Source organism: Streptomyces sp. NPDC008137 (genome assembly GCF_042957035.1).
GTDB lineage: Bacteria > Actinomycetota > Actinomycetes > Streptomycetales > Streptomycetaceae > Streptomyces.
This window is the reverse complement of record NZ_JBIBHN010000007.1, coordinates 1-115,343: the sequence shown is the minus strand read 5'-3', so window position 1 is coordinate 115,343 and position 115,343 is coordinate 1. Positions and strand designations below refer to the sequence as shown.

General features: G+C 71.0%; 94 protein-coding genes and 1 riboswitch (1 of these 95 running past the window's edge). Of the genes, 42 read left to right on the top strand and 52 right to left on the bottom strand.

Annotation, left to right across the window (positions count from 1 at the left end; all coding sequences use genetic code 11):
- From ACFZBT_RS14015 to ACFZBT_RS13990, 6 genes are all read left to right on the top strand, one after another.
- Positions 1 to 104, top strand: the final stretch of a protein-coding gene (locus ACFZBT_RS14015) for a helix-turn-helix domain-containing protein (RefSeq protein WP_391102564.1). Its footprint begins 1,243 nt before the window's first position; 104 of the gene's 1,347 nt are visible here — the last part of the coding sequence; its start codon lies beyond the left edge, outside the window; it ends in the stop codon at positions 102 to 104.
- Positions 105 to 206: 102 nt separating this feature from the next.
- The gene (locus ACFZBT_RS14010) at positions 207 to 1,526 is read left to right on the top strand and encodes a vanadium-dependent haloperoxidase (RefSeq protein ID WP_391102562.1); all 1,320 of its coding nucleotides are present in this window, start codon (positions 207 to 209) and stop codon (positions 1,524 to 1,526) included.
- 107 nt (positions 1,527 to 1,633) lie between these two features.
- Positions 1,634 to 3,127 (top strand): ABC transporter substrate-binding protein, encoded by a 1,494-nt coding sequence (locus ACFZBT_RS14005; protein WP_391102559.1) that lies wholly within the window; start codon positions 1,634 to 1,636, stop codon positions 3,125 to 3,127.
- Positions 3,124 to 4,869, top strand: coding sequence for an ABC transporter permease subunit (locus ACFZBT_RS14000; protein ID WP_391102557.1), 1,746 nt, complete (start codon positions 3,124 to 3,126; stop codon positions 4,867 to 4,869). The genes ACFZBT_RS14005 and ACFZBT_RS14000 overlap by 4 nt, the downstream gene beginning before the upstream one ends.
- A complete protein-coding gene (locus ACFZBT_RS13995) occupies positions 4,859 to 5,827 on the top strand; it encodes an oligopeptide/dipeptide ABC transporter ATP-binding protein (RefSeq protein WP_391102555.1) in 969 nt (322 codons plus the stop codon). Before ACFZBT_RS14000 ends, ACFZBT_RS13995 begins: the two co-directional genes overlap by 11 nt.
- Complete coding sequence (locus ACFZBT_RS13990) at positions 5,824 to 6,537, top strand: ATP-binding cassette domain-containing protein (protein ID WP_391102553.1); 714 nt, start codon at positions 5,824 to 5,826, stop codon at positions 6,535 to 6,537. Before ACFZBT_RS13995 ends, ACFZBT_RS13990 begins: the two co-directional genes overlap by 4 nt.
- On the opposite strand, the gene ACFZBT_RS13985 is transcribed toward ACFZBT_RS13990, so the two are convergent.
- Entirely contained in the window at positions 6,491 to 7,075 is a 585-nt protein-coding gene (locus ACFZBT_RS13985; protein WP_391102551.1) for a TetR family transcriptional regulator, read from the bottom strand. The two genes, ACFZBT_RS13990 and ACFZBT_RS13985, sit on opposite strands and share 47 nt — an antisense overlap.
- 99 nt (positions 7,076 to 7,174) lie before the next feature.
- Here ACFZBT_RS13985 and ACFZBT_RS13980 point away from each other — a divergent pair, with 99 nt between their 5' ends.
- Positions 7,175 to 8,716 carry an MFS transporter gene (locus tag ACFZBT_RS13980; RefSeq protein ID WP_391102549.1) on the top strand — a complete coding sequence of 514 codons (1,542 nt, stop codon included), beginning with the start codon at positions 7,175 to 7,177 and terminating at the stop codon, positions 8,714 to 8,716.
- Between the two features lie 19 nt (positions 8,717 to 8,735).
- Here ACFZBT_RS13980 and serA read toward each other — a convergent pair whose 3' ends face one another.
- From serA to ACFZBT_RS13950, 6 genes are all read right to left on the bottom strand, one after another.
- The gene (serA, locus tag ACFZBT_RS13975) at positions 8,736 to 10,325 is read right to left on the bottom strand and encodes a phosphoglycerate dehydrogenase (RefSeq protein WP_391102547.1); all 1,590 of its coding nucleotides are present in this window, start codon (positions 10,323 to 10,325) and stop codon (positions 8,736 to 8,738) included.
- A 272-nt stretch (positions 10,326 to 10,597) separates the two neighbouring features.
- A complete protein-coding gene (gene ilvC, locus ACFZBT_RS13970) occupies positions 10,598 to 11,596 on the bottom strand; it encodes a ketol-acid reductoisomerase (protein WP_391102545.1) in 999 nt (332 codons plus the stop codon).
- 121 nt (positions 11,597 to 11,717) lie between these two features.
- Positions 11,718 to 12,242, bottom strand: coding sequence for an acetolactate synthase small subunit (ilvN, locus tag ACFZBT_RS13965; protein ID WP_003993148.1), 525 nt, complete (start codon positions 12,240 to 12,242; stop codon positions 11,718 to 11,720).
- Between the two features lie 21 nt (positions 12,243 to 12,263).
- Complete coding sequence (locus tag ACFZBT_RS13960; RefSeq protein ID WP_391102542.1) at positions 12,264 to 14,114, bottom strand: acetolactate synthase large subunit; 1,851 nt, start codon at positions 14,112 to 14,114, stop codon at positions 12,264 to 12,266.
- 225 nt (positions 14,115 to 14,339) lie between these two features.
- The gene (locus ACFZBT_RS13955) at positions 14,340 to 17,357 is read right to left on the bottom strand and encodes an EAL domain-containing protein (RefSeq protein ID WP_391102540.1); all 3,018 of its coding nucleotides are present in this window, start codon (positions 17,355 to 17,357) and stop codon (positions 14,340 to 14,342) included.
- Between the two features lie 346 nt (positions 17,358 to 17,703).
- The gene (locus tag ACFZBT_RS13950) at positions 17,704 to 18,654 is read right to left on the bottom strand and encodes an NAD(P)-dependent oxidoreductase (RefSeq protein WP_391102537.1); all 951 of its coding nucleotides are present in this window, start codon (positions 18,652 to 18,654) and stop codon (positions 17,704 to 17,706) included.
- 77 nt (positions 18,655 to 18,731) lie between these two features.
- Here ACFZBT_RS13950 and ACFZBT_RS13945 point away from each other — a divergent pair, with 77 nt between their 5' ends.
- A complete protein-coding gene (locus ACFZBT_RS13945; protein ID WP_391102535.1) occupies positions 18,732 to 19,727 on the top strand; it encodes an aldo/keto reductase in 996 nt (331 codons plus the stop codon).
- Between the two features lie 97 nt (positions 19,728 to 19,824).
- The gene (locus tag ACFZBT_RS13940; protein ID WP_391102533.1) at positions 19,825 to 21,030 is read left to right on the top strand and encodes a PQQ-dependent sugar dehydrogenase; all 1,206 of its coding nucleotides are present in this window, start codon (positions 19,825 to 19,827) and stop codon (positions 21,028 to 21,030) included.
- Positions 21,031 to 21,037: 7 nt separating this feature from the next.
- Here ACFZBT_RS13940 and ACFZBT_RS13935 read toward each other — a convergent pair whose 3' ends face one another.
- The 7 genes from ACFZBT_RS13935 to ACFZBT_RS13905 all read right to left on the bottom strand — a co-directional run bounded on the left by ACFZBT_RS13935 (position 21,038) and on the right by ACFZBT_RS13905 (position 29,170).
- On the bottom strand, positions 21,038 to 21,220 hold the full coding sequence (locus ACFZBT_RS13935; protein ID WP_391102531.1) for a DUF6191 domain-containing protein: 183 nt from the start codon (positions 21,218 to 21,220) through the stop codon (positions 21,038 to 21,040).
- Between the two features lie 48 nt (positions 21,221 to 21,268).
- Positions 21,269 to 24,313 carry an AAA family ATPase gene (locus ACFZBT_RS13930; RefSeq protein ID WP_391102945.1) on the bottom strand — a complete coding sequence of 1,015 codons (3,045 nt, stop codon included), beginning with the start codon at positions 24,311 to 24,313 and terminating at the stop codon, positions 21,269 to 21,271.
- Between the two features lie 89 nt (positions 24,314 to 24,402).
- Positions 24,403 to 24,588 carry a hypothetical protein gene (locus tag ACFZBT_RS13925; protein ID WP_391102529.1) on the bottom strand — a complete coding sequence of 62 codons (186 nt, stop codon included), beginning with the start codon at positions 24,586 to 24,588 and terminating at the stop codon, positions 24,403 to 24,405.
- Between the two features lie 576 nt (positions 24,589 to 25,164).
- Positions 25,165 to 25,734, bottom strand: coding sequence for a hypothetical protein (locus ACFZBT_RS13920; protein WP_391102527.1), 570 nt, complete (start codon positions 25,732 to 25,734; stop codon positions 25,165 to 25,167).
- Positions 25,735 to 25,769: 35 nt separating this feature from the next.
- Positions 25,770 to 26,342 (bottom strand): GNAT family N-acetyltransferase, encoded by a 573-nt coding sequence (locus ACFZBT_RS13915; protein WP_391102525.1) that lies wholly within the window; start codon positions 26,340 to 26,342, stop codon positions 25,770 to 25,772.
- Positions 26,320 to 28,566, bottom strand: coding sequence for an MMPL family transporter (locus tag ACFZBT_RS13910; protein ID WP_391102521.1), 2,247 nt, complete (start codon positions 28,564 to 28,566; stop codon positions 26,320 to 26,322). The genes ACFZBT_RS13915 and ACFZBT_RS13910 overlap by 23 nt, the downstream gene beginning before the upstream one ends.
- A gap of 157 nt (positions 28,567 to 28,723) precedes the next feature.
- The gene (locus ACFZBT_RS13905) at positions 28,724 to 29,170 is read right to left on the bottom strand and encodes a hypothetical protein (RefSeq protein ID WP_391102518.1); all 447 of its coding nucleotides are present in this window, start codon (positions 29,168 to 29,170) and stop codon (positions 28,724 to 28,726) included.
- A gap of 192 nt (positions 29,171 to 29,362) precedes the next feature.
- Here ACFZBT_RS13905 and ACFZBT_RS13900 point away from each other — a divergent pair, with 192 nt between their 5' ends.
- The gene (locus ACFZBT_RS13900; protein ID WP_391102516.1) at positions 29,363 to 30,166 is read left to right on the top strand and encodes a methyltransferase domain-containing protein; all 804 of its coding nucleotides are present in this window, start codon (positions 29,363 to 29,365) and stop codon (positions 30,164 to 30,166) included.
- 61 nt (positions 30,167 to 30,227) lie between these two features.
- Here the strand turns inward: ACFZBT_RS13900 and gatB are convergent, their stop codons facing one another.
- The 5 genes from gatB to ACFZBT_RS13875 all read right to left on the bottom strand — a co-directional run bounded on the left by gatB (position 30,228) and on the right by ACFZBT_RS13875 (position 34,296).
- Positions 30,228 to 31,742, bottom strand: coding sequence for an Asp-tRNA(Asn)/Glu-tRNA(Gln) amidotransferase subunit GatB (gene gatB, locus ACFZBT_RS13895; RefSeq protein ID WP_391102514.1), 1,515 nt, complete (start codon positions 31,740 to 31,742; stop codon positions 30,228 to 30,230).
- A gap of 15 nt (positions 31,743 to 31,757) precedes the next feature.
- On the bottom strand, positions 31,758 to 31,997 hold the full coding sequence (locus tag ACFZBT_RS13890) for a hypothetical protein (protein ID WP_215118383.1): 240 nt from the start codon (positions 31,995 to 31,997) through the stop codon (positions 31,758 to 31,760).
- A complete protein-coding gene (gene gatA, locus ACFZBT_RS13885; RefSeq protein WP_391102509.1) occupies positions 31,994 to 33,487 on the bottom strand; it encodes an Asp-tRNA(Asn)/Glu-tRNA(Gln) amidotransferase subunit GatA in 1,494 nt (497 codons plus the stop codon). Before gatA ends, ACFZBT_RS13890 begins: the two co-directional genes overlap by 4 nt.
- 5 nt (positions 33,488 to 33,492) lie before the next feature.
- Positions 33,493 to 33,789, bottom strand: coding sequence for an Asp-tRNA(Asn)/Glu-tRNA(Gln) amidotransferase subunit GatC (gene gatC, locus ACFZBT_RS13880; protein ID WP_095936815.1), 297 nt, complete (start codon positions 33,787 to 33,789; stop codon positions 33,493 to 33,495).
- A gap of 135 nt (positions 33,790 to 33,924) precedes the next feature.
- Entirely contained in the window at positions 33,925 to 34,296 is a 372-nt protein-coding gene (locus tag ACFZBT_RS13875) for a DUF4267 domain-containing protein (protein ID WP_391102505.1), read from the bottom strand.
- A gap of 88 nt (positions 34,297 to 34,384) precedes the next feature.
- Here ACFZBT_RS13875 and ACFZBT_RS13870 point away from each other — a divergent pair, with 88 nt between their 5' ends.
- Positions 34,385 to 34,972: a WHG domain-containing protein gene (locus ACFZBT_RS13870; RefSeq protein WP_391102503.1), complete on the top strand. Its 588-nt coding sequence runs from the start codon at positions 34,385 to 34,387 to the stop codon at positions 34,970 to 34,972.
- 58 nt (positions 34,973 to 35,030) lie between these two features.
- Here the strand turns inward: ACFZBT_RS13870 and ACFZBT_RS13865 are convergent, their stop codons facing one another.
- The 6 genes from ACFZBT_RS13865 to ACFZBT_RS13840 form a co-directional block, all read right to left on the bottom strand.
- The gene (locus tag ACFZBT_RS13865) at positions 35,031 to 37,313 is read right to left on the bottom strand and encodes an EAL domain-containing protein (RefSeq protein ID WP_391102500.1); all 2,283 of its coding nucleotides are present in this window, start codon (positions 37,311 to 37,313) and stop codon (positions 35,031 to 35,033) included.
- A 259-nt stretch (positions 37,314 to 37,572) separates the two neighbouring features.
- Complete coding sequence (ligA, locus tag ACFZBT_RS13860) at positions 37,573 to 39,768, bottom strand: NAD-dependent DNA ligase LigA (protein WP_391102497.1); 2,196 nt, start codon at positions 39,766 to 39,768, stop codon at positions 37,573 to 37,575.
- A 15-nt stretch (positions 39,769 to 39,783) separates the two neighbouring features.
- Positions 39,784 to 40,782, bottom strand: coding sequence for a methionine synthase (locus ACFZBT_RS13855; RefSeq protein ID WP_391102495.1), 999 nt, complete (start codon positions 40,780 to 40,782; stop codon positions 39,784 to 39,786).
- Between the two features lie 208 nt (positions 40,783 to 40,990).
- Positions 40,991 to 41,689 carry an SDR family oxidoreductase gene (locus ACFZBT_RS13850; RefSeq protein ID WP_391102492.1) on the bottom strand — a complete coding sequence of 233 codons (699 nt, stop codon included), beginning with the start codon at positions 41,687 to 41,689 and terminating at the stop codon, positions 40,991 to 40,993.
- A 26-nt stretch (positions 41,690 to 41,715) separates the two neighbouring features.
- A complete protein-coding gene (locus ACFZBT_RS13845; RefSeq protein ID WP_391102489.1) occupies positions 41,716 to 42,255 on the bottom strand; it encodes a TIGR00730 family Rossman fold protein in 540 nt (179 codons plus the stop codon).
- Positions 42,252 to 43,055, bottom strand: a complete 804-nt coding sequence (locus tag ACFZBT_RS13840) for a methyltransferase (RefSeq protein ID WP_391102486.1) — start codon at positions 43,053 to 43,055, stop codon at positions 42,252 to 42,254. Before ACFZBT_RS13840 ends, ACFZBT_RS13845 begins: the two co-directional genes overlap by 4 nt.
- 80 nt (positions 43,056 to 43,135) lie before the next feature.
- Here ACFZBT_RS13840 and ACFZBT_RS13835 point away from each other — a divergent pair, with 80 nt between their 5' ends.
- Positions 43,136 to 43,459: a DUF427 domain-containing protein gene (locus ACFZBT_RS13835; protein WP_391102484.1), complete on the top strand. Its 324-nt coding sequence runs from the start codon at positions 43,136 to 43,138 to the stop codon at positions 43,457 to 43,459.
- Between the two features lie 61 nt (positions 43,460 to 43,520).
- Positions 43,521 to 44,303, top strand: a complete 783-nt coding sequence (locus tag ACFZBT_RS13830; RefSeq protein WP_391102482.1) for an alpha/beta fold hydrolase — start codon at positions 43,521 to 43,523, stop codon at positions 44,301 to 44,303.
- A gap of 126 nt (positions 44,304 to 44,429) precedes the next feature.
- On the opposite strand, the gene mnmA is transcribed toward ACFZBT_RS13830, so the two are convergent.
- Positions 44,430 to 45,560 (bottom strand): tRNA 2-thiouridine(34) synthase MnmA, encoded by a 1,131-nt coding sequence (mnmA, locus tag ACFZBT_RS13825; RefSeq protein WP_391102479.1) that lies wholly within the window; start codon positions 45,558 to 45,560, stop codon positions 44,430 to 44,432.
- Positions 45,561 to 45,620: 60 nt separating this feature from the next.
- On the opposite strand from mnmA, the gene ACFZBT_RS13820 reads away from it, so the two are divergent.
- Entirely contained in the window at positions 45,621 to 46,286 is a 666-nt protein-coding gene (locus ACFZBT_RS13820) for an N-acetylmuramoyl-L-alanine amidase (protein WP_391102477.1), read from the top strand.
- A gap of 12 nt (positions 46,287 to 46,298) precedes the next feature.
- Here ACFZBT_RS13820 and ACFZBT_RS13815 read toward each other — a convergent pair whose 3' ends face one another.
- Positions 46,299 to 46,781 (bottom strand): hypothetical protein, encoded by a 483-nt coding sequence (locus tag ACFZBT_RS13815; protein WP_391102475.1) that lies wholly within the window; start codon positions 46,779 to 46,781, stop codon positions 46,299 to 46,301.
- Between the two features lie 387 nt (positions 46,782 to 47,168).
- Here ACFZBT_RS13815 and ACFZBT_RS13810 point away from each other — a divergent pair, with 387 nt between their 5' ends.
- Positions 47,169 to 47,546, top strand: coding sequence for a helix-turn-helix domain-containing protein (locus tag ACFZBT_RS13810; RefSeq protein ID WP_391102473.1), 378 nt, complete (start codon positions 47,169 to 47,171; stop codon positions 47,544 to 47,546).
- A gap of 7 nt (positions 47,547 to 47,553) precedes the next feature.
- Here ACFZBT_RS13810 and ACFZBT_RS13805 read toward each other — a convergent pair whose 3' ends face one another.
- The 3 genes from ACFZBT_RS13805 to ACFZBT_RS13795 form a co-directional block, all read right to left on the bottom strand.
- Positions 47,554 to 48,723, bottom strand: a complete 1,170-nt coding sequence (locus ACFZBT_RS13805; RefSeq protein ID WP_391102471.1) for an aminotransferase class V-fold PLP-dependent enzyme — start codon at positions 48,721 to 48,723, stop codon at positions 47,554 to 47,556.
- A 140-nt stretch (positions 48,724 to 48,863) separates the two neighbouring features.
- A complete protein-coding gene (locus ACFZBT_RS13800) occupies positions 48,864 to 49,130 on the bottom strand; it encodes a DUF4190 domain-containing protein (protein WP_391102468.1) in 267 nt (88 codons plus the stop codon).
- A 65-nt stretch (positions 49,131 to 49,195) separates the two neighbouring features.
- Positions 49,196 to 49,363 (bottom strand): hypothetical protein, encoded by a 168-nt coding sequence (locus tag ACFZBT_RS13795; RefSeq protein ID WP_184598666.1) that lies wholly within the window; start codon positions 49,361 to 49,363, stop codon positions 49,196 to 49,198.
- Positions 49,364 to 49,478: 115 nt separating this feature from the next.
- Here ACFZBT_RS13795 and ACFZBT_RS13790 point away from each other — a divergent pair, with 115 nt between their 5' ends.
- Entirely contained in the window at positions 49,479 to 50,117 is a 639-nt protein-coding gene (locus ACFZBT_RS13790; protein ID WP_391102465.1) for a TetR family transcriptional regulator, read from the top strand.
- Positions 50,118 to 50,743: 626 nt separating this feature from the next.
- On the opposite strand, the gene ACFZBT_RS13785 is transcribed toward ACFZBT_RS13790, so the two are convergent.
- The 10 genes from ACFZBT_RS13785 to ACFZBT_RS13740 form a co-directional block, all read right to left on the bottom strand.
- Positions 50,744 to 51,604 carry an acyl-CoA thioesterase domain-containing protein gene (locus tag ACFZBT_RS13785; RefSeq protein WP_391102463.1) on the bottom strand — a complete coding sequence of 287 codons (861 nt, stop codon included), beginning with the start codon at positions 51,602 to 51,604 and terminating at the stop codon, positions 50,744 to 50,746.
- A 156-nt stretch (positions 51,605 to 51,760) separates the two neighbouring features.
- The gene (locus ACFZBT_RS13780) at positions 51,761 to 52,435 is read right to left on the bottom strand and encodes a TRIC cation channel family protein (RefSeq protein ID WP_391102461.1); all 675 of its coding nucleotides are present in this window, start codon (positions 52,433 to 52,435) and stop codon (positions 51,761 to 51,763) included.
- Between the two features lie 64 nt (positions 52,436 to 52,499).
- The gene (locus ACFZBT_RS13775) at positions 52,500 to 53,615 is read right to left on the bottom strand and encodes a dipeptide ABC transporter ATP-binding protein (protein WP_391102459.1); all 1,116 of its coding nucleotides are present in this window, start codon (positions 53,613 to 53,615) and stop codon (positions 52,500 to 52,502) included.
- 35 nt (positions 53,616 to 53,650) lie between these two features.
- A complete protein-coding gene (locus tag ACFZBT_RS13770) occupies positions 53,651 to 54,733 on the bottom strand; it encodes an oligopeptide/dipeptide ABC transporter ATP-binding protein (RefSeq protein ID WP_391102456.1) in 1,083 nt (360 codons plus the stop codon).
- Positions 54,730 to 55,740: an ABC transporter permease subunit gene (locus ACFZBT_RS13765; protein WP_391102453.1), complete on the bottom strand. Its 1,011-nt coding sequence runs from the start codon at positions 55,738 to 55,740 to the stop codon at positions 54,730 to 54,732. The genes ACFZBT_RS13770 and ACFZBT_RS13765 overlap by 4 nt, the downstream gene beginning before the upstream one ends.
- Positions 55,741 to 55,831: 91 nt before the next feature.
- Entirely contained in the window at positions 55,832 to 57,598 is a 1,767-nt protein-coding gene (locus ACFZBT_RS13760) for an ABC transporter substrate-binding protein (protein ID WP_391102451.1), read from the bottom strand.
- Positions 57,599 to 57,606: 8 nt separating this feature from the next.
- Positions 57,607 to 58,605: an ABC transporter permease gene (locus ACFZBT_RS13755; protein ID WP_382838533.1), complete on the bottom strand. Its 999-nt coding sequence runs from the start codon at positions 58,603 to 58,605 to the stop codon at positions 57,607 to 57,609.
- 329 nt (positions 58,606 to 58,934) lie between these two features.
- A complete protein-coding gene (locus ACFZBT_RS13750; RefSeq protein WP_391102448.1) occupies positions 58,935 to 59,735 on the bottom strand; it encodes an enhanced serine sensitivity protein SseB C-terminal domain-containing protein in 801 nt (266 codons plus the stop codon).
- A gap of 138 nt (positions 59,736 to 59,873) precedes the next feature.
- On the bottom strand, positions 59,874 to 60,662 hold the full coding sequence (locus tag ACFZBT_RS13745) for an enhanced serine sensitivity protein SseB C-terminal domain-containing protein (RefSeq protein ID WP_391102445.1): 789 nt from the start codon (positions 60,660 to 60,662) through the stop codon (positions 59,874 to 59,876).
- A gap of 618 nt (positions 60,663 to 61,280) precedes the next feature.
- On the bottom strand, positions 61,281 to 61,988 hold the full coding sequence (locus ACFZBT_RS13740) for an AAA family ATPase (protein ID WP_391102442.1): 708 nt from the start codon (positions 61,986 to 61,988) through the stop codon (positions 61,281 to 61,283).
- A gap of 143 nt (positions 61,989 to 62,131) precedes the next feature.
- Positions 62,132 to 62,232, top strand: a riboswitch (glycine riboswitch).
- A 173-nt stretch (positions 62,233 to 62,405) separates the two neighbouring features.
- Between ACFZBT_RS13740 and gcvT the strand changes: the two genes are divergently transcribed.
- The 4 genes from gcvT to ACFZBT_RS13720 all read left to right on the top strand — a co-directional run bounded on the left by gcvT (position 62,406) and on the right by ACFZBT_RS13720 (position 66,828).
- Positions 62,406 to 63,527 (top strand): glycine cleavage system aminomethyltransferase GcvT, encoded by a 1,122-nt coding sequence (gcvT, locus tag ACFZBT_RS13735; protein WP_391102440.1) that lies wholly within the window; start codon positions 62,406 to 62,408, stop codon positions 63,525 to 63,527.
- Positions 63,528 to 63,662: 135 nt separating this feature from the next.
- The gene (gene gcvH / locus ACFZBT_RS13730; protein ID WP_391102437.1) at positions 63,663 to 64,040 is read left to right on the top strand and encodes a glycine cleavage system protein GcvH; all 378 of its coding nucleotides are present in this window, start codon (positions 63,663 to 63,665) and stop codon (positions 64,038 to 64,040) included.
- A gap of 14 nt (positions 64,041 to 64,054) precedes the next feature.
- Positions 64,055 to 65,317 (top strand): serine hydroxymethyltransferase, encoded by a 1,263-nt coding sequence (gene glyA / locus ACFZBT_RS13725; protein WP_391102434.1) that lies wholly within the window; start codon positions 64,055 to 64,057, stop codon positions 65,315 to 65,317.
- Between the two features lie 143 nt (positions 65,318 to 65,460).
- Positions 65,461 to 66,828: an L-serine ammonia-lyase gene (locus ACFZBT_RS13720; protein WP_391102431.1), complete on the top strand. Its 1,368-nt coding sequence runs from the start codon at positions 65,461 to 65,463 to the stop codon at positions 66,826 to 66,828.
- Positions 66,829 to 66,837: 9 nt separating this feature from the next.
- Here the strand turns inward: ACFZBT_RS13720 and ACFZBT_RS13715 are convergent, their stop codons facing one another.
- On the bottom strand, positions 66,838 to 68,418 hold the full coding sequence (locus ACFZBT_RS13715; RefSeq protein WP_391102429.1) for a GMC family oxidoreductase N-terminal domain-containing protein: 1,581 nt from the start codon (positions 68,416 to 68,418) through the stop codon (positions 66,838 to 66,840).
- A 196-nt stretch (positions 68,419 to 68,614) separates the two neighbouring features.
- Here ACFZBT_RS13715 and ACFZBT_RS13710 point away from each other — a divergent pair, with 196 nt between their 5' ends.
- The gene (locus ACFZBT_RS13710; protein WP_391102427.1) at positions 68,615 to 70,198 is read left to right on the top strand and encodes a GMC oxidoreductase; all 1,584 of its coding nucleotides are present in this window, start codon (positions 68,615 to 68,617) and stop codon (positions 70,196 to 70,198) included.
- Between the two features lie 45 nt (positions 70,199 to 70,243).
- Here ACFZBT_RS13710 and ACFZBT_RS13705 read toward each other — a convergent pair whose 3' ends face one another.
- Entirely contained in the window at positions 70,244 to 71,851 is a 1,608-nt protein-coding gene (locus ACFZBT_RS13705; RefSeq protein ID WP_391102424.1) for a PucR family transcriptional regulator ligand-binding domain-containing protein, read from the bottom strand.
- Positions 71,852 to 71,978: 127 nt separating this feature from the next.
- Between ACFZBT_RS13705 and hisD the strand changes: the two genes are divergently transcribed.
- The 4 genes from hisD to ACFZBT_RS13685 all read left to right on the top strand — a co-directional run bounded on the left by hisD (position 71,979) and on the right by ACFZBT_RS13685 (position 77,496).
- Positions 71,979 to 73,304 (top strand): histidinol dehydrogenase, encoded by a 1,326-nt coding sequence (gene hisD / locus ACFZBT_RS13700; RefSeq protein ID WP_391102421.1) that lies wholly within the window; start codon positions 71,979 to 71,981, stop codon positions 73,302 to 73,304.
- 95 nt (positions 73,305 to 73,399) lie between these two features.
- Positions 73,400 to 75,010 (top strand): amino acid permease, encoded by a 1,611-nt coding sequence (locus ACFZBT_RS13695; protein ID WP_391102419.1) that lies wholly within the window; start codon positions 73,400 to 73,402, stop codon positions 75,008 to 75,010.
- Positions 75,007 to 75,675 carry a ThuA domain-containing protein gene (locus tag ACFZBT_RS13690; protein ID WP_391102417.1) on the top strand — a complete coding sequence of 223 codons (669 nt, stop codon included), beginning with the start codon at positions 75,007 to 75,009 and terminating at the stop codon, positions 75,673 to 75,675. The genes ACFZBT_RS13695 and ACFZBT_RS13690 overlap by 4 nt, the downstream gene beginning before the upstream one ends.
- 33 nt (positions 75,676 to 75,708) lie before the next feature.
- Positions 75,709 to 77,496 (top strand): thiamine pyrophosphate-dependent enzyme, encoded by a 1,788-nt coding sequence (locus tag ACFZBT_RS13685; RefSeq protein WP_391102415.1) that lies wholly within the window; start codon positions 75,709 to 75,711, stop codon positions 77,494 to 77,496.
- 85 nt (positions 77,497 to 77,581) lie between these two features.
- Here ACFZBT_RS13685 and ACFZBT_RS13680 read toward each other — a convergent pair whose 3' ends face one another.
- On the bottom strand, positions 77,582 to 78,343 hold the full coding sequence (locus ACFZBT_RS13680; RefSeq protein WP_391102412.1) for a DeoR family transcriptional regulator: 762 nt from the start codon (positions 78,341 to 78,343) through the stop codon (positions 77,582 to 77,584).
- A 90-nt stretch (positions 78,344 to 78,433) separates the two neighbouring features.
- On the opposite strand from ACFZBT_RS13680, the gene ACFZBT_RS13675 reads away from it, so the two are divergent.
- The 5 genes from ACFZBT_RS13675 to ACFZBT_RS13655 all read left to right on the top strand — a co-directional run bounded on the left by ACFZBT_RS13675 (position 78,434) and on the right by ACFZBT_RS13655 (position 83,624).
- Positions 78,434 to 79,642, top strand: a complete 1,209-nt coding sequence (locus tag ACFZBT_RS13675; protein ID WP_391102410.1) for an MFS transporter — start codon at positions 78,434 to 78,436, stop codon at positions 79,640 to 79,642.
- Positions 79,643 to 79,745: 103 nt separating this feature from the next.
- Entirely contained in the window at positions 79,746 to 80,732 is a 987-nt protein-coding gene (locus tag ACFZBT_RS13670; RefSeq protein WP_391102408.1) for an LLM class flavin-dependent oxidoreductase, read from the top strand.
- A gap of 32 nt (positions 80,733 to 80,764) precedes the next feature.
- On the top strand, positions 80,765 to 81,403 hold the full coding sequence (locus ACFZBT_RS13665) for an HAD-IA family hydrolase (protein WP_391102406.1): 639 nt from the start codon (positions 80,765 to 80,767) through the stop codon (positions 81,401 to 81,403).
- A 121-nt stretch (positions 81,404 to 81,524) separates the two neighbouring features.
- Positions 81,525 to 82,937, top strand: coding sequence for an MFS transporter (locus tag ACFZBT_RS13660; RefSeq protein WP_391102404.1), 1,413 nt, complete (start codon positions 81,525 to 81,527; stop codon positions 82,935 to 82,937).
- A 129-nt stretch (positions 82,938 to 83,066) separates the two neighbouring features.
- Positions 83,067 to 83,624 carry a GH25 family lysozyme gene (locus ACFZBT_RS13655; RefSeq protein ID WP_391102402.1) on the top strand — a complete coding sequence of 186 codons (558 nt, stop codon included), beginning with the start codon at positions 83,067 to 83,069 and terminating at the stop codon, positions 83,622 to 83,624.
- 94 nt (positions 83,625 to 83,718) lie between these two features.
- On the opposite strand, the gene ACFZBT_RS13650 is transcribed toward ACFZBT_RS13655, so the two are convergent.
- From ACFZBT_RS13650 to ACFZBT_RS13635, 4 genes are all read right to left on the bottom strand, one after another.
- A complete protein-coding gene (locus tag ACFZBT_RS13650) occupies positions 83,719 to 83,931 on the bottom strand; it encodes an EF-hand domain-containing protein (protein WP_391102399.1) in 213 nt (70 codons plus the stop codon).
- Positions 83,932 to 83,987: 56 nt separating this feature from the next.
- Entirely contained in the window at positions 83,988 to 84,902 is a 915-nt protein-coding gene (locus ACFZBT_RS13645) for a MerR family transcriptional regulator (RefSeq protein ID WP_391102397.1), read from the bottom strand.
- A 57-nt stretch (positions 84,903 to 84,959) separates the two neighbouring features.
- Positions 84,960 to 86,138: a YncE family protein gene (locus tag ACFZBT_RS13640; RefSeq protein WP_391102395.1), complete on the bottom strand. Its 1,179-nt coding sequence runs from the start codon at positions 86,136 to 86,138 to the stop codon at positions 84,960 to 84,962.
- Between the two features lie 228 nt (positions 86,139 to 86,366).
- Positions 86,367 to 89,264, bottom strand: a complete 2,898-nt coding sequence (locus ACFZBT_RS13635) for an NACHT domain-containing protein (RefSeq protein WP_391102392.1) — start codon at positions 89,262 to 89,264, stop codon at positions 86,367 to 86,369.
- A 105-nt stretch (positions 89,265 to 89,369) separates the two neighbouring features.
- Between ACFZBT_RS13635 and ACFZBT_RS13630 the strand changes: the two genes are divergently transcribed.
- Positions 89,370 to 89,582: a hypothetical protein gene (locus tag ACFZBT_RS13630; protein WP_391102390.1), complete on the top strand. Its 213-nt coding sequence runs from the start codon at positions 89,370 to 89,372 to the stop codon at positions 89,580 to 89,582.
- Positions 89,583 to 89,667: 85 nt separating this feature from the next.
- On the opposite strand, the gene ACFZBT_RS13625 is transcribed toward ACFZBT_RS13630, so the two are convergent.
- From ACFZBT_RS13625 to ACFZBT_RS13610, 4 genes are all read right to left on the bottom strand, one after another.
- Positions 89,668 to 90,171: an ATP-binding protein gene (locus ACFZBT_RS13625; protein WP_391102388.1), complete on the bottom strand. Its 504-nt coding sequence runs from the start codon at positions 90,169 to 90,171 to the stop codon at positions 89,668 to 89,670.
- 274 nt (positions 90,172 to 90,445) lie between these two features.
- Positions 90,446 to 91,213 (bottom strand): enoyl-CoA hydratase/isomerase family protein, encoded by a 768-nt coding sequence (locus ACFZBT_RS13620; protein ID WP_193481824.1) that lies wholly within the window; start codon positions 91,211 to 91,213, stop codon positions 90,446 to 90,448.
- A 79-nt stretch (positions 91,214 to 91,292) separates the two neighbouring features.
- Positions 91,293 to 92,525 (bottom strand): Ig-like domain-containing protein, encoded by a 1,233-nt coding sequence (locus ACFZBT_RS13615; protein ID WP_391102384.1) that lies wholly within the window; start codon positions 92,523 to 92,525, stop codon positions 91,293 to 91,295.
- Positions 92,526 to 92,680: 155 nt separating this feature from the next.
- Positions 92,681 to 93,925, bottom strand: coding sequence for an Ig-like domain-containing protein (locus ACFZBT_RS13610; RefSeq protein ID WP_391102382.1), 1,245 nt, complete (start codon positions 93,923 to 93,925; stop codon positions 92,681 to 92,683).
- Positions 93,926 to 94,113: 188 nt separating this feature from the next.
- Between ACFZBT_RS13610 and glgX the strand changes: the two genes are divergently transcribed.
- The 9 genes from glgX to ACFZBT_RS13565 all read left to right on the top strand — a co-directional run bounded on the left by glgX (position 94,114) and on the right by ACFZBT_RS13565 (position 109,959).
- Positions 94,114 to 96,366, top strand: coding sequence for a glycogen debranching protein GlgX (glgX, locus tag ACFZBT_RS13605; RefSeq protein ID WP_391102380.1), 2,253 nt, complete (start codon positions 94,114 to 94,116; stop codon positions 96,364 to 96,366).
- A 170-nt stretch (positions 96,367 to 96,536) separates the two neighbouring features.
- Positions 96,537 to 97,943, top strand: coding sequence for a sulfatase-like hydrolase/transferase (locus tag ACFZBT_RS13600; RefSeq protein ID WP_391102377.1), 1,407 nt, complete (start codon positions 96,537 to 96,539; stop codon positions 97,941 to 97,943).
- A 113-nt stretch (positions 97,944 to 98,056) separates the two neighbouring features.
- Positions 98,057 to 99,841, top strand: coding sequence for an ABC transporter transmembrane domain-containing protein (locus ACFZBT_RS13595; protein WP_391102374.1), 1,785 nt, complete (start codon positions 98,057 to 98,059; stop codon positions 99,839 to 99,841).
- Positions 99,838 to 101,700: an ATP-binding cassette domain-containing protein gene (locus tag ACFZBT_RS13590; protein WP_391102370.1), complete on the top strand. Its 1,863-nt coding sequence runs from the start codon at positions 99,838 to 99,840 to the stop codon at positions 101,698 to 101,700. Before ACFZBT_RS13595 ends, ACFZBT_RS13590 begins: the two co-directional genes overlap by 4 nt.
- A gap of 22 nt (positions 101,701 to 101,722) precedes the next feature.
- Positions 101,723 to 103,486 carry an ABC transporter transmembrane domain-containing protein gene (locus ACFZBT_RS13585; RefSeq protein ID WP_391102368.1) on the top strand — a complete coding sequence of 588 codons (1,764 nt, stop codon included), beginning with the start codon at positions 101,723 to 101,725 and terminating at the stop codon, positions 103,484 to 103,486.
- Positions 103,483 to 105,285 (top strand): ABC transporter transmembrane domain-containing protein, encoded by a 1,803-nt coding sequence (locus tag ACFZBT_RS13580; RefSeq protein WP_391102366.1) that lies wholly within the window; start codon positions 103,483 to 103,485, stop codon positions 105,283 to 105,285. Before ACFZBT_RS13585 ends, ACFZBT_RS13580 begins: the two co-directional genes overlap by 4 nt.
- A 152-nt stretch (positions 105,286 to 105,437) precedes the next feature.
- Positions 105,438 to 107,519, top strand: coding sequence for a M4 family metallopeptidase (locus ACFZBT_RS13575; RefSeq protein ID WP_391102364.1), 2,082 nt, complete (start codon positions 105,438 to 105,440; stop codon positions 107,517 to 107,519).
- A gap of 206 nt (positions 107,520 to 107,725) precedes the next feature.
- Positions 107,726 to 109,369 carry a M4 family metallopeptidase gene (locus ACFZBT_RS13570; protein WP_391102361.1) on the top strand — a complete coding sequence of 548 codons (1,644 nt, stop codon included), beginning with the start codon at positions 107,726 to 107,728 and terminating at the stop codon, positions 109,367 to 109,369.
- Positions 109,370 to 109,437: 68 nt separating this feature from the next.
- Positions 109,438 to 109,959 carry a DUF1990 family protein gene (locus ACFZBT_RS13565; protein WP_391102359.1) on the top strand — a complete coding sequence of 174 codons (522 nt, stop codon included), beginning with the start codon at positions 109,438 to 109,440 and terminating at the stop codon, positions 109,957 to 109,959.
- Positions 109,960 to 110,305: 346 nt separating this feature from the next.
- On the opposite strand, the gene ACFZBT_RS13560 is transcribed toward ACFZBT_RS13565, so the two are convergent.
- A complete protein-coding gene (locus ACFZBT_RS13560; protein ID WP_391102357.1) occupies positions 110,306 to 112,924 on the bottom strand; it encodes an alpha-glucan family phosphorylase in 2,619 nt (872 codons plus the stop codon).
- A 289-nt stretch (positions 112,925 to 113,213) separates the two neighbouring features.
- Here ACFZBT_RS13560 and ACFZBT_RS13555 point away from each other — a divergent pair, with 289 nt between their 5' ends.
- Positions 113,214 to 114,416, top strand: coding sequence for a S8 family serine peptidase (locus ACFZBT_RS13555; RefSeq protein WP_391102355.1), 1,203 nt, complete (start codon positions 113,214 to 113,216; stop codon positions 114,414 to 114,416).
- Between the two features lie 215 nt (positions 114,417 to 114,631).
- The coding region (locus tag ACFZBT_RS13550) for a maltotransferase domain-containing protein (RefSeq protein WP_391102352.1) at positions 114,632 to 115,343 on the top strand (712 nt) is incomplete at its 3' end.

The window sequence follows — 115,343 nt, the reverse complement described above, 5'->3', positions numbered from 1 at the left end:
TGACCGGCCTCGACCTGGACGACGGCGAGGACCGGCTGCTGCTGCACATGGCACTGAAAGGGGCTCGGCTCGCACACGGCGACGCCCTGGGGCCGTCCAGGTGACACCCGTCGCCCGGTCGGGCGGTGTTCGGCACGGACGCGTGTCGTCCGGAGCCTCGGGCGGTCACGGTTCTCCCGGTGTGCCATCGACTGGGAGGAGTGCACGTGCGGAAGCGACGCGCCTGGTCCGCGACGCGAACGGCGGTGGCGGGGCTGGCCTGCGGGGCGCTCGCGCTCGCGCTGCCGTGCGCCCAGGCGAGTGCCGGGCCCGGCCGTGACGCGCGGGTGGTGTCCGGGGCCGAGCACGACGGCCGAGGCGGTCGGAGCGCCGCACTCGTCGTGGAGTGGATGCGCACGGCGGACGCCACCATCAAGGCCGAGGCCCGCCCGTCCCCGCCCGAGTTGTTCATCCTGGAGGCGTACGTCTCCACCGCCGTCTACAACGCCGTCGTCGGCGTCGAGGGCCGCTTCGCCCCGTACAAGTGGGACGAGCGGGCGCCTGGCACGGCCTCGTCCGAGGCGGCTGCCGCCTCGGCAGCGCACCAGGTGCTGCGCCATCACTTCCCCGGGGCCGCCGCCCGGCTGGACGCCGCTCTGACCGGCTCCCTCACGAAGATTCCCGACGGCAGGGCCGAGGACGAGGGCGTCGCGTTCGGCAAGCGCGCCGCGGCCCGCATCATCGATCTCCGCCGCGGTGACGGTCGCGGCGCGTCCGTACCCTTCCCCGCGCATCCGCGGCCCGGCGTCTGGCGTCCCACGCCTCCCGGTCACGAGCCCTTCACCACCGCCTGGGTCGGCAGGGTCCGGCCGCTGCTGATGGACTCCCCGCACCAGTTCCGCCCGGGCCCGCCGCCGGAGCTCCGCTCGGCCCGCTACGCGAGGGACCTCGCCGAACTGGCGCACTACGGAGGACGGACCGGCTCGCACCGGACCCCCGAACAGACGGACACCGCGCACTTCTTCGTCGCCCCGAACCTGCAAGCGGCCCTCGGCGACCACGCCACCCGGCACGGGCTGGACATCGCCGAGACGGCGCGCCTGTACGCCGCGGCCAACACGTCCCAGGCGGACGCGGTCATCACCGCCTGGGACGCCAAACTCCACTACGGCACCTGGCGGCCGGTCACCGCCATCCGGGAAGCGGACACGGACGGCAACCCGGCGACCCGGGCGAACCGGCACTGGGAGCCGCTGCTCGTCACCCCGTCACATCCCGACTACCTGAGCGGCCACGCCGCCATGGGCGGCGCGCTGATGCGCATGCTGAGCGGGATCCTGGGCACGTCCCGCGTCGACCTGCACATTTCGTCGAGCAGCACCGGCACGTCGCGCCACTACCGCTATGCCCACGAGTACGAACGGGACGTCGTCGACGCCCGGGTCTGGGGCGGAATCCACACCCGGACGGCGGACGAGGTGGGCAGCGCCACCGGCCGGCACCTCGCGGCCTGGGCGCTGCGGAAGTACTTCCGTCCGATGCCCTGACCCCTGTTCTCTGACATCGACAGCCGAGAACACTTCTGACAATGATTATCATCATGCTACGGTCGTGGCACATTCAACCATTGACCATGCCTTGACCGAGGTGTTCCGTGCGCGTCCCCGCCCGTCTCGCCCCCCTCACCGCCGTCGCCGCGGCTTCCGCCCTGCTCACCGGCTGCTTCACCGGCTCCCAGCAGGCCACGGACGACTCCGGGCCGGGGGGCAAACGCATACGCGTCGCCATGCTCCAGCCACCCCGCTCCGGACTCTCCCCGCTCTCCGACGACGCGTTCAAGCTGTCGCGCTGGTCTACCGCCGAGACGCTGGTGAAGCTGGACGCGGAGGGCGACGCCCGGCCCGCGCTCGCCACCGAGTGGCAGCAGTCCGGGAAGAGCTGGACCTTCACCCTCCGCGAGGGCGTCACCTTCCACGACGGCACGAAGCTCACCCCCGAGGCCGTCGTCCGCTCCCTCACGAAGGCCGCCACCGCCTCCCTCAAGCCCCGCATCCTCGACGGCGTGGACCTGACCGCGAAGGCGAGCGGCGACAAGATCACGGTCACCACCGCCACCGAGGACCCCCTGGTCCCGCAGCGGCTCAGCTCCCCGCAGCTCGCGATCCTGGCGGCGAAGGCCTACCGGGGGAAGACGGTCGACCCCGTGGGCGCCGGCACCGGGCCCTTCGAGCTGACGAAGGTCAATGGCACCTCCTCCGCCGCTCTCGACCGCTACGACGGCTACTGGGGCGGGAAGGCCGAAGCCCCCGGCATCGACGTGAAGTTCGTCCCGGACGGCACCGCCCGCGCGGCGGCGCTGCGCAGCGGCGAGGCCGACATCGTCGAGGCGATCCCCGTCTCACAGGCCGCCGTCCTCGACCAGGACCTCGTCACCGAGGTCCCGATGCCGCGCACCAACACCCTCTACCTCAACACCGGGAAGGGCGCCTTCGAGGACCCCTCGATCCGTGCGGCGGCCCGCACGGCGATCGACGCCGAGTCGATCGTGAAGGGCGTGTACGAGGGCCGCGCCGACGTCGCCGAGGGCCTGCTCGGGCCCGCCCTCCCCTGGGCCGCCGAGCTGCGCACACCCGTCAAGCGGGCCGAGCCCGGCGACCCGGCCGGCGAGACCGTCACCATCGGCACGTACACCGACCGCTCCGAGATGCCCGAGGTCGCCGCCGCGCTGCAACAGCAGCTCCAGAAGGCCGGGTTCAAGGTGAAGCTGGACGTGCGCGAGTACGCCAACATCGAGTCCGACGCGCTCGCGGGCCGCTTCGACGCCTTCGTCCTCTCCCGCGCCAGCGTCCTCGACTCCGGCGACCCGGCCGCGTACCTCTACAGCGACTTCGCCTCCGAGGGCACCTTCAACCTCTCGCACCTGAAGGACCCCGAGGCCGACAAGGCCCTGAAGAAGGCCACCGACACCCCGGTCGGCGACGCCCGCCGCAAGGCGGTCGTCGAGGCGGAGGCCGCGGTCCTGGCCGCGGACGCGGCCGTACCGCTGCTCCACGAGCGCGTGATCCAGGGCGATGCCGCCGGTGTCGTGAACGCCGCGCACGACCCGCGTGAGCGGGAACTCGTGACGGCCGACACGTACGTCAAGTGAGGCGCCTCGGTCCCGGGCTGACGCGTGCCCTCTGCCTCATCGCCGTCCTGGCCGTCGTCGGCCTGCTGCCCTGGCTCTCCCGCCGCGACCCGGCGCTCACCGTGCTGCGCGCCCGGTCGGCCGAGCAGGAGGCGACCGAGGAGGCCCTGGCCGCGATCCGCCGGGACCTCGGCCTGGACGCCGGCCCGCTGTCGCTGCTCGGGCAGTGGGCCGCCGACCTGCTCCACGGCGACTTCGGCACCTCCTGGGTGTCGGGGCACGACGTTCTGCCCTCCGTGCTCGCCGGGCTCCAGGTGTCGCTGGGGCTGATGGGCGCGGCGCTCGGCGTGGCGGTGCTGCTGGCCGCCGCGCTGGTGACGCCGGTGCTGGTGCGCGGCCGGGGCTCGGCCGGGGCGTTCGCCGCGATGCTGGCCGCCCTTCCCGAGTTCCTGCTGGCCACCCTGGTGCTGCTGGTGTTCGGGGTGTGGCTGGGATGGCTGCCGACGTCCGGCTGGCAGAGCGCCGAGTATCTGGTACTGCCCGCGCTCGCCCTCGGCGTCCCGGCGGGCGGGCTGCTCGGGCGGCTGGTGGCGGACGCGCTGCCCGCCGTGCTCGACGAGCGGTGGGCCGAGCTGTGGCGGGGCGCCGGGGTGAGCCGGGCGCGGATCGCGGGGGCGGCGCTGCGGCGCGTCCTGCCGCCGCTGGTCCCGCAGTTCGGGATGGTCGCCGTCGGCCTGACCGGCGGGGCGGTGGCCGTGGAGACGGTGTTCGCGGTGCCGGGCATCGGCCGTACGGCCCTCGGCGCGGCCCGGTCGCAGGACCTTCCGCTGCTGCAGGGCGCGGTCCTCGCGCTGCTGCTGCTCGGGCTGGTCGCGGGCGCGGTGGCGGCGGGCGTACGGCGCCGGCTGCTGGGGCCCGCCCTGCGGGACGCCGGGCTGACGCTGCCGCCGGCCCGCCCGGTCCGCGCGCACCCGGCGGTCCCGGTGGCACTGGCCGCCGTCCTGCTGCTGACCATCGGCTGGGGCCTGCTGCGCGACCCGTACGCCGTGGACACGACCGTCCGTCTCGCCGCGCCCTCCTGGTCGCATCCGCTCGGCACCGACGGTCTGGGCCGCGATGTGCTCGCCCGGCTCGGCCACGGTGCCGCCTCGACGGTCGGCACGGCGACGGCGGTCTGTCTGCTGGGCCTGCTGATCGCGCTCGTGCTGGGCTTCCTGCCGGGCGTCGCGGCGGGCGCGTCGGACATCGCCAACGCACTGCCGCCGGTGATCGTCGGCATCCTGGTCGCGGCGGCCGCCGGGCCGGGAACCGGCGGGGCGGCCCTGGCGGTCGCGCTGATCTCCTGGCCGGCCCTGTCCGCGCACGCGGCGGCCCTGGTGCAGGAGGTGCGGGCGTCGGCGTTCCTCACCGCCCAACGGGCCATCGGGGCGAGCCCGTTCTGGATCCTCACCCGGCATGTCCTGCCGTCCGTGGCCGGCCCGGTGGCCCGCCATGCCCTGCTGCGGCTGCCGGGCATCGCCCTGGCCTTGGCCTCCCTCGGCTTCCTGGGCCTGGGCGCCCAGCCGCCCGCCCCCGAGTGGGGGCTGCTGCTGGAGGAATCCCGGGCCTATGTGGAACGCGCCCCGTGGGCGGCTCTCGCCCCGGCGGTGGCCCTGGCCCTGCTGGCGGGTCTCGCGGTGTCGGGCGCGGCGCTCACGCAGGGCCGGAGGGTACGCCGGGCTGCCCCTGCCCCCGTCAAGAAGGAGACCGTCGTTGCAGTCTGAGGCACTGATCTCCGTCAGCGATCTCCGTATCTCGTTCGAAGGAGTCGAGGCCGTGCGCGGCCTGTCCTTCGACGTACTGCCCCATGAAGTCCTGGCGATCGTCGGCGAGTCGGGGGCGGGCAAGTCCCTCACGGCCCGCGCGCTCCTCGGCATGCCGCCGCGCGGCGCGACCACGACCGGGACCATCACCCCGGACCTCTCCGCCCACCGAGGCCGCCGCATCACCCTCGTCCCGCAGGACGCCCTGTCCGCCCTCTCCCCCGTCCACCCGGTCGGCGACCAACTCGCCGCCGCCGTACGGTCGGTGACCGGGGTCTCCCGCAAGGAGGCCCGGGCCCGGACGGTCGCGGCCCTGGACCGTGTCGGCATTCCGGACGCGGCACGCCTGGCGCGGGCGTATCCGCACGAGTACTCCGGCGGCATGCGGCAGCGCGCCGTGATCGCCATGGCCACGATCAACGAGCCCGATCTCGTGGTCGCCGACGAGCCCACCACCGCCCTCGACGAGGAGCGCCGCGACCAGGTACTGCGGCTGCTCGCCGAGCAACGGGAGGCGGTCGGTGCAGCGCTGGTCCTGGTCACCCACGACATGGAGGCCGTAGCGGGTCACGCCGACCGGATGCTGGTCATGTACGCCGGGCGTCTCACCGAACTCGGCCCGGCGGACCAGGTGCTGGCCCGGCCCCGCGCCCCTTACACGGCAGGCCTGCTGGCATCCCTCCCGCAGCACGCTCCCCCGGGCCGCCGGCTCCCCGCCCTGCGCGGCACCCCGCCCGCCCCGGGCACGCTCCCGCCGGGCTGCGCCTTCGCCCCGCGCTGCCCGCTCGCGGCGGACTCCTGCCACACCACGGAGCCGGAGCCCCGGCAGGTGGCCGGACGCCTGGTCGCCTGCCATCGCCCTGAGGAACTCCCCCACCCCGCGACGGAGTTGTTCCTGAAGGAGGGACAGCCGGCATGACCGACTCCCTCCTCGACGTCCGCGACCTGGTCGTCCGCTACGGCCCGGTCACCGCCGTGGACGGCGTCTCCTTCTCCCTGGCCCCCGGCGAGACCGTGGCCCTGAACGGCCCGTCCGGCTGCGGCAAGTCCTCCACGGCCCTGGCTGTGCTCCAGCTGCGCCGCCCGGCGAGCGGGGAAGTCCATTTCGAGGGAAGGGAGCTGACGTCCCTCCCGGAGCGCGAACTACGTCCGCTGCGCCCCCGTATGCAGCCCGTCTTCCAGGACCCGTACGGCTCGCTGAGCCCCCGCCACCGCGTCCGGGACGCCATCGCCGAACCGCTGAAGGTCCAGGGCCGCTGGCACCCGGCCGACGGCCCCGCCCGCGTCGCCGAACTCCTCGACCGGGTCGGACTCGACCCCGCGTACGGCGACCGCCGGCCGCACGAACTCTCCGGCGGCCAGTGCCAACGCGCGGGCATCGCCCGCGCCCTGGCCTGCGACCCACGCCTGCTGGTCCTGGACGAGCCGGTGTCGTCGCTCGACCCGTCGGTACGTGCGGGCGTGCTGAACCTGCTCGCCGACCTCCAGGACGACCTGGGTCTCGGCTACCTGTTCATCTGCCACGACCGGGCGGTCGTACGAAACTTCGCGGACCGGGTGATCGAGATGCGCGAGGGACGCGTCACGCCCGGTGAGCGGCCTCGATCACCTGGCGCAGCCCTTCGGTGAGCGCCTCGCCGTCGGGCGCACGCTCGGGGTCGAAGCTCCACTGTGCGATGAGCCCCGTCATCAGCGTCGTGTAGAACCTGCCGAGCGTGTCCAGGGTCTTGTCCGGGACGTCCTCCTCACGGACCCCCATGAAGAGCGCGACCAGGGCGCGCTCGGCATCCCGCTGCTGATCCGCCAGGTGGTCGCGCACCACCGGCAACTGGTCGCCCATGGCGACGATCTCCATACTGAGGCGCCACATCGAACCGGGCCCCCGCATGGTCCCGATGATGTTGGACCACACCTCCTGGAACCGCTCCAGCGAGCCGGGCTCAGCGTCGCTCCCCCCGGGCTCCTCCCCTTCGAAGGCGTCGGAGAGCCCACCGACCAGCGACAGGTACGCCTCCGCGAGCAGCGCGTCCTTCGAGCCGTAGTGATAACCGATCGACGCCAGGTTGGTCCCCGACTCCCTGACGATGTCACGCGCCGTCGTGCGCACGAACCCCTTCGCCAGCAGGCAGCGCTTGGCTCCCTCGAGCAGATCCTCACGGTGTCCCATGACACGTCACACTACCCCGGAATCCATACACCCGTACCAGACGAGCGTATTACACAACCGTACTAGACAAGCGTTTAAGACGGTCGTACAGTCCTGCCCATGACGACAGAACCGCACCCTCCCGCCCGCGCCGGGCGCCGCGAATGGACGGCCCTCGGCGTGCTGATGCTTCCGCTCCTGCTGGTCTCGATGGACGTCTCCGTCCTCTACTTCGCGATCCCCGCGATCAGCGCCGACCTGGAGCCGAGCGCCACCCAGCAGCTGTGGATCTTCGACATCTACGGCTTCGTCCTGGCCGGCCTGCTGATGACGATGGGCTCGCTGGGCGACCGCATCGGCCGCCGCAGGCTCCTGTTGTTCGGCGCCGCCGCCTTCGGAACGGCCTCCCTGGTGGCGGCCTACGCGAACAGCGCCGAGACCCTGATCGCCGCCCGCGCGGTGCTCGGCATCGGCGGCGCGACGCTGATGCCGTCGACGATGGCGCTGGTGCGCACGATGTTCACCGACCCCGCACAGCGCACCAAGGCGATCGGTCTGTGGTCGGGCGTGATGACGGCCGGCATCGCCCTCGGCTCGGTGATGAGCGGCGTGCTCGTCGAGCACTTCTGGTGGGGCTCGGTCTTCCTGGTCAATCTGCCCGCGATGGCGCTGCTCCTGGCCCTGGGACCCTTCCTGCTGCCCGAGTCGAAGAACCCGCGCCCCGGCCGCTTCGACCTGCTGAGCGTTCCCCTGTCGATGGCGGCCGTGCTCCCCGTGATCTACGGCCTGAAGGAACTCGCGTCGCAGGGCTGGGACGTGCGGTACGCGCTGTCGGTGACCTTCGGTCTGCTCTTCGCCGCGCTCTTCGTCCACCGCCAGCGCACCGCGGTGTCCCCGCTGATCTCACCGGAGCTGTTCCGGGCCCGCGGCTTCACCCCGGCCGTCGTCCTCAACCTCGTCGCCGCCTTCGGCATGATGGGCTCGGCGTACTTCACCACCCAGTACATCCAGTCGGTCCTGGACATGGGCCCCCTGAAGGCGGCGCTGTGGAGCCTGCTGCCGTCGGTGCCCATCGGACTGGCGGCCGTGGCCGGCGCACAGCTGGTGCAGCGGGGCGTTCCCCGCGCCCACGTCGTCGCCGGAGGCTTCGCGGTCACCGCGTGCGGCTACGTACTGCTGGCCCTGGCCGGCACGGACTCGCTCTGGCTGCTGCTGGCCGCGTGCGCCGTCCTGGCCTCCGGCGCCGTGGTCGTCATGTCACAGGTGGCGGACCTGGCCCTGAACGCCGCCCCGGTGGAGAAGGCGGGCGCGGCCTCGTCCCTGCTGGAGACGGGCACGGAGTTCGGTGGCGCGCTGAGCATGGCGTTCCTGGGCTCCATCGGTACGGCCGTCTACCGCCATGAGATCCCGGCCTCGGCGCCCGCCCCGGCCCACGAGACCCTGGGCGGCGCCCTGGCCGTCGCCGAGCAGCTGCCGGGGCGCGCGGGGGACGCCCTGGCTACGGCGGCACGCGAGGCGTTCACCAGCGGTATGCACGCGGCGGCGATCACCAGCACGGTGCTGCTGGCCGGAGCGGCGGTGGCTGCGGCCGTGACCCTGCGGAGCGTCCCCGCACAGCAGAACGCCGGACGGGCTGATCAGTTCAGCCCGTCCGGCGTTTGAGGGCGAAGCCCCGGGAAGGTCAGACCAGGTTCACGGAACGCGCGGAGGTCGCACCGATCTCCGCCGCCACCTCGGCCAGCACCCCGGCGGTCACCGTGTCGTCCACGGTCAGCACCGCCAGCGCCTCGCCGCCGACCGCGGCCCGCGACACCTGCATGCCCGCGATGTTGATGCCCGCCTCGCCGAGGATGCGGCCCACGGTGCCGACGACACCCGGGCGGTCCTCGTACCGCAGCACGACCATGTGCTCGGCGAGCGCGAGGTCGACGTCGTACTCCCCGACCGCGACGATCTTCTGGAGGTGCTTCGGACCGGCCAGCGTGCCGGAGACCGACACCTCCTCGCCGTCGGCGAGGGTGCCGCGCACGGTGACGACGTTGCGGTGCTCGGACGCCTCGGAGCTGGTGGTCAGGCGCACCTCGACCCCGCGCTCCTGCGCGAACAGCGGGGCGTTGACGTAGGACACCGTCTCGTCGACGACGTCCTCGAAGACACCCTTGAGGGCGCTGAGCTCCAGCACCTTCACGTCGTGCTGGGTGATCTCGCCGTACACCTCCACGTCGAGGCGGACCGCGACCTCACCGGCGAGCGCGGTGAAGATCCGGCCGAGACGCTCCGCGAGCGGCAGGCCCGGCTTGACGTCCTCGGCGATGACTCCGCCCTGCACGTTCACCGCGTCCGGGACGAGCTCACCGGCGAGGGCGAGACGCACCGAGCGGGCGACGGCGATACCGGCCTTCTCCTGCGCCTCGTCCGTGGAGGCACCGAGGTGCGGGGTGGCGACGACCTGGTCGAACTCGAAGAGCGGGGAGTCCGTGCAGGGCTCCTTGGCGTACACGTCGAGACCGGCACCGGCGACCCGGCCCTCCTTGAGGGCGGAGTACAGCGCCTCCTCGTCGACGATCCCGCCGCGCGCGGCGTTGACGATGCGCACGCTCGGCTTGACCTTGCGCAGCGCCTCGTCGCCGATGAGGCCGAGGGTCTCGGGCGTCTTGGGGAGGTGGACGGTGATGAAGTCGGAGATCTCGAGCAGTTCGTCCAGCGACACGACCTTGACGCCCATCTGCGCGGCGCGGGCCGGCTGCACATAGGGGTCGTAGGCGACGACCTTCATGCCGAAGGCCGACATGCGCTGCGCGACCAGCGCGCCGATGCGGCCGAGGCCGACGACACCGAGGGTCTTCTCGGCCAGCTCGACGCCCGTGTACTTGCTGCGCTTCCACTCGCCGTTCTTCAGCGCGGCGTTGGCCTGCGGGATGTTGCGGGCGGTGGCGACGAGCAGACCGCAGGCCAGCTCGGCGGCGGTCACGATGTTCGAGGTGGGGGCGTTGACGACCATCACGCCGGCCTTGGTGGCGGCGGAGACGTCCACGTTGTCCAGGCCGACGCCGGCTCGTGCGACGACCTTGAGCTTGCTCGCGGCGGCGATCGCCTCGGCGTCGACCTTGGTGGCCGAACGGACCAGGATCGCGTCCACATCGGCGATGGCGGGGAGCAGCTCGGCCCGGTCCGCGCCGTTGCACTGCCGGATCTCGAAGTCCGGGCCAAGCGCGTCGACGGTGGCGGGCGACAGCTCTTCAGCGATGAGTACGACGGGTTTCGAGCTCACGTGAGTCCTCACAAGTCCAGTGCTGCGGACGGCCGTCCCGACGGCCGCAGGCGGTGGAGGGGTGCTTGCCGCGTTGGAGACGCACGACGCTGTGGGCCTGACGCGATGTATGTGTGCAGCAGTCTAGTGGCGCACCTGGCGTCGTCCTGTGCCGCTGCGGAAGGATCACCCGTCCGTGGCCGGACGGGATGGACAACGCCGTAGCACCGACGTTACCCCGGGTTCGCCGAAGGGGCCGGAGCGGGGATGCTCCGGCCCCTCGGCCGTGAGGCTTACGCCTCCTCGTCGACCCAGCTCATGAGCTTGCGCAGCTCCTTGCCGGTGGTCTCCAGCAGGTGCTCGGAGTCCTGGGTCTTGTACTCGTTGTACTTCTTCAGACCGCCGTGGTACTCGTCCATCCACTGCTGGGCGAAGGTGCCGTCCTGGATCTCGGCGAGGACCTTCTTCATCTCGGCCTTGGTGGCGTCCGTGATGATGCGCGGGCCGGTGACGTAGTCGCCCCACTCGGCGGTCTCGGAGATCGACCAGCGCATCTTCTCCAGGCCGCCCTCGTACATGAGGTCGACGATCAGCTTCAGCTCGTGCAGGCACTCGAAGTAGGCGATCTCCGGCTGGTAGCCGGCCTCGGTCAGGGTCTCGAAGCCCGCCTTGACCAGCGCGGCGGTACCACCGCAGAGCACGGCCTGCTCGCCGAAGAGGTCGGTCTCGGTCTCCTCGGTGAAGGTCGTCTTGATGACGCCGGCACGCGTGCCGCCGATGCCCTTGGCGTACGACAGGGCGAGCGCGAAGCCGTTGCCCGTGGCGTCCTGCTCGACGGCGGCGATGCACGGAACGCCGCGGCCCTCCTCGTACTGGCGGCGGACCAGGTGGCCCGGGCCCTTGGGGGCGACCATGCAGACGTCGACGCCGGCCGGGGGCTTGATGAAGCCGAAGCGGATGTTCAGGCCGTGGCCGAAGAACAGCGCGTCGCCGTCGTTCAGGTTGTCCTTGATGTGCTCCTCGTAGACCTGGGCCTGGATCGGGTCCGGGACGAGGATCATGATGACGTCGGCCTCGGCGGCGGCCTCCGACGGGCTCACCACGCGCAGGCCCTGCTCCTCGGCCTTGGCCTTGGACTTGGAGCCCTCGTGCAGACCGACGCGGACGTCGACACCCGAGTCACGGAGCGACAGCGCGTGGGCGTGGCCCTGGCTGCCGTACCCGATGACCGCGACCTTGCGGCCCTGGATGATGGACAGGTCGGCGTCGGCGTCGTAGAACAGCTCGGCCACTTTGGGTTCTCTCCTCGGGAGTGCAGGTGTTGCGTCCCACCGTATGACGGGGGGCGGAAGGGAAGTCTGAGGGTCTCGGAATACGGGCGGCCGACGGCGCGCCGACCGCCCGTTCCGGGTCTTAGGCCGACCGGTCCAGGGCGCGCAGCGACCGGTCCGTGATGGAACGGGCGCCACGGCCGATCGCGATCGTGCCGGACTGGACCAGCTCCTTGATGCCGTACGGCTCCAGCATCTTGAGCATCGCGGTCAGCTTCTCGCCGGATCCGGTGGCCTCGATGGTGACGGCCTCCGGGGAGACGTCGACGGTCTTGGCGCGGAACAGCTGGACGATCTCGACGATCTGGGAGCGCGTCTCGTTGTCGGCGCGCACCTTCACCAGGACGAGTTCGCGCTGCACCGCCTGCGACGGCTCCAGCTCGACGATCTTGAGCACGTTGACGAGCTTGTTGAGCTGCTTGGTCACCTGCTCCAGCGGCAGGTCCTCCACTCCCACGACGATGGTGATGCGGGAGATGTCGGGGTGCTCGGTGACACCGACGGCGAGCGAGTCGATGTTGAAGCCGCGGCGGGAGAACAGGGCGGCGATCCGGGCGAGGATGCCGGGCGTGTTCTCCACCAGGACGGAGAGCGTGTGCTTGGACATGATCTTTTACGTCTCTCTCGCTCAGTCGTCTTCGTTGTCGCCGAAGTCGGGGCGGACGTCCCGGGCGGCCATGATCTCGTCGTTGGAGGTGCCGGCGGCGACCATCGGCCAGACCATCGCGTCCTCGTGGACGATGAAGTCGACGACGACCGGGCGGTCGTTGATCGAGTTCGCCTCCTCGATGACCTTGTCGAGGTCGTCCGGGGACTCGCAGCGGATGGCGTAGCAGCCCATGGCCTCCGACAGCTTCACGAAGTCGGGGACGCGGGTGCCGCGGGCCTCCGGGTTGATGTCCTCCGGGCCGGAGTGCAGGACCGTGTTGGAGTACCGCTGGTTGTAGAAGAGGGTCTGCCACTGGCGGACCATCCCGAGGGCGCCGTTGTTGATGACGGCGACCTTGATCGGGATGTTGTTCAGGGCGCAGGTGGTGAGCTCCTGGTTGGTCATCTGGAAGCAGCCGTCGCCGTCGATGGCCCAGACGGCCCGCTCGGGCGCTCCCGCCTTGGCGCCCATGGCGGCCGGGACGGCGTAGCCCATGGTTCCGGCGCCGCCGGAGTTCAGCCAGGTGCCCGGCTTGTCGTACTCGATGAAGTGGGCGGCCCACATCTGGTGCTGGCCGACGCCCGCCGCGAAGATCGTGCCCTCGGGTGCGAGCTGTCCGATGCGCTGGATGACCTGCTGCGGGGAGAGCGAGCCGTCCTCGGGCTGGTCGTAGCCGAGCGGGTAGGTGTCGCGCCAGCGGCTCAGGTCCTTCCACCACGAGGTGTAGTCACCCTGGTGGCCCTCGCTGTGCTCCTTCTGGACGGCCTGGATCAGGTCGGCGATGACCTCGCGGGCGTCTCCGACGATCGGCACGTCGGCGGCACGGTTCTTGCCGATCTCGGCCGGGTCGATGTCCGCGTGGACGATCTTGGCGAAGGGGGCGAAGCTGTCCAGCTTGCCGGTGACGCGGTCGTCGAAGCGGGCGCCGAGGGCGACGATCAGGTCCGCCTTCTGCAGACCGGTGACGGCGGCCACCGAACCGTGCATGCCGGGCATGCCCAGGTGCTGCGGGTGGTCGTCGGGGAACGCGCCGAGCGCCATCAGGGTGGTGGTGACGGGCGCGCCGGTCAGCTCGGCGAGGACCTTCAGCTCGGCGGTGGCCCTGGCCTTGAGCACGCCGCCGCCGACGTACAGCACGGGCCGCTTCGCCTGGGTGATCAGCTTGGCGGCCTCGCGGATCTGCTTGGCGTGCGGCTTGGTCACCGGGCGGTAGCCGGGCAGGTCCATGGCGGGCGGCCAGGAGAAGGTGGTCTTCGCCTGGAGGGCGTCCTTGGCGATGTCGACCAGGACCGGGCCGGGGCGGCCGGTGGAGGCGATGTGGAAGGCCTGCGCGATGATCTGCGGGATGTCCTCGGCCTTGGTGACGAGGAAGTTGTGCTTGGTGATCGGCATGGTGATGCCGACGATGTCCGCCTCCTGGAAGGCGTCCGTGCCGATCGCCTTCGACGCCACCTGGCCGGTGATCGCGACCAGCGGCACGGAGTCCATGTGCGCGTCGGCGATCGGGGTGACCAGGTTGGTGGCGCCGGGGCCCGAGGTGGCCATGCAGACGCCGACCTTGCCGGTGGCCTGCGCGTAGCCGGTGGCGGCGTGACCGGCGCCCTGCTCGTGCCGGACCAGGACGTGGCGCACCCGGGTGGAGTCCATCAGCGGGTCGTAGGCGGGAAGGATCGCACCGCCGGGAATGCCGAATACCGTGTCGGCGCCGACCTCCTCGAGAGAGCGGATGAGGGACTGCGCGCCCGTCACCTGCTCGGGGGCGGAGTGTCCTCCGGATCGGGGCCGGGGCTGCGGGTGATGGGCCCCGGTGGCCTGCTCGGTCATCGGCATTCTCTTCTCAGATGCTGAGGGTTTTTTGCGAGATTTGTGCGGTTTTCGTCTGCTGCACGTAAGGCGCCTGTGCAACAAAAAACCCCTCGTGCCATAAGGCAAGCGAGGGGAGCGCGCCGGGTGGGGTCACTGAGCGGTCAAGGCTCAGCGTCAGCCGACGCGCTTTCCAAGTACGAGAATTCGGGTGCGCATGGCACAGACCCTCTCCCCGGCGCACACTCACTGTCAAGTGGGTGGGACGGGAGTCTCATTATGTGAGCGTAGGGCCGTACCGCCCCCGATGACGGCGGACACCCCGGAGCTGTACACCCGCGGAGCACCGCCCGCGTACGCCGGCTCGGCCGGTGCGCTGGGCACCGGATAGTGACCGCCGGCGAGCGCCCGGCGCAGCCGGTACTCGTCGAGCGGTCCGGAGAACGCCATGCCCTGCCCGTGCGTACAGCCCATCGCGCGCAGGGCGACGACCTGCTCGGGCAGGTCCACGCCCTCGGCCACGGACTTCAGCCCGAGATCGGTGGCGATGCGCAGCAGCCCACTGGTGATCTTGTACAGCCGGGCGGACTCGACGACGCCCTCGACCAGGGCGCGGTCGAGCTTCAGGATGTCGACGGGGAGCCGCCTGAGGGCCGTGATCGCCGCGCAGTCGCCGCCGAATCCGTCGAGCGCGATCCGGACCCCGACCCGCCGCAGGGCGCCGAGGCGCCGCTCCAGCTCGTCCTGCGAGACCTTCGGGCCGGTGTCGGACAGCTCGATGATCAGTGACCCCGAGGGCAGTCCGTGCCGGGTGAGCAGTGCCTCGATCGAGCCGAGCGGCATCGACCGGTCCAGCAGCCGGCGGGCGCTCATCCGGACGACGACCGGCACGGACAGCCCGGTCGCCTGCCGCTCGGCGGCCTGCTCCACGGCTTCCTCTATCACCCACCGGCCCAGCTCCGCGGTCTTGTCGCTGTCCTCGGCCACACGCAGGAACTCCGCCGGGGTGAAGAGCACCCCCTGCGAGGAGCGCCAGCGCGCCTGCGCGGACACCGATGTGATCCGGCCGTCCTCCAGGCAGACCACCGGCTGGTGCAGCAGGGCGAACTCGCCGTCGTGCAGCGCGGCCCGCAGGCGCGTGGCCAGCTCCGCCTTGCGTACGACGTCCTGCTGCATCTGCGGCTTGTACAGCTCGACGCGGCCCTTGCCGCCGGCCTTGGCGCGGTACATGGCGAGGTCGGCGTTGCGCAGCAGCTCGCCCGCGCCGAGGCCCGCTTCCGCGAAGGCCACGCCGATGGAGGCGTTGACACGGACATCGTTGCCGTCGATGAGGTACGGCTGGGACAGCGTCGCCCTGAGGCGGTCGGCGAGTTCCACTATGTGCCGTTCCCGGGCGGCCCGGTCGCGGGTGTTGTCCCCGACGATCAGGGCCGCGAACTCGTCGCCGCCCAGCCGGGAGGCGGTGTCGCCCTGGCGGACCGAGTCCTGGAGTCTGCGGGCGGCCTGGACGAGCAGCTCGTCCCCCGCCTGGTGGCCGATCGTGTCGTTGACGGCCTTGAAGCCGTCGAGGTCGATGAACAGCACGGCCGTGTTCCGCAGGGCCACGCCCCGGTCGGAGGCCCGGCGGCCCGAGAGCGCGTGCTGGACGCGCTTGGTGAACAGGGCGCGGTTGGGCAGGTCCGTGAGCGGGTCGTGCTCGGCGTTGTGCTGCAGCTGGGCCTGGAGCCGGACCCTTTCGGTCACGTCCCTGCTGTTGAAGATGAGGCCGCCGTGATGGCGGTTGACGGTCGACTCGACGTTCAGCCAGCCTCCGTCACCCGACCGGAAACGGCACTCGATGCGCGTGGTGGCTTCCTCGACCGGGTCGGCGGCGAGGAATCTGCGCGCCTCGTGCACGACGCAGCCCAGGTCCTCCGGGTGGATGAGATTGGCCAGTTCCGTGCCCACCAGATCCTCGGCCGAGCGGCCGTAGACACCGGCGGCGGCCGGGGAGACGTACCTCAGGACACCGCTGGGCGCGGCGATCATGATCACGTCGCTGGAGCCCTGCACCAGGGAGCGGAAGTGGTTCTCCGCCTGCGCCAGTTCCTGGGTGAGGGTGATGTTGTCGAGCAGCATGATGCCCTGGCGCACGACGAGGGCGAGCACGACCGTGCCGCCGGTCAGCAGGACGACACGGTCGACGCTGCGGCCGTTGAGGACGTTGTAGAGGATCCCCAGCGTGCACACGGCGGCCGCGAGATACGGCGTGAGGGCGGCGAGGGAGCCGGAGATGGGCCGGACGGCCGGATACCGGCGGGGCTCGCCCCCGGGTGTGGCCGGCTGGTGGTGGTGCTGCCCGCCGCGCTGCCCGGGGACATGCTCGTGCACCACGCGTGTGTGCCCCGCCGTGCTCTGCCGGTCCGGGCCGTGCCGGTCGGTGTCCGGCGGGCGGGGCGCGGCCCACGGGGCGTACGCCAGGAGCAGCGAGCCGGCGAACCAGCCCGCGTCGAGGAGCTGGCCGGAGCGGTAGTCGTGGTGCATCAGCGGCGAGGTGAAGAGGGCGTCGCACATCACGGTCAGAGCGAGCGCGCCGATGGCGGTGTTGACCGCGGAGCGGTTCCCCGCGGACCGCCTGAAGTGCAGCGCGAGGACCATGCTGACCAGCGCGATGTCGAGCAGCGGGTAGGCCAGCGACAGCGCGATGTGCGCCACGCCGGGCCCTTCCGACTTCGCGGCCTGGGCGAGGGCGAGGCTCCACGCCAGGGTGAGCAGGGAGCCGCCGATCAGCCAGGCGTCCAGCCCGAGACAGACCCAGCCGGCCTTGGACACCGGCCGCTTGGCGAGCACGAGCAGTCCGACGATCGCGGGCGGCGCGAAGCAGAGGAAGAACAGGTCGGCGTAGCTGGGGCTGGGCACGGGCAGTCCCAGGACCACCTCGTACCACCCCCAGACCAGGTTGCCGAGGGCTGCCATGGCCGAGGAGAGGCCGAACAGCAGCCAGGCGGGGCGAAAGCGGGTACGGCGGTTGCGGGCGTAGAGGAAGCACGAGACGGCGGCGGTGGCCGCCGCGGCACTCAGCCCGAAGTCGCCCATGATGAGAGCCACTTGGTACGAGCCCCAGCCGAGCGCGGAACCGGCGGCGTATCCCGCGCAGACCAGGGCGAGGACCAGTTGGAGGGCCAGGCCCGGCCGCTGACCGGAGGCCGGCGCACGGGGCAGCAGCACCCCTGGCGACGGAGGCTGTGCCCGCAGCGCTCCGTCCAGCATGGGGGTCGGGGGCGCGCTCACCGGACCCTCCCGGTCCGCGCCGCCCCTTGATGGTGATCACTGTGGTGGGTGTGGTGGCCGCCGTGATCGGCGTGGTGACCGCGTCTGAACGCGGCCGTCCGCCAGGGTCGCCGCCGGCCGCCCCGTCCCGTCGGATCGCTCGTCCAAAGGCCGTGCATCGCCTGTCGCCCCCCTCACAGTCCGAAGTGTCCGTCCCCGGCGCCGAAGGTCCCCCGGCGCTGCCCCTGTCGGGACGATACACCAGTCTCGTCACTCAGGGACATAGGTTCTCTACGCTCCGTGACGATCAACAGATATATGAGTACCCACCGCACCCGAAGGATTGCGGACGGTACCCGAGGTCGGCTCAGTCTGTTGAGGCACCCGTCGTAAGGATCACGTTGCGCAGCGGCTCCCGGTTCACATAACGGCGCAACTGGTCCACCAGGAGCCGCTTGGCGCGCGGAAGGAACGCGGAGGTGGGTCCGCCGACATGAGGGCTGATGAGTACCCCCGGCGCACGCCACAGCCGGTGTTCGCGCGGCAGGGGCTCCGGGTCGGTGACGTCGAGGGCGGCGGTGATGCGGCCGGTCTCCACCTCGGCGAGCAGGGCCTTGGTGTCGACGACGGGACCGCGGGCCACGTTGACCAGGAGCGCGCCGTCCTTCATCCGGGACAGGAAGTCGGCCCCGGCCAGGCCCCGGGTGGTCTCGGTGAGCGGCGTGGACAGGATGACGATGTCCGCTTCCGGGAGCAGGGAGGCGAGTTCGGTGAGCGGATGCACCGGACCGCGCGCCGTGGTGCGCTCGGAGCGCGCGACGCGCGCCACCCGCGCCACTTCGAACGGCACGAGCCGGTCTTCGATGGCCGCCCCGATCGATCCGTATCCCACGATGAGGACGTTCTTGTCGGCGAGCGCGGGCCGGAACCCGCCGAGCCACTCCCCCCGGTCCTGCGCGCGGACGAAGTCGGGGATTCCGCGCAGCGAGGCCAGGATCAGCGCGAGGGTGAGCTCTCCGGTGCTGGCCTCGTGCACTCCGCGCGCGTTGCACAGCCGCACGCCCGTAGGCAGGTGCCGCAGCCCGGGCTGCACGTGGTCGATCCCTGCGGAGAGGGTCTGCACGACCTGGACGTGGGTCATCCGCGGCATGGGGCGCACGCACAGCGGGCTGGGCTTCATGTAGGGGACGACGTAGAAGGCGCAGTCCGCCGGGTCCGCGGGGAAGTCGTCCCCGCCGTTCCAGTAGCGGTAGGCGGGGCCCTCGGGGAGCCCCTCGATCTCGTCCGGCGGGATGGGCAGCCACACGTCAGCAGTCATGCTCTGGAGGCTATGTCAGGAGCGTGCGACGGCAGAGGTTAGGTTGGGGTGGCCGGAACAGGGAGGGTCACGACCAGGTGGAGCGCAGGACGATCGGCGCGGCGGCGCTCGCGGTGGGGGCCGTCGGACTCGGGTGCATGCCGATGAGCTGGGCCTACAGCACGTCTCGGCAGCGTGGTGACGAGTCGCTCAGGGCGGTGCACCGGGCCCTCGACCTCGGCGCGTCCCTGCTGGACACGGCCGACATGTACGGCCCTTTCACCAACGAACTGCTGGTGGGGCGGGCGTTGAAGGAGCGCCGGTCCGACGCGTTCGTGTCGACCAAGGTCGGTCTGCTCGTGGGCGACCAGCACATCGTCGCCAACGGCCGCCCGGGGTATGTGAAACGTGCCTGCGACGCCTCGCTGCGGCGTCTCCAGACGGATGTCATAGACCTCTACCAGCTGCACCGGGCCGACCCGGAGGTGCCCGTCGAGGAGACGTGGGGCGCGATGGCGGAGCTCGTACAGGCCGGGAAGGTACGGGCGTTGGGCCTGTGCGCGGTCGGCGCCCGGGCCGGCCGCCGCGGGAGCCGGCCGCACGACGCGACGATACGGCAGCTGGAGCGGGTGCAGCAGGTCTTCCCGGTGAGCGCGGTGGAGGCGGAGCTGTCGGTGTGGTCGCCCGAGGCGCTGGAGACCCTGCTGCCGTGGTGCCAGACGCGGGGCGTCGGCTTCCTCGCCGCGATGCCGCTCGGCAACGGCTATCTGACCGGCAGGCTGCGGACCGGCGCGGGCTTCGAGGCGGACGACCTGCGTGCCCGGCACCCCCGTTTCACGGGCGAGATGATGGCCGCGAACCAGCCGATCGTCGCGGGCCTGCGCCGCGTGGCCCGCCGCCACGGCGAGCACGTCACCCCCGCCCAGGTCGCCCTCGCCTGGATACTCGCCCAGGGCCCGCACGTGGTCCCGGTCCCGGGCACCAAGCAGGAGCGCTGGGTCACCGAGAACGCGGCCGCGGCGAACCTGCGCCTGACACCGGACAATCTGCGGGAGGTCGCGGTGCTGCCCCGGGCCCAGGGGTCGTGGGACTGAGCGGATCCGGCCCCGGGGCCACGGCACAAACCCGGCCAGGCCCCCTGTTCTCGGTTCGGGGTTCGGCGATCGGGAACTTGTGAGGCGCGAGCGGTGTATGACAGGGAGAACCCGCCGCGTCGAAGGGACCATGATCGTGCAACGTCGAGCCGTGCCGTCCGTGTTGGCCGCCGCCGCGCTCCTGCTGACGGCCGGCTGCTCCTCCGACGGCGGAGGACCGTCCGGCTCGGACGAGGGGGCGTCCCCGAGCCGTACGGCACCGCAGTCCTCCGCGCCGCCGGGGAAGGCCGGCGAGGAAACACCTCCGGCCAAGGGCTCGGTGAAGGTGGTGCGCACCGTCGCCGAGGGCCTGGACTCCCCGTGGGGCCTCGCCCCGCTGCCGGGCGGCGGTCTGCTCGTCTCCTCCCGGGACGACGGGACGATCGTCCGGGTCGACGAGAAGACCGGGAAGAAGACCGAGCTGGGCGAGGTGCCGGGCGTGTCCGCCGCCGGAGAGGGCGGCCTGCTGGGCATCGCCCTGTCACCGGACTTCGCCTCGGACCGCATGGTCTACGCGTACTTCACCTCGGCCTCGGACAACCGGATCGTCCGGATGCTGTACGACGAGAAGAAGCCCTCCGGCGAGCAGCTGGGCGCTCCCGACACGGTCTTCAAGGGCATCCCCAAGGGCTTCATCCACAACGGCGGCCGGATCGAGTTCGGCCCGGACAAGATGCTCTACGCCGGCACGGGCGAGAGCGGCGACACCGGCCTGTCCCAGGACAAGGGCTCCGTGGGCGGCAAGATCCTGCGCCTGACCCCGGAGGGCGAACCCGCGCCGGGCAACCCGTTCCCCGGCTCGCCGGTGTACTCGTACGGCCACCGCAATGTGCAGGGCCTCGCCTGGGACACCAGGCAGCGGCTCTTCGCCTCGGAGTTCGGCCAGGACACCTGGGACGAGCTCAACGCGATCAAGCCGGGCGACAACTACGGCTGGCCGGAGGCCGAGGGCAGGTCGGGCGACGGGGACTTCCACAACCCGATCGACCAGTGGGGCACGGCCGAGGCGTCCCCCAGCGGCATCGCCTACGCCGAGGGTTCCATCTGGATGGCGGGCCTGCGCGGCAAGCGGCTGTGGCGCGTCCCGCTGAGCGGTACGGAGGCCTCGGCCGAGCCGCAGGCCTTCCTGGACGGCGAGTACGGCCGGCTGCGCACGGTGGTGCCGGCGGGCGGCGACCGGCTGTGGCTCGTGACCAGCAACACCGACGGCCGGGGCAGCCCGGAGGACGGGGACGACCGGATTCTGGAGTTGCGGGTGAGGTAGCCCCCGCTCACTCCTCGGGGGTCTCCGGATCCCGCGGCGGGCGTACGACGACCTTCCCGGACGACAGGTCTATCGGGCCGCGTCCGGGATCGCCGTCGCCGGTGTCCTCGCGGGTCAGTTCCAGGCGGTTCTGCTCGTCACGGGTGTGCTTGCGGCCGGGTGAGAACAGTTCCTCGAACACATTGAACACAAGGCCTCCCTGGCCACGACTCCCCCGACGTCCCTTACAGCGTATGCCTCAGCCCGCCGGACCGGGCAGGACGGATTCCGCCGGAAACAGTTCCAGCCGGTGCGCCACCGCCGCCGCCTCGCCGCGCCCGGAGACACCGAGTTTCGCCAGGATGTTGGAGACGTGGACGCTCGCGGTCTTCGGTGAGATGAACAGTTCCTCCGCTATCCGGCGGTTGGTGTGGCCGACGGCGACCAGGCGCAGCACGTCCCGTTCCCGGCTGGTGAGGCCGAGGGCCTCAGCGGGGTCGGCGGGGGCGAGGGCCGGTTTCGACACGGGCGTGAGCGGGAGGCGGGCGCGCTGGGCGAGCGCGGCGGCGGACTCGGCCAGGGGCCCGGCGGCGAGGTGGCGGGCGACGGCGTGGGCGAGGCGCAGCAGCTCCGTGGCGCGGTCGCGCTCGTCCTCGCCGCCGCCCGTCAGCAGGGACTCGGCCAGGCGGTACCGGACACGGGCCAGGTCGTAGGGCCGCTCCAGGGGCTCGAAGGCGGTGACCACCCGCGACCAGGTGTCCGGGGTGCTCCGGCCCTCTGCGCGCTGGAGTTCGGCGCGCACCCACTGCTCGTGGGCGAGCCAGACGGGGGCGTTGGTGGTCAGGCGCTTGGTGGTCCTGAGGATGGCGGTGAGGGCCTCGGCGCGGCCGTCCCGCGCGGCGGGCAGGGCGCGCGCCTCGGCCTCCGCGATGGCGGCTTCGAGCAGCAGCGGCCAGGCGTAGCGCTGGGTTCCGGGCGGGAAGCCGGACTCCAGGGTGCGGGCCAGTTCGGCGCGGGCGTCGGGCAGGCGGCCCTCTGCGGCGGCGACGGCGACGGTGAGGCAGGAGACCGGGAGTTCGTGCTGCGGCATGGGGTCGAGCGGGCCGTAGGCGGCGCGGCCCTCGGCGAGATGGCGGGCGGCCTCGTGGACCTGGCCGCGGGCGAGTGCGAGGAACGCCAGACTGTTGGCGCCGGAGCCGTGCGGCCCCGCCGTCTGACCGCGCCGCTGGGCGTTGCCCGCGGCTTCGGCGGCCTCGTCCCAGCGGCCCAGCGAGATGAGCGACTCCGCGAGGTTGCTCCAGATCCAGGCCTCGGCGACCCGCAGCCCCATCGCCTTGGTGAGCCGCAGTCCCTCGCGCAGGATCTCGACGGACGCCTGGGAGCGGCCGACGCCTTCGAGGGCGTGGGGCAGGTTCACATGGCTGCGGCCCACGATCGAGGCGAGGCTCCGGGCGACCACCTCGTCCCTGACCTCGTACATGTGCGTGAGCCCGGCCTCGGTCTGCCCGGCGTCGACCATGAGGCCGCCGAGGGTGAGACGGGCATTGGACTCGATGTCGTCGGCGTTCACCATGCGCGCGTACTCGACGGCCCGCTCGGCGGCCGTCAGGGCCTCCGGGCCGGGCTCGTGGAGCATCGACCAGTGCGCGGCAAGGGCGAGCACCTCGGCGTGCACCTCGGACGGCGGCAGGCCCCGGACCAGCTCCTGCGCGGTGGCGATCTCCTTCCAGCCGTCACCTCGGGCGAGGCTCTGCACCAGCCGGGAGCGCTGGATCCAGAACCAGGCGGCCCGCAGGGGGTCGTCCTCGTCGTCCAGCAGGCGCAGCGCCCGCTTGGTGATCTTCAGGGCGCGTTCGCGCTCCCCGCAGAGCCGTCCGGCCACGGCGGCCTCGGCCAGCAGGTCGAGGTGGCGCAGCGCGGTGGTGGCCGGGTGGCAGCCGCAGGGAGGGTAGACCTCGGCGCAGTCGACGGGGCGCAGGGTGCTCCGCACGGCTTCGGGCGCGGTGTCCCACAGTTCCATGGCCCTTTCCAGCAGCCGCAGTTGCTCGGCGTAGGCGTGGCGGTGACGGGCCTCGACCGCTGCGTCGAGGACGGCCGGCAGGGCCTTGGCGGGGTCGTGGGCGTGGTACCAGTAGCTGGCCAGGCGGGCCGCGCGCTGGTCGGCGGGGACGAGGGTCGGGTCGGCCTCCAGGGCTTCCGCGTAGCGGCGGTTGAGGCGGGCGCGTTCGCCGGGGAGCAGGTCGTCGCTGACGGCCTCGCGGACCAGGGAATGGCGGAAGCGGTAGCCGTCGCCACCGGGTGCGGGGGCGAGGATGCTCGCGTTCACGGCGGCCCGCAGCGCCTCGATGAGGTCGTCCTCGGCGAGCCGGGCGACGGCGGCCAGCAGCCGGTACTCGACGGTGGAGCCGCCCTCGGCGACGATCCGGGCGACCTGCTGGGCGGTCTCCGGCAGCCCTTCCACGCGGACGAGCAGCAGGTCGCGCAGGGAGTCGGTCAGGCCCGTGCGGCAGCCCTCGTGGCCGGCGACGGCGAGTTCCTCGACGAAGAAGGCGTTGCCGTCGGAGCGTTCGAAGATCGCGTCGATCCGGTCCGGGTCGGGTTCGGTGGCGAGGATGCCGGCGACCTGACGGCACACCTCCTCGCGGCTGAAGCGGGCGAGTTCGACGCGGCGGACGGTGCGGAGCCGGTCGAGTTCGGCGAGCAGGGGCCTGAGCGGATGGCGGCGGTGGATGTCGTCGGAGCGGTAGGTGGCGAGGACGACGAGGCGGCCGGTGCGCAGTGTCCGGAAGAGATAGGCGAGCAGGTGGCGGGTGGAGGCGTCGGCCCAGTGCAGGTCCTCCAGGGCGAGGACGACCGTGTGATCGGCGGCGACGCGCTCCAGCAGGCGCGCGGTGAGCTCGAAGAGGCGGGCCATGCCGTCCTCGTCGTGCCGCCCGGTGCCCGACTCGCCCAGCTCGGGAAGCAGCCGGGCCAGTTCCTCCTCCTGTCCGGCGGCCGCGGCGGCCAGCTCGCCGGGGAGTTCGCGGCGCAGGGCGCGCAGCGCGGTGGAGAACGGCGCGAAGGGCAGTCCGTCGGCGCCGATCTCCACGCAGCCGCCGAGCGCGACCACCGCCCCCCGGCGGCGGGCGGCGGTGGCGAACTCCTCGACCAGGCGGGTCTTGCCGACTCCGGCCTCCCCGCCGATGAGCAGGGCCTGCGGCTCGCCCTCCCGGGATCGGGCGAGGGCGTCGTGCAGCGTGCCCAACTCCTCGGCACGGCCGACGAACACGGGGCTGACGGACCTGGTCTCCACGGCCCCGAGCATCGCATGCGCGTCCGACACGACGGCACCGGTTTTCCGGGGAACGGCCAGGACACCGACGGCAGCCGCTCCGGCCGGTGCCGCCCCGCCGTTCACGCGGCCCGGGCGGACCGGGGCCGGCGGAGGCCGCGGGTATGGCTTTCGTGCTCGGCGGAGTTCTCGGCCGCCGCGCGGCGGGCGGCGCGGCGGGCCCGGGCGGCCTCGCGGACCAGGCGCTGGTGTTCGGCCCGGCTGATGAGGTCGGCGGTGCGCAGTCGCTGGAGTTCGTACTCGTACATGGCGTGTCCTTGGTGAGACGAGAGTGAGGTCATCACGGAGTGTTCTTCCGTGATGACCTCACTGTCGTCTCCCAGGCGGGCCCGCCACATCGGGAGAGTTCCGCATCTTCGGCGGCGGTCGGGGCCTTAGGACACTTCTGAGGGCCCCAGGGGCTCCGTAAGGTGCCTACGGAACTCCTAAGACCGTTCCTGGAGGCTGAGCAGGAACGAGCCCACTCAGCCGCACGCCCCGAACGGTCTTGGACGCACTGGTCCCTGACGTACTCAACCCCAGGGCGGCGACACGCATCCTGTGCGTGGTCCGATCCCGGGAGGCCCCCGCGGCCGGAGGCCGCTGTGGACACTGCCCTCACGACCTGGCCGTGCGGATACGGCCAGAGGCGACGGGGAGGCCCCAAACCATCACTCCGGTGGAGAGGGGGCCCCGCACGCTGGCACCGCACCCGGCGTCCCAGATCGCCCACTCACCGTAGCCCGAACAGCCCACGCCGCCACACGCCCGCAAGTCGACCATCACACGATCGAGCCAAGACTCCCCGGCGAGCAGTTGGCAACCGCTCAGGGCCCTGCGGTGACTCAGCCTGCGGACGGCAGTCCGAGCAGGATGCCGGTGTACTTGAGGACGGCCAGGAACAGGCCGATGACACCGAGCGCGACGCCCGCCCAGGCGACGGACTTGATCCAGGGGGCCTGGATCCTGCCGGGCGTGCCGAACGCGGGCCGGGCCAGCGTCACGACGCCGACGACCAGTGCGACCACCGCGAACAGGCCGGCCCACAGGGCGGTGGCCTGCCAGGCGTCGCCGTAGACCGCCTGGATCTGCTGGGCCACGCCCGCCCCCTGCGCGGTCTCCAGCTGACCGACCAGGTTCTGGCGCGCCGCGGCGATGGTGCCGACCCAGCTGCCGGTGAGCGAGACGACGCCCAGCGCGGCGGAGACCACGGCGGCGGCACCCTGGCCGGTGCCGGAGGGGGCCTCCTCCTTGGTCGCGACGACCTCTGTCTCGGCGACCTCTGTCTCGACGACCTCGGCCTCGGCCGGGGCATCGGTCTGGGTCCGGGTCGCCTCGTCGGACTCGGTGGTGTCCACCGCCTTCTCGGTCGTGGCCTCGGTGGCCTTGGTCTCGTCCACTGCGTTCGTTGCCATGTCTCGCACCGTAAAGTCGCTGTCTGAGAAGTCTCTTAATGATCGTTGTGAGCGGCACGCGCGCGTGCGGCGCGCCACTCGGGCGCCAGCACCGACCAGACTTCGAGATCGTGCCGTACGCCACGATAGGGGTGCGCCTCGCGTCGCACACCGTCGCGGGTCATGCCGAGGCGCCGGGCCACGTTCAGGCTCGGCTGGTTCCCCGAGGCGGCGACCCACTCGATCCGGTGAATGCCGCGCTCTTCGACGGCCCACTCGATGAGGACGCGCATGGCCCGGGTGACCAGACCGCGCCCCGTCCCGGCGGGCTCCAGCCAGCAGCCGACCTCGCAGTTGCCGGCCGCGGCGTCGAAGTTCAGGAACAGGACGCCGCCCACGAGCTTGCCGTTCAGCCACAGGCCGTGCAGCGAGCGGGTGTCGGCCGCGCGCATGTCGGCGTACCGCTGGAGCATGGCCCGCGCGGACTCCACGTCCGTCTCCTGCGAGCCGAAGCTGATGAACTGCCCGATGAAGTCCCGGCCCCGCTCCAGGTGCGCGAAGAACTCCTCGGCGTGCCAGGGCTCGAGGGGCCTCAGTTCGGCGTCGTCACCCAGGGATATCGCGTACATCCCGCTGCCGCTCCTCCTCCGCCAGGACGTCCGCCACCTCGGCGTCCGTCGCGGCGGCCAGCCTCTCATGGGCGGCCCGGGCCTCGGGCGGTTCGATGCTGATCCGCGGCAGGCACTTGTCCAGCCAGCGGGGCAGCCACCAGTTGGCGCCACCGAGCATGTGCATGAGGGCGGGGACGAGGAGGGTCCGCAGGACGAAGGCGTCCAGGGCGACGGCGGCGGCCAGGGCGATGCCGAACATGGCGATCACCCGGTCGCCGCTGAGGACGAAGGCCAGGAAGACGGAGATCATGATGACCGCCGCCGAGTTGATCACCCGGCTGGTCTCGGCGAGGCCGACGCGCACGGCTCGCCGGTTGTCGCCGGTCTCCAGCCACTCCTCGTACATCCGGCTGACCAGGAACACCTGGTAGTCCATGGAGAGGCCGAAGAGCACCGAGACCATGATCACGGGCAGGAAGGGCTCGATGGGGCCCGCGCTGCCGAGGCCGAGCAGTTCGCTGCCCCAGCCCCACTGGAACATCGCGACCACCACCCCGAAGGCGGAGGCCACGGCGGCGACGTTCATCGCGGCTGCCTTCAGCGGGATGCCGATGGACCGGAAGGCGAGCAGGAGCAGCAGACAGCCCAGGCCGATCACGACCCCGACGAAGACGGGCAGCTTGGAGACGATGACGTCGGCGAAGTCGTCGTAGCCGGCCGTCATGCCGCCGACCTGCACATCGAGCGAGGTGCCCGCCTCGGCGCGCGGCAGCACCTCGCCGCGCAGCCGGTCGACGAGGTCGCTGGTCTGTTTCGACTGCGGCGAGGACTCCGGTACGACGGTCAGGTACGCGGTGTGACCGCCGGAGTCGAAGGTCACCGGGGTGACCGAGGCGACGCCGTCGGTGACGCGGAGGGTGCCGTCGAGGTTGTCCAGGGCGAGCTTGTCGTCCGCTCCGTCGACCTTCGTGACGAGGGTGAGGGGGCCGTTCACACCGGGCCCGAAGCCGTCGGCGAGCAGGTCGTAGGCCTGGCGGGTGGTGGCCGCCTTGGGGTCGTTGCCCTGGTCGGAGGTGCCCAGGTGCAGGGAGAACGTCGGCAGCGCGAGGACGGCCATGACGACCAGGGCGACCGCGCCGAGGACCTTGGGGTGGCGTTCCACGAACGCCGACCAGCGGGCGGCGAAGCCGGTGGGCAGCTCCGGTTCGGGCCCGTGCTCCGCCAGTCGGCGGCGTTCGCGGCGGCTGAGCGCGCGCATGCCGATGAGGGACAGCAGGGCGGGCAGCAGGGTCACGGAGGCCGCGACGGTGAGGACCACGGTCAGGCTGGCCGCGATGGCGACCCCGTTGAGGAAGCTCAGCCGGAGGATCAGCATGCCGAGCAGGGCGATGCAAACGGTGGCACCAGCGAAGACGACCGCCCGTCCCGTGGTGGCGACGGCGTTCGTGGCCGCCTCGGTGACCGGGAGACCGCGTTTCAGCCCGCGCCGGTGCCGCGTCACGATGAACAGCGCGTAGTCGATGCCGACGCCGAGCCCGATCAGCATGCCGAGCATGGGGGCGAAGTCGGCGACGGTCATGGCGTGCCCGAGCAGCACGATCCCGGCGTAGGCGGTGCCGACGCCGACCAGCGCGGTGGCGATGGGCAGCAGGGAGGCGGCGAGCGAGCCGAAGGCGAGGAACAGCACGACCGCGGCGACGACCACGCCGACGATCTCGGCGAGGTGCCCGCCGGAGGACTGGGTGAGCGCGACCGCGCTGCCGCCCAGCTCCACCTGGAGCCCGTCCGTCTCCGCGCTCTTCGCGGTGTCCACGACGGCCCTGGCCTCGCCCTGGTCGATGTCCTCGGCCCGGTCGTCGAAGGTGACCGTGGCGTACGCCGTGCGGGCGTCCGCGCTGACGCGGCCCGTGCCCGGCCCGTCGTAGGGGCTGGTCACGGAGGCCACGCCGGGCAGGTTCTCGATCCGGTCCAGGGTCCGGGTCATGGTCTGCTCGACGTCGGCCGAGCGGACGGTGCCGGACGCGGTGTGCCAGACGACGGTGTCGCTGTCACCGCCGAGCTGCGGGAAGCCCTCGTGGAGCAGTTCGGTGGCGCGGCCCGACTCGGTGCCGGGGACCTGGTAGTCGTTCGAGTACGCGGAGCCGGCGACGGCGGCGCCCGCGGCCACCCCCGCGCAGGCGAGGAGCCACAGCAGAACGGTGACCAGACGGCGTTGGACACACCAGCGTGCTAGGGCTGCCACGAAACGTGCTCCCAGGGTGACTTTTGTGGATCTTTGACCGGGAGCAGTCGTCCCTGACCTGAACATCCAGCAAAGAACGCATGAGCAATGCGGAGCCACTCTTACAGGCGCACGAGATCGTTTGTCGCTTTCGTGGGCTTATTCACAGTGACCGTGATCAGTCGAACTGGTCCCCCAGCGCCATCACCATCGTCCCCGCGATCAGCAGCCACAGCGCCCGCCGGGTGCGTCCACGGGAGCCCAGCACGGCGGCGCCGGCGCACACGACCGCACCGCAGGCGTATGCCGTCGGGACGAGCGCCGGGGCGGCGGGGCGGGTGAGCCGGAGCAGCGCCGCGGCCAGGCCCGCGAGGGTCAGCAGGGCACCGGTCCCGGCGGCGGTCCAGCGGGCCCGCCGCGCGTCCTCGCCATCCTCATCGTCGTCATCATCCGGATCGTCGTCGTCCGGATCGCCATCGGCGTCGTCGTCCGGATCGTCCGCGCCGTCGTCCGGCTCGTCGTCCGGCTCCTCGTCCGGCTCCTCGTCCTGGTCGGCTTCCTGAACGGCGGCCGTGTCCGAGTCCGCTATCTCTGGTTCGGTGTCGGAATCAGCGCGTCCATTCATGGGCGAGACGGTAGCGCGTCGCGAACGAAAACCAGGTGCGGGGTCGTGCGGCCCCCTGTTAGCGTCCGCCGGTCCGAGGAAACGCCCGCGGCACCCCCGTCGCCCGGCCGAAGCAGGTGCATTGTTTGACGGTCCGACCGAGCTCCTACGCATCCCCTTTCCTCCTCAAGGACTCAAGGAGCCCGTCCACCGATGTCGGACATCACTTCCCGGACCCCGAACGACCCCCTCTCTGACCGCACCGACCACCCCGGCTACCCGCGCAGCAACCGCTACGACGCCCGCTGGACCATCGACAACCAGATGGGCCCGCACGCGCTCTGGCTGCTGGAGTGGCTGGCCCCGGCTCTGGGGCTCGACGCCCTGAGCCCTGGCTCCCGCGTGCTCGACCTGGGCTGCGGACGCGCCATGACGTCGATCTTCCTCGCCAAGGAGTACGACGTGTCGGTCACCGCCGCCGACCTGTGGATCAAGCCCGACGAGAACGCCGGGCGTATCGCCGAGGCGGGCGTCGCCGACCGCGTCCTGCCCGTGTTCGCCGAGGCGCACGACCTGCCGTTCGGCGAGAAGAGCTTCGACGCGATCGTCTCGATCGACGCGTACCAGTACTTCGGCACGAACGACCTGTACCTGCCCGAGCTGACGCGGCTGCTGAAGCCCGGCGGGCGGATCGGCGTCGTCGTACCGGCGCTGCGCGAGGAGATCGACGGCGTCGAGCCGCCGGAGCACCTCAAGCCGTACTGGGACCCCGGCTTCTGGTGCTTCCACTCCGCCGCCTGGTGGCGGCGCCAGTGGACCCGCAGCGGGGTCGTGGAGGTCGAGACGGCCGACTGGCTCGAGGACGGCTGGCGCGACTGGCTGCGCTGGTGCGAGGTCGTCGCCGACGAGCACGCGGACGAGTGGCACATCAGGATGGCCGGCCAGTGCGCCGAGATGCTGCGTCTCGACCAAGGCGCGAATCTGGGCTTCGTCCGGGTCGTGGGACGCCGCCCGTAGAGCGCGCGCAGGGGGGATGCACCGGGTCTCCGGTGCATCCCCCCTGTCGGGTCCGCCGGGGTCAGCCCTCGCTGACGCCCAGCTTCTCCAGGATCAGCTCCTTGACGCGAGCCGCGTCGGCCTGGCCCCGGGTCGCCTTCATGACCGCGCCGACCAGGGCGCCGGCCGCGGCCACCTTGCCGCCGCGGATCTTGTCCGCGACGCCCGGGTTGCCGGCGATGGCCTCGTCGACGGCCGCCGTCAGCGCGCCCTCGTCGGAGACGACCTTCAGACCGCGCTTGTCGACGACCTCGTCCGGGGTGCCCTCACCCGCGAGGACGCCCTCGATGACCTGCCGGGCCAGCTTGTCGTTCAGGTCGCCCTTCGCCACCAGCTCGGTGACCCGGGCGACCTGCTCCGGCGTGATCGCCAGCTCGTCGAGCGCCTTGCCCGACTCGTTGGCGCTGCGGGCCAGCTCGCCCATCCACCACTTGCGGGCGGAGGCGGCGTCGGCCCCGGCCTCGATGGTGGCGACGATGGGCTCCAGCGCACCGGCGTTGAGGATCGCCTGCATGTCGACGGCCGAGACGCCCCACTCCTCACGGAGCCTGCTGCGGCGGACCAGCGGCAACTCGGGCAGGGCGCCCCGCAGTTCCTCGACCCACGAGCGCGACGGCGCCACGGGCACCAGGTCGGGCTCCGGGAAGTACCGGTAGTCCTCGGCCTCCTCCTTCACACGGCCCGAGGTCGTCGACCCCGTGTCCTCGTGGAAGTGCCGGGTCTCCTGGATGATCGTGCCGCCGGAGGAGAGCACGGCCGCGTGCCGCTGGATCTCGAAACGGGCCGCGCGCTCCACGGACCGCAGCGAGTTGACGTTCTTCGTCTCCGAGCGGGTGCCGAACTTCTCGGTGCCGTTCGGGCGCAGCGACAGGTTCACGTCGCAGCGCATCTGGCCCATCTCCATCCGGGCCTCGGAGACGCCGAGCGCCTTGATGAGCTCGCGCAGCTCACGGACGTAGGCCCGCGCGACCTCGGGGGCACGCTCGCCCGCGCCCTCGATCGGCTTGGTGACGATCTCGATGAGCGGGATGCCGGCGCGGTTGTAGTCGAGCAGCGAGTGGGACGCGCCGTGGATACGGCCGGTGGCGCCGCCCACGTGCGTCGACTTGCCGGTGTCCTCCTCCATGTGGGCGCGCTCGATCTCCACGCGGAAGGTCTCGCCGTCCTCCAGCTGTACGTCGAGGTAGCCGTTGAAGGCGATCGGCTCGTCGTACTGGGAGGTCTGGAAGTTCTTCGGCATGTCCGGATAGAAGTAGTTCTTCCGGGCGAAGCGGCACCACTCGGCGATCTCGCAGTTCAGCGCGAGGCCGATCTTGATCGCGGACTCGACGCCGGTCGCGTTGACGACCGGGAGCGCGCCGGGCAGGCCGAGGCAGACGGGGCAGGTCTGCGTGTTGGCGTCCTGGCCGAGCTCGGTCGAACAGCCGCAGAACATCTTGGTCTTGGTGCCGAGTTCGACATGGACCTCGAGGCCCATGACGGGGTCGTACGACGCGAGTGCGTCCTCGTACGACACCAGGTCGGTCGTGGTGGTCACGGTGAAACTTCCCTCTCAGCCCAGCAGGACGTCGTCGTCGCCCAGCCGCTTCAGCTCGCGGTAGAGGATGGCGAGGCCGGTGACGATGGCGACGGCGGACACGGTGGCGTCGATCAGGACCAGCGTGTCCTGCTCGGCGCGGGCCTTCTTCAGCCGCTTGGCGACGCCGATCGCGCCGAACGCGGTCCCGGCCATGGACAGGTACGTGCCGGACTTGGACTTCTTGAAGCCCTTGGCCTTGGTCAGTGCACTCACAGCGACGGAGCCTCCTCGATCAGCGGATGGCCCCACTTTTCCACGAAGGCGGCCTCTACGGCGGCTCCCACCTTGTAAAGGCGGTCGTCCTTCATGACGGGGGCGATGATCTGCAGGCCGACCGGGAGGTTGTCCTCCGGGGCGAGACCGCACGGCAGCGACATGGCCGCGTTGCCCGCCAGGTTGGTCGGGATGGTGCACAGGTCGGCGAGGTACATCGCCATCGGGTCGTCGGCGCGCTCGCCGATCGCGAAGGCGGTGGTCGGGGTCGTCGGGGAGACGATGACGTCGACCTGCTCGAACGCCTTGTCGAAGTCCTGCTTGATCAGCGTACGGACCTTCTGGGCGCTGCCGTAATAGGCGTCGTAGTAGCCGCTCGACAGGGCGTACGTGCCGAGCATGACGCGGCGCTTCACCTCGGGGCCGAAGCCGGCCTCACGGGTGAGGGAGGTGACCTCCTCGGCGGAGTGCGTGCCGTCGTCGCCGACGCGGGCGCCGTAGCGCAGGCCGTCGAAGCGGGCGAGGTTGGAGGAGCACTCGGACGGCGCGATCAGGTAGTACGCCGACAGCGCGAGGTCGAAGGACGGGCAGTCCAGCTCGACGATCTCGGCGCCGAGTTCCTTCAGCAGCTCGACGGACTCGTCGAACCGCTGGATGACGCCGGCCTGGTAGCCCTCGCCGCGGAACTGCTTGACGACGCCGACGCGCATACCGTCGACGCTGCCGTTGCGGGCGGCCTCCACGACCGCCGGGACGGGCTCGTCGATGGAGGTCGAGTCGAGCGGGTCGTGCCCGGCGATGACCTCGTGCAGCAGGGCCGCGTCCAGGACCGTGCGGGCACAGGGACCGCCCTGGTCGAGGGAGGACGAGAAGGCGACCATGCCGTAGCGCGAGACCGCGCCGTACGTCGGCTTCACGCCGACCGTGCCGGTGACGGCGGCGGGCTGGCGGATGGAGCCGCCGGTGTCCGTGCCGATGGCGAGCGGGGCCTGGAAGGAGGCGAGGGCGGCGGAGGAACCGCCGCCAGAGCCGCCGGGGATCTTGGTGAGGTCCCAGGGGTTGCCGGTCGGGCCGTACGCGCTGTTCTCCGTGCTCGACCCCATGGCGAACTCGTCCATGTTGGTCTTGCCGAGGATGACGACGTCGGCGGCCTTCAGGCGCTGGGTGAGCGTCGCGTCGTACGGCGGGATCCAGCCCTCGAGGATCTTCGAGCCGACGGTGGTCGGGATCCCCTCGGTGGTGAAGATGTCCTTGAGCGCGAGGGGGACGCCGGCCAGCGGGCCGAGCTTCTCCCCCTTGGCGCGCTTCTCGTCGACGGCACGGGCCTGGGCGAGGGCGCCCTCGCGGTCGACGTGCAGGAAGGCGTGCACCTTCTCGTCGACGGCCTCGATGCGGGCGAGGTGGGCCTCGGTGACCTGGACGGCCGTGAGCTCGCCGGAGGCGATCTTCGCGGCGGTCTCGGCGGCCGTGAGCTTGATGATGTCCGTCATGGCTGTTAGTCCTCCCCCAGGATCTGCGGCACCTTGAAACGCTGCTGCTCCTGGGCCGGGGCGCCGGAGAGCGCCTGCTCGGGGGTGAGCGACGGACGGACCTCGTCCACGCGCATGACGTTCGTCAGCGGGAGCGGGTGCGAGGTCGGCGGTACGTCTTGGTCGGCGACCTCGCTGACGCGGGCGACCGCGCCGATGATGTCGTCCAGCTGTCCCGCGAAGTGGTCGAGCTCTTCGGGCTTCAGCTCCAGACGCGCCAGCCGGGCGAGGTGGGCGACCTCCTCGCGCGTGATGCCAGGCATGCAGCGATCCTCTGGGGTGAGTGAATTGGTTTGGCCTAATCCTATGGGGCGGAGGGCCGTGCCCGTGAAACGGTTTGCCGTTGCCCGTCAGCGACGACGGGCAACGGCACCTCCGGATCGCGCGTGTGGGCGCGCTCAGACCGCGAAGAGCAGCCCGGCACTGATCAGGACGACGACCGCGGTGGCGAAGTGGATCCCGAAGGCCACCGCCTTCGCACCGCCGTGGCGCAGCACGATCAGCGTGTCGCCGAGCGGTACGAGTGCCACGGCGAGCATGAACCAGGCCTCGGCACGTGCCCCCGCGAAGGCGAGCACCGCCAGCCCGGCCAGACCGAAGGTGCCGTCCCGCAGGCCCTTGATCGTCAGGTAGGCACCGGCATCACCGCCGGGGTCGGCCGGGACGCCGTATCCGGCGGCGGAGGGGGCCGGCTGGAACAGGAACCGGTAGCCGAGGAACAGGCAGAACAGGTTGAGCACGACGGCCAGGCTGTACGCGGCGACGGTCACGTCTCTCCTCGATTTCTAGCAGCGCTAGGGATGAGAGCGAAGCTAGCAGAGCGCCGACAGGAACGCTAGCGATGCTAGAATTCTGCTCATGACGATCCAGACGCGCCGGGAGCGCGAACGAGCCGAACGCGAGCGGCTGATCGTGACGGCCGCACGGGAACTGGCGGAGGCGGAGGGCTGGGACGCGGTGACCACGCGCCGGCTCGCCGATGAGATCGAGTACAGCCAGCCGGTCCTCTACAGCCACTTCAAGGGCAAGGGCGCGATCATGGCGGCGGTGGCGGTGCAGGGCTGCGCGGACCTGGCCGACGAGCTCCGGGCGGCGCGCACGGCAGCCGGGAGCACCCGTGAGGCGCTGGCGGCGGTGGGCGGGGCGTACACCGCCTTCGCCAGGCGGCGTCCCGCGCTCTACGACGCGATCTTCACGCTGGCCGTGGACCTGCCGTTCGCCACACCCGAGGCCCCGGCGCCCCTGCAGGACGCCTTCGGCGAACTGCTGCGGGCCGTCCGGCCGATCGCGGCCGAGGGCGAGGACACGGGGTTGCTGACGGAGACGTACTGGGCCGGATTGCACGGTCTGGTGACCCTGATGCGCAGCGGCCGGCTGCCCGAGGACGCGCACGAGCGACGGCTTACGCTGCTGATCAGCCACTTCGTGCCTCAGGACACGGACTGAACGCTCCTCCGAAGGGAACGGAGCCGGGCGAGGCGGAACGGCGGCCGAAAGGGTCAGGTCACTCGTCGGCCGTCACAGCGGGCAGCGCGGCGCGCGGCCGCTGCCACCCCCTGGGCCCCCGCGCCCGCAGCCACGCCGTGGTCTCCTCGGGGGGCATCGCCGCCGCGACCAGCCACCCCTGTACGGCGTCGCACCCCAGGTCCCGCAGCCGCTCCCAGGTCTCGTCGTCCTCGACGCCCTCGGCGACGACGAGCAGGCCGAGGGAGTGCGCGAGGTCGACGGTGCAGCGCACGATCTCCGCGTCCTCGGTGTCGACCGCGAGCCGCGCCACGAACGACCGGTCGATCTTCAGTTCGCTGACCGGGAGCCGGCGCAGGTGCACGAGCGAGGAGTAGCCCGTGCCGAAGTCGTCCAGGGACATTTTCACGCCGTGCCCGGTCAGGGCGTTGAGGGTGTCGGCCGCGCGCTGCGGGTCCTCCAGGAGGACGTGCTCCGTGATCTCGAGTTGGAGCGCTCCCGCGGGGACGCCGTGCCGGGCCAGCCGGGCGGCGACGGAGCCGGCGAAACCGGGGGTGTGCACGTCACGCGGGGAGACGTTCACCGCGACCGGTACGAACAGGTCCTGGGACCGCCAGCGCGCGACCTGGCCGAGCGCGGCCTCCAGGACGTATTCGGTGAGGTGGGGCATCAGGCCCGAGGACTCGGCGATCGCTATGAACTCGTCCGGCGGCACCTTGCCCCGCTCCGGGTGCACCCAGCGGACCAGGGCCTCCAGGCCCACGACCTGTCCGTCGAAGCGGACCTTCGGCTGGTAGTGCAGATGGACCTCGCCCGCTTCGAGGGCGCGACGCAGATCGCCCAGCAGGCCGAGCCGGTCGGGGGTGTTCGAGTCGCGCTTGGACTCGTAGACCTCCACGCCCGTACGGTCCCGCTTCGCCTGGTACATCGCCACGTCCGCCCGCCGCAGCAGCCCTTCGGCGTCCAGGGCGTGGTCGGGGAAGACGGCGACTCCGGCGCTGGCCTCCAGGACGAGGGTGAGGCCGTCGAGGTCGAGGGGGGAGCTGAGCGCGGTGACCAGGCTCCGGGCGACCCGGGTCGCGGACGTCGTGGAGTCGGCGACCGGCAGTAAGACGGCGAATTCGTCCCCGCCGAGCCGGGCGGCCTCGGCCCCGCGTGGCAGTGCCACCCGCAGCCGGTCGGCGATCTGCAGCAGCAGCCGGTCACCGGCGAGATGACCCAGTGTGTCGTTGACCGACCGGAACCGGTCGAGGTCTATCAGCATCAGGGCGGCGCGGGCGTCGATCCGCTCGGCGTCGTCCAGCGCGGTCCAGATGCGCTCCAGCAGCCACTGGCGGTTGGGCAGCCCGGTGAGCGGGTCGCGCAGCTGCTCCTCGGCACGGGCCCGGGCTATCCACAGGGTGGAGTCCAGGGCGATGAGGGGGACGGAGAACAGCGGCAGCAGGATCGGCTTGGCCACGGCCACCACGCAGACCAGCGGCGCGATCCCCAGCAGCGCGACCGCGACCAGGCCTTGTCTGACCAGGGCGGTGCGGGCGACGGTGGGCAGCCCTGGGCGCGGGGCGTGCAGATACCAGAGCAGGACGCGGGTGACCATCAGGTAGGCGGCGGCGACCAGGGCCACCTGGGGGGCGGTGGCGAGCGTCCAGGCGTCGGGCCGCGCGGGGGACTCGACGGAGGGCACGGTCCCGAACACGGCGAGCACCAGGGCGCCGGCGCCGATGCCGAGGAGGTCGACCGCCCCGTGCAGCACGCCCTGGCGCCAGCGGTTGCGGCGGGCCACGCCGACCAGCACGACGACCGTGAGGCTGACCATGCCGGCCGGTACCCAGCCGTAGAGGAGCAGCACGGCGAGGGTGAGGGCGGCGCCCGAGCCGGTGCCGCCCCACCAGCGGGAGCGGCCGAGCATGACGAGGTGGCCGACGATGACGCCGGTCAGCACGGCCAGCGCCCAGCCGGCCGTGCCGGACGGGAACAGCGCGTGGCCGCCGGTGAAGGCGCGGTAGAAGCCGGCGCCCAGGACGAACCCGGCCGCCGCGACGACCGCCGCGGGCAGCGCGGGCCAGGAGTGGTGCGGTTCGCCGTCCGCGTCCTCGCCGGTCAGTCCTGGGGTGTGCTCGGTGACCGGTTGTGCGGCGCCGCGGCCGTCCGCCGCGGCGCGCCCCCCGGTGGCACGCCCGTCCGCCGTGTACTGTCCGACGGCGCGCACCTCCGCACCCGGACGCACCGCCGGCCGTCCGACCCCACGGACCGCACGCCATACGACCGCCATGCGGCGCAGGCGCAGCCGTGCGCCCGGCACGGCGCTCTCGGTCGGTTCCATTCCCGTCCCTCTCACAGCCGGCGGTGCCCACGCCCCGCGGACCGGTGCCCGACAACCCTCATCGGCCCGCGTTGGAAATCCCTTCCCCGCGCTCTGGTGCGAGCACGAAGATGCCCCGACCGCAGCTGGGCACGGCAGGCGCACATCTCAACAGTAGGCCGCAGAAGGCTTCCACGGGCAGCGGTCGCGGACGGTTGCCCGAATGCGCCCCGGCCACCCGTATGCATCTGATATGCGCTGAACGGGTGGCCTTCAACCGCTACTCCTCGGCCGAAAGCGCGACTTCGGCCGCCGCGTCCGGTCCCTGCTCCAGCAGGACTTCGAAACCCTCCTCGTTCAGGACCGGCACCTTCATCTGCATCGCCTTGTCGTACTTCGATCCGGGACTGTCACCCACAACGACGAATGACGTCTTCTTCGAAACCGATCCGGTCACCTTCGCACCGCGGGTCTGCAGTGCCTCCTTGGCGCCGTCCCGCGTGAAGTGTTCGAGGGTGCCGGTGACGACGACGGTGAGCCCTTCGAGCGGGCGCGGTCCCTCGTCCTCGCCGGTGCTCTCCTCCTCCATGCGGACGCCGGAGGCCTTCCACTTACGGATGATTTCGCGGTGCCAGTCCTCGGCGAACCACTCCTTGACGGCGGCCGCGACGATCGGACCGACGCCGTCCGTGTTCTTCAGCTCCTCCTCCGTGGCCTGGTCGATGCGCTCGATCGAGCGGAACTCCCTGGCCAGCGCCTCGGCCGCGACCGGTCCGACATGACGGATCGACAGGCCGGTGAGGACGCGGGCGAGCGGGCGCTGCTTGGCCGCCGCGATGTTCTCCAGCATGGCGAGCGCGTTCTTGCGGGGGTTGCCCTCCTGGTTGGCAAAGATCGTGGCGACCTTCTCCTCGCCGGTCTTCGGGTCGCGCTTGGGCAGGCCGCTGTCCGGGTCGAGGACGTACGCCTTGATGGGCAGCAACTGGTCGATGGTGAGGTCGAACAGGTCGCCCTCGTCGACGAGCGGCGGGTCCTTCGGCTCCAGCGGCGCGGTGAGGGCCGCCGCCGCGACATAGCCGAAGTGCTCGATGTCCAGGGCCTTGCGGCCCGCGAGGTAGAACAGGCGCTCGCGCAACTGCGCCGGGCAGGTGCGGGCGTTCGGGCAGCGCAGATCGACGTCGCCCTCTTTCATCGGCCGCAGCGCCGTACCGCACTCGGGGCACTCGCTCGGCATCACGAACTCGCGCTCGCTGCCGTCGCGCTTGTCGACAACCGGCCCGAGGATCTCCGGGATGACGTCACCGGCCTTGCGCAGCACCACCATGTCGCCGATGAGGACGCCCTTGGCCTTGACGACGTCCTGGTTGTGCAGGGTGGCGAACTCGACCTCGGAGCCGGCGACCGTGACCGGCTCGACCTGGGCGTACGGCGTGACCCGGCCCGTGCGTCCCACACCCACGCGGATGTTGACGAGCTTGGTGTTGACCTCCTCCGGCGCGTACTTGTACGCGATGGCCCAGCGCGGCGCGCGCGAGGTGGAGCCGAGGCGGCCCTGGAGCGGGATCTGGTCGAGTTTGACGACGACGCCGTCGATCTCCCACTCCACGGAGTGGCGGTTCTCGCCGAAGTGGGCGATGAACTCCCGGATGCCGTCCAGGCCGTCGACCACCCGGTTGTGGCCGGAAACGGGCAGGCCCCAGGTCTTCAGCAGGTCGTAGGCCTGGGAGAGGCGGGTCAGGCCGGTGAAGCCCTCCAGGGCGCCGATGCCGTGGACCACCATGTGCAGGGGGCGGGTGGCGGTGACGCGCGGGTCCTTCTGGCGCAGTGAACCGGCGGCCGCGTTGCGCGGGTTGGCGAAGGGCTTGTCGCCGGCCCCGACGAGCCGGGCGTTGAGCTCCTGGAACTTCTCCATCGGGAAGTAGACCTCGCCGCGGATCTCCACGAGGTCGGGGACGGAGTCGCCCTTGAGGCGCTCCGGGATCTCGGCGATCGTCCGGACGTTCGGTGTGATGTCCTCGCCGGTGCGGCCGTCGCCGCGGGTCGCCGCGCGGGTGAGACGGCCGTGCTCGTAGGTGAGGTTCACGGCGAGGCCGTCGACCTTCAGCTCGCACAGGAAGTGGTAGTCCTGCTCGCCCAGTTCCCTGGCGATGCGCTCCGTCCAGGCGGCCATCTCCTCGTCGTTGAACGTGTTGTCGAGGGAGAGCATGCGCTGGCGGTGCTCGACCGCCGTGAACTCCGTCTCGTACGACCCGGACACCTTCTGGGTCGGCGAGTCGGGCGTGCGCAGCTCCGGATGCTCCTCCTCCAGCGCCTCCAGGGAACGCAGCAGTTCGTCGAACTCCGCGTCGCTGACGACGGGAGCGTCCTTCACGTAGTACCGGAAGCGGTGCTCCTCGATCTGCTCAGCGAGGCGCGCGTGCTTCTCCCGTGCCTCGGCGGGCACCGTCGTCGTCTCCGCCTGCTTGTCCCCGGCCACCGTGTCGTCCTCCCGTTACTCTGGGTTGTCCGCGAGAGATCTCGCCGCCCGGACGCAGTGGGCGAGAGCCGTGCGCGCGTACCCCGGGGAGGCCCCCGCGAGTCCGCACGCCGGGGTGACCGTGACCGCCTCCGCGAGAAGCCCCGGTGACAGCCCCAGCCTGCGCCACAGCGTCCTGACACCCATGACGCTACCGGCAGGGTCTGACAATGGGCCCTCCGTGCCCGGGACGACACCGGTGAAGAGCCGGGTACCGGCCTCCACCGCCTCGCCGATCGCGTCGTCGTCACGCTCGGTGAGCAGGGAGAAGTCGAAGGAGACGGCCGCCGCGCCCGCCCGGCGGAGCAGGGCGAACGGGACGTCCGGTGCGCAGGAGTGGACGACGGCGGGGCCGTCGTGCACCCCCATGGCGTCGCGGAGCGTGGCCTCGACGATCTGCCGGTCGACGGCCCGGTGGGTGCGGTAGCCGCTGGCGGACTTCACCTGGCCGCGGAGCACGGCCGTGAGGGACGGCTCGTCGAACTGGAGCACGAGCCGCGCGCCGGGGATCCGCCGCTGTACCTCCGCGAGATGCAGGCGCAGCCCCTCGGCGAGGGAGGCGGCGAGGTCGCGGCAGGCTCCGGGGTCGGAGAGGGCGGCCTCGCCGTTGCGTAGCTCAAGGTTGGCGGCGAGGGTCCAGGGCCCGACGGCCTGGACCTTCAGCGGCCCCTCGTACTCCTGTGTGAACTCCTCCAGCGCGTCGAGGTCCTCGCCGAGCCAGGAGCGGGCCCGTTTGGTGTCCCGTCCGGGACGGTCGCCGAGGCGCCAGCCGCTGGGCTCCACGCGCGCGTACAGCTCGACGAGCAGTCCGGCGGTCCGCCCGATCATGTCCGCGCCTGGTCCCCGGGCGGGCAGTTCGGGCAGGAAAGGGAAGTCCTCGAAGGTTCCGGTGACGGTCTTGGCGGCTTCTCGGGCGTCGCCGCCCGGCATGGATCCGACGCCGGTGGCGGGGGCGAAGGTGGGGTTTGCGTTCACGCCGAGAAGCCTATGTTTTCCGCCCCCGCCGCCCCTACCCGTCCCGTCCTTCTGGGGCTCCGCCCCAGACCCCGCTCCTCAAACGCCGGAGGGGCTGAGTTTTTCAGCCCGTCCGGCGTTTGAGGACGAGGCCGTTCAGGCCGAAGTGGGGGTCCGGGGGCGGCAGCCCCCGGGGACGGGACGGGTAGGGGCGGCGGGGGCGAGGAAGTCAGCGGCCCGGACGCACCGTCAGGTCGTTCACCTCCGCGTCCCGGGGCAGATCCAGAGCCATCACCAGCGTGGTCGCCACCGACTCGGGGTCGATCCACCGGGCGGCGTCGTACTCCTTGCCCTCCTGCTGGTGCACCTTGGCCTGCATGGGGCTGGCCGTGCGGCCGGGGTAGACCGAGGTGACACGGACACCGGCCGCGTGCTCCTCGTGGCGCAAGGAGTCGGCGAGGGCCTTCAGGCCGTGCTTGGAGGCGGCGTACGCGGACCAGCCGGCGTGGGCGTTGAGGCCGGCGCCGGAGTTGACGAAGACCACGTGGCCCCGGGCGGCGCGCAGCTGGGGCAGGAAGTGCCGGGTCAGCTCGGCGGGGGCGACGAGGTTGACGTTGAGCTGGTGGCGCCAGGTCTTCGGGGTGAGCTCCCCGACCGGGCCGAGGTCGACGACGCCGGCGATGTGCAGCAGCGAGTCCACGCGGTCGGGCAGCGACTGGTGGGAGAAGGCCCAGGAGAGCTTGTCGGGGTCGGACAGGTCCCCGACGAGCGTCTTCGCCCCCGGGAACCCGGCCGCCAGCTCCTTGGCGCGGCCCGCGTCGCGCGCGTGCAGCACGAGGTCGTCCCCGCGCGCGTGCAGACGTCGGGCCACGGCCGCGCCGATGCCGGAGCCCGCTCCGGTGATCACATGAGTAGCCATGCCCGCCATGCTCGCATCAGCGTCAGGGGCATCCGTCACTCGATGCCGCGGCTCTCCTCCAGGTACGCCAGCGCCCCCACCGGCTCCTCCGCGAAGAACACCAGGTCGGTGAGCGGGCGGGGCAGGAAGCCCTCGTCCTCCATGCGGCGGAACTGCTCCTTCAGGCCGTCGTAGAAGCCCGCGGTGTTGAGCAGGACGACCGGCTTGTCCGTGTGGCCGTGCTTCTTCAGTTCCAGGATCTCGGTCGCCTCGTCGAGCGTGCCCGTGCCGCCGACCATGATGACCACGGCGTCGGCCTTCTCCAGGAGGAGCCTCTTGCGCTCGGCGAGGTCCTCGGCGACGACCATCTCGTCGACGCCCGGGCGGGCCTTCGCCGAGAGGAACTTCACGGAGACGCCGGTGAGCCGGCCGCCCGCCTCCTGCACCCCGTCGGCGACCACCTTCATGAGGCCGACGTCCGAGCCGCCCCACACCAGGGTGTGTCCGCCCTTGCCCAGCAGGGTGGCGAACTCCCGGGCGGGCCGGGTGTAGCGCTCGTCGAGGTCGGCGGCGGAGAGGAAGACACAGATGTTCATGAGCCCACCGTACGGGCACGGTCGGGTGCCGCGGTGACCCGAATCTTGGACTGCCGGTGCGGGAGCTTCTCCCAGTCGTCCATGAACCGGGCGTCCAGGCCGTGCTTCGCGGCGAGTTCGGTCAGCGTCCGCGTCCGGTAGTAGAAGTCCTCGTGGAGCACCTGGTGCTCCTCGCCCTCGGTGCGGTCGAAGGTGAAGTCGAAGAAGCCGCCGGGCGCGAGGATCCGGCCGACGTGGGCGAAGCACTCCTCTATGACGTGCGGAGGCGAGTGCGAGAAGACGCTGTGCGCGTGCACGACGTCGAAGTGCGCGTCGGGCAGGAAGGCGAAGGTGAGGTCGTCGGCGAGCGCCAGGTAGGGCATCTTGGACTGGAGGCCCTCGGAGACGAGGGTGTCCTGGGCGGCGAGCAGGATGTGCGGCGAGATGTCGATGCCGTAGTAATGGCCGGCGTCGAGATGGTCGATGAACAGGCGCCCGGCGCGCAGATTGCCGCAGCCGATCTCCAGCATCCGGTGCTCGGGCCGGAGGCCGTGCCCCACCAGGTAGTCGAACTGCATGCGCCCGATCCGCGTCCACGCCTCGCGGGAGGGGTTGTGCCCCACCGCCGCCTCCGCGCTGCGGGCCGCGTCGGAGGCCATCACGGCGCGGTAGTAGGAGATGTGGTCGCGGTAGCGCAGCCGCAGCCAGGCGTCCCGTGCCGCGCGCCGGGCGTGCGCGGGCACGCGCCCCGGGTGGCGCAGGGCGTACCTGACCTGGTGGGCCAGAGTGCTGCGGTTTCCGGCCGGTTCCGTTGCTCGCATGCGGGCCTCCTGCGGCGAGGGAAGAACTCCGCTACAGCGTGCGCTGTATCGAGGGACTCGGCTACCCAAGGAGGGCGATCGTGACCAGAGGGCATCGCATCACCGTCGAACCGAGCGGACGGCACGTACGCGTGGTGCGCGGCGGACAGGTCCTGGCGGAGAGTGACCGGGCGCTGGTCCTGCGGGAGACGGGCTGTCCGGAGCGCTACTACCTCCCGGCCGAGGACGTACGCCTGGAGCTGCTGACCCCGTCCGGCACACAGACGTACTGCCCGTTCAAGGGCACCGCCTCCTACTGGTCGCTGCCGGAGGCGGCGGACCTCGTGTGGGCGTATCCGGATCCCGAGCCGGACGTCGCGGAGATCAAGGACCACCTGTGCTTCTACGAGGTGGAAGTGACGTGATCGGCTGACGCACGGCCCGCCTCACCGATGAACACCCCGCCGTGCGGCAGTCTGCATGAGCATGGACAAGAAGATCCTTTCGCGCGACGGCACCCGCATCGCCTACGAGGGCACCGGACAGGGCCCCGCGGTCGTCCTGGTGAGCGGCGCGATGTCGACGGGCGGCACCCTTGCGCCGCTGGCCGTGTCGCTCTCGGAGCGTTTCCAGGCCGTCGTCTACGACCGCCGGGGCCGTGGCGCCAGCGGGGACACCGCGCCGTACGCCGTGGAGCGCGAACTCGAGGACCTGGCGGCGGTGATCGAGGCGGTCGGCGGCGAGGCGTTCCTGTACGGCATCTCCTCGGGCGGGGCGCTGGCCCTGGAGGCGGCGGCCGGCGGACTGCCGGTGCGCCGCGTCGCGGTGTACGAGACGCCGTTCGCGATGTCCGAGGAGGGCGCCCAGGAGCGCGCGGAGTACACCGGGCGGCTGACGGAGGCGCTCGGCGAGGGACGGCGCGGTGACGCGGTCGAGCTGTTCCTGCGTCTGGCCGGCCTGGCCGAGCAGGTGATCCAGGGAGCCCGCCAGTCCCCCATGTGGGCCGGTATGGAGGCGATCGCCGGGAGCCTCGCCTACGACGACGCCGTCATGCGCGACGGCCGGGTACCCCGCGACCGGCTGGCCTCGGTCGGCGTCCCCGTCCTGGCGGTCGCGGGCGACGCGAGCCCCGCCTGGCTGCGTGAGGCGGCCCGGGCGATCGCGGACTCGGTCCCCCGGGGCACGTACCGCACGCTCCAGGGGCAGACGCACATGGTCGAGCCGAATGTGCTGACGCCGGTGCTGACGGACTTCTTCCTGCAGGGCTGACGAAGCCGCGTCAGGCCGGCGGCGTGGGCGTCGGGCCAGGGCCCGCCGTCGCACGGGCCACCGAGACGAAACGTGCCGACGCCGATGCTGACGGGCTCCTTCCCGGCGGGACTGACGGGCCCGGCGTCAGGCCACGCCCGCCGTCGCCCGGGTCGTCGAGGCGATCGTCGCCGAGCCCACCACGCGCGTGCCGTCGTACAGCACGATCGCCTGGCCGGGGGCGACGCCGCGGACCGGCTCGGTGAAGGTGACCTCCAGGGAACCGTCGACGAGTTCGGCACGCACCTCGGTCTCGCCGCCGTGGGCGCGGAGCTGGGCCGTGTAGGTGCCGGGGCCCGCGGGGGCGGCGCCGCACCAGCGCGGCTTGATCGCGGTCAGGGCGCTGACGTCCAGCGCGGCGGCCGGGCCGACCGTGACCGTGTTGTCCACCGGCGAGATGTCGAGGACGTAGCGCGGCTTGCCGTCGGGGGCCGGGGTGCCGATGCGCAGGCCCTTGCGCTGGCCGATGGTGAAGCCGTACGCGCCCTCGTGCGTGCCGATCCGGTTGCCGGACTCGTCGACGATGTCGCCCTCGGACCTGCCGAGCCGGTCCGCCAGGAAGCCCTGGGTGTCGCCGTCGGCGATGAAGCAGATGTCGTGCGAGTCGGGCTTCTTGGCCACAGCCAGGTCGCGGCGCTCGGCCTCCGCGCGGATCTCGTCCTTCGTGGTGACCGTGTCGCCGAGCGGGAAGAGCGCGTGGGCGAGCTGCCGGTCGTCCAGCACGCCCAGGACGTACGACTGGTCCTTGGCCATGTCGGAGGCGCGGTGCAGCTCACGGGTGCCGTCGGCAAGCGTGACGACCTTGGCGTAGTGGCCGGTGCACACCGCGTCGAAGCCCAGCGCGAGCGCCTTGTCGAGGAGGGCCGCGAACTTGATCTTCTCGTTGCAGCGCAGGCAGGGGTTGGGGGTGCGGCCGGCCTCGTACTCGGCGACGAAGTCCTCGACCACGTCCTCACGGAAGCGGTCGGCGAGGTCCCACACGTAGAAGGGGATCCCGATGACGTCGGCGGCGCGGCGGGCGTCGCGCGAGTCCTCGATGGTGCAGCAGCCGCGCGCGCCCGTCCGGAAGGATTGGGGGTTGGCGGAGAGCGCGAGGTGGACGCCGGTCACGTCGTGGCCGGCCTCGGCCGCGCGGGCGGCGGCGACGGCGGAGTCGACTCCGCCGGACATGGCGGCCAGGACGCGGAGGGGACGGGAGCGCTGCGGGGTTTCAGTCATAACCCTTCAAGGGTAAGGGGGCGCGGGAACCAGGGCCCGCGAGTATCCGTTGACGATCACATGGGACAGCGGAAGGCTTCGAAGGACGGCGACCGGAAGGTCGGCCGTCGCGCGCTGCTGATCGGCGGGGCGGCGGCAGCGGCGGGCAGTGCCGTGCTGGCCCGGGACGAGCTCGCGCGGCTGTGGTGGCGGACTCCCGGCGTCGAGAAGCCGCGCAAGGCGGGCGAGGTCGACTACACGGGTGCCCGCTGGGTGGCGGCCTCGGACGCGAACTGGCGGCGCGCGGACCGCCCCGACGACTTCGGCATAGACATGGTGATCGTCCATGTCACGCAGGGCAGCTTCGACAGCGCGGTGAAGGCCTTCCAGGACCCGGGGCACAAGGCGGCCACGCACTACATCGTCCGCCAGGACGGGCACGTCACGCAGATGATCCGCGAGCTGGACGTGGCGTACCACGCGGGCAACCGCGACTACAACGAACGCAGTGTCGGCATCGAGCACGAGGGCTTCGTGGACCGCCCCCAGGACCTCACGGACGAGATGTACGAGGCCTCGGCCCGCCTCACGGCCCGCGTCTGCGCCCGCTACGACATACCCGTCGACCGCGAGCACATCATCGGCCATGTGGAGGTCCCGGGCACGGACCACACGGACCCGGGGCCGCACTGGGACTGGGACAAGTACATGCGGCTGGTGCGGGAGGCGCGTACCGGGCGGGCGTGACGGAAGCGGCGCTCAGCGGTTGTGCATCCGTCCGAGCCGTTCCGTCGCGGCGGCGACGGCGTCCTGAAGTTCCCGCGCGACGGACCCCTGCCTGCGCGAGCGCTCGTACAGGGCGCTGGCGCTCAGTCCTGCCGGAAGGAGCTCGCCGACCTCGGGTAATTCGATCTCACGGTACTCACCGGCGAGGCGGATGACGTCGCCGAGAACTTTGCCCAGCCTCTTCCGCCTGAGCACCGCCCCTTCGAACACATCGACCCTCTCCTGGACGAACTCGAGGTCTTTGGCGGTCGTGGGCCGGGTGTCCAGCTGTCGGAGCCGGGTGAAGAGCTCGGTCAGCGCCTCCAGCGGGCCGGCGAGGTCCTGACGGCGCTGCTTGAGCTTGCGCAGGACGAGCTTGACCGCCAGAGCGAGAAGCCCGAGGCCCGCCGTGACGACGGCCGTGAGATACACGGGCGCGGCAGCGGCAGCGGCTTCGGTCAGCGCGTGCGAAGGCATGGCAGGTTCCGTTCCCAAGGGCAGGCGATGTCCCGCGTCGGGGGACTGTGCGCGACCCGTGAGAAACGTGCGCGCAAAGCTCACGTTAACGTCGCGAACACCGAGACCTCGTCGGCAGAAGTGCACAATCTGCGACCCGGAAAACTATGCCGGTCGCACAGAAGCCTCTGACGCACTCTTGGGAGCCGGTTCGGTGGCGCATATCGGACCTGTCGCGCTGAAGCCCAGGTCATCAGCCCTTTGAGGACCTCACCCACACCGCCGCCCCCGGGAAGCGGGGGCAAGCGTTCCGCGTGCGAAACACGTGCGTTCCAGCCGGGCGGTTCGCCAAGCGTTTCAACGTGCGCTTCGGTACGCTCCCAGAAACGGAAACGGTAGGTGACCAGCGTGTCCGAGGATCAGGGGAACGCGTTGTTCGACGCGGTCGACGCCTTGCTGGAAGAGGCTTCACCGGCGGACGGACTGCCCGAGCCGGCCGAGCGCAAGCGCCTGCGTGAGGCCGGCAGTCTCAGCCAGGAGCGTGTGGCCCACACTCTGGGGGTCCGCAGGGAGACCGTGAGCGCGTGGGAAGCGGGCCGTTCGGAGCCCCGTCCGCCTCAACGGGCCGCCTACATCCGGCTGCTGACGGGTCTCGCGGCCAAGTTCCCGCCGCCGCAGAGCATCGCGCCGCAGCAGTCCGTGCTCCGCGCCATCACGGCTCCGGCCGCCACCCCGCAGTCGGCGCCGGGAAGCGGGCACAAGCCGCCGCGGGCCGCGTCCGACTGACCTGCCCTCAGGTCAGCCCCGCCGCCCGTGCCCGCTCCACCGCGGGACCGATGGCCTTGGCGAGGGCCTTGATGTCGGACTCGGTGGAGGTGTGGCCGAGGGAGAAGCGGAGGGTGCCGCGGGCCAGGTCGGGGTCGGTGCCGGTGGCGAGGAGGACGTGGCTGGGCTGGGCGACGCCGGCGGTGCAGGCGGAGCCCGTGGAGCATTCGATGCCCTGGGCGTCGAGCAGGAGCAGGAGGGAGTCGCCCTCGCAGCCGGGGAAGGTGAAGTGCGCGTTGGCTGGGAGGCGGCCCTCCGGTGCGGGGTCGCCGCCGAGGATCGCGTCCGGCACGGCCGAGCGGACGGCGCCGACCAGGGCGTCGCGCAGGGCGCCGATCTCGCGGGCGAACCACTCGCGCTGCTCGGCGGCCAGCCGCCCGGCGACCGCGAAGGAGGCGATGGCGGGTACGTCGAGGGTGCCGGAGCGCACATGGCGTTCCTGGCCGCCGCCGTGCAGGACCGGCACGGGGGCGTGCTCGCGGCCGAGGAGCAGCGCGCCGATGCCGTAGGGGCCGCCGATCTTGTGGCCGGACACCGTCATCGCGGCGAGCCCCGAGGCGGCGAAGTCCACGGGGATCTGGCCGAAGGCCTGGACGGCGTCCGAGTGCAGGGGGACACCGAACTCGGCGGCCACGTCGGCGAGTTCGCGGATCGGCAGAATCGTCCCGATCTCGTTGTTCGCCCACATGACGGTGGCGAGGGCCACGTCGTCGGGGTCGCGGGCGATCGCCTCGCGCAGGGCGTCCGGGTGGACGCGGCCGTGGGCGTCGACCGGCAGGTACTCGATGGTGGCGCCCTCGTGTTCGCCGAGCCAGTGCACGGCGTCGAGGACGGCGTGGTGCTCGACGGGGCTGGCGAGGACGCGGGTGCGGGCCGGGTCGGCGTCGCGGCGTGACCAGTAAAGGCCCTTGACGGCGAGGTTGTCGGCCTCCGTGCCGCCCGAGGTGAAGACGACCTCGCTGGGGCGGGCGCCGAGGGCTTCGGCGAGGGTCTCGCGGGCCTCCTCGACGGTACGGCGGGCCTGCCTGCCGGATGCGTGGAGGGAGGAGGCGTTGCCGGTGGCACCCAGGTGCGCGGTGAGCGCCTCTGCCGCCTCCGGGAGCATCGGGGTGGTCGCGGCGTGGTCGAGGTAAGCCATGGTGAGCCCGATTCTACGGCTCTGGTTCCACGGGCCTCAGAGCAAGGCTGGCCGAACGTGAACCGCTTTCCCGCGCGGCTGCGGCCCGTCGTCCCCGGGCCCGGCCGCGCCGTGCCGGCGCACGGTCGCCCGACGGCGGCTCAGAAGCTCCAGGAGATCGTGCTGTCGAACTCCATGAACGCCGCCAGGACCAGCAGGTCGGCGATGCCCAGGCCCAGGCCCAGGTAGGCGCGGCCGGGGCGCCCGGTGCCGCGCCACAGGGCGATGCTCGCGAGCGCGATGGCGATCGGGCCGAGGAAGAGGTTGAGGACGAGCAGGCCGAGCAGGCCGAGGACGAAGGACGCGACGGCCATGCCGTCGGTGTCGCGGATACCGGTGCGGCGCGTGGCCGGGGCGGTGAGCTGCATGGTGATCGACTCCTGTCGGGTCGGCGGGACTGCGGTCGGCGGGGTGGTGGGTCGCGGGACGGCGGTCAGTGGGCCTGCGTGTGACGTCGGCGGCTGTGGCGCTCGCGGATCGCGAAGATGCCGAGCCAGGCGGCGATGACCACGCCCGCGGCGACGGAGAAGGTGAGCGGCGCGTGGGCCACGGTGCCCAGCACGACCCCCAGCAGCAGGAGTGCGGCGACGATGAACAGCATGGGAAAAGCCCCCAGGGTTTCGGTGAACGGTTGTGGTTACAGTTGTTCACTGACTTCCCAGTCTAGCGCCTCCCATGACTTTCCAATTCCAGAGAACAGTTGTTAACTGCATGGTATGAGTCACACCCTCGGCATCCGGCAGGCCCAGAAACAGAAGACCCGGCAGGCGCTCCTGGACGCGGCCCTGGGGCTGCTGGAGGAGCAGAGCCTGAGCAGCCTGGGGCTGCGCGAGGTCACGCGCGCCGTCGGTGTCGCCCCGACGGCCTTCTACCGGCACTTCCGCTCGACGGCGGATCTGGGCGTGGCCCTGGTCGAGGAGGCGCTGGGCAGCCTGCACCCGATGATCCGGACGACGGTGTCCGCGACCGGCGACCACGAGGAACGCGTCACGCGCGCCATCGAGCTGATCGCCCGTCACGTCGACGGGTACCCCGCACATGTCCGGTTCATCGCCCGTGAACGGCACGGCGGAGTCCAGCCGGTGCGGGAGGCGATACGGGAGCAACTGGCCCGTTTCGCCCAGGAGGTCAAGGAGGAGCTGGCCAAGGACGCGGTGTCCGAGGGCTGGACCGAGGACGACCTGCTGATGCTCGCGCATCTCTACGTCGACCAGATGCTGATCACGGCGTCGCTCTTCCTGGAGGCGCTGGAGGGCCCGGAGAAGGAGCGCGCGGAGCGGACTCGGCATGTCACGCGGGTGGCGACCCGCCAGATGCGGCTGATCGGCCTCGGCCGCCACCACTGGCTGGACTGACACCCGGCGCGCGACACAGCGGGGCGGCACGCCCGCTCGCCGGGCGCGCCGCCCCTGACGTATTCCGGAGGGCCCCGGCCGGACCCTCACACCCCTGCGCCTACTGCTCCTTCTGCGCCTGCGGGGTCTGCTGCCCCTGCCCGCCCGAGGTCTGACCGCCTCCGGGCCCACCACAGCCTCCACCTTGGCCGCCACCCTGGCCACCGCCGGGACCACCCTGCCCGCCGCCCTGAGCTCCGCCCGGCGCACCGCTGGGGGCGCCCGAAGGCGGCCCGGACGGCGCACCCGACGGCTTGGCACCTCCGGAGGCGGCGCCAGACGGCGCACCGGAAGGAGCCCCCGAGGGCGCACCGGACGGTGCGCCCGAAGGCGCCCCCGACGGCGCCTGGCAGGCCTGCTGCTGTCCGGAGCCGCCACTGTTCGAGGACGACGAGGAGTCACCCGAGCCGCAGGCCACCAGGGCGAGAGGCGACAACGCCAGCAGGGCCACGGCAGGGAGGAGACGAGCACGCTTCATGAGAGACAGCTCCAGGGAAGGTGAGGAAGTCCTGAGGCGAGCACTCAACCAACGCCGCTCAGGACTCCCCTCGGGACGCCCTGTGATCTGTCTGTCAGTGAAGCGAAGTTCAGCCGAGCCGGACCCGGGCGAGCTGCCGGGACTGGGCGACCAGCCGGTCGGCGCTGTCCCAGACCTCGGCGTCCTCCTCCAGGAAGCCGCCGGCGAGGTTGCGCGTGGTGATCGAGACGCGCAGGGGGCCCGGTGCCGGGCGGCAGCGGACGTGCACCGTCAGCTCGACCGTGGGGACCCAGCCCTTCAGCCCGATCTCGAAGGCGGTCGGCGGCAGGGCGTCCACCGCGAGCAGCAGGGAGAGCGGGTCGTGGTCGCGGCCGTCCGCGAGCCCGAACCAGGCGCGCATCTCCCCCTTGCCGGACGGCTGCCCGAGGGCCCAGCCCAGCGTCGACGGGTCCAGCTTGAGCATCAGGCGGTCGGCGATGGCCGAGCTGCCGTCGACCGGGGCGGGGCCGTCCTCCGGGCCGAAGCAGTGCTCCATCGGCGGGATCGCGGGCGGCTCGGCCGTCGTACGGACGTCGTCGGGCAGGGCGTCCAGGTCACCGTAGGAGGCGAGGACGCGGATGCGTTCGACCTCGCGACCCTCGTCGTCGTACTGGAAGAGCGAGGCCTGGCCGGTCGACAGGGTGCGGCCGGTGCGGACGACGTCCGTGCGGACGACCGCCGGGCCGGGCTGGGACGCGGTCAGGTAGTGCGCCGAGACGGTGAACGGGTCGGCGTGCGGCAGGGCGTCCGCGAGCGCGCGGCCCAGGACGGCCAGCAGATAGCCGCCGTTGACGGCGCTGATGATCGTCCAGCCGGCGGAGAGGTCGATGTCGTAGACGCCGGGCGCACGGGGGGTGAGCGCGGTGTCGCGGTCGAACTCGCTGTCGCCGATCGTGGCCCGGACGGTCGGGGCGGTGGCTGCTTCTGGCATGGCTGAACAGTACAAGAACCAGCTACTAAGCGGTAGCTTTCTCGACTTGGCGAACTCCCCCTACTTGGAGCGCGGGCGGTCACACCCTGGCGCTGTGGCGGCCGCAGGTGGTGCCGGCGTTCCGTCGGCTGACGGAGATGACCGGCCGCCGGCCCGTCACGGCAGGAGGGGCTGCTCCTCCTCGCTCACCGTCGACCGCCGGTGCCATGCCCGCGGAGCTCGCCAGTGGTATCGCATCGCGAGCAGCCGCAGCACGAAGGCGGTGACCACCGCGAGGGCGCTGGTCAGCGGGGACAGGACGTCGTAGTGGATGCACAGCACGATCATCGTGGCGCCGACGATCGCCGGAACCGCGTAGAGGTCGCGGTCCCAGCGCAGCAGCGAGGGCACCTCATTGGCGAGCACGTCCCGCAGCACTCCCCCGCCCACGGCGGTCGCCATCCCCAGACAGGCCGAGGCGGTCAGGCCGAGCCCGTACTCGTACGCCTTCGTCGTCCCGGCGACGCAGAACAGCCCGAGGCCGGCCGCGTCGAAGACGTTCACGGCGACCTGGATGCGTTCCACATGCGGGTGCAGGAAGAAGACCAGGAGGGTGGCGAGCAGCGGGGTGAGGAAGTACCCCAGGTCCGTGAAGGCGGCGGGCGGTACGGCCCCGATGACCAGGTCACGGAAGAGACCGCCGCCCAGCGCGGTGACCTCGGCGAGGACGGCCATGCCGAACACGTCGAAGTTCTTCCGGACGGCCAGCAGAGCGCCGGAGATCGCGAAGACGAAGATGCCGATCAGCTCGAGCGAGTGCTGGACGGACGGGGTGAAGAGTTCCTGGAGCACCCGAACATTTTTACCCACGGCCGAGCCCCCGCCCCCAGGTGCGGGGGCGGGGGCTCGGGCGGAGTCACTTCTCCACAGGTGAGCCGTTGTTCTCCGCGGCCTCGTGGGCCGAGGAGAGCAGCTTGGTGTCCTGCGGCTGCTGGTCCTCGAAGTTCTCCGGGTGGTGGCAGGCGACCCGCTGCCCGGCCCGCAGCTCCTTGAGCGGCGGCTCGGTCGTCTTGCACATCTCGGTCGCCTTCCAGCACCGGGTGTGGAAGCGGCAGCCGCTCGGCGGGGCGATCGGCGAGGGCACGTCGCCCCTGAGCAGGATGCGCCCGCTCTTGGTGCCCCGGCGCTTCGGATCCGGTATCGGCACGGCCGACAGCAGGGCCTTGGAGTAGGGGTGCATCGGCGACTTGTACAGCTGGTCGCGCTCGGCCAGCTCGACGATCTTGCCGAGGTACATCACCGCGATCCGGTCCGAGACGTGCCGGACGACCGACAGGTCGTGCGCGATGATCACATACGTCAGACCCAGTTCCTCCTGGAGGTCGTCCAGCAGGTTCACCACCTGCGCCTGGATCGACACGTCCAGCGCGGAGACCGGCTCGTCGGCCACGACCAGCTTGGGGTTGAGCGCGAGCGCGCGGGCGATGCCGATGCGCTGGCGCTGGCCGCCGGAGAACTCGTGCGGATAGCGGTTGTAGTGCTCGGGGTTGAGACCGACCACCGACAGCAGCCGCTGGACCTCCTTCTTCACCCCGCCCTCGGGCTCGACACCCTGGAGCCTGAAGGGGGCGCCGACGATCGTGCCGATCGTGTGCCGGGGGTTCAGTGACGAGTAGGGGTCCTGGAAGATCATCTGCACGTCACGGCGCATCGGGCGCAGATCGCTCGTGCCGAGGTGCGTGATGTCCTTGCCCTCGAACTCGACCGTGCCGCCGGTCGGTTCGAGCAGCCGGGTGATCAGCCGGCCCATGGTGGACTTGCCGCAGCCCGACTCGCCCACGACACCGAGCGTCTCGCCCTTGCGGACCTCGAAGTCGATGCCGTCGACGGCGCGCACCGCGCCGGTCTGCCGCTGGAGCAGGCCCTTGCGGATCGGGAAGTGCTTCTGCAGGCCGGTCACCTTCAGCAGGACATCGCCGTCGGCGGTGGTGTCCTTGGTGAGGGTGCTCCCGCTGGTGTCCGGTTTGCTCACCGTTGTGCCGTCTTCGCTCACCGTTTTGTCGTCGCTCACAGCTTCGGCGCAATCTCTTCGGTCCAGATACGCTCCCGCTGCTCCTGGGTCATGTGGCAGGCGGCCCAGTGCCCGCCGCCGACCTCGGTCAGCTCGGGGCGGACCGTGCGGGTGACGTTGTCCTTCGGGAGGTCCGCGTACGGGCAGCGCGGGTTGAAGGCGCAGCCGGACGGGAGGTTGATGAGGGAGGGCGGCGCGCCCTTGATCGGGATGAGGCGGTCGGTCTCCTCCCGGTCCATACGCGGCATCGAGCCGAGCAGACCCCAGGTGTAGGGGTGCCGGGGCTCGGAGAACACGTCCTCGGCGGAACCGCGCTCCACGCACCGGCCGCCGTACATGACCAGCAGGTCGTCGGCCATCTCGGCGACCACGCCCAGGTCGTGGGTGATCATGATGACCGCGGAGCCGAACTCCTTCTGCAGATCGTGGATCAGATCGAGGATCTGCGCCTGCACGGTGACGTCCAGGGCGGTGGTCGGCTCGTCGGCGATGAGCAGCTCGGGGTTGTTCACCAGCGCCATGGCGATCATCGCGCGCTGGCGCATACCGCCGGAGAACTCGTGCGGGTAGCCGTCCACGCGCTTGGCGGGCTCGGGGATGCCGACCCGGTCGAGCATCTCGATCGCCCGCTGCTTGGCGGCCTTCTTGCTGACGTCGTGGTGGACCCGGTACGCCTCGACGATCTGCTGCCCGACCGAGTAGTAGGGGTGCATCGCCGACAGCGGGTCCTGGAAGATCATGGCCATTTTCCGGCCGCGCAGCCGCCGCACCTCGTCGGGGTCGGCCGCGATCAGCTCCTGGCCGTCCAGCCACACCTCGCCGGAGACCTTGGCACGGGCCGAGCGGTGCAGGCCCATCAGTCCGAGGGAGGTGACGGACTTGCCGGAGCCGGACTCGCCCACGATGCCCAGGGTCTTGCCCTTGCGCACATCGAAGCTGACGCCGTCCACCGACCTGACCAGACCGTCGTCCGTGTCGAAGTGGATGCGCAGATCCCGCACGGACAGGAACACGTCGTCCGCGGTGGACGGGGCGACGGGGTCCGGTTCGCCGAGCGCGGCTTTGTCGAGCTTGCTCACGAGTACCTCACCCGGGGGTCGATGGCGGCGTTCACCAGGTCGACGATCAGATTGCAGAAGACGATGAAGAACGCGGCGACCATGGTCACACCCATGATGATGGGCAGGTCGTTCTGCTGGATGGACTGGATGGCGTAGGCCCCGATGCCCTGCAGCGAGAAGACCGTCTCGGTGAGCACCGCGCTGCCGACCAGCAGACCGAAGTCCATACCGAAGATCGTGACGATCGGGGTCAGCGCGGAGCGCAGGCCGTGCTTCGCCACGACCGTGCTCTCCTTCAGCCCCTTGGCCCTGGCCGTCCTGATGTAGTCCTCGCCCATCGTCTCCAGCATGCCCGCCCGGGTGAGCCGGGCGTAGAGAGCGGAGAAGAGGAAGGCGAGGCTGACCCAGGGCAGGATCAGGTGCCAGGCCCAATCCGCGGGGTTCTCGGTGAACGGGACGTAGTCGACGCTGTCCCAGATGGGGATCTCGTAGACGAAGAGCGCCAGCAGGATCTGGCCGGTGAAGAAGATCGGGAGGGAGACGCCGGAGAGGGCGATGAACATGGCGGTGCGGTCGATGGGCTTGCCCTTGCGCAGCGCGGAGATCACACCCGTCGTCACACCGAAGACCACCCAGATCACCGCGGCGCCGACGGCCAGCGAGAAGGAGACGGGGATCCGCTCCTGAAGCTCGGGCCACACCTCGACGTGGTTCTTGAACGAGTACCCGAAGCAGGGTGCGCTGCAGTGCGTCGCGTCGGGACCGAACTTGTAGTCGGCGCCGATCACGATGCCCTTGATGAAGTCCCAGTACTGGACGTAGACCGGCTGGTCCAGGCCGAGGTTCTGCTTGATCGCGGCGACGGACTCGGGGTTCGCGTCCTTGCCGACGTACTGGGTGGCCAACTGGTCGGCCGTCTGGCCCCCGAGGCGGGGCACCAGGAAGAAGATGGCGAAAGTGACTGCGCTGACCACCAGCAGCAACAGCACCGCGCCCATGACGCGTCGGAGGATGTACGCAGCCACAGCTGTACGGCCCCGGGTGGCCGCGGCGGGATCGTCCGCCGCGGCCACCCGGTGCCTTCACCTGCCTTTCGAAAGGATCCGGCCTGCTGGCTTACTTCGCGGAGCTCATCAGCAGGTAGTCGTACATGCCGAGGTAGGCCTGCGTCACCGTGACGTTGGCCGCGGACGTCGGCCTGAGCAGCAGGTTCTTGCGGTAGATGACGGGAACGACCGAGGCGTTGTCGAGCACCATCTTGTCGATGTCACCCCAGGCCTTGGTGCGGGCCGCGTCGTCGGTGTTGGCGATCGCGTCCGTCAGGGCCTTGTTGATCTTCGGGTCGTCCAGCTCCATCAGGTTGTTGCCGCCCGAGGGCTTGATGGCCGCACCGTTGATGATCTGGTCGAGGAAGCCGTAGCCGGTCGGCCAGTCGGCGCCCCACGCCATCGAGAGCATGCCGAGCTTGTTGTCGTGGACGTAGCTCGGGACACCGGCGAAGTTGGAGAAGTACTTGCCGGAGGGGAACTGCTTGATCTCGACGTTGATGCCGATCTTCTTCAGCGACGCCTGGACGGCCGTGGCCTGCGCGACCTCGGCGGGCCGGTCGGAACGGGCCGTCAGGATCGTGTTGAAGCCGTTCGGCTTGCCGCACGCCTTCAGCGCCGCCTTGGCCTTGGCCACGTCGCCCTTGTGACCCTCGGTCGCGTAGGTGTCGAACTTGGTGTAGCCGTTGACCGACGGCGGCAGCAGCGTGGTCGCCACGTCGCCCTTCGGCGAACCGCCCATGGCGTCGAGCACCGACTGCTTGTCGAGGCCCCACTGCACGGCCTTGCGGCAGTCGGCGTTGTCGAACGGCTTCACGTTCACGTTCAGCGCGATGTACTGCGTCGCACCGGCGTACGAGCTGTCCGTCTGGTTGGCGTACTTGCCGCGCAGCACCTTCGGCTGGGTCTGCGGCTGCACACCCGTGCCGGCCGCGTCAGCCGTGATCTTGTCGGAGAGCAGGTCGTTGTCGACCGTCACCGGGTTGACCTTGAACTTGATCGTGACCTTGTCCGGCAGGGCCTTGCGGATCGGGTCCGTCTTGGCGTCCCACTGCTTGTTGCGCACGAGGGTGGCGCCGCGGCCCTCCTGGTAGGACTGGAACTGGTACGGGCCGGTGGACTGGATGGCCTGCACGTACTTCGCGCCGGTGTCCTTCGACTTCTGCACCGGGGCGGTCTGCGAGAACGTCGCCAGGTAGTCGAAGTCGGCGAACGGCTGCTTCAGCTTGAAGACGATCGTCTGGTCGTCCGGCGTCTCGATGGACTTGATGCCCTCGGCGGACTTGTCCTTGTACGGGCCCTTGTACTTGTCGCCGCCCTCAAGGTACGCCTTGAAGTACGTCGGCCCGTTGGACAGCGCCTCGGGCGCGAAGTTGGAACGCTCGATGGCGTACTTCACGTCCTTGGACGTCACCGGGGTTCCGTCCTGGAACTTCACACCCGTACGCAGCTTGTACGTCCAGGTCTTGGCGTCCGGGCTGGACTTGCCGAGGCCCTCGGCGAGGTCCGGCACGACCTCCAGGCCGTCCTTGCCCGCCGCCGGTTTGAACGTGGTGAGCGTTCTGCCGTAGAGGCGGGAGAAGTTCTGGACCCAGCCGTAGTACGTGTTGCCCGGGTCGAGCGAATCGGGCACGTCCGAGTGCTCGTACGAGACCGTCCCGCCCTTCTTGTCCGACGCGTTGACGATCGAGTTCAGCGCGGCGTCCTTCTTGCCGCTGCCTCCCCCGTCGTTGTCGTCACCTCCGCCGCCGCACGCGGCAGCACCCAGCGACAGTGCCAGGACCGACGCAACGCCGGCGGTCACCCTTCTCGTCTTCACCTGAGGAAGCCCCCTCATTCGATGGATCACTTGCTGCGAGGGTCGAGGGCGTCACGCAGCCCGTCACCCAGCAGGTTGAAGGCCAGGACGGTGATGAAGATCGCCAGTCCGGGCACGAACATGTACTGCGGATCAGCCGTGTAGAGATCCACAGCGTTGCTGAGCATGCCGCCCCAGGAGGCCTGCGGCGGAGCGATGCCGACACCGAGGAAGCTCAGCGCGGCCTCGAAGAGGATGTTCGTCGGGATGATCAGCGTCGAGTAGACGAGGATCGGCGCGACGAGGTTGGGGAGCAGTTCCCGGAACAGGACGTACGGGCCGCGTGCTCCGAGGCTGGTAGCCGCCTCGATGAACTCCCGCTTGCGCAGGGTCATGGTCTGCGCCCGCACGATGCGGCCGATGTACGGCCAGCTGAAGAAGCCGATCACGAAGATCAGCACGCAGATGCGCAGGGACAGGCCGTCGAGACCGAAGAAGCCGTCCTGCACCGATGCCGAGATCGAGATGGCGAACAGCAGCAGCGGGAACGCCAGGAAGGTGTCCATCATCCGGCTGATGACGCTGTCGATCCAGCCGCCGTAGTAGCCGGCGACGACACCGAGCACGGTGCCGATGCACACGGACAGCAGCGTGGCGCCGCCCGCGACCAGCAGGGAGACCCAGGAGCCGTCGATGATGCGGGCGAGCATGTCCCGGCCGTACTGGGGGTCCACGCCGAGCGGGTGGTCCCAACTCATGCCTCCCCAGCCGCCCTTGGGTGCGAGCAGCGCGGGGTCGATGAGGTCCTGGTTGAACTTGTTGGGATCGAGGTTGAAGATCCACTGGATCGGCTTGGAGAACACCGCCATCAGCACGAGCAGGATGACGACGACGCCTCCCGCCATCGCCACCTTGTCCCGCTTGAAGCGCATCCAGGCGATCTGGGTGAGCGAGCGCCCCTCGATCTGGCTCTTCTTGACCCCGGCGAGCACGGCCTCGGGCTGTGCTCCGGCTTCCGCCCCGGTGGTCTCGATCGGTGCGGTCACGGTGCGATTGACCCCTCTCGACCCGGCGATCGCCGAGCCCCTGGCTGCCGCTGTAGCGGTTTTGTTTGTCTCGTACACGAGACCGACCCGGCCCGTGTCTTGCGGGGAGTCTTCAACGCTTTGGCGATCTGTTGCCAGACTTGGCGATGAAAGGATGCGTAAACGTGATGCTGTCTGCGAGGTTCCGTTATCCGGACAACGGGTAGCAGGGGTCGGACGCGCTGCGACAGGGGCATATTAGGACAGAACCGCTCTATCTGGCCTTATCTACGCGCGGAGAGTTGAACGGTTGTCGCGTTACGGAACGGCTTCGCGGGACCTGGGGCGGGTCAGTACCTGCCCTGGGCGGGCGGGTATCCGTAGCCGGAAGCCGGGGCCTGGACGGGGGCCGTGGCGTGGGCCTCTCGGTCGTAGAACGGGCGTGCGCCGGCGCGCAGCCACATGGCGACCGGGTCGTGCTCGTCGGACATCGCGACGGTCGACACGGGGAGCCCGTCCGGTACGGCGCCGAGGGACTGCTGCATCATCGCGCGCACCGAATCCACGGCCGGCGGCGAGGTGTCGTAGACGTCGAGCCCGATGGCCAGATACGGCGCCCCGAGCGCGGGTTGCACCCAGGCGCGGCGCAGCGAGCGGACGGCCGGGGTGCGGTGGGCGTTCTGCGCGAGCAGGGCGTAGAACTGCGGGATCTCGATGGCCGGTTCGGACAGCCGGAGGGGCCCGGCGGGCTGGCGGTCCAGGCCCATGGCGATCCGGCGCAGGTCGAGCCAGGGGATGCCGACGCCGCCGCCGGGGGCGTGCGGGTTGAGCCAGAGGCCGTAGTGGTCGGGGTAGAGGGCGCGGGCCACGTCGATGCCGTCGACGACCTCGTAACTGCGGTTCCAGCCGCTGGCCGAGAGTTCCTGCGCGGAGGTCACACAGGGGGCGTAGCCGCAGCGCTCGACCTCCATGTTTCCGTACTGGGCGTCGGGGGATCCGGCCTGGCCCTGCCACAGGAGCATCCAGATCTGGCCGCTGTGGGGGGTCGCGAGCGCGCGCAGGAGGGCCTCATAGGCGTCATAACGCCCGGGCGTGACCTGGCGCAGCATGTGCTCGACCTGTCCGGCCGCGGCCGTGCCGCTCGCGCTCACCTTTACCGCCCCTTCGTACAACGCCTCGACCGTGCCCTAGCTTAAGCCCGCTCGGGAGCCCGGAGCTTGGTGCCGTCGGGCGGGTGCGGGTCGTGTGTGGTTGATCGCGCAGTTCCCCGCGCCCCCGGGCCGGTTGCCCTACCGCTGGTAGAAGGGCCGGACCCTGTCTCGCATCCACTCGCCCACCGGGTCCTCCGCCACGTCCAGGAGGACCAGGTTGACCGGCCAGGGGGGCGGGGCGGCGGTGACGGCGCGGGTGAGGGCGTCCAGCGGGAGGGCGCGCAGGTCGCCTTCCCACTGGGAGAGTTCGACGCCGACGAACATCACCGGGTCGGCCGTCTCGATCGCGGCGAGGCAGCGGCGGGCGGTGACGACGACGCCGATCGCCTCGAACTCGGCGGACGCGGCGGCGAGGAAGTCCACCGGGTCGTCCTGCCAGTCGGGCTCGAAGAGGCGGACCCGGCCGCCGCTCGCGGGGCCGTCCAGCGGGGTCCGGCCGGCCCGGCACAGTTCGGCGACGGCGGGCGGCGGGAGCGGGATGCCGACCACACCACCGGGGTTGACGGCGATCCCCGCGTGCGGGGGCAGACCACGGGCGAACTCCACGGCCGGGGCGATGGTGTACGACATGTGCGAGCCGACGACCTGGCGGAACTGCTCCTCGGAGCTGAACACCGGCACGAACGCCTGGCCCTCGATCTCGATGCCGGGGAGGTCGAGGGGGCCGCTCTGCGGGCCGCCGCCGCTGGGCAGCGGGATCCACACGAAGCTCCGGCCGAGCACCTCGACGATCCGCCCGCCGGCCGACGGACCGGCGCCGAGGGAGGCCGAGAGCACCTCCTCCAGCTCGTTGCCGGGCCATCCGCCGTGCGGGTGGGTCTGCGTCTGCGCCGGGAAGTCCGCGGAGAAGTCCGCCGGGAAGTCCATCTGCCTACCGCCTGCCTGAAACCACTGCTGTGGCTCAAAGGCTAGCGGCTCGGGAACGGCGGACCGCCACCCCGTGAACCACGGCCGGGGCCGCGAGCGGCGGGACGGCGCCTTCCGGGCTCGCCGACCACGGACGCCTGCCCCATACACGGGGTTTATTGACGGCAGACACCTGCCACGTGCACACGACTCGGCCCCGCGGGCGGACCGGGCCGTGTGCCCAGCGCATCGACCACGGATGCCTGCCGCACGCAGGCGGCCCAGGACAACAGGCGGGCGGGATGGGCTACCCGGCGCAAGAGACCGCGCGGATGCCTGTCCTATACACGCGGTTCGCCGACCGCAGCGCCGTCGACCGTGCTCGCGGGCTCACCGACCGCCGCTGACGCGGGCCCGCCGCTCGGGGCCGCACGCGGAGGGTGAGGGTTTGTGCTTCCCGGCGCGCGCCTGCCCCACGCACACAGGGGCCGCAGACGGACGGCCCGGGCTCCCCGGACGCCCGACCGCGGATGCCGCCCCAGGAGAAGGGCTAACCACCCCCGGCAGCCTGCCCGTGAACCGCGGCTCCCCCGCCGCGGACCGCCGTGCCCGTGAACGCCCGCCCACCGGCCAGGGCCGTCAGCCCGCGAAGCCGATGCGGTGGAGGGTGTTCGCCGCGTCGCGGTCGGCGAGGATCGCCGAGCCGCAGCCGGACGGCAGTTCGCCGCGTTCGACCTCGCGGAGCAGGTGGGTGGTGGCCGCGCGGTGACGCAGGAACGCGTAGCGCGAGACGCCCCGGCCGCGGTCGCGCTGGCCGGCCAGGGCCTGCTCGGGGGTGACGTCGAGCATCAGCAGGTGGAGCGTGCCGCCCCGGCGGCGGGCCTCGCGGGCGAGCCAGCGGCGGACCCAGGCCTGGGTGCCGCAGTCGTGCACGACGACACCCTCGCCGGTGCGCAGGGCGCGACGCAGCCCGGCGTAGTGGGCGAGGCGGACCAGCGGGCGGTAGACCGCGTACGGCAGGGCGCGCGGCATACGGCGGTCCCAGTGGTCGCGGGTGTCCTGGGAGTCGATGCGCCGGCCCGGCACGGCGCGCCGCATCAGCGTGGACTTGCCGCTGCCGGGCAGGCCCGTGACCACGACGATGTCGCGGGGCCCGAACAGCAGCGCGTGCGGGCCGCGGCCGGCGCGCTCGCGCAGATCGCGGACGACCGGCACCGGCTGCGGGCCGCAGGCCGCGCGCACCGGAGCGGCCGGCTGCTCGGGCAGCGCGATGCCCGACGTCGTGGCGTACGCGGTGGTCCTGTTCACCGTGATCGTCCTCCCCTGGGGCCAGGTACGGAGTCCCATGCCCGCCGAGTGTAAAGAGAAGGTAATGCCCGATGTCTCTGGTTTTAGTCCTCTTCCTGCAACAGCCCTGCTACAGGGTGGTCCCCCTGCCACCCCGCGACGATGCGTGCAATGATGTGCCCGCCAACTGCATACCGGCCGTTTGAATCCGCGCGGGAGAGTCCCCAGCACCGTCCGACGCTGGGGCGCCGAAGGAGCAAGTCCCTCCCTTGAATCTCTCAGGCCCCGTTACCGCGCGGGCGAGGCACATCTGAAAAGCGGGCCGCAGCCTTCCCCGGAGTCCGGGGAAGCGGCGTGGCCCCACCCAAGGTGCAAGCCGTTGACCCGCGCGGTCATGGCGAACCTCTCAGGTTCCGATGACAGATGGGGAGGAACGACCTCGCCCGTCATGCCTTATGCCTTGGGAGACGACCGACCGTGAGCAGTACAGGAGAACTCCGCCACACCGCGCTCGATGCCCTGCATCGTTCGCTCGGCGCGACGATGACCGACTTCGCCGGCTGGGACATGCCCCTGCGCTACGGCTCCGAGCGCGACGAGCACAACGCCGTACGCACGAAAGCCGGGCTGTTCGACCTCTCCCACATGGGCGAGATCACCGTCACCGGGCCAGGGGCCGCCGCCCTCCTCGACCACGCGCTGGTCGGCAACATCGGCGGGGTCAAGCCCGGCCGCGCCCGCTACACCATGATCTGCCAGGCCGACGGCGGCATCCTCGACGACCTGATCGTGTACCGGCTGGCCGAGCAGGAGTACATGGTCGTCGCGAACGCCTCCAACGCCCAGGTGGTCCTGGACGCGCTGGTGGAACGTTCCGCCGGCTTCGACGCCGAGGTGCGCGACGACCGGGACGCCTACGCGCTGCTCGCCGTGCAGGGCCCGGAATCCCCGGGGATCCTGAAGTCCCTCACCGACGCCGACCTCGACGGCCTGAAGTACTACGCGGGTCTGCCCGGCACGGTCGCGGGCGTCCCGGCCCTCATCGCCCGCACCGGGTACACCGGCGAGGACGGCTTCGAGCTGTTCGTGAAGCCGGAGCACGCCGTGGAGCTGTGGCAGGCCCTCACCAAGGCGGGCGAGGGCGCCGGTCTGGTCCCGTGCGGGCTGTCCTGCCGTGACACGCTGCGCCTGGAGGCGGGCATGCCGCTGTACGGGCACGAGCTGAGCACCTCCCTGACGCCCTTCGACGCCGGGCTCGGCCGGGTGGTGAAGTTCGAGAAGGAGGGCGACTTCGTCGGCCGCGAGGCCCTGACCGAGGCCGCCGCGCGCGCCGAGCAGAACCCGCCGCGCGTCCTGGTCGGCCTCGTCGCCGAGGGCCGTAGGGTCCCGCGCGCCGGGTACCCGGTCGTCACCGGCGGCGAGGTGATCGGCGAGGTCACCTCCGGCGCGCCCTCCCCCACGCTCGGCAAGCCGATCGCGATGGCGTACGTCGACCCCGCGCACGCGGCTCCCGGTACACCCGGTGTGGCCGTGGACATCCGGGGCAGTCACGAGCCGTACGAGGTCGTGGCGCTGCCGTTCTACAAGCGCCAGAAGTAGAGACCGGCCAAGCGCCGGAAGCGGACACCGGCACGCGGGCCGCCACAGCGGTCCCGGGCGTCTCATCCCCGCTCACCAGCGGTCCCCTTCATCAGCATTCACCAGCACTCCCGCGCGTACAGGAGAATCCAGGCCATGAGCAACCCCAAAGAGCTGCGCTACAGCAAGGAACACGAGTGGCTGTCGGGCGCCGAGGACGGCGTCTCGACGATCGGCATCACGGAGCACGCGGCGAACGCGCTCGGCGACGTCGTCTTCGTCCAGCTCCCGGAGGTCGGTGACACCGTGTCCGCGGGCGAGACCTGCGGCGAGCTGGAGTCGACCAAGTCCGTCTCCGACCTCTACTCCCCGGTCTCCGGTGAGGTCACCGAGGTCAACGAGGACGTCGTGAACGACCCGTCCCTGGTGAACTCGGCCCCCTTCGAGGGCGGCTGGCTGTTCAAGGTGCGCGTCACGGACGAGCCGGGCGACCTGCTCTCCGCCGACGAGTACACCGCCTTCTCCGCCGGCTGAGAGGTCGTAGCCGTATGTCCGTCCTGAACACGTCCCTGCACGAGTTCGACCCGGCCGTCGCCGCCGCGGTCGACGCCGAGCTGCACCGGCAGCAGTCCACGCTCGAGATGATCGCCTCGGAGAACTTCGCCCCGGTCGCGGTCATGGAGGCGCAGGGCTCGGTCCTGACCAACAAGTACGCCGAGGGCTACCCGGGCCGCCGCTACTACGGCGGCTGCGAGCACGTCGACGTGGTCGAGCAGATCGCCATCGACCGGGTCAAGGAGCTGTTCGGCGCCGAGCACGCCAACGTCCAGCCGCACTCGGGCGCCCAGGCCAACGCCGCCGCGATGTTCGCGCTGCTCAAGCCTGGCGACACCATCATGGGTCTGAATCTCGCGCACGGCGGGCACCTGACCCACGGCATGAAGATCAACTTCTCCGGCAAGCTCTACGACGTCGTCGCCTACCACGTCGGCGACGACGGCCGGGTCGACATGGCCGAGGTGGAGCGGCTGGCGAAGGAGTCCCGGCCGAAGCTGATCGTCGCGGGCTGGTCCGCCTACCCGCGGCAGCTGGACTTCGCCGAGTTCCGCCGGATCGCGGACGAGGTCGGCGCGTACCTGATGGTCGACATGGCGCACTTCGCCGGGCTGGTGGCGGCGGGGCTGCACCCGAACCCCGTACCGCACGCGCACGTGGTGACCACGACCACCCACAAGACGCTGGGCGGCCCGCGCGGCGGTGTGATCCTCTCCACGGCCGAACTCGCCAAGAAGATCAACTCCGCTGTCTTCCCCGGTCAGCAGGGCGGTCCGCTGGAGCATGTGATCGCGGCCAAGGCGGTCTCGTTCAAGGTCGCCGCCTCCGAGGACTTCAAGGAGCGCCAGCGCCGTACGCTGGAGGGTGCCCGCATCCTGGCCGAGCGTCTGGTGAAGGACGACGTCCGGGCCGTGGGCGTGGACGTCCTGTCCGGCGGCACGGACGTGCACCTGGTCCTGGTCGACCTGCGCCACTCGGAGCTGGACGGACAGCAGGCCGAGGACCGCCTCCACGAGGTGGGCATCACGGTCAACCGCAACGCGATCCCGAACGACCCGCGCCCGCCGATGGTGACGTCCGGTCTGCGGATCGGTACGCCGGCCCTGGCGACGCGGGGCTTCGAGGCCGAGGACTTCGCGGAGGTCGCGGACGTCATCGCCGAGACGCTCAAGCCGTCCTACGACGCGGACGCGCTCAAGGCCCGGGTGAAGGCCCTGGCCGACCGGCACCCGCTGTACCCGGGCCTGAACAAGTAGCGCCCGCACAGCGACACCTGCACAAGCAGCACCTCACAAGCAGCACCTCATAAGCAGCGAAGAAACCTTTCAGGGCGCCGTGCCCGCCACAAGCGGTCGCGGCGCCCGGTTCCACCGCACCACCCCCGTAGTCAGGAGTTCCCGTGGCCATCTCGGTCTTCGACCTGTTCTCGATCGGCATCGGCCCGTCCAGCTCCCACACGGTCGGCCCGATGCGCGCGGCCGGCCTGTTCGCCCGGCGGCTGCGCAACGAGGCGCTGCTGGAGTCGGTCGCCTCGGTCCGTGCCGAGCTGTACGGCTCACTCGGCGCCACCGGCCACGGCCACGGCACGCCCAAGGCGGTCCTGCTCGGCCTGGAGGGCGACTCCCCGCGCACGGTCGACGTGGAGAAGGCCGACGACCGGGTGGAGGCGATCAAGACCGACGGCCGGCTGAATCTGCTGGGCGAGCACGAGATCGCGTTCTCCTTCGACGACGACATGGTCCTGCACCGCCGCAAGGCCCTCCCGTACCACGCGAACGGCATGACCCTGTGGGCGTACGACGCCTCGGGCGCGGAGCTGCTGACGAAGACCTACTACTCGGTCGGCGGCGGCTTCGTCGTCGACGAGGAGGCCGTCGGCGCGGACCGCATCAAACTCGACGACACCGCCCTGAAGTACCCCTTCCGTACGGGCGACGAACTGCTGCGTCTGGCGGAGGAGACGGGTCTGTCCATCTCGGCGCTGATGCTGGAGAACGAGCGCGCCTGGCGCACCGAGGAGGAGATCCGGGACGGCCTGCTGGAGATCTGGCGGGTGATGGAGTCGTGCGTGGCGCGCGGCATGTCCCGCGAGGGCATCCTGCCGGGCGGCCTCAAGGTGCGCCGCCGTGCCGCGAACACCGCGCGCAAGCTCCGCTCCGAGGGCGACCCGCTGGCTCTGTCCATGGAGTGGATCACCCTCTACGCGATGGCGGTCAACGAGGAGAACGCGGCCGGCGGCCGCGTCGTCACCGCCCCCACCAACGGCGCGGCCGGCATCATCCCGGCGGTCCTGCACTACTACGTCAACTTCGTGCCGGGCGCCGACGAGGAGGGCGTGGTCCGCTTCCTGCTCGCCGCGGGCGCGATCGGCATGCTGTTCAAGGAGAACGCCTCCATCTCAGGCGCCGAGGTCGGCTGCCAGGGCGAGGTCGGCTCCGCGTGCTCGATGGCCGCGGGCGCCCTGGCCGAGGTCCTCGGCGGCTCACCGGAGCAGGTCGAGAACGCCGCCGAGATCGGCATGGAACACAACCTCGGCCTCACCTGCGACCCGGTCGGCGGGCTGGTCCAGATCCCGTGCATCGAACGCAACGGCATGGCGGCGGTCAAGGCCGTCACCGCCGCCCGGATGGCCATGCGCGGCGACGGCTCCCACAAGGTGTCCCTGGACAAGGTCATCAAGACGATGAAGGACACCGGGGCGGACATGTCCGTCAAGTACAAGGAGACGGCCCGGGGCGGGCTGGCGGTGAACATCATCGAGTGCTGAGGGGCGGGTTCATCCCGCCGACGCCCGTACCAACGAGGCGGCCCTTTCTCCGATCATGATGGCGGGAGCGTTCGTGTTCCCGGTGACGAGGGTCGGCATGATCGACGTGTCCGCCACGCGCACGTTCTCCAGCCCGCGCACACGGAGTTCGTGGTCGACGACCTTGCCCATCATGCAGGTGCCCGACGGGTGGTAGAAGGAGAACGACTGCGTGCGGATGAAGTCGTCGATGTCCTGGTCGCTGTCCGACAGCGGGGCGAGCCCGGCGTCGGCGGCCGCGCGCAGGTCCGCCTGCAGCAGGGACGTCAGCCGCTTCTCACGGGCGATGCGCATACACAGACGGACGCCCTCGCGCAGCCGCCGGCGGTCGTCGGGATCGGCGAGGTAGTTGTGGAAGATGCGCGGCTTGGCGTACGGGTGGGAGTGCCGCAGCCGCACCGAACCGCGGCTCGCGGGCCGTGCGACGTAGGGGCCGAACGACATTCCCGGCTCGAGCGGCGCGGCCAGGCCTTCGTCACGGACGATGCCCAGCGCGGCGTGCACCTGGATGTCCGGGGCGGGGAGGTCGTCGCTGGAGCTGAAGAAGCCGCCGGTCTCGTTCCAGGCCATCGGGCCTGTGCCCTGCTCGCGCAGGAGCCGCTCCTCCGCGGAGGTGTCCGGTCCCAGGAGCGGCTGGGTGTCGCTGAAGAAGCTGATGAAACACCCGGTGTGGTCCTGCATGTTCCTGCCGACGTCCGGCAGGTCGTGCAAGGGGGTGATCCCTCCCGCGGTCAGTTCGTCGGCCGGGCCGACGCCTGACTGGAGGAGCAGGTGGGGCGAGTTGTAGGCCCCGAGGGACAGCACGATCTCACGGTCGACGTGGATCGTCCGGACGGTGCCGAGGTGGTCGACCTCCAGGCCGGCGGCCCGCGAGCCGTCGAAGCTCAGGCGCAGGGCGGTCGTCGAGGGAAGCACGGTGAGGTTCGGACGGCCCGCGGCCGGCTCCAGGAACGCGATCGCGCTGCTGCACCGCAGGCCGTTCCGCTGCGTGACCTGGTGGTAGCCCACGCCCTCCTGCTCAGCTCCGTTGAAGTCCGAGTTGTACTTGTGGCCCGCGTCCTGAGCCGCCTCGACCCATGCCGTCAGCAAGGGGTGGACAGAGCGGGGGTCGCTGACGGTGAGGGGACCGCCGACGCCGTGGAAGTCGTCGGCGCCGCGCTCGTTGTCCTCCGACTTCCTGAAGAACGGCAGGACGTCGTCGTACCCCCAGCCCGGGTTGCCGAGCCGCTCCCACGTGTCGTAGTCGTAGCGGTGCCCGCGCACGTACAGCATGGTGTTCATCGAGCTGGTGCCGCCGATCGCGCGGCCGCGGGGCAGGTAGGCGCGGCGCCCCGCGAGCTGCGGCTCGGGCTCGGTCTCGAAGTCCCAGTCGAAGGCTGTCTTCAGCTGCTGGGAGAACAGTGCGGGTATCTCGAAGAGTCGGCCCCGGGCCGGCGGTCCCGCTTCGATCAGCGCGACCGTGACATCCGGATCCTCGGACAGCCGGGCCGCCAGCGCACAGCCGGCCGAGCCGGCCCCGACGACGATGTAGTCATACGATTCCCTGTCCATTTCGCCTCCGTGGAAGTCCGGTCGCCTTGGTCGGCGCGCGTCGTTCCTGGAGAGGCTAGGGACGCCGGGCATGGTCAGCACATGCACGAAGTGAGCACTTGGGGCGCCAGTCATTACCCATTCCGTGCATGTGCTGTATCCGCGCCGCTGCTTAGGCTCTCTTCGAACCACCGCGGCAAAGAGGGGATCCCGACTCATGTCCGACCCGGTCCGTCAGGATTACACGCCTCCGGAGCTCCGGCCCGAGGCCCTCGTCTCAGTCGGCACCGCCGAGGAGATCAGCACCGATGTCCTGATCATCGGCTCCGGCATGGGCGGGTCCTCGCTGGCCTGGGCGCTGAAGGAGTCCGGTCTCGACGTCCTCGTCGCGGAGCGGGGCCATTTCCTTCCCCGTGAACCCGAGAACTCGCAGCCGGCCGAGATGTACATCAAGGGCCGGTACAAGAACGCCGGCTATTGGTACGACGGCGGCACCGGCAAACCGTTCGCGCCGGGTGTGTATTACTGGGTGGGCGGAAACACCCGCTTCTACGGCGCGATGCTGCCCCGTTTCCGGCGCAGTGACTTCACCGAGGTGGAACACCACGAGGGCGTCTCGCGCGCCTGGCCTTTCGACTACGAGGACCTGGAGCCCTCCTACACCGTCATGGAGGAGTTGCTCCAGGTGCACGGGCAGACCGGCGAGGACCCGACCGAGCCGCCCCGCTCCAAGCCCTACCCGTATCCGGCGCTCCAGCACGAACCGGAGATCGAGCGGTTCTCCCGGTCGCTGCGCCGGCAGGGCCTGCACCCGTTCCACACGCCGAACGCCCTGAACATCAGCACTCAGGCGGATCGCGCCGCCGTGACGACCGCCGACGGCTGTCCGGACGAGACGGGCATGAAGTCCGACGCCGAGAACCGGCTCCTTCTCCCCGCGCTGCGCGACGGCGTGAAGATCCTCACGGGTGCGGAGATCACACGCCTGATCACCTCGCCCGACGGGCGGAAGGTCGTCGCCGCCGAGGCACGGCACGCGGGCCGGATCATCCGTATCAACGCCAGGACCTTCGCCCTGGCCGGCGGTGCCGTCAACTCCGCCGCGCTGCTGCTCCGTTCGGCCGGCGACGCGCACCCTGAGGGTCTCGCCAACTCGTCCGGACTGCTGGGCCGCAACTACATGGTCCACAACAGCACGTTCTTCGTCGGGGTCAACCCCCTGCGGACCAACCCCACGCAGTGGCAGAAGACCCTCGGTCTGAACGACTTCTACGAAGCCGGGCCGGGGACGCGTTTCCCGCTGGGGAACCTCCAGATGCTGGGCAAGCTGCAGGCCCCCATGCTCAAGCCCGCGCGTCCGTGGGCACCGACGTGGGCCCTGAAGTTCATGGCGGGCAGAAGCCTCGACATCTACCTGACGACCGAGGACCTCCCGTCCCGGAACAACCGGGTACGGGTGGACGGCGACCGCATCCTCATCGACTGGACGCCGACCAACGTCGCGCCCCACCACGAACTCGTGCGCCGGGTGACCCGGGCGGTCCGCAAGTCCGGGTATCCGCTGATCTTCACCCAGCGCATGGGCATCGAGACCAACTCCCACATGTGCGGAACGGCCGTGGCGGGTCACGACCCGGCGCAGAGCGTGCTGGACCCTCTGTGCCGCAGCCATGACGTCGAGAACCTCTGGGTGGCCGACTCGTCGTTCTTCCCGTCCTCCGCGGCGCTCAACCCGGCCCTGACGATCGGCGCGAACGCCCTGCGCATCGCCCCGTCCTTGGCCAGAGCGACGAAGGACTGACGTCGCAGCGGCCGGATCTGCCGCAGGTCAGGTCTCTCGCGCAGGTCAGGTCCGCCGCAGCGTCGGCTTGCGCAGCAGGTCGTGTCCGCGCACGGCCAATTGCAGCCGCTGCTGGTTACTGACCTGCGTGAGGTCCAGGCCGAGGATCTCGGAGAGTCTGTCGAGGCGGTGGTAGAGGGTGCGTCGCTGGATGAAGAGCTCCTCCGCCGCCCGGGCCTTGTTGCCACCGCAGTCGAGGAACGTGCGGAGGGTGGGCAGCAGAGGGTTCTTCGCCAGTGCGTCGTGCTCGAGGAGCGGACCGAGTTCGTCCTCGACGTAGCGCCTGAGTTCGGGGCCTTCGGAGAGGGCGACGAGGAGGCGCAGAGCTCCCAGATCGTCGAAGTGACGCACTTCCGTGGTCGAGGCCGCCGCCGCGACGGACGCCGCGCTGCGGCTCTGGCGCAGGGCCAGCGGAAGCACCGCCGGCTCCACGACGCGGCTGATGCCACCCCTTACCCCGTGATCGGCCAGCAGGGTCTGCACTTGGCCGGCGTCGACGCGGGCGGGCAGGCCCACGACCGCCACGTCGAAGTCTCCGGTGTCGCCCACGACGGCGGGCCAGCCTGCCTCCTCCAGAAGACGGGCGAGGAGATGGTCCTTGACCGGCTCCTCGTCCCCCGCCCATGCCGTGACGACGATCAGGTCCCGTCCGCGCAGGTCCTGGCCGAGCGCCAGACTGAGGGTCACGAACCGCTCTCCTGTGATGTCGCCCAGCAGAAGCCGGTTGAGCAGCGCCGTCTGGCGCTGGGATGCGCGCGCGCCGCTCTCCCGTTCGCTCAGCAGCGAGATCGCCACGGCCGCGGCGGCCCGCTCCAGCGTGCGCAGTTCGGGCGGGCTCGGCTGCTTTCCACCGTGCAGAAGGTGGATCCACCCCCACGACTCGCCCCGGAGCACCACGGGCTGGCGGGCGCACGGCGCGACCTCGCGGAACGATGCCGCCGAGGCGGTCGGGACCCCGGGGCGCTGCGCCGCGAGAGAGGAGTGGCGTTCGTGAATCGCCCGGGAATGCGCACTCCACTCGTCCACGACCCGGTCGGCCTCCGGCGTCGCTCCTCCGTACGCCAGCATCTGGTGGGCGACGTCCTCCAGCACCACGGGGTGCCCGGTGCGACGGGCCAGTTCCCTGACCACGCCGACGTAGTCCTCGTCCGCCAGGAGCAGATCCATGAACGCCTGGCTGGTGGCCTCTTCGGCGATCAGCTGCTTGACGCGCATCCCGACCAGGACCTCGTGGACCTGGGCCGACGTCTCGACGAAGGGAATCTCGTCGGTGAGTCCCACCAGGGGCAGGCCGACCGCCTCGGCCTCCTCGATCACGGCCTCCGGCATGGAGTCGAACATGCGCCCGGCCAGTTCGACGACGAGCACGGCCGCGTGGGCGTCCGCGAGCCGTCGGATGAACGCCCGCTGCTCGAGCGCTGTCGCGCCCATGCCGAGGCCGGCCGTCAGCAGCATCTCCTGACCCGTGAGAAAGCGATGGATGTCCGGGATCTCCCCGGTGTGCACCCAGCGCACGGGACGATCCAGATTCCTTTCCCCGGCATACACACGCACGGCGGTGCGCGTGAACACCTCGAGCTCCAGGGCGGCGCGAACCGTCAGGACTTCAGCCATGAACCACTACCTCGATGTGTGCACGATCCAGGGCCAATATTGCACACACTGTGCCTGTCGTCCCACTCCTTGTTTCCCCAGACTTCAGGTCAAGCCCGCAGGCACGACCCCGTGCAAGGAGTGCAGAGTGTCAGCACAACACAAGACCATCAAGGCTCCTGTCGCCGTGAAGACGTCGCGGACCAGCCGTCCGGAAATCGTCGAGACCGTCGCGGACGTGATCGCCGACGTACGGGCCAACGGGGACGCCGCCGTGCGCCGCTGGTCGCAGAAGTTCGACGACTGGAGCCCGGAGTCCTATCGGCTCGGTCCCGACCAGATCGCATCCGTCGTCTCCTCCGTCCCCGAGACGGTCCTCGACGACCTGCGGTTCGTCCAGACGCAGGTCCGCGGCTTCGCCCAGGCGCAGCGGGACTCCCTCACCGACTTCGAGGTCGAGACGCTGCCCGGCGTGTTCCTGGGGCAGCGCAACATCCCCATCGGCGCGGCCGGCGCCTACGTTCCCGGCGGCCGCTACCCCCTCACCGCGTCGGCCCACATGACCGTCCTGACGGCCAAGGTCGCAGGTGTCGAGCGGGTCGCCGCCACGACTCCGCCGGACCGAGGGGCTCCGCCGCCCGTCAGCATCGCCGCGATGCACCTGGCCGGCGCCGACGAGATCTACGTCATGGGCGGTGTCCAGGCCGTGGCGGCCCTGGCGCTGGGCACCGAGACGATCGACGCGGTCGACATGCTCGCCGGCCCCGGCAACGCCTATGTGGCGGAGGCCAAGCGCCAGCTCTTCGGCGAGGTCGGGATCGACCTCTTCGCCGGGCCGACGGAAGTACTGATCGTCGCGGACGACACCGCGGACCCGTTCGTGGTGGCGACGGACCTGCTGTCCCAGGCCGAGCACGGACCCGACTCCCCGACGGTTCTCGTCACGACGTCCGAGGAGGTGGGCAGGCGGACCATCGCCTGGGTGGAAGAGCTGCTGCCCGGCCTGCCCACCGGAGACGTCGCCGGGCGTGCCTGGCGCGACCACGGCGAGGTGATCGTGGTCCCCACCCTGGACGCCGCCTACGAACTCGCCGATCAGTACGCCAGCGAGCACGTCCAGATCCTGACCGCCGAGCCTCGCGAGGCCCTGCACCGGATGCGCAACTACGGCGCCCTGTTCCTCGGGGACAAGACGTGCGTCGCGTACGGCGACAAGGTCATCGGCACCAACCACGTGCTGCCCACCCTGGGAGCGGCCCGCTACACCGGCGGCCTCTGGGTCGGCAAGTACCTCAAGACCATGACCTATCAGGAGATCAGGGACTCCGGGTCCAGTGCCCGGCTCGGCGAGATCTGTGGCAGGGCCTCGCGCATCGAGAACTTCGAGGGACACGCGCGCTCGGGAGACGTCCGCGCCGCGCGCTACGGATCGGCCCGGCTGATCTGGACCGACCACACCCTCGAGCAGAGCTGAACCGCGATGACCGATCGCGACTTATGCCGGACCGCACACGCAGCACGGCAGCCGTTCGACAAGGAGCACCTCCCCCTCGACCCACGGAGATCGTCATGTCAGCTACGGACAACGAGGCGCACGCGGCGCCCACACCCGCCCCCGTCGGCCCCTCGGGCGGGACCGCGACCCCCGTCTCATCGGCCGAGGACGCGGAACTGCTCGCGGCACTGGGCTATGAGCAGAAGTTCGACCGCAAGGTCAGCCTGTGGGGGAACTTCGCCCTGGGCTTCGTGTACCTCTCGCCCCTCGTGGGCGTCGTGGCCCTCTTCGCGGTCGGTCTGGCGACCGCGGGCGGACCGTCCATCTTCTGGATCTGCATAGTCGGGGCCGGGCAGTTCCTGGTCGCGCTGGTGTTCGGAGAGGTCGTCTCGCAGTTCCCGCTCGCCGGCGGCCTCTACCAATGGGTCAGACGGCTGTGGAACGGACGCTACGCCTGGTTCAACGCGTGGATCTACATCTGCACCATCACCATCGGCATCACCAGCACCGCACTCTTCAGCTCGGACTTCCTGGCCAGCCTCTTCGCCGGAACCACCGACGCGCCCGGCATCAGCTCCACCCCGGCCCAGCGCCTGTGGATCGCGATCGGCATGACCGTTCTCTGCCTGATCTGCAACTGTTTCGGCACCAGGACCCTGGCTCTGATCTCGAAGATCGGACTCGCCGCGGAGCTGATCGGCATCGTCCTCGTGGGCCTCTACCTGCTGATCTTCGAACGGCACAACTCCTTCTCGATCTTCTTCCAGGCCACCAGCTCCAACCACGACAGCTACCTCATGGCCTTCATCGGTGCCTCGCTCGTCGGGCTCTTCCTCTTCTACGGCTTCGAGGCGTGCGGTGAGATCGCGGAGGAGGTTCCCAACCCCTCCCGCAGCATCCCGCGGGCCATGCAGCTGACCGTGGCCGTCGGTGGAGTGGCCGCGCTCCTCGCGTTCGTCGGGTACGCCCTCGCGGCTCCGGACCTCGCCTCGATCCTCTCGGGCAAGGACACCAATCCGATCCCCTCGATCCTGCAGAGCTCTCTCGGGGTCGTGGGCACGAAGGCGGTGCTCACGGTCATCGTCACGTCCTTCATCGCGGGTGTGATGAGCCAGCAGGCCGCCGCGAGCCGGATCGTCTTCTCCTTCGCCCGCGACGACATGTTCCCGGGGTCCCGTGTCTTCTCGAAGATCTCCCGCACGCACCGCGTCCCCATGAACGCGCTGCTGGCCGTGAACGTCGTTCCGCTGCTGATCTTCGTGTTCGTCTACTACTCGCCCGACTCCCTCACCAAGATCGTGGCGTTCCAGGTGCTGGCCGGATACGCGGCGTTCATGATGGTCGTACTGGCCGCGCTGCGGATGCGCCTGAAGGGCTGGCGTCCCGCCGGGGCCTGGACCCTCGGCCGCTGGGGCTTCGTGGTCAACGTGGCGGCCCTGATCTACGGCGTGCTCGGGATGGTCCTTCTCGCCCTGCCCGCCGGCGGCGCGGGAACCTCGCTCCTGGACCAGTACATCGCACTCGTCGGCTTCCTCGTCGTCGCCGCCGTGGGTCTGGTGTACCTGCTGGTCATGAAGCCGGAACGCAAGTCCACCGCACCGGAGGGCGACGCCATGGAGGTGGCCGAGCGCCTGCGCAGCCGCGCCGCGGCCCTGACTCGTACGACCGGAGGGAAGAACGCATGACCCGCGTCCTGTATCTGTACGGAGGCTGGCCGGGGCACAAGCCCTACCAGGTGGCCGAGGAATGGGCCCTCCCGATCTTCAAGAATCTCGGATTCGACGTCGACGAGACCAACGACATCTTCGCGCTCGACGCCGACCTCACCGGCTACGACCTCATCGCCCTCAACTGGAACAACGCCCTGCTGTCCGAGGGGCTGACCGCCGCCCAGGAGTCGAACCTGCTGGGGGCGGTGGAGAGCGGCACCGGGATCGCCGCCTGGCACGGCGCGGCCGCCGCGTTCCGCACCAGCCTCAAGTACCACTGGCTGCTCGGCGGCAGCTTCCTCGAACACCCCGCGGGCGAGGGCGTGAAGTACCCCTACGAGGTCACCGTCACGGACACCGGCCACCCGGTCACCGCGGGCGTGGAGGACTTCCGGGTCGCCTCGGAGCAGTACTACATGTCCGTCGACCCCAACAACCACGTCCTGGCCGAGTCCACCTTCACCGGTGAACACCTGCCCTGGCTGGAGGGAAAGACGATCCCTCAGGCCTGGACCCGCGCCTGGGGGCAGGGCCGCGTCTTCTACAGCGCGGTCGGACACGACCTCGACGACCTCCAGAACCCGGACGTCACCCGCCTGTGCACCCAGGGTTTCGCCTGGGCCGCCCGTCAGGACGCCTGACCCCCTTCGAACCGAGCTGATTGGGAGCACACCATGCCTGTCCTCACCGGAGGCCAGATCGTCGCGCGGACCCTGCGCAACTACGGGGTCGACGTCGTAGCCGGCATTCCCGGCCACGGCATCTGGTCACTGACCGACGCCTTCCTCGACGACGAGTCCAGGATCCCCTTCATCCAGACCTTCCACGAGCAGAGCGCCGTCCACCTCGCCGACGGCTACTACCGCGTCACCGGCCGCCCGCAGGCCGCGGTGACCTCCATCGGCGCCGGCGCGAGCAACACCGTGATCGGCATGGGCACCGCGTTCACGGACTCCACCAGTGTTCTCGTCGTCACGGGCGGCCCGCCGACCCACATGCGCGGCCACGGACTGCTGCAGGAACTCGACCGCTACACGGCCAACGACTTTCCCAAGGTGGCCGAGGCCGTCAGCAAGCGGCACTGGGTCGTCACCCGGGTCGAGGAGCTCCCCTTCGTCCTGCACCGCTGTTTCAACTCCATGCTGACCGGCCGCCCGGGCCCTGTGCACCTCGAAGTCCCCATGGACGTACAGGCCGAGGCCGCGAACGTGGACCTCCACGACCTCGAGCGGCGCATCCCCGTCGGCCGCCAGCACCCCGACCCGGAGGCCGTCGACCGCGCGGTGGACGTGCTGCGCGCGGCCACCCGGCCCGTCATCGTGGTCGGCGGCGGCGCGATCACGTCCGAGGCGTCCGACCAGGTCCTCGCGCTCGCCGAGCGGTGGCAGATCCCGGTCGTCACCACGTGGAACGGCAAGAGCGCCTTCCCCGAGGACCACGAGCTGTTCGCCGGCAGCGTCGGCCAGACCGGCACGATGACCGGCAACGCGATCGCGAGCTCCGCCGACGTCGTCATCTCCGTCGGCTGCCGCTTCACCGACTGGTCCGCCTCCAGCTACGCCAAGGGCATCAGCTTCTCCATCCCGCCGGCGAAGCTCATCCACATCGACATCGACCCGCACGAGATCGGCAAGAACTACCCCGCCGAAGTGGGCATAGTCGCCGACGCCCAGCGCGCGGTGGCGGCCATCGTCGACTCCCTGCCCAGCAAGGGCGTCGACCGCTCCGAGTACCTCGCCGAGCTCGCGAGCCTCAAGCAGGACTGGGAGGAGAAGCTCGCCGGCCGCCGCGACAGCGACCGCTTCCCCTTCACCTCCCAGCGCCCGCTCGGCGCCCTGCGCAACGTGCTCCCGCGCGAGGCGATCATCGTCGCCGGGTCGGGCAACACCCAGGGAGCGGTCAAGCAGACCTTCCCGGTCTACTCGCCGCGCACCCACCTCACCTCCGGCGGCTTCTCCTCCATGGGCTGGGCCATTCCGGCCGCCGTAGGGGCCAAGCTCGCCCGACCGGAGTGCCCCGTGGTGTGCGTCCTCGGCGACGGCGACTTCCTGATGACTTCCCAGGAGATCGCCCTGAGCGTCACCGCCGACGCACCGGTGATCTTCGTGGTCCAGAACAACGCGGGCTACATGTCGATCCGCGGCGGCCAGCGCAAGCAGACCTCGCGGCACATCGGCACGGAGTTCTCGCACCCCGACGGCTCGCCGTACAGCCCCGACTTCGCGGCCATGGGCCGGGCCTTCGGGATCGAGTCGTGGAAGGTCGACGACGCCGCGTCCCTGGAGCCGACCCTGCGCAAGGCGGTCCGGTCCGGAGCCCCCGCCGTGATCGAGGTCCCCACGGACCGCGACGCCGCGGGCCCCTGGGTGCCCGGCTGGTGGGACTTCCCGATCCCGGCGTACATCACCGACGAGCGCCAGGACGAGTACGACCGCATCAGGGCCACGGAGCAGCACCTCTGAGACTGCCCCGCGCCCGGTGACGCCTACCGCCCGTGCAGCCGAGACAGGCCGCACGGGCGGTAGGGCATGAGGAGCGGACGGTCTGTCAGACGGTCCGGACGACGGTGCCGCCGGCCTCGAGTGCGGTGACCTCCTCGGCGGCTGCGGTGGTGTCCGTGACGAGGGTGTGCAGCAGGGCGGCGGCACCGACGTGGGCGTAGGCGGTGTGGCCGAGTTTGCTGCCGTCGGCGGCGCCGATGACGCGGCGGGCGGAGGCGATGCCCGCCTTCTTCACCGCGGCGTCGTCGAGGTCGTAGGCGGTCAGGCCGTCGGCCGCGGTCAGCCCGCAGCAGCCTATGACGGCGGTGTCGAAGCGCAGGGCGGCCAGGGACGCGAGGGTGAGGGGGCCGGTGAGGGCCCCTTCGCCGGCGCGCGGCTGTCCGCCGGGCACGACCAGTGTGGCCGGGCCGGGCGTCTCGGCGACCAGGTGGATGGCCTGCAGGGACAGGGGCATTACCGTGACGGGCCGTTCGCGCAGGAGGCGGGCGACCTCCAGGCAGGTGGTGCCGCTGTCCAGCAGGACGCTCTCGCCGTCGGCGATGCGTACGGAGATCTCGGCGGCGATCCGGCGTTTGGCGTCGATCGCCTCGTGGGCGCGCAGCGCGAAGGGAGGTTCCTCGCCCCGGAGCAGCAGGGTGCGCGCCCCTCCGCGGACGCGCTCGAGGACGCCCTGGGCGGCGAGGGTGTCGAGGTCGCGCCGGATGGTCATCTCCGAGGCGCCGGTCAGCTCCGCGAGTTCCTGGACGGTCGCGCCTCCGGCGTCCCTGACGACCTTCGCGATCAGCCCGTGCCGGTCTGCGTTGCTCATACCACGATTGAACACCACTGTGAAATGAACAACAAATCTGTTCATTACACGGGCCTTCGAACATCTAAAATGTTCGTTACGCTGGGCGGTATGGAACGTTCCCTGCGAGCCGCCCGCGTGGCGACCTATGTCTACTTCGTCCTGTACGGCACCTTGCTGGGCACGTGGGTGGTCAACATCCCCGCCATCGAGGAGCGCGTGGGCATCAGCCACGCCGCGCTCGGCGGCCTGCTGGTGGTGCTCGGGCTCGGAGCCTTCGTAGGCATGCAGGTGGCGGGCCCCCTGACCGACCGGCTCGGCACCCGCGTCGTGGTTCCCGCCGGCGGCGTGCTCTGCGGCGCGACCCTGTTCCTGCCCGGTCTCGCCCAGGACCCGTGGACGCTGGCCGGCGCGCTGCTGGTCTTCGGACTCTGCAACGGCTGCCTGGACGTGAGCATGAACGCCCACGCCGTGCACGTGGAGAAGGCGTACGGCCGCCCCGTCATGTCCGGCTTCCACGCCACGTTCTCCGTCGGCGGTGTCCTCGCCGCACTCGCCGGAGCGGGCGCGGCGGGCGCCGGCCTGCCCCCGGCCGCGGGCATGGCCGCCATGGGAGCCGTGGGCGTGGTGATCTCCCTGGCCTCGGCGCGTGCCCTGCTGCCCGCCGCTCCCGCCGTCGAGGGCCCCGGCTCCGCGGACGAGACCGGGACGCCTCCGGCGGCCGAGCGTGGCGGCACCACGGGCCGGGTCTGGCTGCTGGCCGTCCTGGCGCTGATGGTGATGCTGTGCGAGGGCGCCGCCAACGACTGGAGCGTCCTGCACATGAAGGACGTCCTGGGTACGTCCGCCGGCACGGCGGCCTTCGCGTACGGCACCTTCGCCGCGGCCATGACCGTCGGCCGGCTCCTCGCCGACCGCTTCGCCGCCCGGTTCGGTTCTCTGGCGATCCTGCGCCACGGCGCGATCATGGCCGCCGTCGGCATCACCCTCGTGGTCCTCGCCCCGTGGCTGTGGGCCGTGTTCACGGGCTGGGCGCTGTTCGGACTGGGCCTGTCCGGCACCGTCCCGCAGTTGTTCAGCGCGGCCGGGCACACCGACCCCGCCGCCGCCGGGGCCAACGTCTCCCGCGTCGCAGGACTCGGTTACGTCGGCATGCTCGCCGGCCCCGCAGTGATCGGCTGGCTGACGCACGTCGTCGCCCTCAACCACGCCTTCGTCCTGTTGACCCTGCTGTGCGTGACCACCGCCGTGGGCGCCGGCGTCCTGCGTACCGGACCCGACCGCACCCGCCGGCGCGAGATGCCGGCCAACACCCCCTGACCGCTTGTGCGGCACGGTCCCTGACAGCCGTGCCGCACAAGCTCTCCTTTCCCCGGTCGCCCGAGGCCGGGAGAACGCCCTCAGCCGACCGAAGGAGCCCCCGATGCCCGAGTCCCCCGCACACCCCGCTCGCGGCCCTGTCGGTGTCATGCTGCCGCTCGATCTCCCCGTCGGCGAGGTGCTGCCCTATGTCCGGAGCGCGGAGGAGCTGGGGTTCGACCAGGTCTGGGTGGTGGAGGACCTCGGCTGGCGCGGCGGTGTCGCACAGGCCGCCACCGTCCTGGCCGCCACGAACCTCACCGTCGGGATCGGCATCATGCCCGCCGGTGCCCGCAACGTGGCCTTCGCCGCGATGGAACTGGCCACCCTCGCCCAGCTCCACCCCGGCCGGCTCATCGCGGGGATCGGCCACGGCATGCCCGGCTGGATGCGCCAGGTCGGGTCCTGGCCCGAGAGCCCCCTGACCCTGATCAAGGAGTACGCCAGAGCGCTCCGCCAGCTCATCGCCGGTGAGCCAGGCCCCGAGAACGGACGGTACGTACGCTGCGAGGGCGTGGTCCTCACAGAGACCCCCGGCATCGTCCCCCCGGTGATCCTGGGTGTCCGCGGCCCCAAGTCGCAGGCGGTCGCGGGCGAGGTCGCCGACGGACTCCTGCTGGCCGAGCCCGCCGCACCCGGCTACATCACCGCCTCCCTGCGCAACCTGGGCCCCGCCGCCGCGAACTCTCCTGAGATCGTCGTCTACGACGCCGCCGCCGTGGACGACGACGAGGAGGCCGCCCTGACTCGCGTCCGCGCGTCCCTGGAATCGGTCGGTGAGCCGCAGTGGGCGGCGCACATCGACCCCCTGCCCTTCGCCGAGGAACTGCGCGCACACCGCGCCGCCAGCCCCGACGCCCGGCACTTCGCCCGGACGATGCCCGCCGACTGGGTCCGCGCCCTGAGCATCGCCGGCACCCCCGCCCAGGCCCGCGCGGCGATCGACGCCCGCCACGCCGCCGGCGCTACCAGCGTCGTTCTCGCCCCGGCGGGCCCCGACCGCCTGGCCGCGCTGGACTCGCTCGCCCGCGCCCTGCCCCACCGGCACTGACCCGAACGCCCCCGCACTCCAAGGGACCTCTCATGTCCACCGACCGCCGCCGCATCGTGCTCTTCGACCTCTTCGGGGTCATAGCCCGCCACCAGCGCCCGGGCGCCCTGGAGAAGATGGCCGCCCGCTGCCACACCTCCACCGAGGACTTCACCTCGGCCTACTGGACCCATCGCCCGCTCTACGACGCCGGCCTGCGGGCCGCGTCCGCGTACTGGACCGACGTGCTGCACGCGTTGTCCCGCCCCGCCGACGCCGACACGATCGAGGAGCTGCGGCTCACCGACATCGACAGCTGGTCCCGCGTCGACGAGCGCATGGTCGCCTACGTGCGGAACCTGCGGGAGCGCGCCCGGGTCGCCCTGCTGTCCAACATCCCCGCGGACCACGCGGACGCCTTCCTCGCCGCCCAGCCCTGGCTGCACGACCTCGACCACCTCACCTTCTCCGGAAGGATCGGCGCCGCCAAGCCCGACCCGGCCGCCTTCCAGCACTGCGTCGTCGCTCTGCGGGCCGCACCCGCGGACTTCCTTTTCATCGACGACCGCGAGGAGAACGTCCGCGCGGCACAGGCCGTCGGCATGGAGGGGCACGTCTTCAGCGGCCAGGACGAACTGACGGCCGTCGTCGACGCGTGGCTGCCCGGGTTCACGGGCCAACGCCTCGGCTGAGTGCGGAGGATGGCACCGCGGTGACACCGCGGCGCCATCTCACTATGCGAGACTGAAATACCGAGAAACAAGACGGCTGACATCGTTGCAGTGCCCATGTTTCAGCGTGAAAGACCGAGCGATGTCCGCACCAGCAACCGGTTCAGCCCCTCCGCCCGTCAACCCGCGGTCCCGCGTCCTCGTCGCCAGCCTCATGGGCACGACGATCGAGTTCTACGACTTCTACATCTACGCGACCGCCGCGGTGCTCGTCTTCCCTCAGCTCTTCTTCCCGAGCAGCGACCCGACCACCGCGCTGCTGTCGTCCTTCGCGGTCTTCGGCGCCGCGATGGTCGCCCGCCCGATCGGCGCCGTCGTCTTCGGGCACCTCGGTGACCGGCTCGGCCGCAAGAAGACCCTCGTCGTCTCGCTCCTGACCATGGGCATCGCCACGTTCCTCATCGGCGTTCTGCCCACCTACGCCCAGGCCGGCTGGGTGGCCACCGCGCTGCTCGTGCTGATGCGGCTCGCGCAGGGCTTCGCGCTCGGCGGCGAGTGGAGCGGCGCCGCCCTGGTCGCGACCGAGAACGCCCCCCGCGGCAAGCGCGCCCTGTACGGCACCTTCCCGCAGCTGGGCGCCCCGCTCGGCTTCATCATCGGCAACGGCCTGTTCCTGGTCATCGGCGCGCTGCTGCCGTCCGCGGCCGGCGCCGACCCCTCGCAGCCCTCGGACGCCTTCGTCAGCTGGGGCTGGCGCATCCCGTTCCTGTTCTCCGCCGTGATGGTCGCGATCGGCCTGTGGGTGCGCTCCCGGCTCGTCGAGTCGGCGGTCTTCGCCAGGACCCGCGAGTCCGGCGAGGTGCGGCGGCTGCCGCTCGTCACCGTGGTGCGCGGACACGGGAAGCAGCTGGTCCTGGGCACCTTCATCATGCTGGCGACCTACGTGCTCTTCTACCTGATGACCACGTTCTCGCTCAGCTACGGACGCGCGGCCAAGGACGCCGCCGTGCCCGGACTCGGGTACGACTACACCACGTTCGTGCTCATGATGATCTTCGGTGTGCTGTTCTTCGCCGCGTTCACCCTGATCTCGGGTCCCCTCGCGGACCGGTACGGGCGGCGCGCCACCCTGATCTGGATCACCGCCGCGATCGTGGTCTTCGGACTGCTCTGGGTGCCGCTCATCGAGCTGGGCACCCTCGGCGTGGTGCTGTGGCTCGTGCTCGGCTTCACCCTGATGGGCATGACGTTCGGCCCGATGGGCGCACTACTGCCCGAGCTCTTCCCGACCAGCGTGCGCTACACCGGCTCCGGCATCGCGTACAACGTCAGCTCGATCCTCGGGGCGGCGGTCGCCCCGTTCATCGCCGTGGCGCTGTGGGAGACGGGGGACGGCTCGCCGTGGCTGGTCGGCGTCTACCTCTCGGCGATGGCAATGCTGACGCTGGTCGCGCTCCTGCTCGGCAAGGAGACCAAGGACGTCTCCCTGGACGACGGCGAGGCCGCCTCCGCCGACGACGCGCCCCGCGCCGAAGCCACCTCCCCCACCGCCTGAAGCCGACCGGCGTTCACCACCGCCGGGCCCGAGCCTCCTCGCGCCCGGCGTACGGCCGCCCTCGCGGGGCATAACAACAACCCCCGGCCCAAGGGAACTTCAGCCCCACCCGCACCAGAGGGAGCCCCCATGCTGCGCGGCATCGACGTGAGCGCCTACCAGTCCTCCTCCTACGGCACCGACGGCCTCTCCTTCGTCTTCGTCAAGGCGACCGAGGGGCGGTCCTACGTCAACCCCAAACTGGCCGCCCAGACGAAGCGGGCGCGTGACGCCGGACTGGTCGTCGGCTTCTACCACTTCCTGTGGCCCGGCAACCTCCAGGCCCAGGCCGAGTACTTCGTCGGCAAGGCACCGGACCGGGCGGGCGACATCCTCGCCGTCGACTGGGAGACGACCAGCAACGGAACACACGCGAGCAACGCGGAGAAGGACCTGTTCATCCGCAAGGTGAAGGACCTTCGGCCGAACAACCAGGTCATTCTCTACGCCAACCGAAACTTCTGGCTCAACATCGACACGACGTCCTACGCGGGCGACGCCCTGTGGATCGCCGACTACGTCTCCGCGGGCAAGCCCCGCATCAAAGCCAAGTGGCGCTTCCATCAGTACACCGACAACCCGCTGGACAAGAACGTGGCCGACTTCGAGAGCAAGGCCGCGCTGCGGAGATGGGCCGAGGACGCCTGACCGGCCCGCGGGCCGACCGTCGGCATGACGAAGGGGCCCGGTCCGACCGAGGTCGGACCGGGCCCCTTCGTCCGGGCGCCGGGACGGCCGGCGCCTACTTGTTCAGGTAGGCCCAGAACTCGTCGAAGCTCAGCTTCTTGTCGCCGTCGAGGTCGCGGGTCTTGATGACGACCTCGGCGACCGACTCGGTGACGTTCCAGTCACCCGATCCGGCCAGGGCGGCCTTGAACTCGGCAGCGGTGATGAATCCGTCGCCGTCCGTATCGATCCGCTCGAACTGCTTGCGTGCTTCCTCGATGTCCGCCACCGATCCGCCCCTACTCTCGTGCTCTCGTGTTCTGCGTCGTGCTGACGCAGGTCAGATTAACTGGCCGTCCCCGCCTCCAGCGCGGCGACCACCCAGGCGAACTCCTCGTCGTAGGTCGGCTGAGGCCCGAGGCCGTTGACCACGGCCTGGAGTTCGCGGTAGCGGGCGACCCGCACGTTGGAGGCGGCCGTGAGGCGTTCGAGCACGGCGGCCCGGTCGGTGTCGCCTAGCAGGTCCCTCAGGACATCGTCGGCCTCCGGCGCCCCGGGGGCGATGCCGCGCTGCCGTGCCTCGGCGGCGAGCTGGACGAGCCGGCTCATGAACCACAGGGACGAACCGGCCGGGACGTCCGGCCCCCGGTCGGCCGCGTTGAACTCGATCATCTGCCGCATCTGCGCGCGGAAGCCGGGGTCCTGGATCAGTTCGGCGAGCTCCACCCAGGCGTCCGCCTGCTCGGGTGTGGGGTCGTCGGGCAGCTCGGCGGCCGCGAAACGCAGTCTGCCGCGGATGTCCGGGTCGGCGGTGTCGATCCCCTCGAAGATCTCCGCCATGAAGTCCTCGACGATCCGCCGTCGTTCGGCCGCCGAGAGCCGTGCCAGTCTGTTCATGAGTGTCATCTCCTCCGCGCTGGAACCCCGCCTCGCGACCGTCGACAGCACCGCACGGGTCACCTTGAGCGACCGGATCTGCGCGTCCAGCGCGACCACGTGCGCGGCGGCGACCCGCGCGACCGTGGTCTCGCCGGCCAGGACCCGGCGGACGTCCGCCAGGCCGAGGCCGAGTTCGCGCAGGGTGCGGATCAGCTCCAGGCGGGCCACGGACGCGGCGTCGTACAGCCGGTAGCCGCCCGTGGACCGGGTCACCGGGGGCAGCACGCCCTCGTCGGACCAGTAGCGGATGGTGCGCACGGTCAGTCCGGTGACCCTGGCCAGTTCCCCGATGGTGAGCAGTCCGGTGCCGTCGTCGGTCATGTCCGCGAGTCTGGGCCCTCCAGTGGGTGGAGACTCAACTCTCGCGCTCCCCCACGGTCACCGGAAGATGCCCGTGTGGCCGAGGGAGTAGCGGCCGGGCTGCGGGTAGACCGCGAGGCCGTGCGGGCCGCTGCCGACGGGGATGCGGGCGAGCTGGGCGCCGGTGCGGGTGTCGATGGCGTAGACCTCGGCGTCGTAGCGGCCGGAGAGCCACAGGACCTTGCCGTCGGCGGAGACGCCGCCCATGTCGGGGCTGCCGCCGTCGGGCAGGTCCCACTTCTTGGTGAGCTTGTTCCGGGTGAAGTCGAAGACGGAGATGGTGCCTTCGCCGCGGTTGGAGACGTACATCTCGCGCGAGTCGCGGCTGACGTAGAGGCCGTGACAGCCCTTGCCGGTGGGGAGCAGGGTGGGCTCGGTGAACCTGTCGCCGTCCAGGACCCACATGCCGTGGGCCATCATGTCGGCGATGTAGAACCTCTTGCCGTCCGGCGAGACCTTCACGTCCTGCGGCATGGCGCCCTCGAACGGCAGCCTCTGCTGTCCCACGACCTTCATCTTCTCGGTGTCGACCTTGAGCAGCTCGCCGCTGAACTCGCAGGAGACGATGAAGTAGCGGCCGTCGAGGGAGAAGTCGGCGTGGTTGACGCCGTAGCAGGAGACCGGGACGGTCTTCCTGATCTCCATGGTGTGCGGGTCGCGGAAGACCAGTTCGCGGTCGAGGGAGGCCATGACGACGGCGTACTTGCCGTTGGGCGTGAAGTAGAGGTTGTACGGGTCGTGGACCTCGACCTCCTTGCCCGCCTTGCCGGTCTTCGGGTCGATCGGGGTGAGGGTGTGGCCGCGGTTGTTGTTGACCCAGAGCGTCTTCAGGTCCCAGGAGGGCACGACGTGCTGGGGCTGCCGGCCCACGGGGATCGTCTCGATGATCTCGTACGTCTTCGGGTCGATGACGGAGACGGTGTCGGACTCGGTGTTGGGGACGTAGACCCGGGACGGGAAGCCCTTGACCACGGGCGACAGCTTGTTGGGGCGGTCGGCCGCGTAGACGTCCTTCGGGTCGAGGACGGGCGGCATGCCCGGCAGGCCCTGGACGGTCTTCTTCTCGTGCGGGGCGGGCACGGCGGCCTTGGTGGGGCGGGTCCCGGAGGTGCGCTCCTCGTCCTGGGTGCCGCAGGCGGCGAGGACGGCGAGGGCGGCGCCCGCGACGAGGGTGCTTCTGACAAGGTGGCGGTGCATCAGCTGACCAGCTCCGAGGTAGTGGCCGCGGCAGGACCGCGGCAGGCAGCGGGGTCGTCGCGAAAGACCCGGAAGCAGGTCACGGCGTCGGCATCGCAGGGCTCGACCGCGGTGACGCCGTCCGATGGTCAGTCGTGTTCACGCGCACCATTTAAGAGGCAATTCGGAGCAAATCTCGTGATCAACCCTCGAACGGAGGACGGTCGTGTGGAAAGGACCGGTCAGGGCTCAGGGCGCCGAGCGCGGCTGAGGCGTGATGGTGAGCAACTCCGGCGGCAGGGCACCCACACCACTGACAGATGACGCATCGTGAACATGAATGCGCAGCCCCGGCCATTCAGCCAGGGACGAAACGTCTACCGGCCGGTGGTCGGCGAGGATCGAAAGCAGCCGTAGACCGGGAAATGCGCGCCGCACCAGCGCCGCTGCCGGCAGAGCCCCCTGGGGGGCATTGAGAATAAGGTGTTCCACCTTGGATACCGGAGGAACATGGGACAGCACTCCCGGCTGGAGTCGGATCAGCTGTAGTTGTTTCAAATTGCCCAGCGCGGCGATGTCGGCGAATTCCCTGGCAGAGGGTTTGGGAACGTCGACGCTCAGATGCGAGAGCCGGCGCAGGCGGGACACTCCGACGAGGAAGTCCTTGCGCCCCTCGGCGCCCGACAGCCGCAGCTCGGTGATGTTGGGAGGCACCGGCGTACCCAGAACATTGTCGTATGTCCGGGGTACGCCCATCGTGACCTTCTCGATGGTGTCGAGCCGCCGCAGGGACCCGAGCCTGCAGCCGTCCAGCTTGCTGAGGACGAGATGCTTGACCGTGGTCTCCCGCAGCGGGGCCCAGTCGACGATGGCTGCACCGCTGATCTTGAGTGTGTGCAGACGCGGGCATGCGCTCAGCAGGTCGAGCGAACTCAGTCCCAGACTGTCGGACACAGTGATCGCCACCACGGAATCACGGCTCGGCTGCCTGACGACCCGGTCCAGGGAGAGGTACCGGCCGACACGGACGTGACAGTCCCTGCCCAACCGCTCGGCGACTTCGAACTGGGCCGGTGAGTCGATGGTCAGTTCCATGCGCTGATCGGGGAGGTGTTCGATGATCTCGGTCGCGAAGTCCTGGGTGTCGAAGGCGCTCCACGCATCCGCGAGGGAACGCTGCACCATGGGGTGGGGATGGCTTCTGAACCGCTTGAGGAGCACGAAGGCCGGGGGCCCGCCGACGGTTGCCGCCGTGGTGACGACCGCCTCGGCCTCATACGGGTCGAGTCCCTCGGGCCCTGGCAGGAGATCCAGGATCACGGGGCCGTACTGCGCCAGGACACGGGCGTCGCGGTAGGAACGGGGCGGCAGGAGACTGGCGGCGTTCAGGCGCACCTGGGCCTGCACCTCGGACTCCACTTCGGTCGCGTACTCCAGGCAGGCCATGGCCAACAGGTGCAGGCGCTTCCCCTGCTTGCGTGTGTTTCCCCGGGCCGTCAGCTCGTTCAGGAGCAGCGCCCGTTCCTTGGGGCGGGCGTGCGAGACGGACATGCGGATCACGTCCTCCCACTGGTCGTCGTGGGCGTTGTCCAGGAGGAGGGGGAAGTCACCGGCTTCGATGCAGGCCTTGGCGCCCAGGTAGTCCTGGAAGGTCCGGTGCACGAAGTCGATGGTGTCCGCGGTCGGCTGGCGCAGGATCCCGCTGCGATTGATGAGATGAGACAGGACCGTCTCCGCATCGGTTTTCCCGTGCAGGCCCGGCATGGCGGGAAGCTGCGCATCGACGGTCCGCAAGGCGATGTCCTTGAGCATCTCCGTCTGGCGGTTGACGACCATCCAGTACGCCAGCCTCTGCAGCAGCTGGATGCTCTGGCGTTCGCTGAGATGGATGCCCTCCGGGGTCTCGATGCCCCGCTCGGTCTCGCGGCGGTCGAGAAGCGTGGAGAGAGCCGCTTCATAGAGCTCCATGCGGCCCTGAGGCAGATGGCCTCGCCTGTCCCGGTGCAGCGCGCACATCAACGCGCACATCAAAGGAGTCGTGGCCAGCTGAGCGAGCTCGCGCTGAAACCGAACGGCGTCCCGCATCTTCTCCCGGAGCACGACCAGAGCCTGATCGCCGCCGGTTCTCCCGCCGGCCGCCTCGTGCCATCTCGTGATGAAGACGTCGGTGTCCCGGCCGCGCATGGGACGGATGATGAGTTCCGCGAAGGAGCTCTTGGCAAGCCAGCCCTCCGGGACGGCGGAAGGCCGAGTGGTCACGACGAAACAACTGCGCGAATAGGCCGACAACAGGCCCTGCAGCCACGCGCGTGCCGCCTGACGCTGTTCGGCGGGTACTTCGTCCACCCCGTCGATGAGGAGGAGCCCGCGTCCGCTGTTCAGCACTTCATCCGTCCAGCCCCGCGGCTGGGTATCCGCGAAGGGACAGCTCATGGCGTCGAGAAAGGCCTCCGGAGCGGGCAGTGAGCCTCGACGCACGAGGCTGCGCAGGGGCAGGACGTAAGGAACCATGTCCTCCAGATGGTCGAGCCCCGGAGCGGGAACTCCTTTGGCGGTGGTCACGGCCAGCCACTGGAGCAAGGTGGTCTTCCCGCTGCCCGCCAGCCCTCTCACCAGAGCCCGCTGTCGGCCGGCCAGCGCCTGTTCCGCCCTCACGACCCGCACTTCATGGCTGGTGAACGCCAACGAGTCCGGCCTGCTGAAACCGCGCCAGGACGCAGCTTCACTCACGTCCGCCATCTCCAGGCTGAGATAGGCGGCGTCAAGGGGCCAGGACTGGTCGGAGTGGCGCAGATCGAGCCCGACGATGGTCAACTCGCCGTAGCGATCGACCACGTACGTGCGATAGCGCTCCTCGAAGGCTTCGTGGGGGCGCCTTGGGCGTACTTTCGGAGCGGCGGCCGCCCGCAGGCTCTTCAGCTCCCGCAGTTCGGCGGGACCCGCCTTCAGTGCTTCGGCCAGGGAGACCAGGGTGTGGTCGCTGGGCACCACATGGCCGTTGAACACCCGGCTGACCAGTGTCCGGCTGAGCTCCGCCCTCGTGGCCAGACCTGCCATCGTGACGCGGCGCCGAGCGCGGAGGTCCCTGAGCCGCTCCGCCAGCTGTTCCCGAGGACCCGTCTGTTCGCTCAATGACACTGCCCCCATGGAATGCGACGTTCAACTGTGTTGCGTGTGAACACCGCTGAACACGAACGCGGCCAGGCTCGGTTACGACGTTGTCGAGAGCCTTATACCCCGCCAGGAGGCGTCGTGTCCGCGGAAGTCACCTATCTGCTTGTGGTCATCCTCGCGCTGATCGTTGTGCTCCAGTTCGGCCTGCTGGTGGGTGTCACCGTCGCGTTCTCCGCACGGCTGTCCGGTACGCCACTCGGCGCCGCCCTCCTGCGCGGCGGAGCCGCGTTCGGCGGAGCGCTGACGCTCGGCCTGCTGATCGTGGCGACGGTCAAGGGCCTGTTGGGATGAAGCGTCTCGGTATCGGCACCGGCGAGGCGGGCCGGCGGTCGCGGCATGCGACGACGAGGCGACACCGTCTCGGCCGCGTCTCGGCTCAGCGGTCGACGACCCGCATCTCGAACCACGTCGTCTTCCCCCGCGGCAGCAGATCGACCCCCCAGCGGTCGGCCAGCTTGTCGACGAGGAAGAGGCCCCGGCCGCTGATGTCCATCTCCTGGACCGGCATCAGGCAGGGCAGCCCCCGGGAGGGGTCACGGACCTCTACCCGGATCCAGCCGCGACGCCGGTGCAGACGCAGCCCGAAGACCCGGGCGCCGGTGTGGCGTACGGCGTTGCCGACCAGTTCGGAGACGAGCAGGACCGCCTCCTCGGTGATCTTGGGGGTGAGTCCCCAGTGGCGCAGGACCACGACCTGGGTGAGCCGTCTGGCGGTGGCCGCGGACTCGGGGCGGGACGGCAGTGGAACCTCAGCCTCCGTCGGGTTGCCGTACAACTCCAGCGCCTTCAGCGCGTGTTCGTCCTCGACGGTCGGCGACCAGCGCGCCGCGGCCGCATGTGCGTGTCCCCGCGGCTGTTCCATACCCTCCAGCCCCGCCATGCCCCCCATCATGGCCGCCCGGGGCGCCCGACGGGGCCGTTCCCGGGGAATAGACCCCCCGGAACGGACCCCGAACCGGCAGTCGGACGGCATATGCCAAAGGCACTTCAGAGCCTTCATCGACCCGTATGACCTGCGCATACGACCTGTTTCGGGGCAAGCTGCGAAGCTCACCGGCCTGACACGCTTAAGGCTGCCTTAAGGCCGGCATAAACCGCCCCATCGAGGGACCCGGATCAGACGTCGTGTCAATTGCAAGCCCCTGGAGGGGTGTTCAGAGGAACTTGGCCTTGCCCGGCCCCTCCTCCACGAAGCTGCGCATGCCGCGCTCGCGGTCCTCGGTGGCGAACAGGCCCGCGAACCAGTTGCGTTCGATGGTCAGGCCCGTCTCGATGTCCGTCTCCAGGCCGGCGTCGATGGCCTCCTTGGCGGCGCGCAGCGCGAGCGCCGGGCCCTGTGCCAGCTTGGCGGCCCAGGCGTGCGCCTGCGCGTACACCTCGTCGGCGGGCACGACCCGGTCCACCAGGCCGATCTCCCGCGCCTCGTCGGCCTTCACCATCCGGCCGGTGAAGATCAGGTCCTTGGCCTTGGAGGGGCCGACCAGGCGGGCCAGGCGCTGGGTGCCGCCCGCGCCGGGGATCAGACCGAGCAGGATCTCGGGCTGGCCGAGCTTGGCGTTCTCACCGGCGATGCGGTAGTCCGCGCACAGCGCGAGTTCGCAGCCGCCGCCGAGCGCGTAGCCCGTGACGGCCGCGACGACCGGCTTGGGGATCCGGGCCACGGCCGTGAAGGAGTCCTGCAGGGCGCGGGCGCGCAGGACCATCGCTGTGTGGTCCATCGCCTGCATCTCCTTGATGTCCGCGCCGGCCGCGAACACCTTCTCGCCGCCGTAGACCACCACGGCCCGCACGTCGTCGCGGCGCGTGGCCTCCTCGGCGAGTTCCTTCAGCCGGTCCTGGGTGGCGATGTCCAGCGCGTTCATGGGCGGGCGGTCGAGTCGGAGCGTGCCGACGCCTTCAGCGACTTCGAGAGAGACGGTCATGGGCAGCAGGTTAACCAGGACTAACGCCGAAGGCCCCGGTGCGGTCCGTCACACCGGGGCCCTTCAGGTCATCGTGGAGCTACTTCTTCCACTTCTCCCACGACATGTTCCAGCCGTTGAGCCCGTTGTCCGGGCTGACGATCCGGTCCTCGGAGTTCTTGACGACCACCACGTCGCCGATCATCGAGTGGTTGAAGAACCAGGCGGCCGGCACCTTCTTGTCCCAGCCGCCGCGCACGTCGCGCAGGCCGATGCAGCCGTGGCTGGCGTTGTACTCGCCGAAGGCGCCGCCCGCCCAGTAGTTGCCGTGCAGGAAGGTGCCGGAGGTGGTGAGGCGGATGGCGTGCGGGACGTCCTTGATGTCGTACTCGCCGCCGTAGCCGACGGTCTCGCCGTTCATCCGGGTCACGGGGAGCATCTCGCTGACGACCATCTGGCCGTTCCAGGTCTCCATGCCGGGCTTGCCGGTGGTGACCGGGATGGTCTTGAACAGCTTGCCGTCGCGCATGACCTTCATCGTGAGCTTCTTGGCGTCCACGACGGAGACCTGGTTGCGGCCGATGGTGAAGTCGACCGTCTTGTCCTGCTCGCCGTAGACGCCGGAGCGTCCCTCGACGCCGTCGAGGTTCAGGTCGACGGTCACCTTGGTGCCGGGCTTCCAGTACTTCTCGGGGCGGAAGTCGAGACGGTCGTTGCCGAACCAGTGGCCCTCGACGTCCACGGCCGGTTCCGTCTTGACGCGGATGGCCTTCTCGACGTCCTCCGGGTTGGTGATGCCCCGGTCGAAGCGGATGGAGAACGGCATCCCGACGCCGACCTTCGAACCGTCCTCGGGGGTGAAGGTGCCGGTGAAGGTGTTCTCCGGCGTCAGCGTGGTGAAGCCCGCGTCCTCGGCGGCGGTGCGCCCCTCGGAGTCCTTGGCCACCGCGTGGACCGTGTACTTGGTGGCGGCGGCCAGATGGATGGACGGCGTCCAGGTGGCGCCGTCGCCGGATATCTCGCCGTCGACCTTCTTGCCCTTGGCGTCCTTGACCTCGACCTCGGTCAGCTTGCCCTTGGCGGCCGTGACCTTCAGCTTCCCGCTGGTGTCGACGGACTTGGCGCCGTCCTTGGGCGTGATGCTCACCATGGCCTCGGACTGTTTGCTCTGCGCGCTGTCCGAGCCCTTGCCGGTGCCGTCGCCCCCGCCGGCACCGGCTCCGCTCTCCCCGCCGCCACACGCCGTGACGGCGAGAAGCAGCGAGCCGAGTATCAGCGCGAGCAGTCCGTGCCTGCCCCCCACCGACGCCCCCGATATCGGTCGCCCGTTCAAGTCGTACTCCCCTCCCCGGGCCTGGTCAGGCCCACAACCCCTGCGCGTCCCCCGCGCCCCGGCGCATAGTAACCACAAGGCGACGGGCACCGGCGGCCCGTGATTGTCACTGTTCCGTCCCAACGGAACGCCGGGTCGATCCGCCCCCTGTCGGACTACTTCACCGCGCTGCCCGCTTTCCATGCCTTCCAGGCCATGTTCCAGCCTCCGAGGCCATTGTCGGGAGAGACCTCTTTGTCCTTGCTGTTGACGACCTCGACGACGTCCCCGACCAGACTGCGGTCGAAGAACCAGCCGGCCGGGGTGTCCGAGCCGCCGCCCTTCACATCGCGCAGCCCGATGCAGCCGTGAGAGACGTTGCTCCGCCCGAAGACGGTGTGGTCCGCCCAGTAGTTGCCGTGCAGGAAGGTGCCGGAGTCGGTCAGGCGCATGGCGTGCGGGACGTCCGGGATGTCGTACTCGCCCTTGCCGTCGCGCTTCTTGAAGCCGACCGTGGCGCCGTTCATCCGGGTGACGTCGAGCATCTCGGTCACCACCATCTTCCCGTTGTACGTGGTCGTCTCGGGGGCGCCGGCCGTGACCGGCACGGTGGCGAGGGTCTCCCCGTCGCGCCGGACCTCCATGGTGTGCCGGGCGGCGTCGACCACGGAGACCTGGCCTCGGCCGACCGTGAAGGAGAACGTCTTGTGCTGCAGGCCGTATACGCCGGGCGCGCCCTCGACGTCGCGCAGGCGCAGGTCGACGGTGACCTGGGTGCCGGGCTTCCAGTAGTCCTCGGGGCGGAAGTCGAGGCGGCTGCGGCCGAACCAGTGCGGGCGGATCTCGACGGCCGGGCGGGAGGTGACCCGCACCGCGCGTTCGACGACGGCTCGGTCGGCGATCTCCCGGTTGAACTCCAGGGAGACGATCATGCCGGTGCCGACCGTGGCGCGGTTCTCCGGGGCGACGTAGCCGATGAAGCGTTCCTCGGGGACGTACGTCGTGAAGGTGGTGTGCCGGGCCGAGCGGTGGCCGTCGCCGTCCACGGCCACCGCGTCGACCGTGTACTCGGCGGCGAGCGCCAGCCGCTTCTCCTCGGGCTCCCAGGTCAGGCCGTCGGCGGAGACCCGCCCGGGCACCGGGGACTCCTGCGCGTCCTGGGACCTGGTGACCTTCACCGACTCCAGCCTGCCGTCGGGCACGCGCACCCGCAGCGTCCTGCCGGGGCGCACGCCCCTGCTGCCGTCGTCGGGCGACACCTTGATGACGTCCTCGGGCGCCGGGGGCGCGCCGAACGCCCCGGCGATCCCGCCCGCGTCGTCCGAGGTACAGCCCGTGGCCCCGGCCAGCAGCCCTGCCCATGTCACTACGGCGGCCAGCGCGGCCCTCGCGCGCCGCGCGCGCCCTTGTACGTGCCTCACGGGGTACCCAACGACCGGCCGCGTCCCCGGGAAACGACCATGCCCGCCCCCGGGGAAACGTGAGTGCGACCCATGCTCTGGGCAGAACAGTGGGGAGGACGACGCGCAGGGGAGCCGCGGCCCGGGCCGCAGTACAGGTCCGCACCCCTCTGTCCCCCGTCGTTCCACGAGCCGCGGGAGGCTGACAGGTGTCCAGCGCAGCCGAGCAGGAGGCGGTGGCCGGCCATCAGGCCACCGGGAACGGGCGCCAGGCCGCCGCCGCGAACGGCGTACGGCGGCCCGCGCCGCCGCCCACGGTGCCCGCCTGGCCGGGCGCGGCGACGCCGCTGGGCGCCCGGTTCCGGGTCGGCCCGGACGGGGTGGCGGGGACCAACTTCGCGTTGTGGGCGGCCGGGGCGGAGGGGGTCGAGCTGTGCCTCTTCGACGAGGCCGGCAAGGAGTCGCGGGCCCGGCTGACCGAGCTGACGCACGAGATCTGGCACGGCTTCGTGCCGGGCGTGCTGCCCGGACAGCGCTACGGCTACCGGGTGCACGGCCGCTGGGACCCGTGGACCGGCGCCCGCTGGAATCCGGCGAAGCTGCTGCTCGACCCGTACGCGCGGGCGGTGGACGGAGACTTCCGGCTGCCGCCCGAGGTGTACGGGCACGTGCGCGACTGGCCGCAGCAGTACGTCGCCGACACCGTGCGCGACGACCGGGACTCGGCGCCGTACGTACCCAAGGGCGTCGTCGTCCACGATGACGACGACTGGGCCGACGACCGCCGCCCGAAGACCCCGTGGGCGGACTCGGTGATCTACGAGCTGCACGTCAAGGGCTTCACCCGGCTGCACCCGGGCATCCCCGAGGAACTGCGCGGCACCTACGCGGGGCTCGCGCACCCGGCCGCGATCGAGCACCTGGTGAAGCTGGGCGTGACGGCGGTGGAGCTGCTGCCGGTGCACCAGTTCGCGCACGAGGACCATCTGCTGCGCAGAGGCCTCGCGAACTACTGGGGCTACAACTCCATCGGCTACTTCGCCCCGCACGCCGGCTACGCGGCCTCCGGGACGCGGGGCGAGCAGGTCGGCGAGTTCAAGCGCATGGTGCGCGCCCTGCACGCGGCCGGGATCGAGGTCATCCTCGACGTGGTCTACAACCACACGGCGGAGGCGGGCGAACTCGGCCCGACACTGTCCCTGAAGGGCATCGACAACCGCGGCTACTACCGCCTCCAGGACGACCCCCGCCGCTACGCCGACTACACCGGGTGCGGCAACACCCTGCACGTGGTCCAGCCGCAGGTGCTGCGCCTGATCACGGACTCGCTGCGGTACTGGGTGACGGAGATGGGCGTGGACGGCTTCCGCTTCGACCTGGCGGCGGCGCTGGCCCGCTCGATGCACGACGTCGACATGCTCTCCCCGTTCCTGGCGGTCATCGCCCAGGATCCGGTGCTGCGCCGGGTGAAGCTGATCGCCGAGCCGTGGGACGTGGGGTCGGGCGGCTACCAGGTGGGGGCGTTCCCGCCGCTGTGGACGGAGTGGAACGACCGGTACCGCGACGCCGTACGGGACTTCTGGCGGCACGCGCTGCCCGACGTACGGGAGATGGGCTACCGGCTGTCGGGCTCCAGCGACCTGTACGCCTGGGGCGGGCGCAGGCCGTACGCGTCCGTCAACTTCGTCACCGCGCACGACGGCTTCACCCTGCGCGACCTGGTGTCGTACGAGCGCAAGCACAACGAGGCCAACGGCGAGGGCAATCGCGACGGCACGAACGACAACCGGGCCTGGAGCTGCGGCACCGAGGGCGAGACGGACGACGAGGGGATCAGGGCCCTGCGGCGCCGGCAGTTGCGGAACCTGCTGACCACGCTGCTGCTGTCCACCGGTGTGCCGATGCTGGTCGCGGGCGACGAGCTGGGCCGCACCCAGCGCGGCAACAACAACGCGTACTGCCAGGACAACGAGATCAGCTGGGTGGACTGGGGGCTGCTGGAGGACCCCGGGTGGCACGCCCTGTTCGAGCTGACCTCCCGGCTGATCGCGCTGCGCCACCGGCACCCGGTGCTCAGGCGCCGGGCGTTCTTCTCGGGCCGGGCGCAGACCGCGGACGGGCTGCGCGACCTGGCCTGGTTCACGTCCCGGGGCACCGAGATGACGGAGCAGGACTGGTACGCGCCCGCCGCCACGCTGGGGATGTACCTGTCCGGCCGGGACATCCCCGGCCGCGACGAGCGCGGGGCGCAGATCCTCGACGACAGTTTCCTCGCCGTGCTGCACGCGGGCGAGGCGCCGGTGCGTTTCGAACTGCCGGGGCCGCCCTGGGCGGAGCGGTACGAGGTCGTCGTCGACACGAGCCTGGAGGAGCAGGGGGAGGCACCGGGCGTGGAGCATCCGGCGGGGACGGAGATCACGATGCCGGCGCGGGCGGTACTGCTGCTGCGGGTGGCGGGCTGAGGCATCGTTTCGCCTGGTAAGGCTGCCGCATTGTTGCAGGGTGTTGCGGGGCGTTGCGGGTCCGTGAACTCGGTGGGGATCTTCTTGCCACCTCGTCGGACCGCTGGCAGCGTCCATTCCGAGCCGCGGCCTCTCCCCTCAGCCTCTCCAGCAACTTCCAGGACCTTCGCATGCCTGAAATATCCCGTCGTGCCCTTGGTGCCTTCGTCGGCGGTGGTGCCGTGGGTGCCGTCGCCGGTACAGCCGCCGTTGCCGAAGCCGTCCCCGCCGAGCGGCCGTTCCGGGCCCGCCCTGGTGGCACCTCCGGCCGCCGCCCCAACGTCCTCGTCATCCTGGGCGACGACCTCGGCTGGGCCGACCTGTCCTCCTACGGCGCCCCGCACATCAGGACGCCGAACCTGGACCGGCTGGCCCGCCAGGGCGTGCGCTTCACGGACGCCTACTCCGGCTCCTCCACCTGCTCCCCGACCCGGTTCAGCCTCTACACCGGGCGCTATCCCGGCCGTACCAAGGGCGGCCTCGCCGAGCCGATCGCCGACCGGTCGCAGGGCCTGGACCCGAACCATCCCACCCTGGCCTCCCTGTTGAAGAAGGCCGGCTACGCCACCGCGCTCATCGGCAAGTGGCACTGCGGCTGGCTGCCCGACTACAGCCCCACCAAGTCCGGCTGGGACGAGTTCTTCGGCAATCGCGGGGGCGTGCTGGAGTACTTCTCCAAGCTCGGCCAGCTCGGCGACCACGACCTCTACGAGGGGGACGCCGAGTACAAGGACCTGCGGTACTACACGACGGTGCTGACGGAACGGGCCGTCGAGTACGTCGGCCGCGATCACGACCGGCCCTGGCTGCTCAACCTCAACTACACCACCCCGCACTGGCCCTGGCTCGCCGAGGGCGACGAGGAGACCGGCGCCGAGATCGCGGAGAAGATCCGGGCGGCGACGTCACAGGCCGAGGTGAGCAAGGCCCTGAACCACTACGACGGCGGGTCGGTCGCGAAGTACACCCAGATGGTTCAGAGCCTGGACGCGGCCGTCGGCGAGGTACTCGCCGCCCTGCGCCGCTCCGGGCAGGAGGAGAACACCGTCGTGCTGTTCGCCAGCGACAACGGCGGCGAGCGCTGGTCGTACCTGTGGCCCCTCAGCGGCCAGAAGTTCTCCCTCCAGGAGGGCGGCATCCGGGTGCCCACGATCCTGCGCTGGCCCGCCCGGATCGACGGCCGCCAGGTCAGCCACGAGCCGAACTTCTCCCCCGACTGGACCGCCACCCTGCTGGAACTGGCCGGAGCCCGGCCCGACCCGGCGTATCCGCTGGACGGCACAAGCCTCGCCGGGTACCTGCTGCGGGGCCAACGGCTTCCCGAGAGGGACCTGTTCTGGCGGGTGCGCGGCAACCGGGCGCTGAGGCGCGGGAGCTGGAAGTACTACCGGGACTCCGACGGTAAGGACCACCTGTACGACCTCGCCGCCGACGCCCGCGAACAGGCCGACCTCGCCCCCGGCGAGCCGGAGTTGCTCACCGGGCTGAAGGAGGCCTGGGAGACGATCGAGGCGGGGCTGCTGCCGTACCCGGGCTAGCCCAGGATGCCTCGCTCGCAGGCCGAACGCCCAGGTCGTAGGACCAAGGGCGGACCCGGGCTCGGAGGAAACTCGGTGGGCAGTGTCAGTGGCGGTCCGTAGGCTCACTGCTGATGGCCACCACATCTGCCCCCGCCCGGAACCGTTCCGCCGTGCGCTCGCTGCTGCGCCTGTGGCCGTACGTGCGGCCCGCGCGGGCACGGCTGTTCAGCGCCGCGTTCGTGGCGATACTCGCCTCCAGCACGGGCCTGGTGATCCCGCTCGTCCTGAAGTGGATGGTGGACGGGCCGGTGGCCGGCCGGGACCCGGCCGGGGTGTGGCTCGGGGCGCTGTTCCTGCTGCTGCTCGGCTTCGCGGAGGCCCTGCTGTTCGGGCTGCGGCGCTGGCTGGTGGCGCGGCCGCTGGCGCGTGTCGAGGCGTCGATGCGGGCGGATCTGTACCGGCACCTGCAGCGGCTGCCGGTGTCCTTCCACGACCGGTGGGCCTCCGGGCAGTTGCTGTCCCGGGGGATGACGGACCTGATGCTGCTCCGTATGTTCCTCGCCTTCCCGTTGACGTTCCTGCTGGTCAACGGGGTGACGATAGTGATCGGCGTGATCATCATGCTGCTCCAGGACTGGACGCTGGGGCTGGTGATCCTCGGGCCCGCCGTGCCCGTGATGGTGACCTGCGTGGTGTTCGAGAAGCGGTACGCCGCGGTGGCGCGCCGCGCGCAGGACCAGGTCGGCGACTTGACGACGGTCGTCGAGGAGAGCGTGCTCGGCATCCGTGTCATCAAGGGGTTCGGACGTCACCGGAGCCAGGCGCGGGCGTTCCGCGACCTGTCGGCGAGACTGCGCGGCACGGAACTGCGCAAGGCGCGGCTGCTGGCGACGATCTGGGGCGTCATCGTGACGCTGCCCGAGATGGCGATCGGCGCGGCGCTGGTCGTGGGGGTCGTGCAGGTCGCCGACGGGGGCTTGTCGGCGGGCACGCTGGTGGCCTTCCTGTCGACGGCGCTGGCCCTGCGGTGGCCGGTGGAGTCGATCGGATTCCTGCTGGCGATGAGCCAGGAGGCTGCGACGGCGACCGAGCGGTACTTCGAGGTGATGGACGAGGAGGTGGAGGAGCGCCGGGTCCCCACTGGGGGCGGCCGGTCAACAGCCCTGGGAGACAGCGGACTTCGCTTTCACGGCGTCACCTTCCGCTACCCCGACGCCCCGCCCGGGTCCCCGCCCGTCCTCCAGCGCATCGACCTCCACATCCGCCCCGGCGAGTCCATGGCCCTGGTCGGCTCCACCGGCAGTGGCAAGACCACCCTCACGGCACTCATCCCCCGCCTCTACGAACTGACCTCGGGCCGCATCACCCTCGACGGCGTCGACATCACGGACCTCTCCAGGGAAGCCCTGCGCGCCAAGGTCGCCGTCGCCTTCGAGGAACCCACGCTCTTCTCGGCCGCGGTCGGCGACAACGTTCTCATGGGGGCCGACGGCACCGCCGGGACGGCGGAGCTGGAGCGGGCCCTCGCCGTCGCGCAGGCCGACTTCGTGCACGCCCTGCCGCAGGGGACGGACACCCAGGTCGGCGAGCAGGGCCTCAGCCTCTCCGGCGGGCAGCGGCAGCGTCTCGCGCTGGCCAGGGCCGTCGTCGGCCGGCCGGAGTTCCTCGTCCTGGACGACCCGCTGTCGGCGCTGGACGTGCACACCGAGGCCGCCGTGGAGGCCGCCCTGCGGCACGTCCTGGCGGACACGACCGCCCTGATCGTGGCGCACCGCCCCTCCACCGTGCTGCTCGCCGACCGGGTCGCGCTGCTGTCCGGCGGCCGGATCGCCGCCGTCGGCACCCACCACGAACTGCTGCGGACGAACGCCGAGTACGCGCACCTGATGTCAGGGGAAGAGGAGGGCACACGATGACGGCGGCCACCGGCACACCGGCCGACAGGAAGCCCGACGACGAACCCGCCGACCGGACGCCCGCCCCCGGCGACCCCTTCGACCAGGACCTGCTGCCCACTCCCCCGGGCGCCACCGCCGCCCTGCTGCGCTCCCTGCTCGCGCCCCTGAAGGCCCGCGTCACGGTCACGACGATCCTGCTGCTGCTCCAGCAGGCGGTCGTGCAGGCGGGCCCGCTGCTCGTGGCGTACGCCATCGACCGTGCCGTACCGGCGTTCCGGGCCGGCGACCACGGGCCGCTGATCACGGTGGGCGCCGGCTATCTGGCGTGCGCGCTGGCCGCGGGCGGGCTGCAGTGGGCGTTCGTCTCCGCCGCGGCCCGCGTCAGCCAGGACGTGCTGCTCGACCTGCGCGGCCGGATCTTCCGCCACGCGCAGGCGCTGAGCGTCGACTTCCACGAGCGCTACACCTCGGGCCGGCTCATCTCCCGCTCCACGGCGGACGTGGAGTCGCTGCGCGAACTGCTCGACGAGGGCCTGCAAGAGCTCGTGACGGTCATCCTGTCCTTCGTCTACATCTCGGCGATGCTGCTCTGGCTCGACCTGGGCCTCGGGGGCGTGGCGGTGGCGTCCCTGGTGCCGCTCTACGCCCTCGTGCGGCAGTACCGGCGGCGCGCCGGGCGGGTGTACCGGGCGCGGTCCACCGCCATCGCGGCCGTCATCGTGAAGTTCGTCGAGACGATGAACGGCATCCGGCCGGTGCGCGCCTTCCGCCGCGAGGCGGTCAACGACGCTGACTTCGGCCTGCTCAACCAGCGGCACGAGCGGACCAACGGCGACGCGCTGCTGGAGATGGCCCGCTACGTCACCGGCTCGCGGCTGGTCGCCAACACGGCGGTCGCGGCGATCGTCCTGTGGGGCGCCTACCGGGTCGCGGGCGGCACGCTGGCCCTCGGTGTGCTGGCGGCGGCCGTGCTGTACCTGCGGCGGCTGTACGACCCGATCGACCGGCTCGGGATGTTCCTCAACTCGTACCAGTCGGCGGCGGCCTCGCTGGAGAAGATCGCCGGGCTGCTCGCCCAGACCCCGTCCGTCCCCGAGCCGGCGGACCCCCGGCCGCTCCCGCCCCTGGCGAGCGAGCACCCGGGCCGCGAGGTCGTCTTCGACGCCGTCGGCTTCGGCTACCGCACCGGCGGCGAGGTGCTGCCCCGCTTCGACCTCACGATCCCGGCCGGGCAGACGGTCGCGGTCGTCGGCTCCACGGGCGCCGGGAAGTCGACGCTGGCCAAACTGCTGGCCCGGTTCTACGACCCCTCCGAGGGCCGGGTGCTGCTGGACGGCGTCGACCTGCGCGACCTCGCCGTGCCCGAGCTGCGGCGCGGGGTGGTCATGGTGACGCAGGAGTCGTTCCTGTTCTCCGGCACGGTCGCCGAGAACATCGCGATCGGCCGCCCGGACGCCACCCGTGCGGAGATGGAGCAGGCCGCGAAGGAGATCGGCGCGCACGACTTCATCAGCGCCCTGCCCGACGGCTACGACACCGACGTACGCAAGCGCGGCGGCCGCATCTCGGCCGGACAGCGGCAACTGGTCGCGTTCGCGCGGGCGTTGCTGGCCGACCCGGCGGTGCTGATCCTCGACGAGGCGACCAGCTCGCTGGACGTCCCGGGCGAGCGCGCGGTGCAGCGGGCGATGGCGACGGTGCTGAAGGGCCGTACGGCGGTCGTGATCGCGCACCGGCTGTCGACCGTCGAGATCGCGGACCGCGTGCTGGTGATGGAGCAGGGGAAGATCGTCGAGGACGGCGCACCGGCCGAACTCGTCGCGGGCACGGGCAGGTTCGCCGATCTGCACCGGGCCTGGCGGGACAGTCTGGCGTAGCACGGCGGCGGAGGGCGGGCGGATGATCGACGCGTACGAGGACCCCGGTACACCCGACCGCCGTGGTGGTGCCCGCTATCTGTGGTGGCTGGTCACCCGGCAGCCCTGGCGGTGCGCGGCCGGGGCGATGTTCGGCACCGTGTGGATGGTGCTGCTGGCCGCCACGCCGTATCTGATGTCCCGGGCGATCGACGACGGTCTCGAGCCCGGCGACATGAGGGACCTGGTCCTGTGGAGCGGGGCGCTGTTCGCTGTGGGCGCGTTCAACGCCTGGCTGAGCATCATGCGGCACCGCACGATGACCCGGGTGCGGATGGACGCCAACTTCCGGACGGTGAAGGTGGTCGTCGGGCAGGCCGTACGGCTCGGCGCCTCGCTGCGGCGGCAGGCGGGCGCCGGGGAGGTCGTAACGATCGGCGTGGGCGACGTGCAGACGGTCAGCCAGTCGCTGACGGTCGTCGGGCCCGGGATCGGCGCGGTCGTGGGGTATCTGGTGATCGCCGCGCTGCTGGTGTCGGTCTCGAAGGCCGTCGCGCTGGTCGTGCTGCTCGGCATTCCGGTGCTCGCGCTGCTGGTCGGTCCGCTGCTCGGCCGGTTGCAGGGCTCGGAGGCGGAGTACCGGGAGCGGCAGGGCGTGCTGACCGCGCGGATCGGTGACCTCGCGGGCGGACTGCGGGTCCTCGCCGGCCTGGGCGGCAAGCGGCTGGTGGCGGACGCCTTCCGGCAGGACTCACGGCGGCTGCGTGAGCAGGGGTATCGCGTGGGGGCGGTGACGAGCTGGGTGCAGGCACTGGGGGCCGGGCTGCCGACCCTGTTCCTCGCGGTGGTGACCTGGCTCGCGGCCCGGCTCGCGGCGCAGGGCGACATCACGGTGGGTCAGCTGGTGTCCGTCTACGGCTATGCGGCCGTGCTGGTGTGGCCGGTGGCCTTCCTGGTCGAGTGCGGCTACCAGATCAGCCGCGGCGTGGTGTGCGCACGCCGGGTCGTACGGTTCCTGCGCCTGGAGCCGATGGCCGACACGGGCACGCTGGACGCGCCTTCCGAACCCTCGGCCCTGTACGACCCCGAGTCGGGCGTACGGGTCCTGCCGGGCCGCCTCACCGCCCTGGTCGGGGAACACCCCGCCGACGCCACAACGATCCTGGACCGCCTCGGCCGATACGTGCCCTCGAACGCGACGTGGGGCGGAGTATGTCTGGACGACATCGCGCTCTCCCAGATCCGCGAACACATCCTGCTGGCCGACCACGAAGCCGACCTGTTCGCGGGCGCCCTGCGCGATGTGATCGGGTCTGCTGGCACTGGCTTGAGGGGCGCGGGGAACTGCGCGACAAGCCACAACGCGTCCGCGGCCGCCGAACAACCCGACATGGCCCCCCTGAAGGCGCTCCACGCGGCCGCAGCCGATGACATCGTCCAGTCACTCCCGAACGGCCTCGACACCCCCATGGACGCCCAGGCCAGAAACCTCAGCGGCGGCCAGCGCCAACGCATCCGCCTGGCCAGAGCCCTCCTCACCGACCCGGAGATCCTCCTGGCCATCGAGCCCACCTCGGCCCTCGACGCCCACACCGAGGCCACGGTCGCCGCCCGGCTGCGCAAGGCGAGGGAAGGCCGCACCACGGTCGTGACCACCACCTCCCCCCTCGTCCTGGACCGCTCGGACACCGTCCACTACCTCAAGGACGGCAAGGTCGAAGCCTCCGGCACCCACCACGAACTGCTCGGCATCAACCCCGGCTACCGGGCCCTCGTCGCGAGGGACACCGAGGAGGTCGTGCGATGAGCCACGGTCACCTGCCGGTCGCCGAACGGGCCGACGTCCGGCGCGCCCTGGCCGGCCTCGTCCGCGCCGATGCCCGGGCCTTCGGAGTCGTCCTGGCCCTCAACGCGCTCACCGCCCTGGTCGGCCTGGCAGGACCCTGGCTGCTGGGCCGGATGATCGACGACGTGCGGGCCGGGCGCGGGACGGCCGCCGTGGACCGGCTGGCCCTGCTCCTCGTGCTGTGCGCCCTGGCGCAGGTACTGCTGGCCCGCTGGGCCCGGTACGCGGGGCACCGTTTCGGGGAGCGGACCCTGGCCCGGGTGCGGGAGCGGTTCTTGGACCGGGCACTGACCCTGCCCGCTTCGGTCGTGGAGCGGGCCGGCACCGGTGACCTGACGGCACGCGGGACGGCGGACGTGACGACCGTCGGAAACACCCTGCGCGACGCGGGTCCCGTCCTGCTCGTCAACCTGGTCCAGGCGCTCTTCCTGGTCGCCGCGGTGTTCCTGATGGACCCGCTGCTCGGCGCTCTCGGGGTGCTGGCGCTGACGCCGATCTGGATCGCGTTGCGCTGGTATCTGCGCCGGGCCCGGGACGGGTATCTCGCCGAGGGGGCCGCCACCTCGGACGTCGCGGAGATCGTGGCGTCGACGGCGGCCGGGGCACGCACGGTGGAGGCGTTCGGGCTCCAGGAGCGGCGTACGGCCGCGAGCCGGGACGCTCTGGAGGCCTCCCGCCGCACCCGCTTCTACACGCTGTTCCTGCGTTCGGTGTTCTTCCCGGTGATGGAGACGTCGTACATCCTCCCGGTCGCCGGAGTGCTGGTGGCCGGCGGCGCGCTGCACGCGTCCGGTGCGATGAGCCTCGGAGCGGTGGTGGCGGCGGCACTGTATCTGCACCAGTTGAGCGCGCCGCTGGACGAGGTCCTGGTACGGATCGAGCAACTCCAGGCCGGTGGCGCATCCTTCGCCCGGGTGGAGGGGCTCGCCCGGGCTCCGCACGCCCCCGGGGAGAGCGACGGTCCGGATCCGGACGGCGACCGCATCGACGTCACCGGCGTGCGCTACGCCTACGACGGCGGCGTCGAGGTGCTGCACGGCGTCGATCTGACGGTGCGGCCCGGGGAGCGGCTGGCCCTGGTCGGGCCCTCCGGGGCCGGAAAGACCACGCTGAGCCGGCTGATGGCGGGTATCGACGCGCCGACCGCCGGCTCGGTGACGGTCGGCGGCGTGCCCGTGGTCGGGCTGGGACCGGAGCGGCTGCGCCGCCAGGTCGTCCTGGTCACCCAGGAGCACCATGTGTTCCTCGGCTCGGTCCGTGACAACCTGCGGATCGCCGAACCGGCCGCGAGCGCGACGCAGTTGTGGGACGCGCTGGCCGTGGTCGGCGCCGACACCTGGGTGCGGGAGCTGCCGGAGGGCCTGGACACCCGACTGGGGCAGGGTGGTTGCCGCACCGACGGCTCGCAGGCCCAGCAACTCGCCCTGGCCCGGGTGGTGCTGGCGGACCCGCACACGCTGATCCTGGACGAGGCGACCGCCCTGCTCGACCCGACGACCGCCCGGCACACCGAACGCGCCCTGGCCGCCGTGCTGGAGGGGCGCACGGTCATCGCCGTCGCCCACCGGCTGCACACCGCGCACGACGCCGACCGGGTCGCGGTGATGGAGGACGGCCGGCTGACCGAACTGGGCAGGCACGACGAACTGGTGGCGGCGGGCGGGGCGTACGCGGCCCTGTGGCACTCCTGGCACGGGGATCTGCCCGAGAGCCGGGAAGGGTCCGGACAACAAGAGTCCGGACCGAAAGAGTCCGTATAGCGAACATGAACTTCCGGTCAACGAACCTTTTCCGGCCATACTCTTGACGCGGTCCTGACAGAAAGCGCACTCCCCTGCCACGCTTCCCACGACTGCTCTACAGAAACCCCACTGCAACACCTCCACCTCCCCAGGCCGGGCGACCCCCGGCCATGCAGAAGGAGTCAGTGTTGAGAAGCAGTTCCTCGCGAAGAGGCATCTCCCACAGACGCACTCCCCACACCCCTCGCCGTACCGCGGCCGTGGCCCTCGCCGGCGTCGCCGCGCTGATCGCCACCGCCGTCCAGGCCGGTACCGCCACCGCGGCCCCGGAGAACAGGGCTCCGGCGGCCGCGAGCAAGGCGAAGCCGGGCTCGGAATCGATCAAGCTCACCCCCGCCCAGCGCGCCGCGCTGATCCGGGAGGCGAACGCCGGCAAGGCCGAGACCGCCGAGGACCTGGGCCTCGGCGCCCAGGAGAAGCTGGTCGTCCGCGACGTCCTGAAGGACCGTGACGGCACCGTGCACACGCGCTACGAGCGCACCTACGCGGGCCTGCCCGTCCTCGGCGGCGACCTGGTCGTGGAGAGCACGAAGGCCGACGCCACGGCGTCCGTCACGAAGGCCACCCGCGCCGCGATCAAGCCCGCCACGACGAAGGCGGCGGTGTCCGTCGCGAAGGCCCGGCAGCAGGCCCTCACCGCGGGCAAGGCCGACGAGGCCAAGAACCCGGACATCAACCGCGAGCCCCGCAAGGTGATCTGGGCCGCGAGCGGCAAGCCCGTCGTGGCGTACGAGACGGTCGTCGGCGGCTTCCAGCACGACGGCACCCCGCAGGAACTGCACGTGGTCACCGACGCCACCACCGGCGCCAAGCTGTACGAGTGGGAGGCCATCGAGACCGGGACCGGCAACACGGTCTACAGCGGCACGGTCGACCTCACCACGACCCAGTCCGGGTCGACGTACAACCTCACCGACGGCGCCCGCGGCAACCACAAGACGTATAACCTCAACCGCGGCACCTCCGGCACCGGCACCCTCTTCTCCGGCCCCGACGACGTGTGGGGCAACGGCACCCCCTCCAACCTGGAGTCGGCCGGCGCCGACGCCCACTACGGGGCCGCGCTGACCTGGGACTACTACAAGAACGTGCACGGCCGCAGCGGCATCCGCGGTGACGGCGTGGGCGCCTACTCCCGGGTCCACTACGGCAACAACTACGTCAACGCCTTCTGGTCGGACAGCTGCTTCTGCATGACGTACGGCGACGGCTCGGGCAACGCGAACCCGCTGACGTCGATCGACGTGGCCGCCCACGAGATGACCCACGGTCTGACGTCGAACACCGCGGGCCTCAACTACAGCGGCGAGTCCGGCGGTCTGAACGAGGCCACCAGCGACATCTTCGGCGCGACCGTCGAGTTCTACGCGAACAACTCCTCCGACGTCGGTGACTACCTCATCGGCGAGGAGATCGACATCAACGGCGACGGAACCCCGCTGCGCTACATGGACAAGCCGAGCAAGGACGGCTCGTCCAAGGACAGCTGGTACTCCGGCATCGGGTCGATCGACGTGCACTACTCGTCCGGTCCCGCGAACCACTTCTTCTACCTCCTGTCGGAGGGCAGCGGCACCAAGACCATCAACGGTGTCACGTACAACTCGGCAACCTCGGACGGGCTTCCGGTCACCGGCATCGGCCGGGACAAGGCGGAGAAGATCTGGTTCCGCGCGCTGACCACGAAGTTCACGTCCACCACCAACTACGCGGGCGCCCGCACCGGCACCCTCGCCGCGACCGGTGAGCTCTACGGCACCGACAGCGCCGAGTACAAGGCGGTCCAGCACGCGTGGGCGGGCATCAACGTCGGCACCCGTCCCGGCGACGGAGGCGGCGGCGGTACGTCCTTCGAGAACGCCGCGGACGTGGCGATCCCGGACCGGGGCGCGGCGGTCACCTCGCCGGTCACCGTCACCGGCCGGACGGGCAACGCGCCCGCCAACCTCCAGGTCGCCGTGGACATCGTCCACACCTACATCGGTGACCTCAAGGTGGATCTGGTCGCCCCCGACGGCACGGCGTACACGCTGAAGGGCTACAACACCGGCGGCAGCGCGGACAACATCAACGAGACCTACACGGTGAACGCCTCCTCCGAGGTCGCCAACGGCACCTGGCAGCTGCGGGTCCAGGACAACGCGGCCATCGACACCGGCTACATCAACAGCTGGAAGCTCACCTTCCCGTAGGCCGGCGGGCCTCTGAGTCAGGGCGCCGCCCCGGTGGGTTCGACTCCCCCGGGACGGCGCCCGCTTCACATGCCCGGAACCGTCGGCCTGTCGTCGATTTCCGGCCAACATCACACGCTTCTCCTGACATGCACACGCTACTGGTGCCACTCTTCCCCCACCCGCCGCACAGCACCCCAGCAGTTCCCCCACATCAAGGAGCTCGTGTGACCCCCCTCTACGCGCGTCACAAGCGCACCACCCTGGCCATCGCCACCGCCGTCGCCGCCGGCGCCCTGCTCACCACCGGTCTGACCTCCGGCAGCAGCGTCGCCGCCGACTCCTCCTCCAAGCCGGTCCTCGCCGCCGCCCCCGTACTGCTCTCGGCGCCCGCCCGCACGGCTCTCGTCAAGGAGCAGCAGGCGGACGCCGCGAAGACCGCCGACGAGATAGGCCTCGGCGAACAGGAGAAGCTGATCGTCAAGGACGTCGTGAAGGACGTCGACGGCACGGTCCACACGCGCTACGAGCGCACCTACGCGGGCCTGCCCGTCCTCGGCGGCGACCTCGTCGTGCACGAGTCGAAGTCCGGTGCGACCAAGGGCGTGACCAGAGCGACGAAGGCCACCGTCAAGGTCGCCTCCCTCAAGCCGGCGGTCGCCGCCGCCAAGGCCGAGAAGCAGGCCGTGACCCTCGCCAAGGCGGCCGGCTCGGAGCAGACCGAGGCGAACTCCGCTCCCCGCAAGGTGATCTGGGCGGCCGACGGCAAGCCCGTCCTCGCCTACGAGACCGTCGTCGGCGGCCTCCAGGAGGACGGCACGCCGAACGAACTGCACGTCGTCACCGACGCCGCCACCGGCAAGAAGCTCTACGAGCACCAGGCCATCGAGACCGGCACCGGCAACACCACGTACAGCGGCAAGGTCGACCTCACGACCACCAAGTCCGGGTCGACGTACAACCTGACGGACGGCACCCGCGGCGGCCACAAGACGTACAACCTGGGCCGCGGCACCTCCGGCACCGGCACCCTCTTCTCCGGCGCGGACGACGTCTGGGGCACCGGCAACCCGTCCAACCTGGAGACCGCCGCCGCCGACGCGCACTACGGCGCCCAGGTGACCTGGGACTTCTACAAGAGCACCTTCGGCCGCAGCGGCATCCGCAACGACGGCAAGGCCGCCTACTCGCGTGTCCACTACGGCAACGCCTACGTCAACGCCTTCTGGTCGGACAGCTGCTTCTGCATGACCTACGGCGACGGCTCGGGCAACACCAACCCGCTGACCTCGCTCGACGTGGCCGCCCACGAGATGAGCCACGGCCTGACGTCGGCCACGGCCGGCCTCAACTACAGCGGCGAGTCCGGCGGCCTGAACGAGGCCACCAGCGACATCTTCGGCGCGGGCGCCGAGTTCTTCGCCAACAACTCCTCCGACGTCGGTGACTACCTCATCGGCGAGGAGATCGACATCAACGGCGACGGCAGCCCGCTGCGCTACATGGACAAGCCCAGCAAGGACGGCGACTCCGCCGACGCCTGGTCCTCCAGCCTGGGCGGCCTGGACGTCCACTACTCCTCCGGTCCCGCCAACCACTTCTTCTACCTGCTGTCCGAGGGCAGCGGCTCGAAGACCATCAACGGCGTGACCTACAACTCGCCCACCTCCAACGGCTCCACGGTCACCGGCATCGGCCGCACCAAGGCGCTGCAGATCTGGTACAAGGCGCTGACGACGTACATGACGTCGACGACCAAGTACGCGCAGGCCCGCACGGCGACCCTGAACGCGGCCTCGGCGCTCTACGGCGCGAGCAGCACCGAGTACAAGGCGGTCGCCGCCGCCTGGTCCGCGGTCAACGTCGGCTGACCGAAGCGCGACATAGGGCGGTACCCGGAGCGAAGGCAGGTCCGGGTATCGCCCTACTCTTGGGGACCATGTCTTCGGAGGACTTCACGTACGCCGATGTCGGCGCCACCCGCGAGGAGCACTACTGCCCCCCGGGCTTCCACCCCATGAACGTGCGCACCCGCCTCGGGGAGGGCGAGGAGGTCTTCCGACGGGCCTCGGAGGCGGTGCTCACCTGGGAGATGCACCGGGCCATGGGCGTCGGCGTCGACGCGAGCGCGGAACGGGCCGCCCCCGGCGTCGACGTCACCGTCACCCTCGCCGGCATGATCAAGGCCCCCTGCCGCGTGGTCTGGACCCTGGAGGAACCCCGCCGGGCGGGCTGGGCCTACGGCACCTTGCCTGGCCACCCGGAGAGCGGCGAGGAGTCCTTCGTGGTCGACCGCACGGGAGACGGCACGGTGTGGCTGACGGTGAACGCGTTCAGCCGCGCGGCCAAGTGGTACGCCAGGGCGGGCGGCCCGGCGACCAGGGGGTTCCAGCACGCATATGCCCGCCGCTGCGGCACAGTCCTACGGAACATCGCAACACAGGGTGGTGACGGCACCTAGGGCCTGTCGTTTGGATCACAACGCAGGGAATCGGCAGCACTTCTTCGACGCCGGTGAGCGGGGCCTGGTGCGTGCAGCTGCAAGGCGGAGGAGGGAGTCGACGCGATGGGGGCCCCGCCCGCGCGAGCGAAGCCGAGCGTGGGGGAGTCGGCGACCGACGAGAACGCGGCAGATGTGCGTGCCAGGCCCCGCGTCTGCGGCGTGATCCAAACGACAGGCCCTAGGGGCGCGAGGCTGCATCTATTTGCGGCTCCGCCGCGTGGGCGCGACCAGCCCCCACGCACCCGCGCACCTAGGGGCGCGGGGAACTGCGCTACAAGCCCCCACGCGCCCGCAGACGGCGAACTCACCGCATCAACAACCCCGCAGCCGAGACCAGCTCCTCAGAAGGCCCGGCCACCAAGCCCAATTCCGCACTGGAAGCCAACAGCCGGTGAGCCGGCAGAATCCGCACCGTGTACCCGAACGGCCCGGTCCGATCCAGCGACAAGGCCCCTTCGTACACCCACCGCCCGTCCTCCCCGGGGGACCCGACCGGCTTCAGAGGAACAACCGCCGCGTCCCCGATCCGGTCCTCCTCGTCCACCCGCCCCGACACCACCTGAACCTCGACATCATCAGGCCCGAGATCCCCGAGCCCGACCCGCACCCGAAGCCCCAGCGTCGTACCCAGCTCCGCCAGCGCCTCCGACACCGACGTCTCCACATGGTCGACGGTGACCCCCGGCCAGGCGGCCCGCACCCTCGCCTTCCACTCGGCGAGCTCACGCGCGGGATCCGGCCCCATCGAGCGATGCGCGAGCGCCGCCGGCGTGTAGAGACGCTCGACGTACTCGCGGACCATGCGCCCGGCCAGCACCTTAGGCCCGAGCAGGCTCAGGGTCCGGCGGACCATCTCGATCCAGCGGTCGGGCAGCCCGCTGCGGCCGCGCTCGTAGAAGCGGGGCGTCACCCGCTGCTCCAGCAGGTCGTACAGCGCCGCGGCCTCTATGTCGTCGCGGCGGTCCGGGTCGGTCCCGACACCGTCGGCCGTGGGGATGGCCCAGCCGAAGTCCGGCTGGAACCACTCGTCCCACCACCCGTCGAGGACGGACAGATTCAGACAACCGTTGAGCGCCGCCTTCATCCCGGACGTGCCGCAGGCCTCCAGCGGCCGGAGCGGATTGTTCAGCCAGATGTCGCAGCCCGGGTACAGCTTCTGCGCCATGCCCATGCCGTAGTCGGGCAGGAACACGAGCCGGTGCCGCACCCGCGGATCGTCCGCGAACCGCACCAGTTCCTGGACCAGCCGCTTCCCGCCGTCGTCCGCGGGGTGCGCCTTGCCCGCCACGACGATCTGGACCGGCCGCTCCGAGTGCAGCAGCAGGTCCATCAGCCGGTCGCGGTCGCGCAGCATCAGCGTCAGACGCTTGTACGACGGGACGCGCCGGGCGAAGCCGATCGTGAGGACGTCCGGGTCGAGCACGCCGTCGATCCAGCCCAGCTCGGCCGTACCGGCCCCGCGCTGCCGCCAGGAGGCCCTCAGCCGCTCCCGCACCTCGGTCACGAGCTGTTCGCGCAGGCCCCGCCGCAGCTCCCAGATCTCCTGGTCGGGGATGTCCGCCACCGCGTCCCAGCGGTCCGAGCCGCCGACGGTCAGCGCGTCCTCGGCGCGCTGGACGCCGATCTGCCGGGCGCCGAGCCGGAACACCTCGGGGGCGACCCAGGTGGGCGCGTGCACCCCGTTGGTCACGGACGTGATCGGCACCTCGTCGGCGTCGAAGCCGGGCCACAGGCCGGAGAACATCTCGCGGCTGACGTTGCCGTGCAGCAGGGACACCCCGTTGGCGCGCTGGGCCAGGCGCAGGCCCATCACGGCCATGTTGAACAGGTTGGGCTCCCCGCCGGGGTAGGTCTCCATGCCGAGTCGCAGGACACGCTGGACGTCGATGCGGGGCAGTTCGGCGTCGGGGCCGAAGTGGCGGGCCACCAGCTCGCGGTCGAAGCGGTCGATGCCGGCCGGGACGGGGGTGTGGGTGGTGAAGACGGTCCCGGAGCGGACCGCCTCCAGCGCCGCGTCGAAGTCCGAGCCCGCCGCGCAGAGTTCGGCGATCCGCTCCAGACCGAGGAACCCGGCGTGCCCCTCGTTGGTGTGGAACACCTCGGGCGCGGGGTGCCCGGTCAGCCGGCAGTACGTCCGGACCGCCCGCACACCTCCTATCCCCAGCAGCATCTCCTGCAGCAGCCGGTGCTCGCTGCCGCCGCCGTAGAGCCGGTCGGTCACGCCGCGCTCGCCGAGGTCGTTCTCCTCGACGTCCGAGTCCAGCATCAGCAGCGGGACGCGGCCGACCTGCGCCAGCCAGATCCGGGCGCGCAGCTGCTTGCCGCCGGGCAGGGCCAGGGCGACCTGGGCGGGGGTGCCGTCGGGCTCCTCCAGGAGGACCAGGGGCAGCTCGTTGGGGTCGAGGACGGGGTAGTGCTCCTGCTGCCAGCCGTCCCGGGAGAGGGTCTGGCGGAAGTAGCCGTGCCGGTAGAGCAGGCCGACGCCGATCAGCGGGACGCCCAGGTCGCTGGCGGCCTTCAGATGGTCGCCGGCCAGGATGCCGAGGCCGCCGGAGTACTGCGGCAGGGCGGCCGTGATGCCGAACTCGGGTGAGAAGTAGGCGACCGCGGCGGGAAGTTCCTCGGGCTGGGCCTGGTACCAGCGGTCGCCTGTCATGTAGTCGTGCAGATCGCCCGCGACCGCGGCGAGGCGGCGCAGGAACCGGCGGTCCTCGGCCAGGTCAGCGAGCCGCGCGGGCGGCACGCTGCCCAGCAGCCGGACCGGGTCGCACCCGGAGGCGGCCCAGCGCTCGGGGTCGACGGACTGGAACAGATCTCGGGTCTCCGTGTGCCACGACCACCGCAGGTTGCGGGCCAGATCGCCGATCGGCCGGAGGGGGTCGGGGAGAACGGGTCGGACGGTGAATCGACGGATCGCCTTCACGGGTTCCACCTCGGCGCGTTCGCAGGTTGACGCAGGGCTGTGACACAGGGCTTCATCGACGTCTCCTACGACAGTACCGGCGGATGTGCCGCCGCCGCTGAGGCTCCGCCGCCGGACCCCCGATCGGCCGGAACCACACCATCCACGGATATGGCCGATTCCACCCCCATAGGCGTCCTTGTGGTGTTTCACGCGCCACGAGAGGCTGCCTCTGGCGTACCGGCCCGAGCCCGCCGCACGCGGCGCCGCGCTGCCGCCGTACGCCGAGTCGAGGAGGGGAACTCGGACCATGGCACGGACGCGTACACGGCGCCCGCGCTGGACGGGGGGCCTGGCCGCTGCGGTCTGCGCCGCGGTGTTTTCGGCCATCACCCTGCCCGCGCACGCCGTACCGGAGGGGCGGATACTCGGCGCCGGAGGACCCGGCTCCGTCCACGGCAGCTATCTGGTGACACTGAAGGAGGGCACGCGGGCACCGTCGGGGGCCGGAAGGAGCCTGGCCGAGACGTACGGGGTGGACATCAGCCACACCTACGGCACGGTCCTGAACGGCTACGCGATCAGGGCGGACGCGAGACAGGCCGCACGGCTCGCCGCCGACCCGCGGGTCGCCTCGGTCGTCCAGGACACCCGCGTACGGCTGGAGGGCACGCGGCGGACCCCGGCGTCCTGGGGGCTGGACCGCGTCGACCAGCCGGGTCTGCCCCTGGACCGGAGCTTCACCCGGCCCGAGTCGGCGGGTGCCGGGGTGACGGTGTACGTGATCGACACCGGCGTCCGGACCACCCACCGGGACGTCGGGGGCCGGGCGGGCCACGGCTGGGACTTCGTCGGGAACGACAAGGTCGCGGCGGACGCCAACGGCCACGGCACGCACGTCGCCGGCACGGTCGCCGGGAGGACCCACGGCGTCGCCGACAAGGCCCGGATCGTCTCCGTACGCGTCCTCGACGCGGCGGGCGCGGGCACCACGGCCCGGGTGATCGCCGGGATCGACTGGGTGACCCGGCACGCGAGGAAGCCCGCGGTCGCCAACCTCAGTCTGGGCGGCCCGCGCAACGACCGGCTCGACGCCGCCGTCCGCGCGTCCATCGCCTCCGGCGTCAGCTACACGGTCGCCGCGGGCAACGACGGCAGGCCTGCCGGGCTGTACTCCCCGGCGGGCGTCAAGCAGGCGATCACGGTCGGCGCGACCGACCGCGGGGATACAAAACCGGCCTTCTCCAACCACGGTCCGGCCCTCGATCTCTTCGCACCGGGCGTCGAAATCACCTCCGCCACCGCCACGAGCGACACCGCGCGGGCCACGTTCTCGGGCACCTCGATGGCCTCTCCGCACGCGGCGGGCGCGGCCGCGCTGTATCTGGCCGATCATCCGAAAGCGACTCCGTCCCAGGTCGGGAGGGCTCTGACCACGGGAGCGGCGACCGGGAAGATCTCCGGCCGGGGTATCGGTTCGCCGGACAAGTTACTGCGGGTGCCGCACTCGTAGGGCGAAGGAGCAGCCACACGCAGGGGCCGGCCTCGTCCGTCGCGGACGAGGCCGGTCTTGTGTGTCGACATACCCCTGAGTAGTTAACAAAGTGCCGGATTGCCCACCCGAATAGGGTGGGAAGGCTCCTGCGGGTACCCCTCTCAGGAGCACCACGCAGGACCCACCTCCCCATAGACCTCCGCCCACCCACGTTGACGCGGACAGGAGCGGTCATGCCCGCCAAGCACCCTTCGTCACCACCCCCCACCCGCCGCACCGGGGCGCGCGCGCCCGGCGGCGGGGCACCCCCCGTGCGCCCGGCCGACGCCGGTCCACCGGTCCCGCAACCACCCCCCGCCGGCGAGGCGACCGCCGTCGGGCGCATACCCGTGCTCGATGTCCGTCCGGTCGTCCAGCGCGGCCGCCGGCCGGCGAAGGCGGTGACCGGCGAGACCTTCGAGATCTCGGCGACCGTGTTCCGGGAGGGGCACGACGCGGTGGCCGCCAACGCCGTCCTGAGGGACCCCGAGGGCCGCCCCGGCCCGTGGACACCTCTGCGGGAACTGGCCCCCGGCACGGACCGGTGGGGTGCCACGGTCACCGCCGGGCAGCCCGGCCTGTGGACGTTCACCGTGGAGGCGTGGGGCGACCCGATCGGCACCTGGCGCCACCACGCGCAGATCAAGATCCCGGCCGGCATGGACACGGACGTCGTCCTGGAGGAGGGCGCGCGCCTGTACGAGCGGGCCGCCGACGGAGTGCCCGAGGAGGACGGCCTGCGGGGCGTGGTCCTGGCCGCGGTCGACGCCCTGCGGGACGAGAGCCGCCCGGCGGCCACGCGGCTCGCCGGGGCGTTGGCGCCGGAGGTGGAGGAGGTGCTGGCCCGGCATCCGCTGCGGGACCTGGTGACGACCTCCGAGCCCCTGCCGCTGCTGGTGGAGCGGG

Coding starts and splice junctions, on each gene's coding strand:
- mnmA (WP_391102479.1), bottom strand. CDS start 45,560: ATGACTGAAACCCCGCAGCGCTCCCGTCCCCTCCGCGTCCTGGCCGCC.
- ACFZBT_RS13805 (WP_391102471.1), bottom strand. CDS start 48,723: ATGGCTTACCTCGACCACGCCGCGACCACCCCGATGCTCCCGGAGGCG.
- ACFZBT_RS13830 (WP_391102482.1), top strand. CDS start 43,521: ATGGACAAGAAGATCCTTTCGCGCGACGGCACCCGCATCGCCTACGAG.
- glyA (WP_391102434.1), top strand. CDS start 64,055: ATGTCCGTCCTGAACACGTCCCTGCACGAGTTCGACCCGGCCGTCGCC.
- ACFZBT_RS13575 (WP_391102364.1), top strand. CDS start 105,438: ATGCAGAAGGAGTCAGTGTTGAGAAGCAGTTCCTCGCGAAGAGGCATC.
- ACFZBT_RS13715 (WP_391102429.1), bottom strand. CDS start 68,418: ATGGACAGGGAATCGTATGACTACATCGTCGTCGGGGCCGGCTCGGCC.
- ACFZBT_RS13705 (WP_391102424.1), bottom strand. CDS start 71,851: ATGGCTGAAGTCCTGACGGTTCGCGCCGCCCTGGAGCTCGAGGTGTTC.
- ACFZBT_RS13915 (WP_391102525.1), bottom strand. CDS start 26,342: ATGTACGCGATATCCCTGGGTGACGACGCCGAACTGAGGCCCCTCGAG.
- ACFZBT_RS13660 (WP_391102404.1), top strand. CDS start 81,525: ATGTCCGCACCAGCAACCGGTTCAGCCCCTCCGCCCGTCAACCCGCGG.
- gcvH (WP_391102437.1), top strand. CDS start 63,663: ATGAGCAACCCCAAAGAGCTGCGCTACAGCAAGGAACACGAGTGGCTG.
- ACFZBT_RS13905 (WP_391102518.1), bottom strand. CDS start 29,170: ATGAATGGACGCGCTGATTCCGACACCGAACCAGAGATAGCGGACTCG.
- ACFZBT_RS13565 (WP_391102359.1), top strand. CDS start 109,438: ATGTCTTCGGAGGACTTCACGTACGCCGATGTCGGCGCCACCCGCGAG.
- ACFZBT_RS13640 (WP_391102395.1), bottom strand. CDS start 86,138: ATGCACCGCCACCTTGTCAGAAGCACCCTCGTCGCGGGCGCCGCCCTC.
- ACFZBT_RS13585 (WP_391102368.1), top strand. CDS start 101,723: ATGATCGACGCGTACGAGGACCCCGGTACACCCGACCGCCGTGGTGGT.
- ACFZBT_RS13960 (WP_391102542.1), bottom strand. CDS start 14,114: ATGCCGATGACCGAGCAGGCCACCGGGGCCCATCACCCGCAGCCCCGG.
- ACFZBT_RS13595 (WP_391102374.1), top strand. CDS start 98,057: ATGGCCACCACATCTGCCCCCGCCCGGAACCGTTCCGCCGTGCGCTCG.
- ACFZBT_RS13940 (WP_391102533.1), top strand. CDS start 19,825: ATGACAGGGAGAACCCGCCGCGTCGAAGGGACCATGATCGTGCAACGT.
- ACFZBT_RS13645 (WP_391102397.1), bottom strand. CDS start 84,902: ATGACCGACGACGGCACCGGACTGCTCACCATCGGGGAACTGGCCAGG.
- ACFZBT_RS13950 (WP_391102537.1), bottom strand. CDS start 18,654: ATGACTGCTGACGTGTGGCTGCCCATCCCGCCGGACGAGATCGAGGGG.
- ACFZBT_RS13680 (WP_391102412.1), bottom strand. CDS start 78,343: ATGAGCAACGCAGACCGGCACGGGCTGATCGCGAAGGTCGTCAGGGAC.
- ACFZBT_RS13840 (WP_391102486.1), bottom strand. CDS start 43,055: ATGCGAGCAACGGAACCGGCCGGAAACCGCAGCACTCTGGCCCACCAG.
- ACFZBT_RS13670 (WP_391102408.1), top strand. CDS start 79,746: ATGCCCGAGTCCCCCGCACACCCCGCTCGCGGCCCTGTCGGTGTCATG.
- ACFZBT_RS13870 (WP_391102503.1), top strand. CDS start 34,385: ATGACGATCCAGACGCGCCGGGAGCGCGAACGAGCCGAACGCGAGCGG.
- ACFZBT_RS13695 (WP_391102419.1), top strand. CDS start 73,400: ATGTCAGCTACGGACAACGAGGCGCACGCGGCGCCCACACCCGCCCCC.
- ACFZBT_RS13590 (WP_391102370.1), top strand. CDS start 99,838: ATGACGGCGGCCACCGGCACACCGGCCGACAGGAAGCCCGACGACGAA.
- ACFZBT_RS13665 (WP_391102406.1), top strand. CDS start 80,765: ATGTCCACCGACCGCCGCCGCATCGTGCTCTTCGACCTCTTCGGGGTC.
- ACFZBT_RS13845 (WP_391102489.1), bottom strand. CDS start 42,255: ATGAACATCTGTGTCTTCCTCTCCGCCGCCGACCTCGACGAGCGCTAC.
- ACFZBT_RS13920 (WP_391102527.1), bottom strand. CDS start 25,734: ATGGCAACGAACGCAGTGGACGAGACCAAGGCCACCGAGGCCACGACC.
- ACFZBT_RS13985 (WP_391102551.1), bottom strand. CDS start 7,075: ATGGGACACCGTGAGGATCTGCTCGAGGGAGCCAAGCGCTGCCTGCTG.
- ACFZBT_RS13620 (WP_193481824.1), bottom strand. CDS start 91,213: ATGACCGTCTCTCTCGAAGTCGCTGAAGGCGTCGGCACGCTCCGACTC.
- gatC (WP_095936815.1), bottom strand. CDS start 33,789: ATGCCTGGCATCACGCGCGAGGAGGTCGCCCACCTCGCCCGGCTGGCG.
- ACFZBT_RS13685 (WP_391102415.1), top strand. CDS start 75,709: ATGCCTGTCCTCACCGGAGGCCAGATCGTCGCGCGGACCCTGCGCAAC.
- ACFZBT_RS13925 (WP_391102529.1), bottom strand. CDS start 24,588: ATGTACGAGTACGAACTCCAGCGACTGCGCACCGCCGACCTCATCAGC.
- ACFZBT_RS13790 (WP_391102465.1), top strand. CDS start 49,479: ATGAGTCACACCCTCGGCATCCGGCAGGCCCAGAAACAGAAGACCCGG.
- ACFZBT_RS13865 (WP_391102500.1), bottom strand. CDS start 37,313: ATGGAACCGACCGAGAGCGCCGTGCCGGGCGCACGGCTGCGCCTGCGC.
- ACFZBT_RS13555 (WP_391102355.1), top strand. CDS start 113,214: ATGGCACGGACGCGTACACGGCGCCCGCGCTGGACGGGGGGCCTGGCC.
- ACFZBT_RS13980 (WP_391102549.1), top strand. CDS start 7,175: ATGACGACAGAACCGCACCCTCCCGCCCGCGCCGGGCGCCGCGAATGG.
- ACFZBT_RS13850 (WP_391102492.1), bottom strand. CDS start 41,689: ATGGCGGGCATGGCTACTCATGTGATCACCGGAGCGGGCTCCGGCATC.
- ACFZBT_RS13800 (WP_391102468.1), bottom strand. CDS start 49,130: ATGCAGCTCACCGCCCCGGCCACGCGCCGCACCGGTATCCGCGACACC.
- ACFZBT_RS13785 (WP_391102463.1), bottom strand. CDS start 51,604: ATGCCAGAAGCAGCCACCGCCCCGACCGTCCGGGCCACGATCGGCGAC.
- ACFZBT_RS13690 (WP_391102417.1), top strand. CDS start 75,007: ATGACCCGCGTCCTGTATCTGTACGGAGGCTGGCCGGGGCACAAGCCC.
- ACFZBT_RS13930 (WP_391102945.1), bottom strand. CDS start 24,313: ATGCTCGGGGCCGTGGAGACCAGGTCCGTCAGCCCCGTGTTCGTCGGC.
- ACFZBT_RS13600 (WP_391102377.1), top strand. CDS start 96,537: ATGCCTGAAATATCCCGTCGTGCCCTTGGTGCCTTCGTCGGCGGTGGT.
- gatA (WP_391102509.1), bottom strand. CDS start 33,487: ATGACGGACATCATCAAGCTCACGGCCGCCGAGACCGCCGCGAAGATC.
- ACFZBT_RS13625 (WP_391102388.1), bottom strand. CDS start 90,171: ATGGCGGGGCTGGAGGGTATGGAACAGCCGCGGGGACACGCACATGCG.
- ACFZBT_RS13745 (WP_391102445.1), bottom strand. CDS start 60,662: ATGGACTTCCCGGCGGACTTCTCCGCGGACTTCCCGGCGCAGACGCAG.
- ACFZBT_RS13580 (WP_391102366.1), top strand. CDS start 103,483: ATGAGCCACGGTCACCTGCCGGTCGCCGAACGGGCCGACGTCCGGCGC.
- ACFZBT_RS13990 (WP_391102553.1), top strand. CDS start 5,824: ATGACCGACTCCCTCCTCGACGTCCGCGACCTGGTCGTCCGCTACGGC.
- ACFZBT_RS13635 (WP_391102392.1), bottom strand. CDS start 89,264: ATGGGGGCAGTGTCATTGAGCGAACAGACGGGTCCTCGGGAACAGCTG.
- ACFZBT_RS13795 (WP_184598666.1), bottom strand. CDS start 49,363: ATGCTGTTCATCGTCGCCGCACTCCTGCTGCTGGGGGTCGTGCTGGGC.
- ACFZBT_RS13820 (WP_391102477.1), top strand. CDS start 45,621: ATGGGACAGCGGAAGGCTTCGAAGGACGGCGACCGGAAGGTCGGCCGT.
- ACFZBT_RS13675 (WP_391102410.1), top strand. CDS start 78,434: ATGGAACGTTCCCTGCGAGCCGCCCGCGTGGCGACCTATGTCTACTTC.
- ACFZBT_RS13760 (WP_391102451.1), bottom strand. CDS start 57,598: ATGAGGGGGCTTCCTCAGGTGAAGACGAGAAGGGTGACCGCCGGCGTT.
- ACFZBT_RS13740 (WP_391102442.1), bottom strand. CDS start 61,988: ATGGGACTCCGTACCTGGCCCCAGGGGAGGACGATCACGGTGAACAGG.
- ACFZBT_RS13710 (WP_391102427.1), top strand. CDS start 68,615: ATGTCCGACCCGGTCCGTCAGGATTACACGCCTCCGGAGCTCCGGCCC.
- ACFZBT_RS13655 (WP_391102402.1), top strand. CDS start 83,067: ATGCTGCGCGGCATCGACGTGAGCGCCTACCAGTCCTCCTCCTACGGC.
- ACFZBT_RS13815 (WP_391102475.1), bottom strand. CDS start 46,781: ATGCCTTCGCACGCGCTGACCGAAGCCGCTGCCGCTGCCGCGCCCGTG.
- ACFZBT_RS13900 (WP_391102516.1), top strand. CDS start 29,363: ATGTCGGACATCACTTCCCGGACCCCGAACGACCCCCTCTCTGACCGC.
- ilvN (WP_003993148.1), bottom strand. CDS start 12,242: ATGTCCAAGCACACGCTCTCCGTCCTGGTGGAGAACACGCCCGGCATC.